This window comes from Pseudomonas sp. Hp2, assembly GCF_006386585.1.
GTDB classification, from domain to species: Bacteria; Pseudomonadota; Gammaproteobacteria; order Xanthomonadales; family Xanthomonadaceae; genus Pseudomonas_S; species Pseudomonas_S boreopolis.
Map to the genome: position 1 here is coordinate 345566 of NZ_VAHJ01000004.1, position 84040 is coordinate 429605.

Consider the following 84040-nt stretch of genomic DNA (forward strand, 5'->3'; position numbering starts at 1 on the left):
GTTTCGGCGTGACCCAGCTGTTCGGCTCGCCGGCCTTGATGCGCGTGCTGGCCGACTACGGCCGGCCGCTGCCGACGGTGAAGCGGGTGACCTCGGCCGGCGCGCCGGTGCCGCCGGACGTGGTCGCGAAGATGCGCCGGCTGCTACCGGACGATGCGCAGCTGTGGACCCCCTACGGCGCCACCGAATGCCTGCCGGTGGCGGTGATCGAGGGGCGCGAGCTGGAAGCCACGCGCGCGGCCACCGAGGCCGGCGCCGGTACCTGCGTGGGCCGCGTGGTCGCGCCGAACGTGGTGCGGATCATCGCCATCGACGATGCCGCCATCGCCGACTGGTCCGGCGCGCGCGAGCTGGGCGCGGGCGAGATCGGCGAGATCACGGTGGCCGGGCCGACCGCCACCGACGCCTACTTCAACCGCGAACAGGCCACCGCCATCGCCAAGATCCGCGAGCGGCTGGCCGGCGGCGGCGAGCGCGTCGTGCACCGCATGGGCGACGTGGGCTACTTCGATGCGGAAGGTCGCCTGTGGTTCTGCGGCCGCAAGACCCAGCGCGTGGAGACCGCAGGCGGACCGATGTACACCGAGCAGGTCGAACCGGTGTTCAACGCGCTGGCCGGCATCGCCCGCACCGCGCTGGTCGGCATCGGCGCGCCGGGCCGCCAGGAGCCGGTGCTGTGCTACGAGCCCGCGCCCGGCGCGGCCGGCCGCGCCGCGCTGGAACGCGCGCTGCGCGCGGCCGCCGATGCGCACCCGCACACGGCGGCGATCGCGCGGTTCCTGCCGCACCCGGGCTTCCCGGTCGACATCCGCCACAACGCCAAGATCGGCCGCGAGAAACTGGCGGCGTGGGCCGCCGCGCAACCGCGCTGAGGAACGGACGATGGGCGAACGCTACCGGCTGGACGATGTGATCATCGACGCGGACCGGCAGCGGGTCGAACGCGACGGCGTGGCGCTGGACGTGGGCGGGCTGAGCTTCCGCCTGCTGCATTACCTGCTGCGCCAGGGCCAGCGCGTGGTGGGATTCGACGAGTTGATCGAGCAGGTATGGGCGCCTGCGGTGGTCAACGAGGAGACCGTCACCCAGCGCGTGCGCCTGCTGCGGCAGGCGCTCGGCGACACCTCGCAGCGTCCGCGCTACCTGCGCTCGGTGCGCGGGCAGGGCTACCAGCTGTGCGCGCCGGTGCAGGCGCTCGCCACCGCCCCGGTGGCACCTGCGCATCGTCATCGTCGCGGGTGGATCGCGGGCATCGCGGCGGTGGGCATGCTGGCGGCGGCGTTGGCGATCTGGCAGGGCCGGGCGCGGCAAGAGGCCACGGCTTCGCCGTTGCTGCAGCGGGCCGACTACTACGCCGGCATCGGCCAGCGCGAGAACAACGAGCGGGCGATCGCGCTGTACCGGCAACGCCTCCAGGAAGCGCCGGACGACGTGCGCGCGCAACTGGGGTTGAGCCGCGCCTATGGCGCCCGCGCCTGCCAGTACGGAGGCAATGCCGACGATGCGGCGCAAGCGCGGCGCCTGGCCCTGCAGGCCGTCGCGACCAATGCCCGGATGGCGGCCGCGCATGCCGCGCTCGGCTACGCGCACGATTGCCGCGGCGAGGTCGCGCAGGCGCTGGCGTCCTACGAGCAGGCGCTGCGGCTGGACCCGACGGCCGATGCGGTGCGTGGCTCGGCCGCCTACCTGTACGAACGCCAGGGGCGGCTGGCGCAGGCGCTGGCGGCCAACCTGCAGGTGCGCGAGCCGGCGAAGGTGCGCTTCCTGCCGATCCAGGTCGCCAGCAACCTCGACCTGCTCGGCTATGCCGATGCCGCCGAGGCGCGCTACCGGCAGAGTTTCCGCCTGTATCCGGACAGCGTGTTCTCCAACCTGGCCTGGCCGCGCTTCCTGTTCGTGCATGGCCGCCACGGCGAGGCGCAGGTGGCGCTGGACGAAGCGCTGCGCCGGGGCACCGAGCATGCGGGCCTGTACCTGTTGCAGGCCGAACTGGCGCTGGCGCGGGGCGATGCGGATGCCGCGCGCGCAGCCAGCCTGCAGGCCTTGCGGCTGCGCCCGCAGGGCAGCCTGCCGCAGACGGTGGCCTGGGCGATCGGCGCGCAGCCGCCACCGCCGGCCGCGGTGCTGCGCGAGCGGGCGCAGACGCTGCTGGAGGGACTCGCGCGCGGCGCCGATCCGCTGGACGGCCTCGATGCCGCGGTGTCGCTGTCGGCCGCCGGCGATCCCGGTGCGGCGGTGGCGGCGCTCGATCGCGCGCGGGCGGCGGGCTATCGCGATGCCGGTTACCTGCGCGCCTCGCCGTTGCTGGCGCCGTTGCGCGGGCGTGCGGACTTCGCGCAGGTGCTGGCACGCATCGAGGCAGACGTTGCCGCCCAGCGCGAACAGGTGCGCCGCGCCGGCTTGTTGCCGGGGGATACCCAGTAAGGCGTATCGATGTCCGCGCCTGCGCTGGGTCCGGCGCGAACGGGTGATTTTTACAGAGGGACTCCGGTCCCGGCGCGCTTTCCCGATGCCGTTCGAGTCTCCTCCTCCCGCAAGCGGGGTGCGACCCGTGCCCTGACCGATCGCTTCGCATCTTCGCGCGGGCGGCGTTCGACAGGCAGAGGGGGCAACCTGCACCTGCCGTTCGCCGCTTGGCATTCACGCCGGGCTACGTGACTGCAAGGACCTGTTCGCGATCTCCGCGAGAGCAACCTCGAGAAGAGCGGTTTTTGCCTGCCTGGAGATCGTGAACGAACCCTAGGGCATCGCCTGGAGCACGTAGTCCGCGAACAGCTTCTGCGACTGCTGGTGCATTTGCCGCTGGTTGTAGGCGCGGCGGGTGATGACGGCCACCAGGCGTTCCTCCGGCAGCACGAACACGTAGTTGCCGCCGTTGCCGGACATCGCCCATACCCCGCGCTCCACGCCGCGCACGGGGAAGCGGAAGCGCCACAGCAGGTAGCCGTAGTCGGCGTCGTCGCGAGCCTGGGCGCGCACCGTCATCATCGCGTCCGTCCAGGAGGCCGGCAGCACCTGCCGGCCGTGCCAGCGGCCATGGTCGAGCAGCAACTGGCCGAACTTGGCCAGGTCGCGGCTGCGATAGCGGGTGCCGCCCCCGCCCATGCCGGTGCCTTCCGAAGCGTGCACCCATTGCGAGCGCACGATGCCGAGCGGTCGCTCCAGCGCCTGCGCGGCGAAATCCTCCAGGCGTTGGCCGGTCGCCTTCTCCACCAGCGCGCCGAGCAGGAAGCTGCCGGCGGTGCAGTAGGCGAAGGCGCGGCCGTAGGGACTCTGCTGCGGCCGCTTCATCCACGGGGCATAGCCCTTGACGGGCAGGTCCAGCGCGAACTGCACCCAGTCCGCGCTCAGGTACATGCGTTCCTCGTTGCCGGCGGAGAAGCCGTTGTCGTCGTCGCACTCCCATTGCGAGCTCATCGTCAGCAGGTCCTCCACCGTGATCGCGTCCTTGCGCGGGTCGGGGTTCTGCCAATGGCGATCGCGGAAGCCGTCGTAGACCCTGGCCTGCACGCCGGGAATCGCGCCCTGCGCGATCGCCGCGCCGACCAGCAGCGCGGTCACGCTCTTGGTGGCCGAGCGGGTGTCCTGCAGGGCCTGTCGGTCGCTGTCGCCGAAGTAGCGTTCGTAGACCAGGGCCCCGTCGTGCGCGATCAGCACGCTGGTGGTCTCCGGCGCCTGGCCGTCGGCGATGGCGCGTTCCATGGCGGCGAGGACGTCGGTGTTCCAGCCGGCGGCGGCCGGGGCGGCGGTCTTCCAGCCGTCGTCCAGCGCCGGCGGGGCAGGCAAGGGAACGGCCGCCGAGGCCACGCGGGCGCAGGGCAGGAGCGCGAGCATCAGGACGGTCGGGAGAAGCGGGCGGCGCATGGCGGGTCCGTTGCGATGGAGGGACCGCGACTACGCCTGCAACGCGCATGAAGTGCCTGATGCGCGGATGAAGAATCCTGAAGTCCCGCAGGATCAATGGCTTGGGCGGGGAAAGATCGCCAGCGGGGCCGGCGGCGGCTATCGTGTGCGCCTTTCCCGGAATGCGGATGCGATAGCGCGATGAAGATCCTGGTCACCGGCGGCGGCGGTTTCCTCGGCCAGGCGCTGTGCCGCGGCCTGGTCGAACGCGGCCACGAGGTGCTGAGCTTCAACCGCGGGCACTACCCGGCGCTGCAGCGGCTCGGCGTCGGCCAGATCCGTGGCGACCTCGCCGACCCGGAGGCGGTGCGGCATGCCGCGGCCGGGGTGGACGCGGTGTTCCACAATGCCGCCAAGGCCGGCGCCTGGGGCAGCTACGAGAGCTACCACCTGGCCAACGTGGTCGGCACCGAGAACGTGCTGGCGGCTTGCCGCGAGCACGGCATCGGCCGGCTGGTCTACACCTCCACGCCCAGCGTGACCCATCGCGCCACCCATCCGGTGGAGGGATTGGGGGCAGACGAGGTGCCCTACGGCGAGGATTTCCAGGCGCCGTACGCGGCGACCAAGGCGATCGCCGAGCGCGCAGTGCTGGCGGCCAACTCGCCGCGCCTGGCGACGGTGGCGCTGCGCCCGCGGCTGATCTGGGGCCCGGGCGACAACCAGCTGGTGCCGCGCCTGGCCGAGCGCGCGCGGCAGGGCCGGCTGCGCCTGGTCGGCGACGGCAGCAACCGGGTCGATACGACCTACATCGACAATGCCGCGCAGGCGCACTTCGACGCGTTCGCGCACCTGGCGCCGGGCGCGGCCTGCGCCGGCAAGGCCTACTTCATCTCCAACGGCGAGCCGCTGCCGATGCGCGAGCTGCTCAACCGGCTGCTCGCCGCGGTGGGCGCCCCGCCGGTGACCAGGACGATCTCCTTCAAGACCGCGTATCGCATCGGCAGCGCGTGCGAGAAGCTGTGGCCGCTGCTGCGTCTGCGCGGCGAGCCGCCGATGACGCGGTTCCTGGCCGAGCAGCTGTGCACGCCGCACTGGTATTCGATGGAACCGGCGCGGCGCGATTTCGGCTACGTGCCGAGGGTGAGCATCGCCGAAGGGCTGGAGCGGCTGGCCGCGGCCTCCTGAGCCGGGGCCGCCGCGTCCAGCCGGTTGAGCGCGGCCAGCAGCGCCAGCAGCGAGGCGGTGGCGGCATCGTGGTGGCGGCCGGCGCCGAAGCGGGTCCCGGGCACGCCCGGCCACGCCGCTTCGACGATGGCCAGCACCTCCGAACCGTCCCGGCCGAACCGCTCCTGCTGGTGATGGTCGATGCGCAGCGGCAGCCCGAGCGCGTCGAGCGCGGCCGCGAGCGCATCGTCTCCGGCGCCGTGCAGGCGCTGCCCGGCGCCGGCCGCGCCGGAGAGTTCCAGTGCCAGGCACATGCCGCCGTCGCGCGACTCCCATCGATGGCCGCGATGGCGCCAGCGGCCCGCGGGCGCGAGATAACTCGCCTCGAACAATCGCCACAGCGTCGCGCTGTCCAGTTCGGCCTCGCTGGCGTCGGCCTGCTTCTGCACGATCGCGCTGAACTCGACCTGCATCCGCCGCGGCATCCGCACGCCATGGTCGCGCTGCAGCAGGAACGCGATGCCGCCCTTGCCGGACTGGCTGTTGACGCGGATCAGGCCCTCGTAGGTACGGCCGAGGTCGGCGGGGTCGATCGGCAGGTAGGGCACCTGCCAGTAGCCTTCCTCGCCCTGGACCGCCAGGCCCTTGGCGATGGCGTCCTGGTGCGAGCCGGAGAAGGCGGTGAACACCAGGTCGCCGACGTAGGGATGGCGCGGATGGATCGGCAGGGCGGTGCAGTCCTCCACCACGCGCGCGACCGCGGCGATGTCGGAGAAATCCAGCCCGGGCGCCACGCCCTGCGTGTACAGGTTGAGCGCCAGCGTCACCAGGTCGAGGTTGCCGCTGCGCTCGCCATTGCCGAACAGGCAGCCTTCCACGCGCTGCGCGCCGGCCAGCAGCGCCAGCTCGGCGCACGCCACGCCGGTGCCGCGGTCGTTGTGCGGATGCACCGACAGCACCACGTGCTCGCGCCGCTCCAGGCGCCGGTGCATCCACTCGACCTGGTCGGCGAACACGTTCGGCGTGGCGACCTCGACCGTGGTGGGCAGGTTGACGATCATCGGCCGCGCGGGCCCGGCGTCCCAGGCGCGGATCGCCGCGTCGCACATGCGCAGCGATACTTCCGGCTCGGCCATGCAGAAGGTCTCCGGCGAGTACTGCAGCACCCACTGCGTCTCCGGATGGCGGTCGGCGAGCCGCCGCAGCAGGCCGACGTGCCGCACGACCAGGCGTTCGATCTCGTCCACGGTCATGCCGAACACCACCTCGCGCCAGACCGGCGCGATCGCGTTGTACAGGTGGACGATGGCGCGGCGCGCGCCGGCAAGGCTGGCGACGGTGCGCTCGATCAGGTCCTCGCGCAGCTGCGTCATCACCATCGGGGTGACGTCGGCGGGAATGCGGTCCTGTTCGATCAGCCGCCGCACGATCCCGAAGTCGGTGGCCGAGGCGGCCGGGAAGCCGACTTCGATCTCCTTGAAGCCGATCCGCACCAGCTCGTCGAACAGGCGCAGCTTGCGCTCGCCGTTCATGGGCTCGAACAGCGCCTGGTTGCCGTCGCGCAGGTCGGTGGAAAGCCAGGCCGGCGCCTGCCGGAGGGTTTGCGAGGGCCAGCGGCGGTCCGGCAAGGCCATGGGCGCCAAAGGCCGGTACTTGGAGGCAGGATCGGTGAGCATCGTGGGAGCGGGGCGACGGATGGAACGGCACGACCGGCGGGCCGTGGCCCACGGTAGCCCCGCGCCCGGATGGTCGGCGCGCGCGAAACCGTCTACTTTTGTCGCAGGAAGGACAAGCCCGCCCTGCCATGCCCCACGCGTCGCTGCCCCGCGCCCTCTACGAATCCCGCGTCCGCCCGCTGAACGGCGTGGCGGTCGACTACCCCGACGGCCACCAGGTCCCTGCGCACGTGCACCCGCGGGCCCAGCTGGTCTACGCGGTGAAGGGCCTGATGGTGGTCTCCACGCCGCGCGAGCGCTGGCTGGTGCCGTCCAACCGCGCGGTCTGGCTGCCGCCCGGTACCGAACATGCGATCCGCATGCGCGGCGCGGTGCACATGCGCAGCCTGTTCGTGAACGCCGACGCCGCGCCAGGCCTGCCGCAGCACGCCTGCGTGATCGCCGTGGCGCCCCTGCTGCGCGAGCTGATCCAGGCGGCGACGCTGCTGCCGCCGATGTACGACGTATCCGGGCGCGACGGCCGGCTGGCCGCGCTGCTGCTCGACGAACTGGGCAAGGGCCCGAGCCTGCCGCTGCGCTTGCCGTGGCCGGAGGATCCGCGCATCGCGCGGGTCTGCGAGCGATTGCAGGCCGAGCCGGACGACGCTCGCGGCACTGCGGAATGGGCGCATGCGTTGTCGATGAGCGAGAAGACCTTCCAGCGGCATTTCCGGCGCCATACCGGCCTGAGCTTCGCGCGCTGGCGCCAGCAGGCGCGGCTGCTCGGCGCGCTGGAGCGGCTCGCCGCCGGCGATCCGGTGGGAACGGTGGCGATGCGCCAGGGCTACGAAAGCCAGAGCGCGTTCGCCGCGGCGTTCCGGCGCCAGTTCGGCGCGTCGCCTTCACGCTTCTTCGACTGAGCCGCGCGCGCTGCTATCGGATCGTTTCATGCACCGGCCGGGCACGTGCGTCGCGGATCATGCCGATGGCGTCGGATCGTGCCGTTGCGGCGGCGCTCCTCATCCGGCGGCGACGCGGCCCTCACCCCGCGACCACCGCGCGATCCCGATCATGCGCGTGCGCCGATCCGGCACGACGACCATGGGACCCGCCATGCTGCATTACGCCATCATCTTCTTCGTGATCGCCATCATCGCCGCGGTGCTCGGCTTCAGCGGCATCGCCGGTGCGGCATCCAACATCGCCTGGATCCTGTTCGTCATCTTCCTGGTCCTGGCGGTGATCTCGCTGTTCCGCCGCGGCAAGGTCTGACGTCCTTGCCTGGCCGGCCCGCGCCGGGCGCGGGCCGGCCACGGGGCTCAGGGAAGGACGGTGCCGCGCTGGGCATCGATGAGATAGCTTCCCTCCGCGCAGCGGACCGCGAGCCTGTTGCCCGAGTCGTCCGCATAGTCGGCATCGACGACGGCCGAACACGCCTGGTGCTGCAGCCTCAGGGCGGCGGCGGCGCCCGCGAGTATCTCGGCCTGCGTGGCCGCCCGGTCCTTCGGGAACCTCGGCATGTCGCCGATGCGGTTCGCGTTGAAATAGGCGTTCTGCACGAAACCCATCAGTTGCCCCAGCACGGTCGGCGAAATCTCGCCGGGCGCCTGCGCCCGCGCCGGGCTCGGCAGCGCCGCCATCCACGCCATCCCGGCCACGGCCAGGCGCATCGCGCTCATCTTCATGCTCCCGTCGCCTCGCCTTTCAGCGGCAGCAGGCGGTAGCGACCGCCATCGGTGCACTTCACGTCGATCTTCTCGCCCATCTCGTCCACGGCACGGGCCTCGGCGACGCCGGCGCAGGCCTTGCCGCGCACGCGGATCCCGGCAGCCACGCCGCTGTAGAGCTCGGCCTTGCTCAACGTGCCCTTGGGGTACTTCGGCATCTCGCTCGCCTTCTGTACGCCGGTGAACGCGTTGTAGACGAATGCGCGCAGGCCGAGGTGGGTGGCATCCATCGGGGCTTCCTGCGCACTGGCGGGCGATCCGATTCCGAGGCAGGCGAGCAGGACAAGCGGCGACCATCTCATGCAAAGACTCCGTTTTGGCAAAGAGGGGGTGAAGGGATATATGTGTTCGGCCGGGCGCTTACGCCAGTGTCGCCACGCGCTTCAGCGCGCGGTCGGCGGCATGGCGCTCCAGCGCCAGCTCGATCAACCGCGTGACCAGTTCGCGATAGCCGAGCCCGCTGGCCTGCCATAGCTTGGGATACATGCTGATGCGGGTGAAGCCGGGCAGGGTGTTGACCTCGTTGACCACGATGCGGCCCTGCGGGGTCAGGAACACGTCCACCCGCGCCATGCCGGCGCAGTCGAGCGCGCGATACGCGCGCAAGGCCACGTCCTGGATGCGCGCCTGCGTGTCCGCGTCGATCGCCGCGGGCACCACCACGTCCGCGCCGGACTCGCTGATGTACTTGGTGGCGTAGGAATAGAACTCGTCGTGCACCACCACTTCGCCGCAGACGCTGGCCTGCGGCCGGTCGTTGCCGAGCACCGCGCATTCGATCTCGCGCCCGTCGATCGCCGCTTCCACCAGGACCTTGTGGTCGAACTCGAGCGCCTGCGCCATGGCCGCCTCGAACTGCGCGCGGTCGCGCACCTTGCTCACGCCGACCGACGAGCCCTGGTTGGCCGGCTTGACGAACAGCGGCAGGCCGAGTTGCGCCGCCAGCGCGTCGAAGTCGGCGGTGCGTGCGCGGTGGCGGTCGAAGCAGGCGAACGGCGCCACCTCCAGGCCGGCGTCGCGCAGCAGCCGCTTGGCGACGTCCTTGTCCATCGCCACCGCCGAGCCGAGCACGCCGGACCCGACGAACGGCAGGTTCGCCATCCGCAACAGGCCCTGCAGCGAACCGTCCTCGCCGAGCGTGCCGTGCACGATCGGGAACACTACGTCGATCTGTTCCGGCATCTGCGCCTGCTGCAGCGGCCGCAGCGGCTGGGTTTCCGCGCCCGGCACCAGCGCCAGCGAGCGGCCGGTGCGGTTGAACGCGATCCGCGCCGGATCGTCGGCATCGAGCAGGAAACCGTCGAGCTCGGCCAGGTGCCACTGGCCCTGCTTGTCGATGCCGATCAGGCTGACGTCGAAGCGGTCCTTGTCCAGCGCATCGACGATGTTCTTCGCCGATTGCAGCGACACCTCGTGCTCGGTCGACTGGCCGCCGAAGACGAGGCCCACCCGGATCTTGCGCATCTGCGGATCGCTGTCGAGGAAAAAGGGGGCGATAGCATGCGCCGATACGGATCGAAAGACGAGGGCGCGGGCGAAGCCTCGCGGCGCCGGGCCGCGCGAGGCTCGCCCGCACCCCAGCCTCCTCTTCCGGTGGGGGAGGGGAGAGGTCCGCTAGAATGCGCGCATGCCAGGTTCCCCCCTCGATTCCCTCAAGCCGCTGGCCGGCCGCGCGCTGGAAGCCGCCCTCAACCGTGCCGTGGCATTGGACCCGGACACCCGCGACGCGCTGCAATCGCTGGATGGCCAGCGCATCGCGCTGACCCTGGAGGCGCCCGCGCTCGCCCTGCAGATCCGCGTCGCCGAGCGGCGCCTGGAGGTCGGCCCGGTCGACCGGGACGGCGAGCCCGACCTGGCCGTGCGCGGCACGCTGGCCGGCCTGCTCGGGCAGCTGCCGTTCCTGGCCCAGGCGCGTCGCAACGGGCCGCCGGCCGGGCGCGTGCGCGTCTCCGGCGATGCGGAACTGGCGCGGCGCTTGCAGCAGCTGGCCTCGCGCTTCGACCCGGACTGGCAACTGCCGTTCGTGGCGGCGTTCGGCGAGATCGTCGGCGTGCAGGTCGCCAACGGCGTGCGCGATGCGCTGCGCAGGTTCAGGCGCGGCGCTTCCGACCTGGCGCAGAGTGCGGCCGAGTTCGTCACCGAGGAGTCGCGCGACGTGGTGCCGCGCGCCGAGCAGGAAGCCTTCCACGACGACGTGGACGTACTGCGCGACGACGTGGAGCGGCTTGCCGCGCGCATCGCCCGCCTGGGCGGAGGGCGGGCATGAAGGCGTTCTTCCGGGCCGGGCGCATCGGCCGGGTGATCCTGCGCTATCGCCTGGACGATCTGCTCGACGGCACGCCGGTCGAGCGCTGGCTGCGCCTGGCCAAGCCGTTCGTGCCGCGCGCCTCCGCCGAGATCGCCGCGCTGCCGCGCGGCGCCCGGTTGCGCCTGGCGCTGCAGGAGCTCGGGCCGATCTTCGTGAAGTTCGGCCAGATCCTCTCGACCCGCCGCGACCTGATGCCGCCGGACGTGGCCGAGGAGCTGACCCTGCTGCAGGACCGCGTGCAGCCGTTCGACGGCGAGGCCGCGCGCCGCATCGTCGAGCAGGCGCTGGGCCGGCCGGTCGCCGAGGCGTTCGCCGCGTTCGACACCGAGCCGCTGGCCTCGGCCTCGATCGCGCAGGTGCACGCGGCGACGCTGCCGGGCGGGCGCGAGGTGGTGGTCAAGGTGCTGCGCCCGGGCATCGAGAAGCAGATCGATGCCGATATCGCCCTGCTGACCTCGCTGGCCGCGCTGGTCGAGCGCACCCACCCGCGCGCCGACAAGATCCGCCCGCGCGAGGTGGTCGCCGAGATCGAGACCACGCTCGCCGCCGAGCTGGACCTGCAGCGCGAGGGCGCCAACGCCAGCGTGCTGCGGCGGTTCTGGGAGCACTCCGACGACCTGTACGTGCCGGAGGTGATCTGGTCGCACACCGCCGAGCGCGCGCTGACGCTGGAACGCGTGCACGGCATCCCGTCCGACGACATCGCGCGCCTGGACCAGGCCGGCATCGACCGCAAGGTGCTCGCGGCCAAGGGCGTGCGCGTGTTCTACACGCAGGTGTTCCGCGACAACTTCTTCCACGCCGACGCGCACGCCGGCAACATCTGGGTGGACAGCGACCCGGCGCGGCGCTCCAACCCGCGCTTCATCGCGCTGGACTTCGGCATCATGGGCCAGCTCTCGCAGGAGGACCAGTACTTCCTCGCCGAGAACTTCATGGCGATCTTCAACAAGGACTACCGCCGCATCGCCGAGCTGCACGTCCAGGCCGGCTGGATGCCGGCGCACGTCCGCATCGACGAGCTGGAGGCCGCGGCGCGCTCGGTGTGCGAGCCGTACTTCACCCGCCCGCTGTCGCAGATCTCGCTGGCCGAGGTGCTGATCAAGCTGTTCCGGGTCGCGCAGCAGCACCAGCTGATCCTGCAGCCGCAGCTGATCCTGCTGCAGAAGACCCTGCTCAACATCGAGGGCGTCGGCCGCCAGCTCGATCCGCAACTGGACATCTGGGCGGTGGCGCGCCCGGTGCTCGAGCGCATCCTGCGCGAGCGCTACAGCCCGCGCAGGGTGCTGAAGGAACTCGGCAAGCGCCTGCCGGAAATCATGACCCACGCGCCGGACATGCCGCGCCTGGTGCACGCCTGGCTCAGCCAGCAGGTCGAAGGGCGCCACCAGGTGGACGTGCGCTCGCCCGACCTGAAGGCGCTGGACGCCAGCCTGCGCCGGCTGCAGTGGCGCGCGGTCGGCGCGATCGCCGGCAGCGGCCTGCTGGTCGTCGCCGCGGTGCTGTACGGCCTGCATCCGCCGCACGGCTGGTACCTGGGTTCGGTGCCGGTATGGAGCTGGGCGAGCGGCATCGCGGGCGGCATCGCGTTGTTGTCGGCGTGGCTGCGGCGCTAGCGGGGAAGTGACATGGCGGGCGGACTGCAGGCCCTGAAGGACGAACTGGCCCGCTTCGGCGAGGCCAACGACGCGGCGGCCGCGGCCACGGGCGGCCCGCGCATGCTCAACATCACCCCGGACACCGGCGAACTGCTCGCGGTGCTGGTACGTTCGACGCGCGCGCGCCGCGTGCTGGAGATCGGGACCTCAAACGGCTATTCCACGCTGTGGCTGGCCGAGGCCGTCGCGGCGACCGGCGGCCACGTCACCACGCTGGAATCGTCCGGGGCCAAGATCGCGATGGCGCAGCGGACCTTCGCGCGCAGCGGGCTGGACCGGCACATCGCGCTGGTCCATGCCGACGCCGGCGCGTGGCTGGCCCAGGCGCCGGAGTCCGGCTTCGACCTGGTGTTCCTGGACTCGGACCGCAGCCGCTACCTCGACTGGTGGCCGGCATTGCGGCGCGCGCTGCGCCCGGGCGGGCTGCTGGTGGTCGATAACGCGGTTTCGCACGCCGGGGAGATGGCCGGTTTCGAACGTGCGTTGCGCGGCGACGGCGAATTCGCCTGCGCGCTGGTGCCGGTCGGCAAGGGCGAACTGCTGGCGGTGCGCGCGGGCTGAATCGCGCCGACTTAAAGAGTTCTTAAAAGCGCTCGAGCAAGCTGGCATGCACAGGGCGGAGACCGCCCGCCGCGGAGCATGCCGATGATCCTGCACGTCCTTCTCCTTCCATTGTGCGCCGTGCCGGCGGCACGGCATCCCACGGAGCGCGCGGCATGATCGCGCTGGCTTCCCCGACGATGCGTGCGCGGCCCGCGCCGCTGCCGGTGGCGCCGACGTTGCGCCGGGCCTTCGGCGGCGACACGCGCACGCTGTGGGCGCTGTGCCGCGAGGCCGCCGCCCCGGACCCCGCGCAGGCGCTGGCGGCGGACATGCCGCTGCCGTTGCGCGAGGCGCTGTTCGACACGCCGTGCCGGAGCTGGGCCTGGCTGGCCGAAGTGGGCGGCGACGCGATCGGCATGATCGTTGCCAGCGCCGGCCTGGTCCTGCCGCAGGGCGGCTATTGCCTCAGCGTCGATGCGATCTACGTGCGCCCGGCCTGGCGCGGGCGCGGCGTCGGCACGCGCCTGCAGGCGCACGCGTTGGCGATGGCGGCGGAAATGGGCTGCCTGCAACTGCGCCTGGGCGATGGCCGCGTGCTGGAAGCGGTCGCGCCGGCACGGCCGCGCGAGGCCGTCCCATGAAGCGTCGCCGCCGCTACGTCGTTTTCCTCTCCCTTTGCAGCCTCGTCGGAATCTCCATGTTCCTCGTTCCCGGCCGTACCGCCGAATATCCCGATTCGCCGCAGTTCCACGATGGCGCCTTCCGCAACCCGGTCACGCCCAAGGCCCCGAAGGGCTGGGAGTCGCTCGCGCTGTTCTGGAAGTTCATGACCGGCAAGCGCCCGACCACCCGCCCGGCCATGCCGCCGCCGGTGCAGCCGCTGGCGGCGCGGATGCTGGCCGACGCGCCCGACAACCGCCTGTACCGGCTCGGCCATTCCACGGTGCTGGTCAAGCTCGACGGCGGCTGGTGGCTGACCGACCCGGTGTTCTCCGAACGCGCCTCGCCGTTCTCCTGGGCCGGGCCGCGCCGCTTCCAGTCGCCGCCGATCGCGCTCGACCAGTTGCCGCCGTTGCGCGGCGTGATCCTGTCGCACGACCACTACGACCATCTCGACAAGGCCACGATCCGCGCGCTCGCCGACCGCACCGAGCTGTTCCTGGCGCCGCTCGGCGTGGGCGAACTGCTGGTGCGCTGGGGCGTGGACCCGGGCAAGGTCGAGCAACTGGACTGGTGGCAGTCGCTGCGGGTCGGCGCGGTCGAGCTGACCGCGACGCCGGCGCAGCACTTCTCCGGCCGCGGCCTGTTCGGGCGCGACCGCACGCTGTGGGCGTCGTGGGCGATCCGCGCGCCGGGCATGAACCTGTTCTTCAGCGGCGATACCGGCTACTTCCCGGGTTTCGCCGAGATCGGCGAGCGGCTCGGGCCGTTCGACCTGACCCTGGTCGAATGCGGCGCCTACGACCCGCTCTGGGAGGGCGTGCACATGCTGCCCGAGCAGACGGTGCAGGCGCACCTGGACCTGCGCGGGCGCTGGCTGCTGCCGATCCACAACGGCACCTTCGACCTGGCCTTCCACGATTGGGACGAACCGCTGGAGCGGGTGCTGGCCACGGCGCAGGCCCGCGGCGTGGCCATCGCCATGCCGATGCTCGGGCAGGCGGTCGACGCCGCCTCGCCGCCACCGCCGCAACGCTGGTGGCGCATGCCCGGCCACGCCGACGAGCCGGCGCCGCGTTCGGTGGTCAGCGCGGGCGAGGCAGGGGGAATGCCACGCTGATGCCGAGGCCGCGGCCGCCGACGCCCTCGGCGACCGCCAGCGTCGCGCCATGCCGGCGCGCGATGCGGGTCACCAGCGACAGGCCGATGCCGCTGCCGCGCTCGCCGTTGCCGTTGCTGCCGCGGAAGAAGCGCTCGAAGATGCGCTCGCGTTCCTTGGCCGGCACGCCCGGCCCGTTGTCGCGCACGTCCAGGCGCGCGCGGCCCTCGGCGATGCGGCAGTCGATCTCGATGCGCGCGCCCTCGCCGGCGTAGCGCACGGCGTTGTCGATCAGGTTGCGCACCAGGATGCCGAGGTCGTCGAGGTTGCCGTGCACCGGCGTCTCGCTGGCGGTCACGGCCAGCACCTGGCGCCGGCGCGCGGCCATGCCCTCGAACTCGCGCGCGACCATCGTGGCGACTTCCGCCAGCTCCACGGTGGTTTCGTCGCGGCTGCGCTGCGAAGCCTCCAGCCGCGCCGAATCGAGCAGCTGCTGCGCCAGCCGCGAGGTGCGTTCGATGCCGCCGGCGAGCCGTTGCAGCGCGAGCTGCGCTTCTTCGCGGGTATCGGCCTGCATCGCCAGCTCCGCCTGGGTCAGCAGCGCCGCGAGCGGGGTGCGGATCTCGTGGGCGGCGTCGGCCAGGAACTGCCGTTCGGCCTGCATTGCATCGCCCAGGCGGGCGAGCAGGGCGTTGAAGGATTCGACCAGCGGCAGGATCTCGCGGGTCATTCCGTCGGTGGGCAACGGGGTCAGGTCGAGCGGTTCGCGCCGCGCCATGTCGCCGCGCAGGCGGGCGATCGGGCGCAGCCCCCAGTGCACCGCCCACCAGCACGCGCCGACCAGGGTCAGCAGCGCCAGCAGCGCGTAGAGCGCCCCGGCCCCCGCCCAATGGCGCAGCTCCGCCTGCACCTGCGACAACGCCAGCCCGGTCTGGACCTGCACCCGGCCCTCGGCGTCGCTGACCGCGTAGACCCGCCACTGCTCGCCGGCGGTGCGGCCGTGGCCGAAACCGGGCTGGAAGTCCGCCTTCAACGGCGCGCGCGGCGCGCGGCGCGACGCGACCACGCGCTCGTGCCCGGCCAGGCTCCAGACCTGGAACTGGAGCTTGTCGAACTTCTGCACCGCTGCGGCCGGCTGGTGCGGCGGCAGCTCCAGCTGCCCGGAGCCGTTGATGCTCGCGATGTCGCGCGGCATCGACAGCAGGATCTGCTCGGCCACCTCGCGCAGCATCATGTCGCCCTGGTGGCTCTGCTGGCGCGAGAGCTGCAGGTACTCGCAGCCCAGCCAGGCCAGCCAGCCGAACATCAGGATGCCGGTGAGGGCCTTGAGCAGCTTGAGCTTGAGCGAGCGATGGCGCATGTCAGCCGATGCGGTAGCCGATGCCGTGCACGGTGGCGATGAACTCCTCGCCGAGCTTGCGGCGCAGCTGGTGCACGTACACCGCGATGGTGTTGCTCTCGAGGGTGCCGTCGCCGCCATAGACCAGCGTTTCCAGGGTTTCGCGCGGGACCACGCGGCCGCGCCGTTCCATCAGCGCCAGCAGGGTACGGTACTCGTTGGTGCCGAGCCGGATCGGCTCGCCGCCGCGGCTCACCGTGCGCGAGGCCGGGTCCACGCTGACGTCGCGCCAGGACAGCTGCGGCGTCACCCGGCCCTGCGCGCGCCGCACCAGGGCGCGCAGCCGCGCCAGCAGCTCGTCGCTCTGGAACGGCTTGACCAGGTAGTCGTCGGCGCCGGCGTCCAGGCCGCTGACGCGGTCGCTGAGGCGGTCGCGCGCGGTGACGATCAGCACCGGGGTGGTGTCGTAGCGCTGGCGCAGCGCGCGCAGCACGTCCAGCCCGGAGCCGCGCGGCAGGCCCAGGTCCAGCAGCACGGCATCGTAGGCATGGTCGACCAGCGCCAGCTGCGCGGCGGCGGCATCGCCGGCGCGGTCCACCTGCCAGCCGTCGCGGGCCAGCGCGGCGGCCACGGCATCGCCGAGCATGCGGTCGTCTTCGACGAGCAGGACCTGGGACAAGGGCGGGTTTCCGGGAGGTTGGCCGGCGATGGTAGGCCGGAGGGTTTAAAGAGTTCTTAAAAGGTCCTGTTCGTACTGGCGGGTGGTCCCTCGTGGGCGATCGCCGTCGGGGATAGCCCCGTGGGAGGGACGTCCGTCCCGACGGAGCCCTGCCGGGAAAGCGTCGGGACCGAAGTCCCTCCCACGGGGGCGGAGCCTCCCGGCGCCTTCGTAAATCGCGCCGCGCCCGCCGATAATGCACGGGTGAACGAAATCCCCGAAACCGTGCAGGTCCTGCACCTCGACGATGTCCTGGCGGTGGTCGACAAACCGGCCGGGCTGATGGTCCACGACAGCAAGCTGGCGCGCGGGGAGGACGATTTCCTGGCCGACCGCCTGCGCGAGCAGCTGGGCCGGCCGATCTTCCTGGTGCACCGGCTCGACCGCGCCACCAGCGGCTGCCTGCTGCTGGCGTTCGAGCGCGAGGCGGCGGGCGCGCTCGGCAAGGCGTTGATGGGCGGCGAGGTCGAGAAGGACTACCTGGCGGTATGCCGTGGCTGGCCGGCGGAGGCCGCGTTCACCGTGGACCACGACCTGGACGGCGGGCCGGGCAAGCCGCAGAAGAAGCCGGCGGTCACCCGTTTCCAGCGCCTGGCGACCGGCGAGCTGCCGGTGCCGTCGGCCGGTTTCGAGACCTCGCGCTATGCGCTGCTGCGCTGCCAGCCGCAGACCGGGCGCTTCCGGCAGATCCGGCGCCATCTCAAGCACCTTTCGCACCATCTGATCGGCGACACCAGCCATGGCGATGGCCGCCACAACCGCACGTTCCGGATGCTGGGCGTGCATCGCATGCTGCTGCATGCGGAGCGGCTGGCGTTTCCGCATCCGGATGGCGGGCGGGTCGAGGTGAGGGCGCCGCTGGATGCGCAGTTCCGCAAGGCGTGCGATCTGTTCGGCTGGTCGCCGTAGGGTTGGCTACCGGCAGGGTGGGACGGCTGTTCGGCCGGATGGCTCCGCACGGACCGATGGGGCTTCGCTGGTGTTGGTCGTGGGCGATGGGAGGCGGTGATGTCTCCTCGTCATGCCAAACCGAGGGTTGTACCCGCATGTGTTGGTGCCAGCGACTTGTTCCCTTCCCGGGGCGAAGCCATGTGGTTCGCGCGGCACTGGGCGCCACCGGGCAGGCCCGATGGCCGGGGATCGAAGATCCAGGAACGTTGCTTCTGGCCCTGGGGGCCTTGGGCAATGAAGGCAAAGCTTTCGCCTTGCGAGCCACTTTTCTTTGCTTGTGCACGCGCGCTGCAGGAGCGGCGCCGCACGGCGAATCCGCCCGAAGGGCGCGGCACAGGGATGTGCCGCGTAAAGAAAAGTAACCCAAAGAAGCGCTTCACAGCAGCCGAACGGCTGATCAAGCACCCCCCGCCTGCGCGCCCGCGGCTGTGCTGCGGGTCCGCGGAGCCAGCGGGATTTTTCGACGCGACCCGCCCGCCATGCAGCCGAGCCTTGGGTATTCGCCGCGCGGCGAATGCCCCGGGGCGAAGCGGTGCTTCGCCTTTTTCCGGCGAGCCCATGTGCGTCGCCCCTGCGGGGTTTTTCCCGCCAGCTCCGCCGCTGCAGAGGGGCCACGTCGCAGTGACATTCGTGGGCCGTGGCGGTTGGCGCGCCGTCGCGCGAGGAGGCGTTGCCCGATCCAGAACGAAATCACGAGCAACAGCAACAGCAACAGCCTAGATCCCTGCCGTCCTCACTGCTTTGCTGCCGCCGGTTCGTTGGCGATCGCTTCCAGGTCCCGCTGCAGATCGGCGAACAGCGGCATCATCTTCTGCTGGATCGCCACCATCAGGTTCTGCATCAGCGCCGGGGTCTTGTCGAGCAGGCTCTGGCCGGCCGGGCTCTCGTAGAACTCGGCCATCGCCAGGACGTCCTCGCGCGAGAACGATTTCTTGTACAGGTCCACGTACATCGGCCGCATCTGCGACCAGGACAGCGCCTGGCGCAGCGTCTCGCGGGTACGGGCCTGGATGCGCGCCAGCTTGTCCTTCTGCTCGGCGGTCAACGGGTGCTGCGCCGCGAGCTGGTCGAACTGCTGCTGCTGCATCGCCTCGATCTGCGGCAGCATCGTGTCGAGCATGTTCTGCGCGCGGGAGGCGGAGAGCAGGCGGTTCACGTCGGCGTCGCTGGGCGCGGCGGCCAGGGCCAGCGGGGCGGCGGCGGCCAGCGCGACGGCCAGGCACAGGCGGGTGCAGAGGGTGCGCAGCGGGCGGGAGCGTTGGTTCATGGGAGCGTCCTGCGGAATGAGCGAAGCGGCAGGATAGCGCTCCGCGCCGGCACCGGGACGTGCCGGCCGCGGCCGGCGGGCCCGGCAGGGCGCCCCCGGATACCTTCCGGTAACCGGCGGCCCGATACAATCGGCGCATGGGGAACGAACCGATCCATGTCGATGCCGTGCTGGCGATCCCGGAAACGGAGATCGTCGAGCGCTTCGTGCGCGCTTCCGGCGCCGGCGGCCAGAACGTCAACAAGGTCGCCACGGCGGTGGAGCTGCGCTTCGACGTGGCGCGTTCGCCGTCGCTGCCCGAACCGTTGCGCGCGCGCCTGCTGGCCCGGCGCGACCGCCGGCTCACCGACGAGGGCGTGCTGGTGATCGAGGCGCAGCGCTTCCGTACCCAGGAGCGCAACCGCGAGGACGCGCGCGCACGGCTGGCCGAGTTCATCGCCGGCAGCCTGTCGGTCCCCAAGCGAAGGATCGCCACCAAGCCCACCCGCGCATCGCAGCTGCGCCGCCTGGAAGCCAAGCGCGGGCGCAGCGACGTCAAGCGTGGCCGTTCTTCGTCCCATTGGGAGTGAAAGTGAGTCAAACCGTCCCGCCGCTGCCGCCCCCGGCACCGCTCGACCCCCTGCGCCAGCCGTCCCCGCCGAACATGCCGCCCGCGCATGGCCCGTTCGTGCGCTGGCTGGGGCGTACCGCGCTGCGCCTGAGCGGCTGGAAGATCGTCGGCCGGCTGCCGGACCTGTCCAAGCTGGTGATGATCGTGGCGCCGCATTCGTCCAACTGGGACGGGTTCGTCGGCTTCGCCGCCAAGTTCGCGCTCGGCTTCGGGGTCAAGGTGCTGGGCAAGGCCAGCCTGTTCTGGTGGCCGCTGGGCCCGTTGCTCAAGCGCCTGGGCGCGATCCCGCTCGACCGCAGCTCGCCGCAGGGCACGATCGGCCAGGCGATCCGCCTGATCCGCGAGTCCGACCGGCTCTGGTACGTGCTGACCCCGGAGGGCACGCGCAAGCGCGTGGAGCAGTGGAAGGCCGGGTTCTGGAAGATCGCCGAGGGCGCCGGGGTGCCGATCCTGCCGGTGTACTTCGACTATCCGAGCAAGACCATCGGCGTGGGCGAGCCGTTCTGGCCGGGCCAGGACATGGAGGCCGACATCGCCGCGATCCGCACCTGGTACCGGCCCTGGATGGGCAAGAACCGCGGCACGGTCTGATCCGCTCCACTCGACGAGGCATCGCATGAAGAAACTGTTCCGACATTCGCTGTTGCTCGCCCTGTCGCTGGCCGGCGCGAGCGCCACGGCGGCCGAGCCCATGCTGGTGATCCACGGCGGCGCCGGGGTGGTCAGGAGCGGGCTCGACGCGCAGGACGAGGCCGAGGCGCGCGCGGGGCTGGAGCGCGCGCTGCGCGCCGGCCACGCGGTACTGGCGAAGGGAGGCAGCGCGGTCGACGCGGTGGCCGCCACGATCGTCGTGCTGGAGGACGCCCCCCAGTTCAACGCCGGCCGCGGCGCGGTGTTCACCCACGACGGCCGCAACGAACTGGATGCGGCGATCATGGACGGCAGTACCGGCCAGGCCGGCGCGGTGGCCGGCGTGCACCGGGTCAAGAACCCGATCCGGCTGGCGCGCGCGGTGATGGACAAGTCGCCGCACGTGATGCTGGTCGGCGACGGCGCCGAGGCCTTTGCCGAGGAGCAGGGCGTCGCCCTGGTCGATCCGGCCTACTTCCGCACCGAAAAGCGCTGGCAGCAATTGCAGAAGGCGTTGAAGGAGGAGGCCTCCGGCCAGGCGCATGCCGACCTGGAGACCGCCAAGCACTTCGGCACGGTCGGCGCGCTGGCGCTCGATGCGCAGGGCCGGCTCGCGGCCGGCACCTCCACCGGCGGCATGACCAACAAGCGCTACGGCCGGGTCGGCGACTCGCCGATCATCGGCGCCGGCACCTATGCCAACGCCCAGTGCGCGGTGTCCGGCACCGGCTGGGGCGAGTTCTACATCCGCGCGGTGGCGGCCTACGACATCTGCGCACGGATGAAGTACGCCGGCCAGGGCCTGGCCCAGGCCGCCGAAGCGGTGATCGACCGGCAGATTCCCCAGGCCGGCGGCGACGGCGGGGCGATCGCGCTGGATGCCAACGGCAATTTCGCCTTCCCGTTCAATACCGACGGCATGTACCGCGGCTGGATCGGCGCCGACGGCGTGCCGCATGTGGCGATCTTCAAGGACGAGAAGCTCTGAAGGACCGGGCTTCGGGCCCCGGGGCCGGGAAGCCGGAGGCCGCGAAAGCGGCAAGCCTGCTTCGGACCGCATGCCGTTGTGGGAGGGACTTCAGTCCCGACGAGGCTTTGCCGGCCCTCTGTCGGGACTGAAGTCCCTCCCACAAATCCCGAATCCCGATCCAATGGCACATGCCGCCGCGCCGGAAACCGGGTAGGTTGCGCGGCTGTCGCTGTCCCCAGTCCCCAGGAGTTTCATCCCATGTCGCGTACCGTCGTACTGGCCGCCGCCATCAGCCTGGCGCTGGCCGCCTGTTCCGGAAAAGAGTCCCCCGCCGTGCCCGAGAAGACCGCCACCGCCCAGACCCCGGATGCCGCGCCGAACCCGCTGCTGGCCGCCAGCACGCTGCCGTTCCAGGCGCCGCCGTTCGACAAGATCCAGGACAGCGATTACCTGCCCGCCTTCGAGGAAGGCATGCGCCAGCACCTGGCCGAGGTCCGCAAGATCGCCGACAACCCCGAGCCGGCCACCTTCGCCAACACGATCGAGGCGCTGGAGCGCTCCGGCGAGACCCTGACCCGCGTTTCGCGCATCTTCTTCGGCCTGGTGCAGGCCGACACCAACGACGCGCGCCAGAAGATCCAGGAAGAGATCGCGCCCAAGCTGGCCGCGCACCAGGACGAGATCAACCTCGATCCGAAGCTGTTCGCGCGCATCAAGTCGATCTACGACCAGCGCGACGCCTTGAACCTCGATCCGGAACAGAAGCGCCTGGTCGAGCGCGACTACCAGGAGTTCGTCCGCGCCGGCGCGCAGCTGTCCGACGCCGACAAGGCCACGCTGCGCAAGCTCAACGTCGAGGAAACCACGCTCTCCACCCAGTTCCACACCAAGCTGGTCGCCGCGACCGCCGCCGGCGCGGTGGTGGTGGACGACAAGGCCAGGCTGGACGGCCTGAGCGAAGGCGACGTCGCCGCGGCGGCCGAGGCGGCCAAGGCGCGCAAGCTCGACGGCAAGTACGTGCTGGCCCTGCAGAACACCACCCAGCAGCCGGTGCTGGCCTCGCTGAAGGACCGCGACCTGCGCGCGCAGGTGCTGCAGGCCTCCGAGACGCGCACCGAGAAGGGCGACGGCAACGATACCCGCCAGATCATCCAGCGCCTGGCGCAGCTGCGCGCGCAGAAGGCCAAGCTGCTCGGCTTCGACAGCTACGCCGCCTACAGCCTGGGCGACCAGATGGCCAAGACCCCGGACGCGGCCTTCAAGCTGCTCAGCGATACCGTGCCGGCCGCCACCGCCAAGGCGCGCAGCGAGATCGCCGAGATGCAGAAGGTGATCGACGCGCAGAAGGGCGGCTTCAAGCTCGCCGCCTCTGACTGGGACTTCTACGCCGAGCAGGTGCGCAAGGCCAAGTACGACCTGGACGAGTCGCAGATCAAGCCGTACTTCGAGCTCGACAACGTGCTGCAGAACGGCGTCTTCTACGCCGCCAACCAGCTCTACGGCCTCACCTTCAAGCAGCGCACCGACATCCCGACCTACCACCCGGACATGAAGGTGTACGAGGTGTTCGACAAGGACGGCAGCTCGCTGGCGCTGTTCTACACCGACTACTTCAAGCGCGACAGCAAGTCCGGCGGCGCCTGGATGGACGTGTTCGTCGAGCAGGACGGCCTGACCGGCGCCAAGCCGGTGGTCTACAACGTCTGCAACTTCACCAAGCCCGCGCCGGGCCAGCCGGCGCTGCTCAGCTTCGACGACGTCACCACGATGTTCCACGAGTTCGGCCATGCGCTGCACGGCATGTTCTCGAAGGTGAAGTATCCGTCGCTGGCCGGCACCAGCACCTCGCGCGACTTCGTCGAATTCCCGTCGCAGTTCAACGAGCACTGGGCGACCGATCCGAAGGTGTTTGAGCACTACGCCAAGCACTACCAGACCGGCGAGCCGATGCCCAAGGAGCTGGTGGAGAAGATCCAGAAGGCCAAGACCTTCAACCAGGGCTATGCCACCACCGAGTACCTGTCGGCGGCGCTGCTCGACCTGGCCTGGCACACCCTGCCGGCGGATGCGCCGTTGCAGGACGTGGACAAGTTCGAGGCCGACGCGCTGAAGAAGTTCAAGGTCGACCTGGCGGAAGTGCCGCCGCGCTACCGCACCAGCTACTTCGACCACATCTGGGGCGGCGGCTATTCGGCCGGCTACTACGCCTACTTCTGGTCGGAAGTGCTCGACCACGACGCGTTCGAGTGGTTCAAGGAAAACGGCGGCCTGACCCGCGCCAACGGCGACACCTTCCGCGACAAGATCCTCTCGCGCGGCAACACCGTCGAACTGGCCGACCTGTACCGCCAGTTCCGCGGCAAGGACCCGAGCGTGGAACCGCTGCTGGAGAACCGCGGCCTGAAGTAAGTCGGCCGGACCTGCATGCGGATGGCCGTCGTCCCCGCCCAGGCGGGGGTGAAGCGTCGCTGCTTGCGGGCCACTGGCTCGCGTGGCGCCGAACGCCGTCGGGCTAGGCCCGATGGCCGGAGGCGAAGACCCAGCGGCCCCGCATCGCGCGTTCAGCCCCGCAAGCGGGGATGGCGCCCCTGCCGCGCAACGAAACAGACGGGATGGCGTCCAGCGCCATCCCGTTTCTGTCTGCGCGGGTCATGACGATCGTCACTGGTCCCCGCTCCGAGCGTGGCCGATGCTGCGACGAACACGCGATCGGAGCAGGCCATGCACGCATCCGAAGAACCCAGTCGCTGGCACAAGACCCGCCACTGGCTGCGACGCGAGGCCCTGCCGTTGGCGGCGATGATCCTGCTGATGACCGCCGCGCGGTCCTCCTTCGCCAACCATTACCACGTGCCCAGCGGCTCGATGCAGCCGACCTTGCAGCCCGGCGATCGCGTGGTGGTGGACATGAGCGCGTACGGCCTGCGTGTACCGTTCACCGAACGCATCGTGGTGGCGCGTGGCCAGCCGCAGCGCGGTGAAGTGGCGGTGTTCGACTCTCCCCATGACGGCACCCGTCTGATCAAGCGGGTGGTGGCCGTGGCCGGCGATCACGTCGATCTGCGTGGCGGGCACCTGTACATCAATGGGCAACCGCTGGCGGCCGACCAGGCCGGCCTGATCGAACGTTTTGACGGGCGCTCCGCGCGGCTCGATCTGGACGACGGCGGTGGCCCCGATCTGACGGATGTGGTGGTACCGTCAGGCAAGGTGCTGGTGCTGGGCGATCATCGCGGCGCCAGCTTCGATGGCCGCTTCTTCGGCTTTGTCGAGGCCGATCGCATCTACGGCAAGGCGCTGGCGATCTACTACCGTCGCGGCGAAGGATTGGAGTGGCGGCGGCTGTAGTCGCGTATCTCACGCGAACGACCTGTTTGCCCGGACACCCGGGCAAATGGGGTCCCAGTATTCTTCTGGCCGTCGTCCCCGCGCAGGCGGGGACCCAGCGGCTTTCGAGCAGACTCCGGGATGTGGCTGGAGCGTCGGGATCGGGGCATCGTCAGTGTGATCGATCGGTTCCGTCGATCTCTAATCCATCGCGGTAGATCAGGATGGCGGTACACGCGTTCTCTCTGAACCAGGCTCTGACATGAACATCGCCGGCACGCCAATCCCAGGCCTCGACGCCGAAGTCGAAACTGCCGCCATCGTGGCAGGTACCTGCGATCCGTTCGATATCCTCTAGGGACCTGCCGAGGAACTGCGCGGGCGGCTGGAAGCGCGCGATCAGCGCATCCGCGTTTGTCGGCCGGCGGTGCCAGTTGGGATCGATTTGCGCCTCGATGCATATGCCGTCGCGGAAATAGCCGCCCAGTCGTGGGTCCACGAAATCCCAGGTAGCGGCCACGATGCCGTTGTAGCGTCCTCCTTCCTGCAACCGCAGGGTGTGGTTGGGGCGCCCCAATGTTTTCTCGATCTCACGCCGTCGCTGGCCTATCAGCATTTCGGGATGCAACTGCGGTGGCAACGGAACCGGAGGCCTGGCGGCCGTCGTCGTCGGGTCCGCACGGTGTCGGTTGTATGCCTTCAACAGGATCAGGCGCAACGATGCCCGCGTTATCCGCAGCAGCACCGGTGCGAACACCACGAGCAGCACCGCGGCGATTGCGATGGACAACAACATGAATGCAGTAGACACGTAGATCCTCACCGCTCCGAAGGCCCGCTCTCGTCGTAGCTGCGCGGCGCGAACAGGTCCGGCTGGATCAGCTCGATGAAGGCGCGCGCCTGCGACGAGAGGTACTTGCCCTTGCGCACCACCACGCCGTAGCTGCGGGTCGGGAACCAGTCCTTCAGCGAGCGCATCGCCAGCTTGTCGCGGTCGGCTTCGGTCAGGCAGATCGCGGTGACGATCGAGATGCCCATGCCCATCGCCACGTATTGCTTGATCACCTCCCAGCCGCCCACTTCCAGCGCCACCGTGTAGGGCACGCGGTTCTGCTGGAACACCAGGTCGACCAGCCGGTAGGTGACCTGGCGCTTGGGCGGCAGGATCAGCGGATAGGGCGACAGGTCCTCCAGCGCGATCCTCGGCTTGCCGGCCAGCGGATGATCGGGCGGCGTGATCAGCACCTGCTCGAAGCGGTAGACCGGCGCGTAGTTCAGGTCGGCCGGCACGTCGAGCATCGAGCCGACCGCCAGGTCGACCGCGTCCTCGCGCAGCAGGTCGGTGCCGTCGGCGCTGATCGCGTTGTGCAGGGTCAGGCGCACGTCCGGATGGCGGGCGCGGAAGTTCTCCACGATCTTCGGCAGCAGGTACAGGATCGTCGAGCTGTTGGCGGCGATGTTCAGCTCGCCGGCGTCCAGGCCCTTCACCTTGTCGCGGAAGCTCGCCTCCAGGCCGTCCAGGCTCTCCACCAGCGGCTGCGCCATCTCGTACAGCAGCTGGCCCTCGCGGGTGGGCGTCAGGCGCCGGCCGACCCGCTCGAACAGCACCGCCCCCAATTCCCGCTCCAGCGCCTGCAACTGCAGCGTCACCGCCGGCTGGCTGACGAAAAGCGCCTCGGCCGCGCGCGAGACCGAGCCCAGCCGGACCGTCTGGCAGAACGCCCGCAGCGGTTTGAGCCGGTCGGATTTGTAGGAAAAACGCGGACTTGCAGGGGGCTTCGTGGCCATGGCGTGACGACTATAAGCCAGACTTATGTAGAGCATTGACAAAACTATTTTGTCAAATACTTCCGGCTGGAGGGATGGTGGTGGCCCCCGGCAAGCGCAGGAATCCACCATGTCGATGTACGCGAATCCCTCGCAAGAGCACCGCACGTCCATGTGCGGGGAGGCGAAGGAAACGAATCCCTCGCAGGAACCCCGCACCTCCGCCCTCCGTCCCGAACCCGTCGAGCGGCCGACCCCCGGCCTGACCCTGACCACCCAGGTCGCCGGCCAGTCCGAGCTGCTCCCGCCTGCCGCGCTCGGGTTGCTGGTCTCGCTGCACCGGGCGATCGAGCCGGAGCGGCAGGCCCGGCTGGCCGCGCGTCGCGAGCGCCAGGCGTTCTTCGACCGGGGCGGGCTTCCGGACTTCCGAGCCGACACCGCCGCGATCCGTGCCGGCGACTGGACCGTCGCGCCGCTGCCGGCGGCGCTGCAGGACCGCCGGGTCGAGATCACCGGCCCGACCGACCCGAAGATGGTGATCAACGCGCTGAACTCCGGCGCCAAGGTGTTCATGGCCGACTTCGAGGACTCGACCTCGCCGACCTGGAAGAACCTGCTGGCCGGCCAGCGCGCGCTGATCGGCGCGGTGCGCGGCGATCTCGCCTTCGACACGCCGGCCAAGCACTACGCGCTGCGCCCGTACGAGGAGCAGGCGGTGCTGATCGTGCGCCCGCGCGGCTGGCACCTGGACGAGAAGCACGTGCTGATCGACGGCCAGCCGATCGGCGGCGGCCTGTTCGACGCGGCGCTGTTCGCCTTCCACAACGCGCGCGCGCTGATGGCCAAGGACCGCGGCCCGTACTTCTACCTGCCCAAGTTGCAGTCGATGGAGGAGGCGGCGCTTTGGGAGAGCGCGCTGTCGCACATCGAGGCGATGCTGGGGCTGCCGCACGCGCAGATGAAGGTCACCGTGCTGATCGAGACGCTGCCGGCGGTGTTCGAGATGGACGAGATCCTGTACGTGCTGCGCGATCGCATCGCCGGCCTGAACTGCGGCCGCTGGGACTACATCTTCTCCTACCTCAAGACCTTCCGCCGCCATGCCGACCGCGTGCTGCCCGAGCGCGGCCAGGTGACGATGACCCAGCCGTTCCTGAAGGCGTACTCGGAGCTGCTGATCAAGACCTGCCACCGCCGCGGCGCGCACGCGATGGGCGGCATGGCGGCGCAGATCCCGATCAACCACGACGAGGCCGCCAACGAGCAGGCGATGGCGCGGGTGCGCGCCGACAAGCTGCGCGAGGTCACCGCCGGCCACGACGGCACCTGGGTGGCGCATCCGGCGCTGATCCCGGTGGCGAAGGCGATCTTCGACGAGCACATGCCCACCCCGAACCAGCACCACGTGCTGCGCAACGACGTGCAGGCCGAGCGCGACGCGCTGATCGCGCCGAGCCCGGGCACGATCACCCGCGCCGGCTTCGAGGGCAACGTCGAGGTGTGCGTGCGCTACCTCGCGGCATGGCTGGACGGCAACGGCTGCGTGCCGATCCACAACCTGATGGAGGACGCCGCTACCGCCGAGATCAGCCGCGCGCAGATCTGGCAGTGGCTGCACACCCCGGGCCGGCACCTGGACGACGGCACCGCGATCGACTTCGCCCTGCTGGAGACCACGCTGCGCAACCTGCCGGCGCGGCTCGGCAACCAGGCCGGCCTGCCGGGCGCGGCGCGCATCGGCGAGGCGATCGCCCTGCTCGACGGGCTCAGCCGCGCCGACGAGCTGGCCGAGTTCCTGACCCTGCCGGCCTACACGCTGATCGATTGACGCCAATTCCGTCATTCCCGCTTCCGCGGGAATGACGAACACAGGCGCAGCACCCCCATCCAACGGAGAACGCACGATGACCACCAAGCTGCCGACCGCCGCCGACATCCAGCGCGAATGGGACACCCATCCCCGCTGGAAGGGCATCACCCGCAACTACAGCGCCGAGGACGTGGTGCGCCTGCGCGGTACCGTCCACGTCGAGCACTCGCTCGCCCGCCTGGGCGCGGAGAAGCTGTGGCGCTACCTGCACGAGAAGGATTTCGTCAACGCATTGGGCGCGCTGACCGGCAACCAGGCGATGCAGCAGGTCAAGGCCGGCCTCAACGCGATCTACCTGTCGGGCTGGCAGGTCGCCGCCGATGCCAACCTGGCCGGGCAGATGTACCCGGACCAGTCGCTGTACCCGGCCGATTCGGTGCCGGCAGTGGTCAGGCGCATCAACAACACGCTGCTGCGCGCCGACCAGCTGCACCATGCCGAGGGCAAGGACGAGGTCGACTTCCTGCAGCCGATCGTCGCCGACGCCGAGGCCGGCTTTGGCGGCGTGCTCAACGCCTTCGAGCTGATGAAGGCGATGATCGAGGCCGGCGCGGCCGGCGTGCATTTCGAGGACCAGCTGGCCTCGGTCAAGAAGTGCGGCCACATGGGCGGCAAGGTGCTGGTGCCCACGCGCGAGGCGATCGAGAAGCTCAACGCCGCGCGCCTGGCCGCCGACGTGATGGGCGTGCCGACGCTGCTGGTCGCGCGCACCGATGCCGAGGCCGCCGACCTGCTGACCAGCGACATCGACGAGAACGACCGGCCCTTCACCACCGGCGAGCGCACCGTCGAGGGCTTCTACCGCACCCGCAACGGCCTGGACCAGGCGATCAGCCGCGGCCTGGCCTACGCGCCCTACGCCGACCTGGTGTGGTGCGAGACCGGCAAGCCCGACCTGGAGTTCGCGCGCCGGTTCGCCGAGGCGATCCATGCCAGGTTCCCGGGCAAGCTGCTGGCCTACAACTGCTCGCCGAGCTTCAACTGGAAGAAGAACCTGGACGACGCCACGATCGCGCGCTTCCAGAAGGAGATCGCCAGCTACGGCTACAAGTTCCAGTTCATCACCCTGGCCGGCTTCCACAGCCTGAACTACTCCATGTTCAACCTGGCGCATGGCTACGCGCGCCGCCAGATGAGCGCCTTCGTGGAGCTGCAGGAAGCCGAGTTCGCCGCGGCCGAGAAGGGATTCACCGCGGTCAAGCACCAGCGCGAGGTCGGCACCGGCTACTTCGACGCGGTCACCCAGGCCATCCAGCAGGGCCAATCCTCGACCACCGCCCTCAAGGGTTCGACCGAGGAAGCCCAATTCCATGGTGAGAAGGCTGCCTGAGCCCGGCTCCGGCAGTGCTACTGGCCCTCGGGAGGGCCCGGCCCGGTTCGCCGGGCCTTTTTTTGCGAGTCCCAAACCGGGACGTCCCCACCGTCGCCATGCCGGTATTTTTTTGCCTGCATGCCGCGAATGCATACTCCAGGCGTGCGCCACGGCGCTAGGATCGGCCTTGGATCGGTCCGCTCCGTCCTGTCTCAAAATTTTGTGAGATTTACTGTGATGGCAAACAAGACCGGGAAGCGGGCTGGTAAGATCGAGGGCTGACTGGCAGCCCTCGCCAGGCGTAGGACCAAGGGGATGACCTGCGAAAGCGCGGTGCCGGGGTCGGTCGACCTGACCGGCCATATTGTCGATAAGCTGCCCAACGCATTGAATGCGGTGCTGGGGGCCGACGAGCTGGCGTTGTTCGCCAGGTTCGGGCGCGAGCGCGCCTTCCGTGCCGGCGAGGTCATCTTCCGCCGCGGCGAGATCCAGACGCAGATGTACGTCTGCCTGGAGGGCGAGGTCGATCTCGATTTCGGCGAGGACCTGATCGTCAAGCACCTGACGACCGGCGAGTTCTTCGGCGAACTCGGCCTGCTGATCGGCAACCACGCCCGCAGCGCCGACGCCGTGGCGGCGACCGCGTGCCGCCTGATCGAGCTCGACCACAACGATTTCCAGCAGCTGGTCGACTTCGATCCCGGCCTGATCGCGCACTTCCTGCGCCGCACCATCCTGCGCGTGGTCAACAACGAGCAACTGCTGATCCGCCAGCTGCGCCGCCGCAACCACGATCTCGAGCAGGCGCTCGACAACCTCCATGCCACCTCGCACCAGCTCAACCAGACCGAAGAGCTGGTGCGCACCGACGAGCTGACCGGCCTGTACAACCGCCGCGGCCTGGCCCTGCACCTGCAGGACTGCCGCCGCAGCGGCCGCTCGCCGGGCTTCGGCCTGCTGCTGGTCGATTGCGACCGCTTCAAGCACGTCAACGACGAGTACGGGCACATCGTCGGCGACCGCGTGCTGCAGAACGTGGCGCAGGTGCTGCGCTCGGTGATGCGCGAGGGCGACCTGGCCTGCCGGCTGGGCGGCGACGAGTTCTGCATGTTCGTCGGCGTCGAGGACGAGCGGGAGCTGTACCGCATCGGCGAGCGCGTGATCGCGCGCGTGCAGGGCGAGCTGGAGCGCGCCGGCGACATCCCGCACATCTGCTCGGTCAGCATCGGCATCAGCGTGGTCGACGGCGCCGGCGGCTGGAACGAGTGGTACGCGCGCGCCGACAACGCGCTCTACGAAGCCAAGCGCCTGGGCGGAAACCGCCTGCATGGCATGGACGACGCGCCGACCGCGGCGGGTTGACGGCAGGGCCCGGGAGCTCCGTCGATGAACGATGCCCACCAGCCCCGCCTCGACGCGCCCAAGCTGCGCACCCTGCTGCTGACCGACCTGTGCGGCTCCACCGAGCTGGTGGAGAAGCTCGGCGACAGCGCCGCCGCCGAGCTATTCCGCGAGCACGACCACCTGGTGCTGAAGCTGCAGCGGCAATGGCGCGGCCGCCTGATCGACCGCTCGGACGGCATGCTGCTGCTGTTCGAGCGCCCGCTCGAAGGCCTGGGCTTCGCCCTCGACTACGCGCGCGGCCTGCGCGAACTGGGCAAGGCGCACGGCATCCGGCTGCAGGCGCGTGCCGGCCTGCACGTCGGCGAAGTGCTCACCTGGCGCAACAGCGAGGAGGCGGTGAGCATCGGCGCCAAGCCGGTGGAAGTGGAGGGCCTGGCCAAGCCGATGGCGGCGCGGCTGATGATGCTCGCGCGGCCAGACCAGATACTGCTTTCCGCCGTCGCCGAATCCCTGACCCGCCGCGCCGCGCGCGAACTGGGCGAGCGCGGCGAGCGCCTGCTGTGGAAGTCGCACGGCCGCTGGCGCTTCAAGGGCGTGCCGATGGCCCAGGAGGTCCACGAGGTCGGCGAGATCGGCATCGCGCCGCTGCGTTCGCCGAGGAATTCGCCCAAGGCGTGGCGCGACGTGCCGCTGTGGCGGCGGCCGATGGCGCTGGCCGCCGAGGTCGCGGCGGTCGCGGCGATCTGCGTCGTCGCCTGGTTCGCGACCCAGCCGGAGCCGGCGATCGCCTTCGCCGAGCGCGATTGGGTCGTCGTCGCGGACATGCGCAACCTGACCGGCGAATCCGTGCTCGACGATTCACTGGAGCAGGCGTTCCGCATCAGCCTCGAGCAATCGCGGTACGTGAACGTCCTCAGCGACCTGAAGATACGCCAGACGCTCGCGCTGATGCGGCGCGATCCCAACGCGTCGGTCCTGGACCGGCAGCTGGCTTCCGAAGTCGCTCTGCGCGACGGCGCCAGGGCGGTCATCCTGCCCACGGTGGCCAGCGTTGCCGGGCAGACGCACTTCAGCATCGAGGTGGTGGACCCGCATAGCCAGGCCACCGTCTATGTGGTGAACGAGAGGAACGACGGAAGCGACATGCTCGCGTCGCTGGACCGGCTCAGCCACGGATTGCGGGAAAAGCTGGGCGAGGCGATGCGGGACATCGACCGTTCGGCCCCGCTGCCCAAGGTCGCCACCTCGAACTTCGATGCGTTGCGCGCCTATGCGTTGGCGAGCAAGCACTACGCCCGGCGCCAGTTCGCCGAGGCCAGGCAGTACTTCCAGCAATCGATAAACCTGGATCCCGGCTTCGCGTTGGCTTACCTGGGCGTGATGCGGACCTACCTCTCGACGGCCGACAACCAGGCCGCGCTGCCGTACCTGGAAAAGGCGAAGGAGCTCAGGGCGTCGTTGCCCCCGCGCGATGCCCTGTACCTGGATGCCTGGACGGCCGAGCTGGAAGGACAACCCTGGAAGGAGGCGCGCGCGAAGTGGGACATGCTGGCGCAGATGTATCCGGACTATTTCGCCGGCCCGGCCCAGTCCGCCTGGCTGGACTTCGGCAACGGCTACTTCGCCTCCGCCAGGCGCAAGACCCGGCAATTCGATGCCAGCCAGAATCCTCTGCGCGACATCGCCTTCGAACTGCGCGGACGCGCCTTGCTGGCCGAGGAGAAGTACGGGGAGGCCCGGCAGGCATTCCTGCAGGCGGAGCAGCTGGGGGGATACGGCCCGAACCGCCGCCATGCGGCGGCGCTGGCGGCCGCGGGCGATTACCCGGCGGCGCTGGCGATGCTCGACGGCTTGAAGCTGGACGAGTCGCTGACGAACGGATTCGAAATGATGGCCATACCGTTCGATGCCGGCCGGCTCGATCGAGCCAGGGACGCCGCGCGGAAAATATACGCAGCGACGGACGATGCACCGCCCATCCTGCGCTACGGCCTGAGGGTCTCCGCATTGAGCATCCTCCAGGCCAGCGGCAGCAAGGAGGAAGTGCGCCCCAGGCTCCTGCCCCTGGTCGAGGAAATCCTGCAGGCGGCCGGCACGGATCGCGACGGCAGCCGCGACGACCTGGCCATGATGGCGATGGCTGCGATCCGCCTTGCCCAGCGCGATGGACAGCGGATCCCGAGCAGGGAATTCGCGCTCGTGGAACGGCTCGCCGACGAGTCGGCGAGCCCGCCATTGTCGAACATGCTGGCGGTCCTGCAGGCGGAACAGCTCCGGCTGCAGGGCAAGCCCGGGGAAGCGGTCGAGCTCCTCGAAGAGGCGGGATCGAAAGGGAATCCGGACTTCCTGCAGAGGCACGTCGCCATGCGCGATGCCTTGCGGGACCAGGGTCGCATGGAAGAAGCCGCGAAAGAGAACCGGTGGCTGGGCGGCCGCCGCGGCCTGGCCTACATGGAGCCTTATGGCGCGCTGGTGCTCCAGGGCATGAACGTTTCCGACGTCGCCCTGGCGCGATCGCAGGGCATGGGCTTGGCCGGCAGCCCGGAGCCGCCGCCGGGCCGGGCCGTGGCGGCGGCGCGATGAAGCCCGCGGGCTAGGCCAGGCGCAAGGCCGTGGCGATCTGGCCGGCCTCGAACGCGTGCACGACGGTATGGGAGCCCTGGGCCGTGAGATAGCCCAGCAGCGCTTCGCGCGTTCCGGCGATCTCTTCCTTGCTGGCCAATTGCTTCGCGTGCAGGCAGCTCTCGCCCGATACCGCGGCCTTGGCATCGCTTTCGGACACGCCGAGCTCGCGCAACGCGGCGGCGGGATCCGTCCCGAACAGCGTGCGGAACGCGTCATCGCCGCTCAGGCGGGCCAGCAGTTGGTCGGCGACGGCGGGATCGAGCGGCGGATGGCCGGCTTCGTTCTTTTCCATGGTTTGCCCCAGTGTGGATGGATGAAAGGCGGACATCGCTTCGCGATGCGTCTCGTGCGACGAGAACATCTTTCGATGGATAATCCCCGCGCCCAATGTAACCGAGTCCGGTGAAAGAATGCTCGTCCGCCGTTGCGCCATCGTCATGGTCGAGCCGCGCGAGGAGGCGTCGTTCGATCTCGGCTCGTTGCTGGCGGGCGGCGCCGGACTGGCGCGGCGGATGCGATGGATGGCCTACGCGGCGCATCTGGACGAAGCCGTCGAGATCGATGGAGAACAACGCGAAGCGCTGGGGTCGATCTCGAGCCAGGAATGGATCGAGGCCGGCGCGCTGCCGAGCGAACTGGCCGGGCGGATGCTTGACCTGGGACTGCTCATAAGCGACTGCCTCGATGATCGCTTCCGCTCCCGGGACGAAGCGGTAAGGACCGCGCACTGGTGGCCGTTGGCCGCATTGGCGCATCGGCATGGCCGTTGGCGGGGCCTGGACAGCGTGGCCTCCATGGAAGCCGCCGGCATGACCGACATCGCCGGCCTGCGCCGCAGGCTGGGCACGCCGCCGCCAGCCGTGGCCGAGCGCGTGCCCAGCGAGAGGCGCCTCCGCCTGCCGCATGCGGCGCACGACGCGCTGGACCGGCATTGGGCCGCCCGCAGTACCTGCCGCAACTTCGACGGCGCGCGCGCGCTTTCGCGGGAGACGTTCGCGTTGATGCTGCAACGGGTGGTGATGGCGCAAGCCTCGCTCGAGCGCGAGGACATCACCTTCCTGAAGAAGAACGTCGCTTCGGGAGGCGGGCTGCATCCCATCGGCACGTACCTGCTGGTACAGCGCGTGGACGGCGTTTCGCCCGGGCTGTACCACTATCACCCCGTCGACCATGCGCTGGAGCCCTTGCAGGCGCCGCCCGGCTCGCTGGAGTCGCTCGCGCGCCGCTGGCTTTCCGGCCAGCATTGGTTCGCGGACGCGCCGGTGCTGGTCATCCTCGCGGCGCGCTTCGCCAGGAGCTTCTGGAAGTACCGGCAGCACGCCAAGGCTTACCGCGCCTTGGTGCTGGAAACGGGCCACATTTCGCAGGCGCTCTACCTCAGCGCCCACGACCTCGGGTTGGGGGCCTTCGTGACGGCGGCCATCAACGAAATGGACGTCGAAGCGGACCTGGGCATGGACCCCGCGCAGGAAAGTCCCATCGCCGCCTGCGGGTTCGGCTGGCGGAGCCAGCGGATGCAGGTGCCGGAATTCGATCCCGCGGGCAAGGTCTGGATGCAGGCGGCGACCTGAGCGCGGCCGTCAAGACGACGCTTCGAGCTCCGCCAACGCATCGCCTTCGGCCACCAACTCGCCCTGCGCCACGCGATAGGCCTTGAGCCGTCCGTCGGCCGGCGCGACGAGGCTGTGCTCCATCTTCATCGCTTCCATCACCAGCAGCGGTTGGCCGCGGCGGACCTGCGTGCCCGGCTCGACCAGCAGCGCGACTATGCGGCCGGGCATCGGGGCGGACAGGGAGCCCGCCGCGGCATGATGCCCGCTGTCTTCATGGGCGAGGTCCTGGAGTTCGAAGCGTACCGGCCGCGCGGGGTCCAGCAACACCAAGGCCCGGTCGTCCCACAGGCTGCGGATCCGGACGCGGCGGCCGTCGACGATCGCCGCCAGGGTGCCGGCATGCTCCTGCAGCTCGACCTGGTGAACGGCAGCGCCGGTCGTCACCTGCCACGCGTGCCCCGCCCCCCGTACCGAGCAGGCCATCCGTTCGCCATTGCACAGGATGTCCAGCTTGCGGGTCGCCGGTTCCCCGATGCGCCAGCCGTCGGCGGATGCCCAGGGCGTCCACGGGTCCGCGGGATCGCGCCGGGCGGACTCCGCCTGGCGGGCGGCGATCATGGCCGCAGCGATGGAACGGAGCGGTTCCGCGATGTCTTCGGGCGGCGCCAAGGCCTCCTTCTCCCGCTCGATCAGTCCGGTGTCCAGCCTCGGTTCGGAAAACGACCTGGTGCCCGCCAGCCGCCAAAGGAACGACGCGTTGGTGACGACGCCGACGGCCTCCACGTCCGCCAGCGCCGCCCGCATCCGCCGCAGCGCGGCCGGGCGGTCCACGTCCCACACGATCAGCTTGGCGATCATCGGGTCGTAGTACGGGGTGATGGCGTCGCCCTGCTCGACGCCGGCGTCCACGCGCACGTGCGCGCTCGCCGCGGGCAGGCGCAGGTGGCGCAGGGTGCCGGTCGAGGGCAGGAAGCCGCGGTCGGCATCCTCGGCGTACAGGCGCGCCTCGATCGCATGGCCGCGGATGGCGAGCCGGTCCTGCGTGGCCGGCAGCGCTTCGCCGGCGGCGACGCGCAGCTGCCATTCGACCAGGTCGGTGCCGGTGACCAGTTCGGTCACCGGATGCTCGACCTGCAGCCGGGTGTTCATTTCCATGAAGTAGAACGTGCCGTCCGGCGCGGCGATGAACTCCACGGTGCCGGCGCCGACATAGCCGACCGCGCGCGCGGCTTCCACCGCGGCGGCGCCCATCGCGGCGCGCCGTTCGGGCGTCATGCCGGGGGCGGGCGCTTCCTCGAGTACCTTCTGGTGGCGGCGCTGCACCGAGCAATCGCGTTCGAACAGGTGGACCACGTTGCCGTGGGCATCGCCGAACACCTGCACCTCGATGTGGCGCGGGCGCTCGACGTACTTCTCCACCAGCACGTGCGCGTTGCCGAACGCGCCCTGCGCCTCGCGCTGGCAGCTCGCCAGGGCCGCGGCGAAGTCCTCGCCGGCCTCGACCTTGCGCATGCCCTTGCCGCCGCCGCCGGCGCTGGCCTTGATCAGCACCGGGTAGCCGATCGCGTCGGCCTGCGCGCGCAGCAAGCCGGCGTCCTGGTCCTCGCCGTGGTAGCCCGGCGTCAACGGCACGCCGGCGCGCTGCATCAGCGCCTTGGCGGCGCTCTTGTCGCCCATCGCGCGGATCGCCCGTGGCGGAGGGCCGATGAAGATCACGCCCGCGCCGGCGCAGGCCTCGGCGAAATCGGCGTTCTCGGACAGGAAGCCGTAGCCGGGATGGATCGCCTGCGCGCCGGTGGCGCGCGCGGCGGCGAGGATCGCGTCGCCGCGCAGGTAGCTCTCGGCGGCGGGCGCGGGGCCGATGCGGACCGCCTCGTCGGCCAGCCTCACGTGGCGGGCGTCGCGGTCGGCATCGGAATACACCGCGACGGTGGCGATGCCGAGGCGCCGGCAGGTGGCGATCACGCGGCAGGCGATCTCGCCGCGGTTGGCGATCAGGATCTTGTCGAACAGCGCGATGGTCATGGTCGCTCCGATGCGTTACATGCGGAACACGCCGAAGCGCGTGTCCTGCGGAGGGGCGTTGAGCGCCGCCGACAGGCCGAGCGCCAGCACGCGCCGGGTGTCGGCCGGGTCGATCACGCCGTCGTCCCACAGCCGGGCGCTGGCGTAGTAGGGATGGCCCTGGTGCTCGAACTGCGCGCGGATCGGCGCCTTGAACGCCTCTTCTTCCTCGGCCGGCCATGCCTTGCCCGCGGCCTCGATGCCGTCGCGGCGCACGGTGGCGAGCACGCTGGCGGCCTGTTCGCCGCCCATCACGCCGATGCGCGCGTTCGGCCACATCCACAGGAAGTTGGGCGAGTACGCGCGGCCGCACATGCCGTAGTTGCCCGCGCCGAAACTGCCGCCGATCACCACGGTGAACTTGGGCACGCGCGCGCACGCCACCGCCATCACCAGCTTGGCGCCGTCCTTGGCGATGCCGCCCTGCTCGTACTTGCGGCCGACCATGAAGCCGGTGATGTTCTGCAGGAACACCAGCGGGATGCCGCGCTGGCAGCACAGTTCGATGAAGTGCGCGCCCTTCAGCGCCGACTCGGAGAACAGGATGCCGTTGTTGGCGACGATGCCGACCGGATAGCCGTGCAGGTGCGCGAAGCCAGTGACCAGCGTGGCGCCGTAGCGCGGCTTGAACTCGTCCAGGCGCGAGCCGTCGACCAGCCGCATGATGACCTCGCGCACGTCGTAGGGCTTGCGCGTGTCGGAGGGGATCACGCCGTACAGCTCCTGCGCCGGATAGCGCGGCTCCTCCGGCGCCTGCAACGCCTGCGCGTGCGACGGCTTGCGCCAGTTCAGCTGCGCGACGATCGCGCGCACCCGCGCCAGCGCCTGCAGGTCGTTGTCGGCGTAGTGGTCGGCCACGCCGGAGACGCGCGTATGCACGTCGGCGCCGCCGAGCTCCTCGGCGCTGACCACCTCGCCGGTCGCGGCCTTCACCAGCGGCGGGCCGCCGAGGAAGATCGTGCCCTGCTCGCGCACGATCACGGTCTCGTCGCTCATCGCCGGGACGTAGGCGCCGCCGGCGGTGCACGAGCCCATCACGCAGGCGATCTGCGGGATGCCCTGCGCCGACAGGTTGGCCTGGTTGTAGAAGATGCGGCCGAAATGGTCGCGGTCCGGGAAGACCTCGTCCTGCATCGGCAGGAACGCGCCGCCGGAATCGACCAGGTAGATGCACGGCAGCCGGTTCTGCTGCGCGATCTCCTGCGCGCGCAGGTGCTTCTTCACCGTGACCGGGTAGTAGGTGCCGCCCTTGACCGTTGCGTCGTTGGCGACGATCACGCATTCCACGCCGGAGACGCGGCCGATGCCGGCCACCACCCCGGCGCAGGGCACCGCGTCGTCGTACATGCCGTGCGCGGCGAGCGGCGCGATCTCCAGGAACGGGCTGCCCGGATCGAGCAGCGCATCGATGCGCTCGCGCACCAGCAGCTTGCCGCGCGCGGTGTGCTTGGCGCGCGCGGCTTCGCTGCCGCCCAGCGCGGTGCGGGCGAGGGTCGCGCGCAGATCATCGACCTGCGCCTTCAATGCGGCCGCGTTGTTCTGGAAGCTCTCGCTGCTGGTCTGTAGTTGCGTGGTCAGGAGGGTCACGACGGGAATCCTTGGAGATGAGAGCTTTTCGCTTTCCCTTCCCCTTATGGGAGAAGGTGCCCCGGAGGGGCGGATGGGTACGGGCGAAGCCTCTTGCTGTTCGAGGGGTTTCGCCCTCGTATCCTCACCCCGACCCGCGCCAGCGGCGTGGGCGCCCAGGGGCACGCGCGCCGGCCGTGCCCCTCGCCCCGGTGGGAGGGGGCTTCAACCTGTTCGTTCGAACAGCTCGCGGCCGATCAGCATGCGACGGATCTCCGAGGTGCCGGCGCCGATCTCGTAGAGCTTGGCGTCGCGCCACAGCCGGCCGGTGGGGTATTCGTTGATGTAGCCGTTGCCGCCGAGGATCTGGATCGCCTGGCCGGTGGCCCAGGTCGCCTTCTCGGCGGCGTAGAGGATCGCGCCGGCGGCGTCGCGGCGGGTGGTGTGGCCGGCGTCGCAGGCGCGCGCCACCGCATAGACGTAGGCGCGGCAGGCGTTGAGGCCGACGTACAGGTCGGCGAGCTTGGCCTGGATCAGCTGGAAGCTGCCGATCGGCGCGTCGAACTGGCGGCGCTCGTGCACGTAGGGCAGCACCACGTCGAGCGCGGCCGCCATCAGCCCGAGCGGGCCGCCGGCCAGCACCACGCGCTCGTAGTCCAGCCCCGACATCAGCACGCGCACGCCGCCGCCGACCTCGCCGAGCACATTCCCGGCCGGCACCTCGCAGTCCTCGAACACCAGCTCGCAGGTGTTGGACCCGCGCATGCCGAGCTTGTCGAGCTTCTGCGCGGTCGAGAAGCCCTTGAATCCCTTCTCGACGACGAAGGCGGTGATGCCGCGCGCGCCGCCGTGCGGATCGGTCTTGGCGTAGACCACCAGCACGTCGGCATCGGGGCCGTTGGTGATCCACATCTTGTTGCCGTTGAGCACGAAGCGGTCGCCATGGCGGTCGGCGCGCAGCTTCATCGACACCACGTCCGAGCCGGCGCCGGGTTCGCTCATCGCCAGTGCGCCGACATGCTCGCCGCTGCACAGGCGCGGCAGGTAGCGGCGCTTCTGCTCGGCGGTGCCGTTCTTGCGCAGCTGGTTCACGCACAGGTTCGAATGCGCGCCGTAGGAGAGCCCGATCGCGCCGCTGGCGCGCGAGATTTCCTCCATCGCCACCACGTGCGCCAGGTAGCCCATGCCGCTGCCGCCGTACTCCTCCTCGACGGTCATCCCGAGCAGGCCCTGTTCGCCGAGCAGGCGCCAGAGCTCGGAAGGGAACACGTTGTCGTGGTCGGCTTTCGCCGCGCGCGGCGCGATCTCGCGCGCGGCGAAGGTGGCCACGCTCTCGCGCAGCAGGTCGATCTCTTCGCCCAGGTCGAAGTTCAGGGCTGGCACATGCATGGGGCGGCTCCGCGAGGGACGGGACGCTCCGGGTGGGGGTGGCGGTACGGACCGCCGGCACGGGCGTTTCGGCGCAGCCTACCCGGATCCGGCAAAAAAGTGAACACGAATTCAAAAAATGAATGTAGAATCATTCAATGGCCTACAAACGCTCCCCCTTGATGGAAGAGCGCCTGGCCGGCAACCGCGAGCGCATCCTGCTGGCGGCGCGCCGGCTGGTCGCCGGCGGCGGCTATCGCAATGCGCCGGTGACCGCGGTCGCGGCCGCGGCCGGGGTCTCCACCGGGCAGATCTACCGCTACTTCCCGTCCAAGGCCGAACTGTTCGTCGAGGTGCTCAACGAGGCGGTGGCGCACGAGGTGGCGCTGCTGCGCGCGATCGCCGAAGGCGAGGGCACCGCGGCCTCGCGGCTGCGCCAGGCGATCGAGTCGTTCGTGCGGCGCGCGCTGGCCGGGCCGGGCCTGGCCTACGCGTTCATCGCCGAACCGACCGAGCCGGAGGTCGAGGCCGAGCGCATCCGTGGCCGCAAGCTGTTCGGCGACGTGTTCCGCGACCTGCTGGCGGCCGGCGTCGCCTCGGGCGAGTTCCCCGAGCAGGACCTGGATGCCGGCGCCGCCTGCATCGTCGGCGCGTTCACCGAGGCGCTGGTCGGGCCGACCGCGCCCACGCGCACGCCGCGCGACGGCGAGCAGTTGGTGGAAGCGATCTGCGGGTTCTGCCTGCGCGCGGTCGGCGCCAGGGAAGGACGGAAGAAGCCGGCCAGGCCCAAGGCCTAGCGCCGGCGAGCCGCGTTCTACGCCAGCAGCGCCAGCAGCATGCCCACGGCCGGCGCGGCGAGGGCGGCGGGAACGATCGCGCGCGGCCGGTACGGCAGCAGCCACAGCGCCAGCACCGCGGCACCGGCGGTGAGCGCGCCGAGCCATTGCACCGTGCCGACCGCCCAGCCGCGCGCGACCACGCACAGCGCGAACGCCACCGACAGCAGCAGCCAGCCCGCCGCCCGCAGCGCGCGCATCCGGCGCGGGCCGGCGCGGTCCTTGCCGTACAGCTCGAGCTGGTGCTTCTCCATCGCCAGGCACAGCGCGGCGAAGCCGGAATAGCTGAGCGCGAGCGCCAGCCAGATCACGAGGCACCCTCCTGCACGGGCGGAAGCGCGGCTCCGGCCGGGCGGGCGGCGCCGTTGCCGGCCTTGGCGCGCCGTTCCGCCGCCGACAGCGGCGGCCGCCAACGCTGCATGCGCCAGCCGGCCACGCCCAGGCAGATGCCGAGGAACAGGGTGGCCAGGTCCACGCCGGCCAGCGCCCAGTCGCCGGCCGGCAGGGTGGCGCCGAGATGGACATGGGTGGTCAGCGCATTGACCACCGGCACGCCTGCGAACAGGGCGCCGCCCAGGTACAGCTGCCACGACCACATCGGGCGCCTGGGCCATGCGAACGCGGCCACCAACGCAGCCGCCCACGCCCAGAAGAACATCGCCACCTCGACCTCGGCGCGGCCGGCGATGCCGACCGGCACCAGCCGGTTGGCCCAGAAATAGCTGGCGAACGCGATCGGCAGGCCGGCCACCGCGCCGATGTTGAGCGAATCCACCAGCCGCAGCCCGAAGCCGATGCGCCCGGCCTTCTGGTGCTTGGGGCGTTCCTTCACCGCCCACAGCACCACGCCGCTGGCGACCATCAGGCAGCCGAGCAGGCCCGAGCCGAAGAACAGCAGGCGCAGCAGCGGTTGCGCGAACTCGGCCATGTGCAGGCCGTACATCACCCCGCGCGTCCGGGTGGCGCCGCCCGGGTCGCCGCTGCGGCGGAGCAATTGCCCGGTGGTGCCGTCTACCAGCAGCGACGGCGCGTCGATCGAGATCGAGCGCGTGCGCTGGACCAGCGCCACGCTCGCGTGCGCATCGCCGGGATGGCTGACGAACACGCTGGCGACCTCGCTGCCGGCAGGCCATTGCTGGCGCGCGGTCTGCAGGAAGCGTTCCAGCGGCAGCATCGCCGCCGGCACGCCGGCCGCCTCGCGGGTGTCGGCCAGGCGGTTGAGCGCTTCGTCGTAGAAGCGCGCCTCGCCTTCCGGGTAGGTCGCGGTGGCGCCCCACGGCAGGTACATGAAGATCAGGGTGACGATGCCGGTGTAGGTGACCATCGCGTGGTACGGCAGCGCCAGCACCGCGCTGACGTTGTGGAAGTCCAGCCACGAGCGCTGGCCCTTGCCGGGGCGGAAGGTGAAGAAGTCCTTGAAGATCTTCTTGTGCGTGATCACGCCGCTGACGATCGCCACCAGCATGAACATCGCGCAGAACCCGACGATGTAGCGCGCCCAGGTGTACGGGATGTAGTGCAGGTCGAAATGCAGGCGGTAGAAGAAATCGCCGCCCATGGTCTCGCGCGCCCGGATCGCCTCGCCGGTGGACGGATCGACCGTGGCGCTGCCGAACCCGGGGCGCGCCGGCGCATCGGCGTCCGGCGGCGGATTGATCCAGTACATCGCGAGCACCGGGTCGCGCGGCGTCGGCAGCGTGATGTTCCAGCCTTGCGCGTCGGCCGCATGCGTGCGCAGGTAGCGCTCGGCGCTGCGCAGCGCGGTGGCGGCGTCGACCTGCGTGGCCGGCAGTTCCGGCCGCATCCAGCGGCTGATCTCCTGCCGGTAGTAGCTGGCGGTGCCGCCCATGAAGATCAGCAGCAGCACCCAGCCGACCAGCAGGCCGGTCCAGGTGTGCAGCCAGGCCATCGATTGGCGGAAGCTTTGTTTCATGGCGCACATCCCTGTGCGCCACCCTGCGGGCGGCTCCGCCGTGCAAAACGGCCGTCCTGCCGTTTTGTCATGGCGCATCGCTGTGCGCCACCCTGCGGGTGGCTTCGCCGTGCGGAACGGCCGTCCTGCCGTGCTTTCATGCCGCACCGTGCCGCAGCAGCGCGGCGATGCCGAACATCAGCGCCGCCGGCCCTGCGATGCCGAGCCAGGCCCGCCAGGCGCTGCGTACCGCGAACGCCCACAGCGCGGCGCAGGCGCACACCACGATGCCGGTCATCATCCCGGTCAGCACGGCCTGGCTGCGCGGCATCGGCAGGGCCAGCGCCATCAGCAGCGCGGTCGCGCTGGCCAGCGCATAGCCGCCGCCGATCGCCGCGATGCTGCGCGAGAGCACGCCCAGCCACGGCCGTCGCAACCATGGCAGGCGGTGCCGTGCCGGCGAGGCGGCGTGCGCATCGGGCGCGATCCCGGTCATCGGCGGGTAGATGCAGCGATCATGGGGGCGGGTGCCGCGGCGGGGATCATTCGGCCAGGAACGTCAGCGTGCTGATGTGGTGGATGGTTTCCACCTGCTTGCCGGCGATCTGGCGCTGCACCGGTTCCTTGTGCGCCACGACCGCGATGTGGCGTCCTTCCGCCAGCGCAGGCAGCGCGACCCGGCCCTGCGGGTCGGACTTGAGCTGCTTGGTCCACTTGCGCGGATCGATCAACGTCACTTCGGCATCCGGCAGCGGCTTGCCGCGGTAGAGCACGGTCAGCACGTCGCTGCCGGCGGAGGCGGGCACCAGCTCGAAGTCCAGCTTCGACGCGGTGCTCTGGCGGCCGGCGCGCGCGTAGTAGCTGACCGACTCGTACTTGCCGCCTTCGCCCTGCCACGGTTCGAACACCTTGTCGTCGAACAGCCAGGCATCGCCGTCGCCCTGCAGCGGCGCGACCAGGTGGTCGTCCTTGCGCACGACCGCCGCCGCCTTGCCGTGCGCGCCGAAGATCTCCGGCGCGACCACGCGCTTCAGTTCGTCCTGGCCGTGGTCGAGCACTTCCTGCGCCGGTTCGCCGAAGTAGACCCGCACCGGGCCGGCGCCGTCGCGTTCGATCCAGATTTCGTGCGCCTGGGCGGACAGCGCCAGCGAGGCGAGGAGCAGGGCGGACAACAGTGATCGCTTCATGGAGACGACTCCTGCGGAAACGGGGAAGGGAAAGACGGGTGATTGTTGGGAATGATACTCATTTGTGACCAGACCGCAAAACGGCGAATCCATGCGGCAGTGCCGCAAAGCGCCGCAAGGCCCCCGCGCGCCGGCGGCGGGATTTCCCGTGGAAAACGCGCGGCGCGCACGCGCGGCGCGGTTTCCGTGCGATCGCTTCGGCAGATGAATCGGGGGCTGCTCTATACTCCGGCGGCGTAGCGAAGGTCCCAGACCCACAGCCAGGAGGGAGCGCGTGCGGAATTACGATCTCGAGTTCCTGAAGAAGTTCTCGATGGTGATCGGCTTGCTGGTCGTCATCACGCTCGGCCTGATCGGCCTGGCGGCTTACTTGCAACGAGCCATTCCCGACGAGGTGTCGCCGACCGCGGCCAAGCGCCTCGAGCAACGCATCGCGCCCTCCGGCGCGGTGTATGCCGGCGCCACCGGCGCGGCGGCCCAGGCCGCGGCCCAGGCGGCCGCGCAGGCCAAGGCCGCTTCGCAGGTCGCCTACGGCGGCACCACCGACGGCAAGACGATCTTCGACAACCTCTGCACCGCCTGCCATACCAATGGCGTGGGCAAGGCCCCGACGCTGGACCATTCGCACTGGGACGCGCGCCTCGCGCAGGGCAAGGAGACGCTGTACAAGCACGCCATCGAGGGCTACACCGGGCCCGATGGCGGCATCATGCCGCCCAAGGGCGGCAATCCGGCGCTGACCGAGGAACAGGTCAAGGCGACCGTCGATTGGATGATCGGCAACCTGAAATAGTCCGGCACTATGCTGGAGCCCTGCGCGCCGCCCCGAGGGCGGCGCGTCCGTTTCCGTCCCTGGGAGTCCGTTCCGGATGCCGTTCCGCCCGCTCGTCGCCGGCCTGGCCGGCTTGTCGTACGCCGCCGTCTTCGCCTGCGCCGCCGCCGATGGCGCGATCCCGATCGGGCAGGTCCAGGGCCGCGGCGCGACCAGCCCGCTCGATGGCCGCGAGGTCACGATCGAGGGCGTGGTGACCGCCGACACCCGCCAGGGCCTGGCCGGGCTGTTCGTGCAGGACGCGGGCGATGGCGACGACGCCACTTCCGACGGCTTGTTCGTCACCGGCGTGACCGATCGCAGCGTCGCGGCCGGGACGCGCCTGCGCATCGCCGGCCGGGTCGCCGAGGTCGGCGCCGGCGGCGATCGCACCTTGACCACGTTGCAGGCCGAGCAGGTGACGGTGCTGGCGCGCGACCAGCCGCTGCCGCTGCGCGTCCTGCGCGCGCCGCCGCAGGACTGGGAAGCGCTGGAAGGCGAGCGGGTGCGCATCGAGGCGCCGCTGGCCGTGGCGGGTACGGACCGGCTGGACCGCCATGGCGAGCTGGCCCTCGCCTTCGGGGGGAGGCTGTGGCAGCCCACCGAGCGGGCCGTCTCCGGCACGCCCGAATACGCGCGGATGCTGGCCGACAACGCGCGCAGGCAGCTGTTGCTGGACGATGCGAGCGGCGTGCGCGACCCGGCCTCGGTGCCCTACCTGCCGGAGGGCGCGGTTCTGCGGGGCGGCACCGAGGTGACCGGCGCGGAAGGCCTGGTCGACCAGCGTTACGACGGACGCTACCGGTTGCAGGCGACCGCGCGCTTGAACGTGCCCGAGCCCCGGCGTCCGGCGCCGCCGGCCGTGGCGGGCGAACTGCGCATCGCCTCGTTCAATCTCGAGAATCTCTTCAACGGCGACGGCCGCGGCGGCGCCTTCCCGACGCCCCGCGGCGCGCGCACGCAGGCGCAGTACCGCGCGCAGTTGGACAAGCTGGTGGCGACGATCCGGCCGATGCAGGCCGACGTGGCCGCGCTGATGGAACTGGAGAACGACGGCTATGGGCCCGATTCGGCCATCGCCGCCCTGGTGGACGCGCTCAACCGGGGGCAGGGCGAGGCCGGCGACTGGCGCTTCGTCGACGCCGGCAGCGGCCCCGGCGGCGACGCGATCCGGGTCGGGCTGATCTACCGCGGCTCGAAGCTCACGCCGGTCGGCAAGCCGGTCACGCTCACCGGCACGCTGTTCGACAACTACAACCGGGTGCCGCTGGCGCAGGCGTTCAAGCCCCGGCGCGGCCCGGCCTTCGTGGTCGTCGCCAACCATCTCAAGTCCAAGGGCTGCAACGGCGCGAGCGGGCGCGATGCCGACCAGGGCGACGGCCAGGGATGCTGGAACGCTACGCGTACGGCCGCGGTGCAGCGCCTGCAGCAATGGCTGCAGTCCGACCCTACCGGCGCGGGCACCCCGCACACGGTCCTGCTCGGCGATTTCAACGCGTATGCGATGGAAGCGCCGATCCGGGCGCTGCAGGCGCAAGGCTGGCGGGATGCTTTCGCGGTGGCGGGCGTCGACCGGCCCTACAGCTACGTCTACAACGGCTTGAGCGGGCGGCTGGACCACGCACTGGTGAGCCCGGCGCTGGCGCGGCAGGTGCGCGGCGCGGCCGAGTGGCACGTCAACGCCGACGAAGCCGACGACCAGGGCTACGCCGCGCGCAACGTGCCGGGACCCTGGCGCAGTTCGGACCACGATCCCCTGGTGATCGGAGTGTCGTTCTAGGGCGTTCGCATCCCGCGCGCCGCGCCCGCGCTCACCCGGCGTGCCGGCGCCAGTTCCAGAAATGCGCGCCGGCGACCAGCGTGCTTCCCGCCACCGTGAGCGGGGTTTCCAGCGCGTGCGCCGGCCAGCCGAGCGCGCCCAGCAGCAGGCCCGCGAGCCCCGCCGTGGCCATCGCCCACAGCCCGGGCGGCAACGCACGACGCCGGTGCGCGCGCCATAGCGCATAGCCCGAGATCGGCAACGCCACGCCGGCGAACGCCATGTGCACCCACTCCGCTTCGCTCCAGGCGCCGAACAGCGGCAACAGCGATGCCAGCAGCGGCAGTGCCAGGCAGTGCAGCAGGCACAGGCCCGACAAGGTCATCGCGGAAGCGTCGAATACGTTGGGATGGCTCTTCTTCATCGGCTTGCCTCTGGTCCAAATTGTTATAAAATAACATTTCAGTCAAGCCCTCATCCCCCCAATGTCCCTGTCCGCATCCCGCCCCGATCCGCGCCTGCCCGTCACCGTCCTGTCCGGCTTCCTCGGCGCCGGCAAGACCACGTTGCTCAACCGCCTGCTGCAGAACCGCCAGGGCCTGCGCGTGGCGGTGATCGTCAACGACATGAGCGAGGTCAACATCGACGCGCAGCTGGTGCGCGACGGCGGCGCGCTCAGCCGCACCGAGGAGACCCTGGTCGAGTTCAGCAACGGCTGCATCTGCTGCACGCTGCGCGATGACCTGTTGCGGGAGGTGAAGCGGCTGGCGCTGGAGCGCCGCTACGACTACCTGCTGATCGAGTCGACCGGCATCGCCGAGCCGATGCCGGTGGCGGCCACCTTCGCCGTGCGCGATGCCGACGGTTTCAGCCTGTCCGACGTGGCGCGCCTGGACACGATGGCGACCGTGGTCGACGGCAGCCGGTTCCTCGAACTGTTCGGCTCGCCGGCATCGCTGGCGTCGCTGGGGCAGCAAGCCGGTGCGGACGACGATCGCCGCCTGGTGGACCTGCTGGGCGAGCAGGTCGAGTTCGCCGACGTGATCGTGGTCGGCAAGTGCGACCTGGTCGATGCCGGGCACCTGCAGCGGGTACGCGCGGTGCTGCGCGCGCTCAATCGCGACGCGCGGATCGTCGAGTCGCGCCACGGCGACGTGCCGTTGCAAGCGTTGCTCGGCACCGGCCTGTTCGATTTCGCGCGCGCGCAGCAGGCGCCCGGCTGGCTCAAGGAGCTGCGGGGCGAGCATGTGCCGGAAACCGAGGAGTACGGCATCACCAGCTTCGTCTACCGGGCGCGCCGGCCGTTCCACCCGCAGCGCTTCGGCCGGCTGCTCGAGCGCGGCCTGCCGCAGGTGATCCGCAGCAAGGGCTTCTTCTGGCTGGCGAGCCGGATGGACTGGGTGGGCGAGCTGTCCAGCGTGGGCGGCGCCACGCGCACCCAGGCGGCCGGCTTCTGGTACGCGGCGCGGCACCGGGTGGAGGCGCGCACGGAAGGCACGCTGCCGCACATCGGGCCTGCGCCGCTGCCGTACACGCAAGCCGGTTGGCAGCGCCAGCAGGTCGAGTGCTGGAGCGCGCCGCCGCCGGCGCCGCAGGACGTGGGCGATGCCCGCGAGTACGCGGCGATGCAGCGGTTGTGGCATCCGCTATGGGGCGATCGGCGCCAGGAGCTGGCGGTGATCGGGGTGGGGATGGACGAGCGCGCGGCGCGCGCCGAGCTGGACGGGTGCTTGCTTGACGATCGCGAGTTCCGGGAGGGTCCGATGGCGTGGTACGGGTTGGATGATCCGTTTCCGCGTTGGCAGCGGTGAGGTCGTGGTGATGTCGGGTGTCGCTGAATGTTGTTGGGTCACCGGGGCTTCCCTGCCCACCGCCGTCCCAGCGAAGGTGGAACCGACGACCTCCGTCATCTGTCAGTTAAAGTGATTCATCTATCGTCATCCCCGCGAAGGCGGGGGCGATGGGCCGCTGCATGCGAGCCACCGGCTCGCGCGGCACAGAGCGCCATCGGGCTATGCCCGATGGCCGGGGATCGAAGATCCATGGACGTTGCTTTTGCTTTTTCTGTCTGGCAGCAGCAAAAGCTTTCGCCTTGCGGCGAGTTACCTTGTCTTTGCTTGTGCACGCGCGCCGCAGGAGCGGCGCCGCACGGCGAAGCCGGCCCGAAGGGCGCGGCACAAGGATGTGCCGCGTAAAGAAAAGTAACCCAAAGAAGCGCTTCACAGCAGCCGAATGGCTGGTCAGGGCTGATCAAGCACACCCCGCCTTCGCGCCCGCAGCCGCGCTGCGGGTCCGCGGAGCCAATGGGATTTTCGGACGCGACTCGCCCGCTACGCAGTCGAGCCCGGGGCATTCGCCGTGCGGCGAATGCCCGCCCGCCGGGGCGAAGTGGTGCTTCGCCTTTTCCGGCGAGCCCATGTGCGCCGCCCTTCGGGTGTTTCCCATTGGCTCCGCCGCTTCGGAGGGGCCGCGCCGCAGTGATATTCGTAGGCCATGGAGGTTGGCGCGCCGCCGCGCGAGGAGATGTTATCCATCTCGTGCGACACACGAGCAACAGCAACAGCAGTCACTGCACGCTCAAGCATCCCGGCACTTACGCCGCAAACGTGCCCTTTGCAATCAATCCGATCGCGACGACCGCCAGCATCAATGCGATCCGGTTGAGCGCGCTGGTGCGTTCGCCGAATGCGAACACGCCGACCGCGGCGCCCAGTACCACGACGCCGATGTTCATGGTGGCGAAGACCACGGCAGGGCTGTCGGGCAGGGCCTGGTGGGCGCGTACGTAGCACAGGATGTTGCCGAAGTTGAGCGCGCCCAGCAGCACGCCGGCGCCGAGGTTGCGCCATGCCAGCCGGGCATGGCCGCGCAGGTGCCGCCATGCCAGCCAGAGCGCCATCAGCACGCCGGCGATGGCGAAGCAGGCGGTGAGGGCCGAGAGCGACGGCGCGCCGGACTGCGCGATGTGCTTGAGCAGTACGTCGATCAGCGCGAAGCCGGCCCAGACGCCCAGCAGCCACGGCCAGCCCTTGCCGCCCGCCCGGCCGGTTTCCGGTCCGCGCGGGCGATTGGCGATGCCGGCCACCGCCAGCACGCCCAGCGCCAGTCCGGCCAGTTTCCAGCCGTTGGCGCGCTCGCCGAACAGCGCGAACGCGGCGGCGAGCGACAGCAGCAGGGACAGCCGCTGCGCCACGTCGCTGCGCACGATGCCTGCCAGGGCCACCGAGCGGCCCAGCACCAGGAAGATCGAAGGCAGCGCCACCGCCAGCGCCAACAGCGCGAACCAGGGCGTCTGCGGCGCACGCAGCGCGTCCAATGACGGATGCAACACCAGCAGCGACAGCGCGGTGGCGACGACGTAGTTGACCGCCACCATCTGGGCGACATCCAGGCGGCGGCGTGCGGCGAGTTTGAGCAGCACCGAAACCAGGACACTGCAGGCGACGGCGAGAAGCAGGAACGACATTGGCGTGGGGACTCGGCGGGCCGCGGCGACGAAGCCGCGCGGCAGGGCGGCCATTATCGCCAGTCCCCGGCGAAAGCGCCGCACATCCTGGTGCGGGGGTCTTATCATGGCGGCATGTCCATGCCTTCATTCCCCCTCGAATCCACCACGCTGGCGCTGGACGGGCCGGTCGGTCCGCTCGAGGTCGCGGTCGACCTGCCCGAGGCCGACGTCCCGCGCCGGCCGATCACCGCCATCGTCTGCCATCCGCTGTCCACCGAGGGCGGCACGATGCACAACAAGGTGGTGACCATGGTCGCGCGCGCGCTGCGCGAACTCGGCATCGCGGTGGTGCGCTTCAACTTCCGCAGCGTCGGCGCCTCCGCGGGCAACTTCGACCATGGCAACGGCGAGCAGGACGACCTGCGAGCCGTCGCCGCCTGGGTGCGCGCGCAACGTCCCGGCGACGTGCTGTGGCTGGCGGGTTTCAGCTTCGGCGCCTACGTCTCGCTGCGCATGGCGGGCGAACTGCAGCCGCAGGTGCTGATCTCGATCGCGCCGCCGGCGGGCCGCTGGGACTTCGACGGCGTGCAGCCGCCGCCGCAGTGGCTGGTGGTGCAGGGCGAGGCCGACGAGATCGTCGATCCGCAGGCGGTCTACGACTGGCTGGATACGCTCGATGCGCCTCCGGAACTGGTGCGCATGCCCGACACCAGCCATTTCTTCCACCGCAAGCTGATCGACCTGCGCGGCGCGATCCAGCACGGCGTGCGCCGCTGGCTGCCCGAGATCGGCTAGCGCGATGGAGCCCGTTCCCGGCGGCGCCCGGCGCGCCGCGTCCCCCGAAGATCCCCGATGCAAGAGCTGACCCCCTCGCAACGCTACGCGGCCGGCGTGGCACGCGGCGACTGGCGCGACGATCCCGCGCAGCATGCCGCCCTGGCCGAACTGGACCGCATCCACCTGGCGATCGCCGACAGCGCGCAGGAAGGCTGGCTGGACCGCCTGTCGGCGTTCTGGAAGAAGCCCGAGCCGGTGCGCGGGCTGTACTTCTGGGGCGGGGTCGGCCGCGGCAAGACCTTCCTCGTCGACCTGTTCTACGAAGGGCTGCCGATCCGGCAGAAGTACCGCACCCACTTCCACCGCTTCATGCGCGGCATCCACGAGCGGCTGCGCGAGCACCAGGGCCAGAGCGACCCGCTGGCGAAGATCGCGCAGGAATGGCGCGACAACCTGCGCGTGCTGGTGCTGGACGAGTTCTTCGTCACCGACATCGGCGACGCGATGCTGCTCGGGCGGCTGCTGGAGCGGCTGTTCGCCGAAGGCGTGACGCTGGTGACCACCTCCAACACCGCGCCGCAGAACCTGTACCTCAACGGCCTGCAGCGCGACAGCTTCCTGCCCGCGATCGCGCTGCTGCAGAAGTACTGCGTGGAACTGTACGCCGAGGGCACCGAGGACTACCGCATGCGCGCGCTGACCCGCTCGCCGGTGTACCGCGCGCCGCTGGCGGCCGATTCCGACGCGTGGCTGGCGGGGCGCTGGGGCGAGCTTTCCGGCAATGCCGAGGCGCGCGCGGGCAACATCGAGATCGAGGGTCGCAAGATCCCGGTGCGCGGGCGCGGCAAGAGCATCGTCTGGTTCGATTTCCCCGCGCTGTGCGAAGGCCCGCGCGGGCCGAGCGACTACATCGAGATCGCGCGCGAGTTCACCACCGTGCTGCTCGGCGGCATCCCGCACTTCGACCGCATGAACGAGGACGCGGCGCGGCGCTTCGTCAACCTGATCGACGAGCTGTACGACCGCCAGGTCAACCTGGTGTGCACCGCGCAGGACCCGCCGCCGCAGCTGTACACCGGCGACCGCCTGGCCGGTGCGTTCGAGCGCACCGCCTCGCGCCTGATCGAGATGCAGAGCGCCGAGTACCTGTCCACGCCGCACCGGGCGTGAGGGCCTGCCGCGAACATGAACGTCGGCTGTATATGGCGTAATTGTTGTTTGCTATTCGATAGCGCGCTATGTAAAGTGCACGCCATGAACTCCGGGCACTCCAACGACACGAACGCAGGCGCGCTGCTGAAGCTGGACAACCAGCTCTGCTTCGCCCTGTACTCGGCCAACCTGGCGATGCACAAGCTGTACCGCGGGCTGCTCAAGGACCTGGACCTGACCTACCCGCAGTACCTGGTGATGCTGGTGCTGTGGGAACAGGACCAGCGCACCGTCTCGGAGATCGGCGAGAAGCTCTACCTGGACTCGGCCACGCTGACTCCGCTGCTGAAGCGGCTCGAATCGGGCGGCCTGCTGACCCGCACGCGTGCGGCCAGCGACGAGCGCCAGGTGATCATCGCCTTGACCGAGCACGGTCGCCGCCTGCGCGAGAAGGCGCATGCGGTTCCCGAGCAGGTGTTGTGCGCCACCGCCTGCGACCTGGAACACCTGGGCCGGCTCAAGCATGAACTCGAAGAACTGCGCGGGAACCTCGCCCGCGCCTGATGCAAGCAAGCGGCACCTCGTTACGCCAAATAAGTAGTGCACGATCAAATCGTTTGTTAGTCAACCCGCGCATCCGCGCCCTTCAATCCAATCAGGAGCAACGACCATGGCTTCACCCACCACCATCCTCTACACCGCCCATGCCACCGCCACCGGCGGCCGCGACGGCCGTGCCGTGTCCTCGGACAAGGTCCTGGACGTCCGCCTGGCGACCCCGCGCGAACTCGGCGGCGCCGGCGGCGAAGGCACCAACCCCGAACAGCTGTTCGCCGCGGGCTACTCGGCCTGCTTCATCGGCGCGATGAAGTTCGTTGCCGGCCAGGAAAAGATCCGGCTGCCGGCCGAACCGACCATCGAGGGCAACGTCGGCATCGGCCAGATCCCCGGCGGCTTCGGCATCTCGGTGGAGCTGCGCATCTCCGTGCCGGGCATGGAGCGCGAAGCGCTGCAGGCCTTGGTCGAGAAGGCCCACCAGGTCTGCCCGTATTCCAACGCCACCCGCGGCAACATCGACGTCGTGCTGACGGTCGTCGCCTGATCCCCATCGCCCAAGGAGCACCCACATGAACACCCTCAGCAAGATCCTGGCCGCCGGCGCGATCGCCGCGGCCGCCGGCAACGCGGTCGCGGCCCAGCCGGCCCCGGCGCCCCATGCCTTGGCTAAGGTCCAGTCGTTCCTCGATGCCTTGAACGCCAGCGGCGGTACCCCGATCGAGCAACTGAGCCCGCAGCAGGCGCGCCAGGTGCTGACCGATGCCCAGGCCGGCGCCAAGCTGCCGCCGGCCGAGGTCTCGCGCAAGACCATCGAGGCCGACGGCCAGCGCATCGGCCTGGTCGTGGTCAAGCCGCAAGGCAGCGCGGGCAAGACCCTGCCAGTGTTCATGTTCTTCCATGGCGGCGGCTGGGTGCTGGGCGACTACCCGACCCATGAGCGCTTCATCCGCGACCTGGTGAACGAGTCCGGCGCAGCGGCGGTGTACGTGGACTACACGCCGTCGCCGGAAGCGCACTATCCGGTGGCGATCCACCAGGCCTACGCCGCCACCAAGTGGGTGGCCGAGCACGGCGCGGAAATCGGCGTGGACGGCTCCCGCCTGGCCCTGGCCGGCAACAGCGTCGGCGGCAACATGGTGGCCTCGGTGGCGCTGCAGGCCAAGGCGGCCGGCACGCCCAGGATCCGCTACCAGGTGCTGTTCTGGCCGGTCACCGACGCCGCTTTCGATACCGCGTCCTACGACCAGTTCGAGAACGGCCATTTCCTGACGCGCAACATGATGAAGTGGTTCTGGGATGCCTACACCACCGACCCGAAGCAGCGCGCGGAGATCTACGCCTCGCCGCTGCGGGCCAGCAAGGAGCAGCTCGCGGGCCTGCCGCCGGCGCTGATCCAGACCGCCGAGCTGGACGTGCTGCGCGACGAGGGCGAGGCCTACGGCCGCAAGCTGGACGAGGCCGGCGTGGAGGTGACCGTGACGCGCTACAACGGCCTGATCCACGACTACGGCCTGCTCAACGCGCTCAGCGACGTGCCCAGCGTGCGCACCGCGCTGCGCCAGGCCGGCAACGAACTGAAGCAGCACCTGGCCCAGCCGTGACCGCCGGTCCGCACCGCCCTTGCGGTGCCGGACGCGACGAAGCCGCCCGGGAAGCCCGCGGTGGCTTCGTCGCGTCCGCGGCCATGCAGGATGCCGCGGGGCCGCAAGCGCGCGGGTCCGCCTGCACAGTTCCATCGACGGGCGTGACCGCGCGACGCGCCCGCCGGCACAATGCCGCCATGACCACGCTTCCCTCGACGGCCGGGGCCGCCCCCGCTCCGTGACCCGCCCGCGTTCGCCGCTGCTGCTGCTGCCCGGCCTGCTCAACGATGCCGATCTCTGGCAGGAGCAGGTCGAGGCCCTGTCCGACATCGCCGACTGCGTGGTCGGCGACCTCACCCGCGGCGATTCGATGCGCGTGCTGGCCGAACAGGTGCTCGCGCAGATGCCGCAAACCGGGTCGTTCGCATTGGCCGGCTTCTCGCTGGGCGGCTACGTCGCCCAGGAAGTGCTGCGGCTGGCGCCGGAACGCGTCGACCGGCTCGCCTTGCTCGACACTTCCGCGCGCCCGGACTCGCCGCAGCGCGCGGCCCAGCGGCGCGAGCAGGAACGCGGCCTTTCCGCGCCCGGCACCTTCGTCGGTTTCGGCGAGCGGCTGATGCGCAGCTACGTCGATCCCTCGCGCCACGGCGACGGCGCGCTGCTGCAGCGCGTGCAGGCGATGACCCGCCGCCTGGGCGCGGACGTGTTCCTGCGCCAGAGCCGCCTGCGGCGCGACGATGGCCGCGACCTGCTCGCCGCGTTCGCGCGGCCGGCGCTGGTGCTGTGCGGCCAGAACGACGCGATCACGCCGCCGCCGCTGTCGCGCGAGATGGCGGCCCTGATGCCGGAGGCGCAACTGGTCGAACTGCCCGCCTGCGGCCACCTGTCCCCGCTGGAACAACCGCAGGCGGTGGCGGCGGCGATGCGGGCCTGGCTGCTGCGCTGAGTGGGCCGGGCGGGACTGCGCTCACCTCGCAGCGCGCAACGCGCTCCCGGCGGCGCCGCCGAGCGCCGCGCTGTAGCTGCCGGCTTCATGCCCGGCTTCCAGGTCGAGCAGGTGCAGCGGTTGCCCGTCGAGGCGGAATTCCAGCGACTGTTGCAGCGCATGCAGCGCCTCGACCTGCCCGCACAGTGTCCGCGCCCTGGCTTCGAGCGAGCGGCTGCGGGCTTCCATGCGCTGGTCCAGCGCTTTTTCCATGGCTTCGCTGCGTCGCTCCAGCCGGTCGGCACCGCCGGTGAACACCGCGAACAGCGCGCTGCGGACGACGCTGCCGGCCATCGCATCGGCGGCCTGCTCGATGTTGGCCTCGAAGCGTTCGTCGAACACCTCCTGGTCCCAGCGTCCCTTGCCGAGCGAGCCGTCGATCTGCGCCAGCGCACGTTCGCGATAGTCGTCCAGCGCGCGCGCCTTGCGCTTGCTGCCGGTCATGGCCTCGACCACGCCCGCGAACGCATCGAACACGATGTCCACCGTCTCGCGCGCGATGTCGGCGACGGCCGGCATCAGCGCCCGGGCGCCGGCTTCCAGCTGCCGCAGGCGCTGCGCATCGGCCTCGCTGACCTGCCGGACCTGCTGGTCCACGCTCAGGCGGCCGTCGTGGAAGAAGATCTCCTGCGGCTCGCCCTGCTTGCGATGCAGCCAGATGCCGCCGGTATCGGCCAGCACGTCGTAGGAGGTGCTGAAGCCGCATTGCCGGGACGACAGCTGCGGGCGGCTCTCGCCCGCCTGGACGGACAGCGGCACGGCCAGCAGCAGCGGCAGCAGCGAACGAAGGACGGGGGACATGGCGGAGACCTCCTTGTGGCGTGGCGCCAGCATGGAGGGTCGCCACGGACGCGGCATGTGAGGGAAGTCAGGATGACGCCGGTCGCGGACGGGCCGCCCGGACGCGGCCGCCTAGACCCCGCCGCGACGCGGGATCACGCCCGCCTAACGGCGCGCGCGGGATTCTTGCTGCATAGCAGCATCGGAGTCCGGTCATGCTCGACCCCCGCATCGAAAAGGTGGATCTCGCATTGAACGAGATCGATCCAGGCGAACTGGCCCGCAAGGTGGCGCTATGGCAGTGGGCCTGCCGCGAGATGCTGCACGAGACCTTGATCGGCATGCACCAGCTGTCCCACCTGGCGGGCATCGCCGAGCGCGTGGCCGATACCTGGCACGCGCCGGTGGACGTGTTCGAGCCCGAGCAACCCTTCATGGCGCGCGGCGCGCTGGCGGACCGGCGCCTGCCGCAGGTGCTGGATGGCCTCGGCCAGGCTGGCGATGCCGACGATCGCGCCCGGCTGTGGCGGCTGCGCTATGCCAGCCTGGTCGCCGCGACCTTGCAGGGCATGCGTGCGCTGGCCGGCAAGCACCGCATCGAACGCCAGGCCGTGCTCGACGGCTGGCATTGAGCCGCCTGCCCGTTCCCCCGCGTTTCCCCTCCGTCGTTCAACGCTCACGCGCCGACTGCTCCATGTGGCGCCAGGCATGCCGCACCAGCCCGCGGGCCTGCTCCCAGGGCACCGGCGACATGGGGTGCCGGCTCCGGTAGGTCTTGCGCAGTATCCGGTACAGCTGCAGTTCGCTCGCGTGCGGGTGCGCCAGGTAGACGTCGTAGCCCAGCTTGAGCAGCGTCGCGTAGTCGGAGAAGTCGTAGCGGCCCAGATGCCCGCCGGCATGCACGGCCTGCCAATAACTCAGCTCGGCCTGGACATCGATGATGGGACACGAGAAAGCGGAAACGGTCTGCATGGCGGAACTCCCGCAGTAGCGCCACGCCCCTGTTCCGACAACGTAGCATCCCGGCGACGGAAGCGCCAAGAGGGCGCGCGGCGCCGGCGCCGGATCGCCGCTTGGCGGCCACCTCCCGGGCGCGGGCGGCGCCTCGGTCGCTCAATCGTCCAGGCGTACCAGCCGCTTGCCGAAGTTGTCGCCGCGCAACAGGCCGATCAGGCCTTGCGGCGCGTTCTCCAGCCCTTCGACCACGTCCTCGCGATAGCGGATCCTGCCTTCGCGCAGCCATTGGCCCATCTCGCGCAGGAATTCCGGATACAGGCGGACGAAGTCGCGCTGAATGAAGCCGCGCACGGTCAGGCGCTGGCGGAGTATCTGGCTGAGGAAGTCGGGCAGCCGGTCCGGCCCGGGGCGGACCTCGCCGCGCGCGTTGTTGTAGGTGGCGATGGTGCCGCATACCGGAATGCGCGCGAAATCGTTGAGCAGGGGCAGCACGGCATCGAACACCTTGCCGCCGACGTTCTCGAAGTACACGTCGATGCCGTCGGGCACGGCCGCGCGCAACCGCTCGGCGAAATCGCCGGAGCGATGGTCCAGCGCTGCGTCCACCTGCAGTTCCTCGCGCAGGTAGCGCACCTTTTCCGGGCCGCCGGCGATGGCGACCACGCGCAGCCCCTGCAGCTTCGCCAGTTGCGCCACGGTGGCGCCGACCGGACCGCTGGCGGCGGCGACCACCAGCGTCTCGCCGGCTTGCGGCCGGCCGATCTCGCGCAGGCCGGCATAGGCGGTGAAGCCGGGCATGCCATGCACGCCGAGCGCCGTGCTCGGCGGCGGCTGGCCGTTTGGATCGAGCTTGCGGTTGAGTGTGCCGCCATCGACGATCGCGTGGGTCTGCCACCCGCCGGCCGGCGCGAACACCCAGTCGCCGCGCGCAAAGCCCGGATGGTGCGATTCGAGCACTTCGGCCACGGTGCGGCCTTCCATCACCTCGCCCAACGCGACCGGCGGCGCGTAGGAGCGGCCTTCGTCCATGCGTCCGCGCATGTACGGGTCCAGGGAGAGAATGCGGTTGCGCAGCAGCACCTGGCCGGGACCAGGCAGCGGCAAGGGAACTTCTTCCAGGCGGAAGTTCGCGGCGGTCGGCTCGCCCTGCGGGCGCGCGGCGAGCACGATGCGGCGGTTGACGATCGGGGAGGCGGGCATGGGGGCGTTCTTGCGTGCGGAGGGGAACGAGGGGCGATGGCCGGCGGCATCGGCGAAGCCGCATGCGCGCTCGCGCTACGGCCCTTGCGCCCGGCGGCCGCGCCAAGGCGAGGAATCGCCGCGCGGCGCCGCGGATGTCACGCCACGTCCTCGGCGCTGGCCGCGTCCAGTTGCGCGACGTCGTCGGCGGACAGCTCCAGCGATGCCGCCTTGAGGATGTCGCGCAATTGCTCCACCGAGGTGGCGCTGGCGATGGGCGCGGTGACCGACGGGCGCGCGATCAGCCATGCGAGGGCGGCCTGCGCGGGCGTGGCAGAGTGCTTGGCGGCGATGTCGTCGAGCGCGGCCAGGATGCGGATGCCGCGCGGATTGAGGTACTGCTTCACCACCGAGGCGCCGCGCGCGCTGCTCTTGGCCGCGTCCGCGGCGCTGCGGTACTTGCCGGTGAGGAACCCGCTGGCCAGCGAGTAGTAGCCGATCACGCCGAGGCCCTGCTCGCGCACCAGCGGTTCCAGCGCGGCCTCGTAGCCGGCGCGGTCGTAGAGGTTGTATTCCGGCTGCAGCGTCTCGTAGCGGGGCAACTTGAACTGGCGCGAGACCTCCAGCGCGTCGCGCAGGCGCCGGGCATCGTAGTTGGAGGCGCCGATCGCGCGCACCTTGCCCGCCTCGACCAGGCGGCCGAACGCGGCCAGCGTGGCTTCCAGCGGCGTGGACTCGTCGTCCTCGTGCGCCTGGTAGAGGTCGATCACGTCGGTCTGCAGGCGCCTGAGCGAATCGTCCACCGCCGCGGCGATGTTCTCGGCGGACAGGCCCGGATGCTCGCTCCACTTGGCGACCTTGGTCGCGATCACGATCCTGTCGCGCTTGCCGCTGCGCTTGAGCCACTTGCCGATGATCGTTTCCGACTCGCCGCCATGGTTGCCGGGCACCCAGGCCGAATAGACGTCGGCGGTGTCGACGAGGTTGAAGCCGGCGTCGACGAAGGCATCGAGCAGTTCGAACGATGTCTTCTCGTCGGCGCTCCAGCCGAACACGTTGCCGCCGAATGCGATCGGTGCAACCTTCAGGCCGGAACGGCCGAGTTCGCGCAGCTGGGTCATGGGGGCGCTCCTGTTGAACAGAACGCCAAGCATAGTCACGCATGCCGCCGCCGCGTGTGACACCGGCACGGATTCAGTGTTTCGCATGCGGCGTCGCGCTAACGGTTTTTGAACGCATCGGCACGCGCGGCACGGCGTGCTAGGCTCGCCGCACTCGAATTCGCGGAGGGAGAGCGTCATGAGACAACATCATTTCGCGGGCGCTTGCCTGCTCGCGCTGGGCATGCTTGCGGCGGTGCCGGTCGCTTCTGCGATCAAGCCCGCCGACACGGCGACGTTGCCGGCGCCGGATGCGGGACTGCAGGCGGCGATCGACGGCGCATGGCGCGATCCGGCCAACGTCCGGCGCGACGCATACCGCCATCCCGGGCAGACGCTGGCCTTCTTCGGCCTGGAGCCGGACCAGACCGTCATCGAGATCACGCCAGGCGCCGGTTGGTATTCGGAGATCCTCGCGCCCTACCTGCGCGAGCGCGGCCGCTACGTCGCCGCGGTGGTCGACCCGCAGGCGGTGCCGGAAGGCAGGGGCCGCGACTACCAGCAGCGCGGGCGCGACCAGTTGGAGAAGAAGTTCGCCGCGCAGCCCGAGCTGTACGGCAAGGCCACCGTGGTCGCCTACGCGCCGGATGCGCCGGTGTTCGGCCCGGACGGCTCCGCCGACGTGGTGCTGACGTTCCGCAACGTGCACAACTGGCGCATGGCCGGGCAAGCCGAGGGCATGTTCAAGGGCTTCTACAAGGTGCTCAAGCCGGGCGGCGTGCTCGGCGTGGTGGAACATCGCGCCAAGGGCGACGTGCCGGCCGACGACAAGAGCGGCTACGTCGGCCAGGCCCAGGTGATCGCGATGGCCGAGGCGGCCGGCTTCGAGCTGGCCGGCAAGAGCGAGGTCAACGCCAATCCGCGCGACACCAAGGACCATCCCAACGGCGTGTGGACGCTGCCGCCGAGCAACAACCACGAACCCGCCGACGATGCCAAGTACAAGGCCATCGGCGAAAGCGACCGGATGACGCTGAAGTTCGTCAAGCGCTGACGAATCGCGGAAACCTCGTCGTCCCGCGGAAGCGGAAGCACCCGATCGCCGGAACGCGCTTTTCGCTTCCGCGGGACGACGCGCGGCAAGCCCCGCCCTCCCACGGCCAGCGGACCGCGAACGGGCTGCTGGTCGTTGCGAGTCCCGAGTCCGACACCATGCTCATCGCCCTCAACAAGCCCTTCAACGTGCTCTGCCAGTTCACCGACCGCAGCGATCCGCCGCGACGCACGCTGGCCGAGTTCGGCCTGCCGCCGGACGTGTACGCGGCAGGCCGCCTGGACTACGACAGCGAAGGGCTGCTGTTGCTCACCGACGACGGCCGGCTGGCGTCGCGGCTGACCGACCCGCGCCACAAGGAGCGCAAGACGTACTGGGTGCAGGTGGAAGGCGCGCCGCGCGAGGAGCAGTTGGCGCAGTTGCGGCGCGGCGTGCGGCTCAACGACGGGCCGACGCTGCCGGCCGGCGCGGAACTGCTGGAGACGGCCCCGGCGCTGTGGCCGCGGGATCCGCCGGTGCGCTACCGCAAGTCGGTGCCGGATGCATGGCTGCAGATCACCTTGCGCGAGGGCCGCAACCGGCAGGTGCGGCGAATGACCGCGGCGGTGGGGCTGCCGACGTTGCGGCTGGTACGCGTGGCGATCGGCGGCCACCGGCTGGATGGACTGGCACCCGGGGAGTGGCGGCGGATCGGTTGATCGCGGAAGCAGGAATGGCGCCGGCAGAGGCGAACCGTCGCCGGCGGGAATCGCCGCGAATTCTCGGTCGCATCCCCGCGATCCCGCTACGCGCCGATGGCGAGCAAACGGCGCTTTCCCGCCCTCGGGAGAGGGATGGCTCCACCAAGGGATACGAGAAGGCGGACGGGCGGGATCACTCGGCGCCGTCGGTCGGGGTGGTGGCGAAGCGGCGGTTGGCGCGCGCGGCGCGCCGTGCGGAGGTGTTGCCGGCATTGCCGTTGAGGCGTTCGGCGCTGCCTTCGATCACGCCTTGCTCCTGCTCGCGTTGCTTGCGCTTGCGGTACAGCGCATAGCCGATCAAGCCGACGCCGGCGACCGCCGCAGCCACGGCGATGGCGGGATTGCGCCGCACGAACTTGCCGGCGACGCGGCCGCCGGTCTTGACCGCGCCGATCGCCGCGCCGGTCTTCAGCCATTCGCTGGCATGCGGGGCGGCATGGCGCAGGCTGCTGCCGGCATGCTTGAGGCCGTCGCCGGCGCTGCTGGCCAGTTCCAGCGCCCGCTCCAGGGCACGGTCGGTGATCACGGTCAACTTGCTCATGGGGAGTCATCCTTTTCGTGGGCTGGACGAACAGTGTCCGACGGGATGCGTGTACGGGACGTTAGGCGGCGCTGGGCGTATCGGGCGCACAGAAGAAGCCCGCTGAGTTCGCCGTGCCACGGGCGGGACAGGATCACGTCCCGCGGGGCTTCGCGCGATGGGTGGCAGTGGCGGTCCAGGGGTCGTCGGGCCAAGGATGCTTCGGATACCTCCCCTTCATCTCCTTCTTCACCTCCGCATAGGTGGTATCCCAGAAATTGCGCAGGTCGCGGGTGACCTGCAACGGCTTGCCGCCCGGCGAGAGCAGGTGCAGCAGCAGCGGCACGCGGCCATCGGCGATGCGCGGGGTGTCGGCCAGGCCGAACAGCTCCTGCAGCTTGACCGCCAGCACCGGCGGCTGCGGTTCGCCGGCATGGTCGAGGGCATAGACGATGGGGCGCTCCATGCCGGACGGCACTTCGATGCGGGCCGGCGCATGGCGCTCGACCCACTGGCGGCGGTCCCACGGCAGCGGCGTCTTCAGCGCTTCGCCGAGCTCGGCTTCGTCGAGCGCGTCCAGCCGCGTCTTGCCGGCGAAGGCGGGCGCCAGCCAGTCCTCCAGCGTGGCGAGCAGGGCTTCGTCGCCGTAATCGGGCAGGCCCAGTTCCGGCATCCAGGCGCGCAGCGACTGCACGCGCGCGCGCCACTGCCGCAGCGATTCGGTCCACGGCAGCGCATCCAGGCCGAGCTCGCGCACCGCTCCGGCCAGCGCTTGCGCGGCATGCCGGGGATCGACCTTCCCGGCCGGGCGGCTGTCGAGCACGATGCGGTCGAAGCTCGATTCTCGCCGCGCCACGAGCGCGCGCTTGTCCGCGTCCCAGCGCACCACGTCCTGCTGCACGAAGCGCTCGGCGAAGTCGCGGCGCAGGCGCGCTTCGTCGACCGGGGCGGCGCGCAGCAGCAGGGCATCGCGCGCCTCGTAGCGCAGTTCGCTGGCGACCAGCCAGGGTTCGCCGCGCAGGTCGCTGGTATCGAACAGGCGTGCGCTGCGGCCGTTGGCGAGCAGATAGCGCAGCGGATCGGCGGGATGGCGCGCGGCGATGCGGTCGGGAAAGGCGTGGGCGAGCAGGTCGCCGAGTTCATGGGCGTCGATCTCGCCGGGCGGCGTCGCCTCGCAGCGCAGCCGCCGGCGCCATTGCCGGGCCGCCGCGTCGATCGCGGCCAGGGCGCTGCGGCTGGCATCGTGCGGGGCACGGCCGGCGCGGAACGCGGCCAGTGCGCGCCAGCGGGCCGCCAGCGCATCGCCGCCCTGGCGCAGCGGATCGCGCGCTTCCAGCAGCGCCGCCAGGTCGCACGCCAGCGCCTGTTCGCGCGCTCCCTGCGCGGCGAGCAGCATCGCGGCCAGGCGTGGATGGGTACCCAGCGCGAGCATGCGCCGGCCCGGCGTGGTGATCGCGTTGCCGCCGGACAGCGCACCCAGGCGTTGCAGCAACTCGCGCGCGGCGGCCAGCGCGCCGGCCGGTGGCGGGTCGGCGAAACGCAGCGCGTCGCTGCCCCAGGCGGCCAGCTCCAGCGCCAGCCCGGCCAGCTCGACCTGCGCGATCTCGGGCCGGCGCTGGGCTTCCAGGCGCTGCGACTGCGGCCACAACCGGTAGGCCCAGCCTTCGGCGACGCGCCCGGCGCGCCCCGCGCGCTGGTCGGCGGAAGCCTGCGCGATCGTCGTCACGTCCAGGCGCGAGAAGCCGCTGTTGGGATCGTAGTGCGGCTCGCGCGCCAGGCCGCTGTCGATCACCACGCGCACGCCGGGCAAGGTGACCGAGGATTCGGCGACGTTGGTGGCGAGCACCACGCGGCGGCGGCCGCCGGGATCGGGCTGCAGCACGCGCGCCTGCTGTTCGACGGGGAGTTCGCCGTGCAGCGGCAGCACCTCGATGCCTGCGCCCGCCTGCGACAGGGACGCGGCATCCAGGGCCGCCTGGAGCCGGGCGATCTCGCGCTGGCCAGGCAGGAACACCAGGAGGTCGCCCGGATGCGCCGCCAGCGCATGCTCGATCGCGCGGCGCGCCTGCGCTTCCATCGACTCGTCGCGGCGTGCGGGGAAATGCGCGATCTCGACCGGGAAGCCGCGGCCTTCGCTGGTGAGCCGCGGCGCGTCGAGGAACTGCGCCAGCCGCTCGCCGTCGAGCGTGGCCGACATCGCCACGATGCGTAGGTCGTCGCGCAGTTGCGCCTGTACGTCCAGCGCCAGCGCCAAACCGAGGTCGCCGGCCAGGTGGCGTTCGTGGAACTCGTCGAACAGCAGTGCGCCGACGCCTTCCAGCAGGGGATCGTCCTGGATCATCCGGGTCAGGATGCCTTCGGTGACGACCTCGATGCGGGTCTGCGCGGACACCTTGTTCTCGAAGCGGATGCGATAGCCCACGGTCTGGCCGGGCTGCTCCCCGAGCTGGCGCGCCATGAAGCCGGCGGCGCTGCGGGCGGCCACGCGGCGCGGTTCCAGCATCACGATCCTGCGGCCGGCGAGCCACGGCGCGTCGAGCAGCGCCAGCGGCACCTGCGTGGTCTTGCCGGCGCCAGGCGGTGCTTCCAGCACCAGGCGCGGATGCTCGGACAGGCTGGCGGCGATGGCCGGCAGCAACGGGGAAATCGGGAACGTGGGGCTGCTCATGCGCGGGGAAGGATACGGGCTGCGCGCTTCCGGCGCCCATCTCCCGCCGCGCCGGGATCGGGTGCGGGCCGGCAGGCGACGTCCGCTCAGAACAGCTCGTCGAGTTGCTCGAAGAAGCGCCGCCTGTCCGGCCGATCCGGAACGCCGATCGTGGCCAGCAACGCCCGTGCCGCCTCGTCGCCGACGTCCTCGCGCAGGTTGCGATGGGCGAAGGCGACGTCCAGCCAGCGATCGGCGACGCCACCGCGGCCGAGGTCGATGAAGTGCAGCCTGTCGTGCGCATCCACGAACACGTTGCTGTCGCACAGGTCGCCGTGCGAGAACACCGGATCCTCGTCGGGCAGGTGCGCCTGCAGGTGCGCGAGCAGGGCCTGCGGCGTGTCCAGGCCTGGCCATTGCGAGAGGTCGTGGTCGGGGTCGATCAGGTCGCGGGCCAGCAGGTAGTCCAGCTCGCGCAGCCGCATCGCGGCGCCCGAGTCGAACGGGCAGTCCGAGACCGGCACGGCTTGCAGCTGTCGCAGCGCTTCGCGGAACAGGCCGGTGACCGGCAGGCCCGCGCGGAGGCGGGCGGACAAGGGCACGCCGGGCACCGCGCGCGTGACCATGAATTCCTCGCCCTCGCCCTCGCCCTCGTGCTCGGCCACCGCCACGACCTCGGCAACGGACAGCTTGCCCGCGAGCCAGTCCAGCACGCGCGCCTCGCGCCGCACGCTGTACGTGGTCGCCGCATGGACGGCGGGGCAGATCTTCAGGAAGAAGCGTTCGCGGCCGCGCCGGAACGCATGCACGCGACAGGGCGATTCGCCGATCGTATCCGGCAGCAGCGGCGCGCCGGCGACGACCTGCCGGATCGCGGCAGGCAAGGAGTCGTGCATGGACTTCGGGCGTGGTGGTGCGGGCGGAGTATGCGTTCCGCAGGTCGCGTCCCGCCCGGCTCGGCCGGCGGAACGCGATGGCGTGCGCGCAAGGGCGCCATCGGGACCACGCCGGTTCGTCGTGGCGTCCGGATGCGCCGGGCGCGTCAGTCCTTCGGCGGCGTGGGCGTGGGCGTGGAGAAGGCGATGGCGCTGGCGCCCGTGATCGGGCCGGTCTTCGCGCTGCCGTGCACGTAGAGCTTGACCGGCATTTCGAACTCGAGCGGGCCGTCCACCACGGCATTGGGGCCGATCACCACGCGGGGCGGGCGCCGGACATTGCTGTGGAACGGCTTCTTGAGGTGGATGCGGCCCTTGACGTGCGAGCCGATGCCGACGGTGATGTCGCTGCTGACGAAGGTGATGTCGCCCGCGACCTCGGCCTGCACCAGTCCGACGGCGCCGCTGATCGTGGTGATATCGCCTTCGATCCTGCTGCCGCGGTCGGCGAAGATGCTGCCGCTGACCGTGTCCACGCCGCCGTCGACCACCGCGCCGCGCCCCAGGGTGATGCGGCCGCTCACGTTCTTCAGTTCCCCGGTCTCGACGTCGTCGGCCAACTTCAGGTCGCCGCTGGTCGTGGCGATGTCGCCGACCTTGGCGCCGCGGTCGACGGTGACGTCGCCGCTGACGGACTGCACACTCCTGGCTCCGGCGTTGCTGCCCACGTGGATGTCGCCGCTCACCGTGCTCAGCCCGCCGTACTTCTGCCCGGGGGCTACCTGCACGTCATCGGAGATCTTGCTCAGGTCCTGCTGGGCCAACGCGGGAGCGGCGGCCAGCAAGGCCAGCCACAGAATCGATCTTGAAGCACGCATGGGGATCTCCTTGCTGCGATGGACGATGGCGGGGTTGCTTGAAGGCGGGCCGGGACAGGATGGGACCATGCCGGGGCGGCAGGGGGCACCTGCCTGAAGTCACTGGGCCGATCGGTTGCTGTTCGCGGGAACGGTTCCAGTCCCGACGGAGCCGCACCCGGCTCGTGGTGGATGGAGTCCCGGGAATGCACCGCTCACTGCAACGCATGCCGCAGCACGAACAGCGCGGTGATCACCCAACTGGCCGGATGCACCTCGCGCCAGCGCCCGGCCCCCAGCTTGAGCGCGACGTAGGCGAGGAAGCCCAGCGCCAGGCCATCGGCGATCGAATAGGTCAGCGGCATCGCCAGCGCGCACAAGGCGGCCGGCAGCGATTCGCCCAGGTCGTCCCATCGCACGTCGACCAGTTCGCGCAGCATCGAGGCGGCCACGTAGACCAGCGCCGGCGCGGTGGCGTAGGCAGGCACCATCGCCGCCAGCGGCGAGAACAGCAGCGCAAGCAGGAACAGCGCGGCCACGGTCAGCGCGGTCAGGCCGGTGCGCCCGCCGGCCTGCACGCCCGAGGCGCTCTCGATGTAGGCGGTGGTGCTGGACGTGCCCAGCAGCGAGCCGGCGAGGATCGCGCCGCTGTCGGCGAACAGCGCCCGGTTGAAGCGGCGCTGCAGCGCCGGCGTGCCGAGCAGGCCGGCGCGCTTGGCCACGCCCATCAGCGTGCCGGTGGCGTCGAACACCTCCACCAGCACGAACACCAGCACCACGTGCATGACCGCCGCGATGGCCGAGCCGCTGCCGTGGCCGCCCAGCGCGCCGGCCAGGTCGAGTTCGAGGAAGGTCGGCGCCAGGCTCGGCGGCCATGCGAGCAGGCCCTGCCAGTGCACCAGCCCGAGCATGCCGGCGGCCACGGTGACGGCGATGATGCCGAGCAGGATCGCACCGCGGATGCGGTGCAGGTCGAGGATCGCGATCAGGCCCAATCCCGCCAGCGCCAGCAACGGCTCGGGCCTGTGCAGGTCGCCCAGCGCCACCAGCGTGGCCGGCTGCGCGACCACCAGCCCCGCCTTCTGCAGGCCGATGAAGGCCAGGAACAACCCGATGCCGGCCGCGATACCGCTGCGCAGGGCGGGCGGGATGCCATCCACCAGCCAGCGCCGCGCGCCGGTCAGCGTCAGCAGCACGAACAGGCAGCCGGACACGAACACCAATCCCAGCGCCTGCTGCCAGCTGTAGCCGAGCGTGCCGACCACGGTGAACGCGAAGAACGCGTTGAGGCCCATGCCGGGCGCGGCGCCGACCGGATAGTTGGCGAGCAGGCCCATCAGCGCCGAGCCCAGCGCGGCCGCCAGGCAGGTGGCGACGAAGACCGCGCCGCGGTCCATGCCGGTCGAGGCCAGGATGTCCGGGTTGACGAAGACGATGTAGGACATCGTCAGGAAGGTGGTCGTGCCGGCCAGCAATTCGGTGCGCACCGTGGTGCGCGCGCCGGCGAGGTCGAAGCGGCCGATCATCGGGTCGTTCCGCGGGGGTTCGGCGCGATCGGGGCGCTTGGGCGGAAATACGGAGAACGGCTCGGTTTCATGCTTGGGCTCGCAGGGGAGGGGGCTACCCGCTTCCTGCGGGACGACGCGTGCCTATTCTGCCGGCTGCGACGGACCGGCGCGCACGCGGGAGATCGTGCCTACGGACGGGCGGGCCTCCATTGTCCCCGATGCAGTCCGGACATCCGGGTGAAGCGCCTCGTGGGAGGGACTTCAGTCCCGGCGTGCCTTGCCGGCGCCGTTGGACGATCGCGATTCCTGCTCCGTCCGGCGGCCGAACCACGTCGCCCGGAGAGCGGGGCGACGACGAACCGCTACAATCCGCGATCCCCACGCAATCGCCTTCCGCCGCATGCAGCTGATCGATATCGGCGCCAACCTCACCCACGACTCCTTCGACCGCGACCGCGAGGCGGTGCTGCAGCGCGCGCGCGACGCCGGCGTGGTCCAGATGGTCGTCACCGGCGCCAGCCGCGAGCATTCGCCGCTGGCCCTGCAACTGGCGCAACGCCATCCCGGGTTCCTGTTCGCCACCGCCGGCGTGCATCCGCACCACGCGGTGGAGTACACCGACGAGTGCGACGCCGAGATGCGCGCGCTGCACGCGCATCCGGAGGTGGTCGCGGTCGGCGAGTGCGGGCTGGACTACTTCCGCGACTTCGCGCCGCGCCCGGCGCAGCGCAAGGCGTTCGAGCGGCAGCTGCAGCTGGCCAGCGAGAACGGAAAGCCTCTGTTCCTGCACCAGCGCGACGCGCACGACGATTTCATCGCGATGATGCGTGGCTTCGATGGCCGCCTCGGCCCGGCGGTGGTGCATTGCTTCACCGGCGAGCGCCGCGAGCTGTTCGACTACCTCGACCGCGACTGGTACATCGGCATCACCGGCTGGCTGTGCGACGAGCGCCGCGGCGCGCACCTGCGCGAGCTGGTGAAGCACGTCCCGGCCGAGCGGCTGATGATCGAGACCGACGCGCCCTACCTGTTGCCGCGCACGCTCAAGCCGATGCCCAAGGACCGCCGCAACGAGCCGATGTTCCTGGCGCACATCGTCGAGGAACTGGCGCGCGACCGCGGCGAGGACGTGGCCCAGGTGGCCGCGGCGACCACGGCCACCGCGCGTGGATTCTTCCGGCTACCGCAAGCGCCTGCCGCCTAGGCGAAGACCTTGCGGGAGCCGCTTTCGTGGGAGCGGCTTCAGCCGCGATGAGGCTTTACCGCGTGCAGATCCCTCTGCAACAGCCTGCGCATCCCTGTGCAGGGGTTCAATGGGAAAGCCCCGTCGCGGCTGAAGCCGCTCCCGCAAAAAGGCTGCTCCCGCAGGATTCCATTGCCCGTCTAGGCCACCGAGCACAGCTCCCAGCCCTGCGCGTCGTACAGGCACAGCCCGGGCGGCGGGCCCTGCACGCGCACCCGTACGCCCTGCGCCCACGGCAGCCGCTTCTGTTCCGGGAACCAGCGGCGTTCGTGGTCGACCACGATCAGCAAGCCTTCGTGATCGCCGAGCGGCGCGAACACCGGCGTCGGTTCCTCCAGCGGCTGCATCCGGAAATGGTTGCCGACGCTGCGGGTCACCCCGGTGACGTTGGCGCTCGGCAGGCCGACCTCGCTGACGCACAGCAACTCGCTGCCGTGGAAGGGCCCATGCACCGGTGCCGGGGCCGGCAGGCGCTTGCGCGCGATCAGTTCCAGCACCGCGCAATCCGGGCCGGCGAAGTACACCGATTCCGAGTCCCAACCGCGCGCGAGCGGGAAACGCGAGGTGCCGCGCATGTCCTGCAGGATCGGCGCGCGCTCGCCGATCCAGCGGACGGCTTCCTCGAACCGGTCCGGCGCGACGTTGAACGCCAGGTGCGTGCAACCGACCACGCCCTGGGCGGGGACCAGTTCGATCTCGCTCCAGCCGATGCGCACGCGCGTGCCTTCCACCGGCAGCTGCAGCACGTCGCGATAGAACGCCGCGCTGGCGGCGGGGTCGTGGGTGGGCTGCTGCAGATAGACGATGCGCATCGGGCCAGTCCGGAGGAGAGGAGGGCCCTATTGCACGACCTCAACCTTGGTTGAGGTCAAGAGGCTTCCCGCGTCATCGACCGGGCGAGCCGGGTCAGGTGCTGCACCACCACGGTCTCGCGGCCGGGCAGCGAGGCCAGCGCCAGCCGCGCCAGCGGCACGTGGCCCTGGATGTCGATGTAGCGCACGCCCGGCAACTGCACGTGGGTCATCGCCTGCGGGACCACCGACACGCCCAGCTCGGCGGCGACCAGGTTGCAGATCGAGGCCATCTGCGGGGCCTCCTGGCTGACCTGGAGGGTGAAGCCGGCGAGCCGGCAGGCCTGCGCGATCTCGTCGTACAGGCTGGGGCCGAAGCTGCGCGGGAACAGGATGAACGGCTCGCCCGCCAGCGCCGACAGCGGCAGGCGCGCGCGCCCGGCCAGGCGGTGCGCCGCCGGCAGCGCGATCTTCATCGGCTCGTCGGGAAAGTGCAGCAAATTCAGGCCGACCGGGGTCAGGCTGCTGGGGCGGATGAAGGCGGCATCGAGCTGGCCGCTCTCCATCGCCTTGAGCAAGCCGACGGTGTTGGTTTCCAGCAGCACGATGGTCACCTGCGGCCAGGCGCGCTGGAAATGCCGGATCAGCTTGGGCACCACCGGGTTGAACGCCGCCGAGGCGGTGAAACCCAGGCGCAGTCGCCCGCGCTCGCCGCGCGCGGCGCGCTGCACCGATTCGACCGCGGCATCGACGTCGGCCAGCACCCGGCGCACGTCCAGCAGGAACGCCTCGCCGGCCTCGTTCAGCTCCGCGCCCTGGTGGGTACGGCGGAACAGCGGCGTGCCCAGTTCCTTCTCGAGCGCCTGGATCTGCTGGCTCAGCGGCGGCTGGGCGATCCCGACGCGGGCGGCGGCGCGGGTGAAATTGCCTTCCTCGGCGACGGCCAGGAAGTACCGGAGGTGGCGCAGTTCCATCCCAAGATGCCCGGGGTATGAGGACTGCGTGGATCATATATTGGACAGATTGTTTCAGGAGGAAAATAATTTCGCCGGCTGTTCCTTGTCCCCAGGGAGAAGGGCTCCTCATCCCAACTCCTCTCCCGGAGGGAGAGGGGCTTTGCCACCCCCTTCGATGCAGGCAGCACCCGCCACTCCTCCACGATCCGTCGCCCGTGAACACTTCCACCGCCCGTCCCGTGGACGCGGCCGCTCCCGCCCTGGCACGCATCCGCATCGCACTGTTCCTGGCCGGTTTCGCCACGTTCTCCCTGCTCTACAGCGTTCAGCCGCTGCTGCCCGAGTTCGCCCGCGAGTTCGGCGTGGATGCCGCCACCAGCTCGCTACCGCTGTCGCTGGCCACCGGTGCGCTGGCGCTGGCGATCTTCTGCGCCGGCGCAGTCTCGGAGAACCTGGGGCGGCGCGGGCTGATGTTCGTCTCGATCGCGTTGGCGGCATTGCTCAACCTGGCCGCGGCGCTGCTGCCGCATTGGGGCATGCTGGTGGCGGCGCGCACGCTCTCCGGCATCGCCCTCGGCGGCGTGCCGGCGGTGGCGATGGTGTACCTGGCCGAGGAGCTGCCGGCCGAGCGCCTGGGCGCGGCGACCGGCCTGTACGTGGCCGGCAACGCGTTCGGCGGCATGAGCGGGCGCATCGTGATGAGCGTGCTCACCGACCACCTGGGCTGGCGCGGCGCGCTGGCGGCGCTGAGCGTGCTCGACCTGCTGTGCGCGGTGGCGTTCGTGCTGCTGCTGCCGGCCTCGCGTCATTTCGTGCGCCGCCATGGCATCAATCTGCGCTACCACCTGCGCGCCTGGCATGGCCACCTGCGCGATCGCCACCTGCCGTGGCTGTTCTCGATCCCGTTCCTGCTGATGGGCGCTTTCGTCAGCGTCTACAACTATGCCGGGTTCCGGCTCGGCGGGCCGGAGTTCGGCCTCAGCCAGAGTCAGATCGGCCTGATCTTCAGCGCCTACGTGTTCGGCATCGTCAGCTCGTCGGTGGCGGGCTTCGCCTCGGACCGGTTCGGCCGCGGCCCGGTGGTCCTGTACGGCGTGCTCGCGTGCATCGCCGGCGTGCTGGCGACCCTGCTGCACTCGCTGGCGGGGGTGATCGGCGGCATCGTGCTGCTGACGATCGGCTTCTTCATCGCGCACTCGGCGGCGAGCGCGTGGGTGGGCCGCCTCGGCGGTGCGAACCGCAGCCACGCCGCTTCGCTCTACCTGCTGGCGTACTACATCGGGTCCAGCCTGATCGGCTCGGTCAGCGGCTGGTTCTGGCAGCATGGCGGCTGGGGCGCGCTGGTGGCGTTCCTGTCGCTGCTGCTCGCCCTCGCGCTGCTGGCCGCGCAGGTCCTGCGCCGCGGCGCCGACGACTCGCGGCCCTATGGCCGGTTCGGGCCGCACCCGCCGCGCGGGGAGTGAAGCGGCGACGCGCGGCGCTTGCATGGCGGGCGCGGCGCCGCCATGTTGGAAAACCATGAGCGCCTCGCCCGCCGACCTGCAGGATTTCATCGAACGCCACCGGCGCCTGTTCGTGCTGACCGGCGCCGGTTGCAGCACCGGCTCGGGCATTCCCGACTACCGCGACCGTCAGGGCGGCTGGAAGCGCCCGCAGCCGGTGACGTTCCAGGCCTTCATGGGCGAGGCGGCCACGCGCCGGCGCTACTGGGCGCGCAGCCTGCTGGGCTGGCCGCGCTTCGGGCTGGCACGGCCGAACGGCACGCACCACGCCCTGGCGGCGCTGGAGGCGCGCGGCCAGTTGGAAGTGCTGCTAACCCAGAACGTCGACGGCTTGCACCAGGCGGCCGGCAGCAGCGAGGTGATCGACCTGCACGGCCGCCTCGACACGGTGCGCTGCATGGATTGCGAGCAGCGCAGCCCGCGCGAAGCGCTGCAGGCGCGGTTGGCGGCCGCCAATCCCGGGTGGGAACAGTTGCAGGCGGGCATCGCGCCGGATGGCGACGCGGACCTGGACGGGGTGGATTTCGATGCGTTCGTGGTGCCGGCCTGCGAGCGCTGCGGCGGCCTGCTGAAGCCGGACGTCGTGTACTTCGGCGAGAACGTGCCGCGCGAGCGCGTGGCACGCGCCAACGAACACCTGGCGCGGACGGATGCGGTGCTCGTGGTCGGTTCCTCGCTGATGGTCTATTCCGGGTTCCGCTTCGTGCAGGCGGCGGCGCGCGCGGGATTGCCGGTCGCTGCGCTGAACCATGGGCGGACCCGCGCCGACGAACTGCTGGCGCTGAAGGTGGAGCACGATTGCGCGGGGGCGTTGGCGTTCTTGCTGGAGGGCGCGGCGGCGGCGTAGGGCGGCGGTGGGTGGTTTTCGTCGTGCCCGCCGTGGTCGTTCTCCGCGAGGCGCCGGCGACTTTGTCATCTCTTCGCTCTCGGCCACCCTCTGTCGTCGTCCCCGCGAAGGCGGGGACCCAGCGACTTCGACGTCATCTGTCCGGCCCGATCTGTCCGGCCCCTGCCATCCCATCGTCCTGCGTAATCCTCCACCCTCATTCCCGTGAGGGAAGCGCTTTCCAGCAGCCGAACGGCCGATCGTCCATGGACGTGCCTTGGGCCATCGGCAATAGCAACAAGGGCAACGGTCCGGGGCCTGGTCGTCCGGCACCGGAGGCGGAAGGTCGCGCGAGCGGCGTTCTACGCATGCCTCCCGTATGACGCAGTGATCCATCGCGGGCGGTTGTAAGCGGCATCTCCCCGGGGTGGAATGGCGGTTTCCCGGTCATCCGCAAGGTCGTCTCTTGAGCCAGTTGTTCTCGCCGCTATCGCTCGGTCCGCTCGAACTCGCCAATCGCATCGTGATCGCGCCGATGTGCCAGTACTCGGCCGAGGAGGGGCGGGCGAACGACTGGCACGCCCAGCATCTGGGTAACCTGTCGCAGTCCGGCGCGGGCTTGCTGATCCTGGAAGCCACCGCGGTGGAAGCGCGCGGGCGCATCAGCTGGGCCGACCTGGGCTTGTACGACGACGCCACCGAGGCGGCGCTGCAGCGGGTGCTTGAGAGCGTGCGGCGCTGGTCGCCGATGCCGATCGGCGTGCAGCTCGCGCACGCCGGGCGCAAGGCATCCACCGAGCGCCCGTGGGACGGCGGCGGGCCGATCGCGCCCGGCCACCCGCATGGCTGGCAGACCGTCGCGCCGTCCGCGCTCCCGTTCCATCCGGGCGCGCCGTCGCCGCACGAGCTGGACGCGGCCGGCATCGATGGCATCGTGCAGGCCTTCGTCGACGCCGCCCGCCGCGCCGAGCGCCTGGGCCTGGACCTGATCGAGCTGCATGCCGCGCACGGCTACCTGCTGCACCAGTTCCTGTCGCCGCTGAGCAACCGGCGCGACGACGAGTACGGCGGCTCGCTGGACAACCGCATGCGGCTGGCGCTGCGCGTGTTCGACGCGGTGCGCGCGGCGGTGCCGGACAGGATCGCGGTCGGCGTGCGCATCTCCGCGACCGACTGGGTGGACGGCGGCTGGGACCTGGCGCAGAGCATCGCGTTGGCCAAGGCGCTGGATGCGCACGGCGCGCACTTCATCCATGTGTCCAGCGGCGGCCTGGATCCGCGCCAGCAGATCGCGCTGGGCGCCGGCTACCAGGTGCCGTTCGCCGAAGCGATCAAGGCGCAGGTGCGCATGCCGGTGATCGCGGTCGGCTTGATCACCGACCCCATGCACGCCGAGGCGCTGCTGGCCGAAGGTCGCGCCGATGCGGTGGCGTTGGCGCGCGCCATCCTCTACGACCCGCGCTGGCCGTGGCATGCCGCCGCGACGCTCGGCGCGAAGGTACGCGCCCCGTCGCAGTACCTGCGGTGCGAGCCGCGCGAGGCGCGCGGCCTTTTCGACATGTGAGCGGCGGCGGGATCACGCGATGACATTGGGTTTTCTCGGTCTCGGCACGATGGGCCGGCCGATGGCGAGCAACCTGCTGCGCGCCGGTTTCGCGACGACGGTATGGAACCGCGGCCCGGCGCCCGCGCAGGCACTGGCCCGGGAGGGCGCGATCGCGGTGGACGCGCCGGCGCAGGCGGCGACCGGGCCGCTGCTGTTCTCGATGCTCGCCGACGACGCGGCCGTGCGCGAGACGCTGTTCGGGCGCGGCGTGCTCGACGCGCTGCCGGCCGGCAGCGTGCACGTGAACATGGCGACGATCTCGGTGGCGCTTGCGCGCGAGCTGCACGCGCTGCATGCCGAGCGCGGCGTCGCCTACGTGGCCGCACCGGTGCTGGGCCGCCCGGACGTGGCCGCCGCCGGCCGGCTCAACATCCTCGCCGCCGGCGACGAGCGGGCCATCGCGCGCGTGCAGCCGATGTTCGACGCGATGGGCCAGAAGACCTGGCGTTTCGGCGAGGCGCCCGAGCGCGCCAACGCGGTCAAGCTCGCCGCCAACTTCTGCCTGGCCAGCGCGATCGGCACAATGGCCGAAGCTTCCGCGCTGGTGCAGGGCCATGGAGTGGCGCGTGCCGATTTCCTGGAGATGCTGACCGGCACGCTGTTCTCGGCGCCTGCCTACCAGGGCTACGGGAAGCTGATCGCCGAGCGGCGCTACCGGCCGGCCGGTTTCAAGGCCACGCTCGGACGCAAGGACGTGGACCTAGCGCTGGCCGCCGCGCAGGCGCGCACGGTGCCGATGCCGCTGGCGGAGCTGCTGCGCGCCGCCTTGGACGACGCGATCGCGCACGGCGAGGGCGATGCCGACTGGGCGGTGCTGGCCGAGGTCGCCGCACGCCGCGCCGGGCAGGCCTGAGCGCAGCCGCGACGGTTTCGTCGGAAAGCGTCGACCGGCCGCGCCCGCGCCTTCGCTATCATTGGCCGGATGCGACCCGACTACATCCTCACCCTGTCCTGCCCCGACCGCACCGGCATCGTCTACCGCGTCAGCGGGCTGCTGTTCGAACTGGACTGCAACATCCTCGACGCGCAGCAGTTCGGCGACGAGGAAAGCGGGCGCTTCTTCCTGCGGGTGCATTTCGACATGGCCGACGGCGTGTCGGTGGCGCGGCTGCGCGAGCGCTTCGCCGCGCTCGCGGCCGATTACGCGATGGACTGGCAGGTGCACGACGCGCGCCGGCGCGCACGCCTGCTGGTACTGGTCAGCAAGCAGGGCCATTGCCTCAACGATCTGCTGTTCCGCGCGCACAGCCGGCAGCTGAAGGTGGACATCGCCGCGGTCGCATCCAACCATGCCGACTTCGCGGGGTTGAGCGCGTCCTACGGCGTGCCGTTCCACCACCTGCCGGTCAGCGCCGAGAACCGCGCGCAGCAGGAGCAGCAGATCATCGACCTGGTCGAGCGCGAAAGGATCGACCTGGTGGTGCTGGCCCGCTACATGCAGATCCTCTCGCCGCGGCTGTGCGAGGCGCTGGCCGGGCGCGCGATCAACATCCACCACAGCTTCCTGCCCAGCTTCAAGGGCGCGCAGCCGTACCACCAGGCGCACGCGCGCGGGGTCAAGATCATCGGCGCCACCGCGCACTACGTGACGCCGGACCTGGACGAAGGCCCGATCATCGAGCAGGACGTGGCGCACGTGAACCATGCGATGACGCCGCGCGACCTGGTGCGGGTGGGCAGCGACACCGAGTCGCTGGTGCTGGCGCGCGCGGTGCGCCGCCACGTCGAGCACCGCATCCTGCTCAACGGGCACCGCACGGTGGTGTTCCGCTGAAACCGGCGACCCTTGGCGCTCGACAGGGCACCGCTGCGCGACCATGCCGGCCATCGCACCAGGCTAGGGAATGGACATGGGCGCCTTCAGCATCATTCACTGGACCATCCTGCTTGGGATCGGGTTGCTGGCGGCGGCCGGGACCGGCCTGCTGGTCTGGATGATCCCGAGAATGATTAATCGCCCCGGCGCAAGCGGATCGGCGCCTCCCAGCGATTGACAGCCGCTGGGCGGGCGGTGCGCTCCACGCACGGGCTGGCCCGCGCCGCGACGTCCTTATGCGATGGCGACGCCGGCGCTCTGCAACGCCGCGCGCGTCGGTGCGTCGCCGGCCGGGGTGACCGGTCGGGTCAGCTCCCACAGGAAGCGCACGCGGAAACCGGCGGCGACCGCGTCCTGCGCGGTCCACAGCACGCAGTAGTCGCGGGCCAATCCGCACACGTGCACCTCGGCGATGCCGCGTTCGCGCAGCCAGCCGGCCAGCCCGGTGGCCGGGCGCGTCCCGTCCGGACCGTGGTTCTCGCGGAACGCGCTGTAGGAATCGACCTGCTCGCGCGTGCCCTTGCGCAGGATCAGGTCGGCGACGGTCCAGTCCACGCGCCGGTCCAGCGCGGCGCCCTGCGTGCCCTGCACGCAGTGGTCCGGCCACAGCGTCTGCGGATGGCCATGCAGTTCGACGACCTCGAACGGCTCGGCACCCGGATACTGGCTGGCGAAGGAGGCGTGCGTGGGCGGGTGCCAGTCTTGGGTCGCGACCACGGTGGCATAGCGGCGCGCCGACAGCAGGCGGGCGATGCCGGGCACGATCGCGTCGCCCTCGTGGCAGGGCAGCGCGCCGCCGGGCATGAAGTCCGGCTGCAGGTCGACCACGACCAGCGCGGTATCGGCGGGGTAGGCGGACATGGGGCGGCATCCACGGGGAGCGGGACGCCAGTCTAGTGCGTGCCGCACCGGGAGATGGGCTTTCCATCGGCAGCCGGCCCGCGGCCTCCGCCGGCGTCAGGAGGGGCGCCGCCGGCCTTCACCGCGCATGTCCGCCCCGGCGCGGATCATCCGGGCAGTGCCGGGAGAGGAGGAGCGGACCATGATCGCTGTTTCCGACGTCGCGATACGGCTGCTGCTGGCAGCGTTGCTGGGTGCGGTGATCGGCATCGACCGCGGGCGCCTGGAATGGGCGGCGGGCCTGCGCACGCACATGCTGGTCTGCGTGGGCGCCGCGCTGGCGATGATCGTCTCGGCCTACGGCTTTTCCGACATCCTGCGCCATCCGCAGGTGATCCTGGATCCTTCCCGCATCGCCGCGCAGGTGATCTCCGGGGTGAGCTTCATCGGCGCGGGCACCATCCTGTTCCTGCAGCGCGAGCGCGTGGTGCGCGGCCTGACCACCGCGGCCGGGCTGTGGGCCGTGGCTGCGATCGGGTTGGCCGCGGGCAGCGGATTGTATGCGGCGGCGATCATGGCGACGGCGTTGATGTGGACGATCCTCGCGCTGCTCAAGCCGCTGGAGCGGCGGTATCTCAACCGGCATGGCCGCATGAACCTGCAGGTGACGCTGCGGCACGGGACGCCGCTGGCCGGCGTGGAGGACGCGATGGCGCAACTAGAGCTGCCGCTCCGGCGCATCGTGCTGCGGCGCCATGCCGACGGCGAGGACACCCTCGAGATCCGCTGCGCGCCGGACATCGGCCAGGCGCGGTTGCTGGAAGCGGCCGGCCGGCTCGCCGGCCTCGAGGGCGTGGTCGCCGTGGCGACCCCCGATTCCATGCACGAGGCCAAGGAGGACCGCCGGCCGGAGTGAAGCCGCCCCTCCGCGGAGGGGCGGGTCCTTCAGGCTGCCTGCGCGAGGTCCTCGCGCAGCCGGTGGGCGGCCGCGACCATCGCCCGCAACGCCGCCTCGGTCTCGGCCCAGCCACGGGTCTTCAGCCCGCAGTCCGGATTGACCCACAGCTGCTCCGGCGCGAGCACCGCGCGCGCCTTGCGCAGCAGCTCCACCATCTCCCCGGTCGAGGGGATGCGCGGGCTGTGGATGTCGTACACGCCCGGCCCGATCGCGTTGGGATAGCGGAACCTCACGAAGGCGTCGAGCAGTTCCATGCGCGAGCGCGAGGTCTCGATCGAGATCACGTCGGCATCCATCGCCGCCACCGCCTCGATGATGTCGTTGAATTCCGAATAGCACATGTGGGTGTGGATCTGGGTGGCGTCGCGCACGCCCGAGGCCGCGATGCGGAAGGCTTCCACCGCCCACCCGAGATAGGCGTCCCGGTCGGCGCGGCGCAGCGGCAGGCCTTCGCGGATCGCCGGCTCGTCGATCTGGATGAGCCCGATTCCGGCCGCTTCCAGATCGCGCACTTCGTCGCGCAACGCCAGCGCGATCTGCCGGCAGGTCCTGGCGCGTTCCTGGTCGTCGCGCACGAACGACCATTGCAGCATCGTGACCGGTCCGGTCAGCATGCCTTTCATCGGCCGGTCGGTCAGCGACTGCGCGTATGCCGACCAATGCACCGTCATCGGGGCCGGCCGCGCCACGTCGCCGTAGATGATGGGCGGCTTGACGCAGCGCGAGCCGTAGCTCTGCACCCAGCCGAGCTTGGTGAAGGCGAAGCCGTCGAGCTGCTCGCCGAAGTACTCGACCATGTCGTTGCGCTCGAATTCCCCGTGCACCAGCACGTCCAGCCCGATCCGTTCCTGCACGCGCACGCAGCGCTCGGTGTGCTCGCGCAGGAAGGCCTCGTATTCCGCGGCGCCGAGCCGCCCGGACTTGAAGCGCGCCCGCGCCTCGCGCACTTCCCGGGTCTGCGGGAACGAGCCGATCGTGGTGGTCGGATAGTCGGGCAGCCGCAAGGCCTGCTGCTGGGCGAGCATGCGTTGCGGATAAGGGCTGGCGCGCCGTGCCGCCTCCGGGCCCAGCGCCGCCAGCCGGCGTTCCACCTCGGGCCGGTGCACGCGCGGCGAACGGCGGCGCGATTCCAGCGCCTGGCGCGCCTGCGCCAGCCTGGCCTCCGCCGACGGACGGCCATCGAGCGCGTCGGCCAACGTGCGCAGTTCGCCGAGCTTCTGCCTGGCGAACGCGAGCCAGCTGCGCAGTTCGGCATCCAGCGCCTTTTCCTGGTCGAGGTCCACCGGCACGTGCAACAGCGAGCACGATGGCGCCAGCCACAGCTTGTCCGCAGCGACATGGCCCCGTGCATAGCGCGCCAGGGTGAGCGCGTTGTCCAACGCCGCGCGCCATACGTTGCGCCCGTCGACCAGCCCGGCCGAGAGCGTGCGTCCGGCCGGCAGGAGCCTGAGGACGGCATCGAGCTGTTCAGTGCCGCGCACCAGGTCCAGGTGCAGGCCGTCGACCGGCAGGGCGGCGGCCACTTCGAGGTTGCCGCCGAGCGGGCCGAAGTAGCTCGCCAGCAGCAGCTGCGGACGCGGCCCCGACGCGAGCGCGGCATAGGCGTCGCGCAACGCCTGCTGCCAGCGGGCGTCGAGATCGAGCGCCAGCACCGGCTCGTCCAGCTGCACCCAGTCGGCGCCGGCGGCCTGCAGGCGCGCGAGCAATTCGGCGTAGGCCGGCAGCAGGCGCGGCAGCAACGCAAGCCGGTCGCTGCCGTCCACGGTCTTGGACAGCCAGAGGAACGTCACCGGTCCCGGCAGCACCGGGCGGGTGCGGATACCCAGCGCCAGCGCTTCCCGGAACTCGGCGACGGGCTTGTCGCCGCGCAGCCGGAACGCCTGGCCGGCGTGCAGTTCCGGCACCAGGTAGTGGTAGTTGGTGTCGAACCACTTGGTCATTTCCAGCGCGTGCAGGTCGATGCCGTCGCGCTGCACGCCGCGCGCCATCGCGAAGTAGCCGGCCAGCGGATCGGCGTCGGCCAGGGCGCGGTAGCGCTCGGGGATGGCGTCGAACAGCACCGCGGTGTCGAGCACGTGGTCGTACAGGCTGAAGTCGTTGCTCGGCGGCACGTCGACGCCGGCCTCGACCTGCAGCCGCCAGTGCCGCGCGCGCAACTCGCGCGCGCTGTCCTGCAATTGCGCGGCGCTGGCTTGGCCTTGCCAGTGGCTTTCCAGCGCGCGCTTGAGCTCGCGCCGCGCGCCGATGCGCGGGAAGCCCAGGTTGGTGACGATCGTCATGGTGTTTTCCTCATTGCGGTCTTGGGCATTGAGGAACGAAGGAACCGCGCACCGTGCTTCCCTGCACGCCGCGCCAGCGACCTCCGCCCCCGCGGGCGAACCGACGCCTGCGGGCACGACGGACGACGTCCGCCACGGGGCGCACGCACGTCCGGCCGCTCCCCGCGGAGCGCCAGGTCGAAACGGAGGACGCTCGTGTCCCCCGGCCCAGGCCGGTATTCGGGCTGATGGACGGGCCGTGCATGGCACGGGGGCCTACTGTCCGCCGCTTCCCAGGCCCATGCAGGCGCCCAGTGCTGTTGGCGGGGGTCGTTTCCATTCACCGCTGCGGGGCAGCTCCGGAATGGCGGCAAGGCCGCTTCACCGGATTCCCGTTTAAATGCATCGCTTCATCCGAATGAAGCGATGCATACCTCGGCGGCGCACATGGTGGCGGCAGGACGACGGCGCGTCAAGCGCGCCCGCTTGGGCAGGTTATGGGAGGAAACGGACGAAAGCGGGCGTGCGGGATATCCGGTCCGAGGGGCCGCTTCGCATCGGGCAGGGGTTCTCGGAAACAGTGAACGAACCACGCCGGTGGTCGTCGATGCCCGCACCAGCGACCTGGATGGCGCTACGTGGCGCCGGGCCTCGGCCTCAGCGTCGCGAGGATCGAATCCCAGATCTCCAGCATCTCCTCGTCGGAAGCCGGGGAGGCCGCGGTTTCGCCCGACGTGCTCAGTTCGAGCGACATGAAAGGAAACGCGAGCGAGTTCGCTCGTCCCTGGGTCTCCCACAGGAAGTGGTAGCTGCGCCGTCCGCCGTCATCGCCGCGCACCAGCAGTTCCTGTCCCTTCAGCGGCCCGATGTTCCGCTCGCCGCGACGCAACGTCTTCATCCGCGCCACGGCGCCCTCGAACCCGGGCGGGACGTTCGATGCGCGCTTCAGCAGGTCCATGTCCGGCTTGCCGGTGACGTAGGACATCAGCTTGATCGAAACGCCGGGGTATCGTTTCAGCCCGATGCCGGCGGTGAACTCCTCCTGGTTGAGTTCACGGTCCGCGATGAACCCGCGGTCGAAGCAGAACCCCGCCTCGTCCGGGATCTCCTCGTTCGCGCGATAGCGCAGCGTCCGCGTCAGGAGCTCCTGGCCGAACGCCTGCGCATCCGCGCGCGCCTGCGGCGTGGCATCGCCATCGCCTTCGAAAACGTAGAGCACCTGCTCGCCGCGGAAGTAGGCGACGTCCTGGTACCGGTACAGCCCGCGGCTGTTCGGGCTCGCCCAGGACACGTACATCCGCCGCCCGGGCGCGAACTCCACCCGGTCGACCAGCATCCCGCCGCCATGCCCGTGGCGGCTGCCCTCCAGCTCCGCTTCTCGGGCAGCCATCCTCCGGTCGAACTCTTGCTGGGTGACGCCGGGAAACGACGCGATCGTGCCGTCCGCGAACTTGTAGCGGGAGCGCAGGCTCGCGTCTGCCGGCAGGTCGACGAGGTAGCGGCCAAGGCAGTGCGTCTTCTTCCCCTGTTCACTCTGCTTCATGCGATCTCCTCCGCCATAGTCCGTTGCGATCACGCAGCCGCTCAACACCAAGGCCAGGAGGGCGAACACGTTGGCTCGCTTCGATTGGGTTCTCATGCCCAGTCGGCCTCCTTGGCAATCCTGACGATCCCATACAGGGTCGCCCACTGTGCCCGCACGTCGTTGTAGGCGGACTGGTGCTCATATCCCTTGTCCTTTCCATTGCCGTTCTTCCTGACGTATGCACCTATGCCTTGGTCGCCTTGCCTGAAGATCGCCTCCACCCCCGCGTCTCCGGGAGCGCCGCCGGACTCGCTCGGCACCGTGCCGTCCCCGGCCCCGATGGGATCGGCGAATTCCAGCCTTATGCTTCCTGCGCCGCCCGTGACCGTAAGACGCCCGTTTCCGTCGTCGTTCTCCACTTGAAGTTCGTCGGGCAGCCCGGACAAGCGGCCTTGCCATCGCGTTTCCGACCAGGTCTTGCTTCGCGTATCCGCGCCGTAGTGGCAGAAGGCGGGTTTGGCATACTTCATCGAGAATTGCCTGTGAAACGCCTGGACATCATCGATCTTGGCATCGAATGCAGTAAAGCTGCTCCTGCTCCCGCCGATGGACTTGATCTTCTGCGTGTTCGAAACCAGCTTCCCTGGCTCGATGAGGTCCTCGTTGTGCTTCGGGATGAGGCCATACCAGGCCCTGTTCTTGTAGATCTCTTGATAAGGATCCCCCGATGCCGGCAATGCGCATCCCGGCATCGATTCGGCGTCGTCGCCGAGCTTCAACCATGCACGCCCGCCTGCATAGTCGAACGTGGGGGTCAACTCCAGTGCGCCGGGGGCATTGGCGGCGACAGCCACGACTTCGGCCGCGTCCCGCCCGAGGATCACGCTCTCGATACCTTCGTACCCGCAACGGACGTGGTGATAGAAGGCCGGTGCGCCCGTGGCGGGCATGGCGCCGTGCACGACACCGAGAACCTTGTCGAAGCCATGGATCTCGGTCAGGGCGCGCGCCACGAATCCCCCCATGGAGTGGGTAACGAGGATGACCTTCATCTTTGCGCGCTGGTCTTCGGGATAGCTCGCGAGGATCTTGTCTTCGATATAGGCCTTGATGTCAGCTGCCGACTGTATGTTCGACTGCAACCAGTTGTAGCCCCCGGCCCACACTTCGTAACGATACCGGGCCGCTTGCTTCAACTCGTCTTCGGAGAGCTTCGGGTTGCCGTGTTGCTCCCCATAGTCGGAGGGTTCGCGCTGTCCTTCGGCATCCCACCATTCCATGGCTTCGCAGGCTTTCAGAATGTTATTAAGACGAAGCTCCATCTGGGCCATGATCGGGTTGTAGGCCGACCTCATGACGCTTCCCCAGCCGCGCTGGCGGGCAAGTTCCTCGTTGATCGTATCCTCGGCGTCGATCGAGCCACTTGGGTCGACCTCGACGTTCGTCGGGTCCAACTGTCGCTTGCGGGTGGCAGGCCCTTTGAACCAGAAGGCGAAGAGCTGGGCCAACGCGTCCAGAATGGATCCGACGCCGTCCATGTTCGGCGGGCGCCACACGGAGTTTCCGCTGTCCAGCGCCTTGAGATTGGTACCCATGATGCCGGGCAGGAACACGATCGGGATGACCGCGGCGGGTGGCATCAAGCACACCTTGTCGCGCGTGTCCTGGCTCGGGGTCAAGCGAGGCCTCGCGATCGGCCGGCCTTGTTCGTCCCTGTCCGATGCGTCGATGATGTGGTCGTTGCCGTTCTGGGTCATCGGATATCCGTTCATGCCTTGCCGATGATCTTGATCGCGATGTCTTCCGGACCCAGGCCTTTCTGTACCGGAAGTCGCCCTTCGCCATCCGTCACCAACTGCAGTCGCGCGCCATCCGCGCGCGTCAGTTCGACGCGCATGTTCCGCAGAGGTTCGTTGGTTGCGCGATGTCGCAGGATGTAAGGATCGTCGAATTTTGCCTGGGGCCACTCGTTCATTTCGCGGCTCAAGTGCGTAGCGCCCAGGAACGACTTCTTGGCGGCATGCACGGTGATCTTGCCCGGGCAGGCGATGCTGATGTTGCCGCCCTCGATCGTCACGCTCGCCCCGCCCGCCGTCGCCAACCGCACCCGCTTGCCCGCCGCCAGTTCCACCGCCGCGTTCGCGCTGACGACCTTCAGCCCCTGCCGCGCCTGCAGCCGCACCTCGTCGTTCTGCGCCTGCAACTCCAGCTCGCCCTCGCCGCTGACCACGCTCAGGGTGTGGCCCTGCGTGTTGCCGCCTTCCACCGCCGCCGCCAGCACCCCGATCGCCTGGCCCGCGTGCAGCCGCGCATCGCCGGCCACCGCCACCTCGCTGCCTCGCCCGCTCGCCAGCGTCAGCGTCTCCCCCGCGCTCCAGTGCAGCGCCTGGCCCGCCACCAGCCCGATCCCGGCCGGGGCCGCCAAGCCCAGCAGCGGATCGCCCGTGTGCGGCACCCGGTCCGCCCCGGGGCTGGCGCTGCGCTCGTGCGCCGCCCCTTCGGCCTCGCCGTAGGCCGTGCCCGGCACCGTCGTCGACACGCTCGTCAGCGTCG

78 protein-coding genes and 1 riboswitch (1 of these 79 only partly in view) are annotated in these 84040 nt (G+C 70.4%); of the genes, 42 read left to right on the plus strand and 36 right to left on the minus strand.

The genetic code is table 11. From position 1 onward, the window contains the following. Together oleC and FD678_RS14495 are read left to right on the plus strand one after the other, a co-directional pair. Window positions 1-872: the 3' portion of an olefin beta-lactone synthetase gene (gene oleC / locus FD678_RS14490; RefSeq protein ID WP_140725033.1), read on the plus strand. 775 nt of this gene lie to the left of the window's left edge; only the last 872 of its 1647 coding nucleotides appear in the window; its start codon lies off the left edge, out of view; its stop codon occupies window positions 870-872. A gap of 10 nt (window positions 873-882) precedes the next feature. Further along, the gene (locus tag FD678_RS14495; protein ID WP_140725036.1) at window positions 883-2424 is read left to right on the plus strand and encodes a winged helix-turn-helix domain-containing protein; all 1542 of its coding nucleotides are present in this window, start codon (window positions 883-885) and stop codon (window positions 2422-2424) included. A 315-nt stretch (window positions 2425-2739) separates the two neighbouring features. On the opposite strand, the gene FD678_RS14500 is transcribed toward FD678_RS14495, so the two are convergent. After that, window positions 2740-3834, minus strand: coding sequence for a serine hydrolase domain-containing protein (locus FD678_RS14500; protein WP_177497813.1), 1095 nt, complete (start codon window positions 3832-3834; stop codon window positions 2740-2742). 210 nt (window positions 3835-4044) lie between these two features. Between FD678_RS14500 and oleD the strand changes: the two genes are divergently transcribed. Then, a complete protein-coding gene (oleD, locus tag FD678_RS14505; protein WP_140725042.1) occupies window positions 4045-5031 on the plus strand; it encodes a 2-alkyl-3-oxoalkanoate reductase in 987 nt (328 codons plus the stop codon). On the opposite strand, the gene FD678_RS14510 is transcribed toward oleD, so the two are convergent. Further along, window positions 4974-6686 carry a 2-isopropylmalate synthase gene (locus tag FD678_RS14510; RefSeq protein ID WP_140725045.1) on the minus strand — a complete coding sequence of 571 codons (1713 nt, stop codon included), beginning with the start codon at window positions 6684-6686 and terminating at the stop codon, window positions 4974-4976. The two genes, oleD and FD678_RS14510, sit on opposite strands and share 58 nt — an antisense overlap. A 128-nt stretch (window positions 6687-6814) precedes the next feature. Here FD678_RS14510 and FD678_RS14515 point away from each other — a divergent pair, with 128 nt between their 5' ends. Then, window positions 6815-7585, plus strand: a complete 771-nt coding sequence (locus tag FD678_RS14515; RefSeq protein WP_140725048.1) for an AraC family transcriptional regulator — start codon at window positions 6815-6817, stop codon at window positions 7583-7585. A gap of 193 nt (window positions 7586-7778) precedes the next feature. Continuing rightward, on the plus strand, window positions 7779-7937 hold the full coding sequence (locus FD678_RS14520) for a DUF1328 domain-containing protein (RefSeq protein ID WP_140725339.1): 159 nt from the start codon (window positions 7779-7781) through the stop codon (window positions 7935-7937). 47 nt (window positions 7938-7984) lie between these two features. On the opposite strand, the gene FD678_RS14525 is transcribed toward FD678_RS14520, so the two are convergent. The 3 genes from FD678_RS14525 to ddlA form a co-directional block, all read right to left on the minus strand. Beyond that, window positions 7985-8344, minus strand: coding sequence for a hypothetical protein (locus FD678_RS14525; protein ID WP_140725051.1), 360 nt, complete (start codon window positions 8342-8344; stop codon window positions 7985-7987). Window positions 8345-8346: 2 nt separating this feature from the next. Then, the gene (locus FD678_RS14530; RefSeq protein WP_256661939.1) at window positions 8347-8622 is read right to left on the minus strand and encodes a hypothetical protein; all 276 of its coding nucleotides are present in this window, start codon (window positions 8620-8622) and stop codon (window positions 8347-8349) included. Window positions 8623-8752: 130 nt separating this feature from the next. Further along, entirely contained in the window at window positions 8753-9856 is a 1104-nt protein-coding gene (gene ddlA, locus FD678_RS14535) for a D-alanine--D-alanine ligase (protein ID WP_140725058.1), read from the minus strand. Window positions 9857-10019: 163 nt separating this feature from the next. On the opposite strand from ddlA, the gene FD678_RS14540 reads away from it, so the two are divergent. The 5 genes from FD678_RS14540 (at window position 10020) to FD678_RS14560 (ending at window position 14681) form a co-directional block, all read left to right on the plus strand. Next, on the plus strand, window positions 10020-10658 hold the full coding sequence (locus tag FD678_RS14540; RefSeq protein WP_140725061.1) for a ubiquinone biosynthesis accessory factor UbiJ: 639 nt from the start codon (window positions 10020-10022) through the stop codon (window positions 10656-10658). Continuing rightward, complete coding sequence (ubiB, locus tag FD678_RS14545; RefSeq protein ID WP_140725064.1) at window positions 10655-12316, plus strand: ubiquinone biosynthesis regulatory protein kinase UbiB; 1662 nt, start codon at window positions 10655-10657, stop codon at window positions 12314-12316. Before FD678_RS14540 ends, ubiB begins: the two co-directional genes overlap by 4 nt. A gap of 12 nt (window positions 12317-12328) precedes the next feature. Continuing rightward, window positions 12329-12919, plus strand: coding sequence for an O-methyltransferase (locus FD678_RS14550; protein ID WP_140725067.1), 591 nt, complete (start codon window positions 12329-12331; stop codon window positions 12917-12919). Between the two features lie 155 nt (window positions 12920-13074). Next, window positions 13075-13542: a GNAT family N-acetyltransferase gene (locus tag FD678_RS14555; protein WP_140725071.1), complete on the plus strand. Its 468-nt coding sequence runs from the start codon at window positions 13075-13077 to the stop codon at window positions 13540-13542. A gap of 56 nt (window positions 13543-13598) precedes the next feature. Beyond that, window positions 13599-14681: an MBL fold metallo-hydrolase gene (locus FD678_RS14560; RefSeq protein WP_140725074.1), complete on the plus strand. Its 1083-nt coding sequence runs from the start codon at window positions 13599-13601 to the stop codon at window positions 14679-14681. Here FD678_RS14560 and FD678_RS14565 read toward each other — a convergent pair. Continuing rightward, complete coding sequence (locus tag FD678_RS14565; protein ID WP_177497815.1) at window positions 14647-16020, minus strand: sensor histidine kinase; 1374 nt, start codon at window positions 16018-16020, stop codon at window positions 14647-14649. The two genes, FD678_RS14560 and FD678_RS14565, sit on opposite strands and share 35 nt — an antisense overlap. 1 nt (window position 16021) lies before the next feature. After that, entirely contained in the window at window positions 16022-16678 is a 657-nt protein-coding gene (locus FD678_RS14570; RefSeq protein ID WP_140725080.1) for a response regulator transcription factor, read from the minus strand. 243 nt (window positions 16679-16921) lie between these two features. Here FD678_RS14570 and FD678_RS14575 point away from each other — a divergent pair, with 243 nt between their 5' ends. Continuing rightward, window positions 16922-17626, plus strand: coding sequence for a pseudouridine synthase (locus FD678_RS14575; RefSeq protein ID WP_140725083.1), 705 nt, complete (start codon window positions 16922-16924; stop codon window positions 17624-17626). Between the two features lie 775 nt (window positions 17627-18401). Here FD678_RS14575 and FD678_RS14580 read toward each other — a convergent pair. Beyond that, complete coding sequence (locus tag FD678_RS14580; RefSeq protein WP_140725087.1) at window positions 18402-18935, minus strand: DUF2059 domain-containing protein; 534 nt, start codon at window positions 18933-18935, stop codon at window positions 18402-18404. Window positions 18936-19072: 137 nt separating this feature from the next. On the opposite strand from FD678_RS14580, the gene arfB reads away from it, so the two are divergent. From arfB to lepB, 5 genes are all read left to right on the plus strand, one after another. Beyond that, window positions 19073-19504 carry an alternative ribosome rescue aminoacyl-tRNA hydrolase ArfB gene (gene arfB / locus FD678_RS14585; protein WP_140725091.1) on the plus strand — a complete coding sequence of 144 codons (432 nt, stop codon included), beginning with the start codon at window positions 19073-19075 and terminating at the stop codon, window positions 19502-19504. 2 nt (window positions 19505-19506) lie between these two features. Continuing rightward, a complete protein-coding gene (locus FD678_RS14590) occupies window positions 19507-20136 on the plus strand; it encodes a lysophospholipid acyltransferase family protein (RefSeq protein ID WP_140725094.1) in 630 nt (209 codons plus the stop codon). Between the two features lie 25 nt (window positions 20137-20161). Then, window positions 20162-21163 (plus strand): isoaspartyl peptidase/L-asparaginase family protein, encoded by a 1002-nt coding sequence (locus tag FD678_RS14595; RefSeq protein ID WP_256661940.1) that lies wholly within the window; start codon window positions 20162-20164, stop codon window positions 21161-21163. A 240-nt stretch (window positions 21164-21403) separates the two neighbouring features. Continuing rightward, a complete protein-coding gene (gene dcp / locus FD678_RS14600) occupies window positions 21404-23554 on the plus strand; it encodes a peptidyl-dipeptidase Dcp (protein ID WP_140725097.1) in 2151 nt (716 codons plus the stop codon). A 312-nt stretch (window positions 23555-23866) separates the two neighbouring features. Further along, entirely contained in the window at window positions 23867-24493 is a 627-nt protein-coding gene (lepB, locus tag FD678_RS14605) for a signal peptidase I (protein WP_140725100.1), read from the plus strand. A 151-nt stretch (window positions 24494-24644) separates the two neighbouring features. On the opposite strand, the gene FD678_RS14610 is transcribed toward lepB, so the two are convergent. Together FD678_RS14610 and FD678_RS14615 are read right to left on the minus strand one after the other, a co-directional pair. Beyond that, complete coding sequence (locus tag FD678_RS14610) at window positions 24645-25268, minus strand: hypothetical protein (protein WP_177497817.1); 624 nt, start codon at window positions 25266-25268, stop codon at window positions 24645-24647. Between the two features lie 23 nt (window positions 25269-25291). Continuing rightward, window positions 25292-26260: a LysR family transcriptional regulator gene (locus FD678_RS14615; protein ID WP_140725107.1), complete on the minus strand. Its 969-nt coding sequence runs from the start codon at window positions 26258-26260 to the stop codon at window positions 25292-25294. A gap of 109 nt (window positions 26261-26369) precedes the next feature. Between FD678_RS14615 and aceB the strand changes: the two genes are divergently transcribed. The 4 genes from aceB (at window position 26370) to FD678_RS14635 (ending at window position 33348) form a co-directional block, all read left to right on the plus strand. Then, the gene (gene aceB, locus FD678_RS14620; protein WP_218569743.1) at window positions 26370-28067 is read left to right on the plus strand and encodes a malate synthase A; all 1698 of its coding nucleotides are present in this window, start codon (window positions 26370-26372) and stop codon (window positions 28065-28067) included. Window positions 28068-28143: 76 nt separating this feature from the next. After that, a complete protein-coding gene (gene aceA / locus FD678_RS14625; protein WP_140725110.1) occupies window positions 28144-29439 on the plus strand; it encodes an isocitrate lyase in 1296 nt (431 codons plus the stop codon). 297 nt (window positions 29440-29736) lie between these two features. Next, complete coding sequence (locus tag FD678_RS14630; RefSeq protein ID WP_140725113.1) at window positions 29737-30783, plus strand: GGDEF domain-containing protein; 1047 nt, start codon at window positions 29737-29739, stop codon at window positions 30781-30783. A 24-nt stretch (window positions 30784-30807) separates the two neighbouring features. Continuing rightward, on the plus strand, window positions 30808-33348 hold the full coding sequence (locus tag FD678_RS14635; RefSeq protein ID WP_140725116.1) for a putative peptide modification system cyclase: 2541 nt from the start codon (window positions 30808-30810) through the stop codon (window positions 33346-33348). Between the two features lie 10 nt (window positions 33349-33358). Here FD678_RS14635 and FD678_RS14640 read toward each other — a convergent pair whose 3' ends face one another. After that, window positions 33359-33751 (minus strand): NHLP-related RiPP peptide, encoded by a 393-nt coding sequence (locus tag FD678_RS14640; RefSeq protein ID WP_218569744.1) that lies wholly within the window; start codon window positions 33749-33751, stop codon window positions 33359-33361. Between the two features lie 49 nt (window positions 33752-33800). Here FD678_RS14640 and FD678_RS14645 point away from each other — a divergent pair, with 49 nt between their 5' ends. Beyond that, window positions 33801-34961: a putative peptide maturation dehydrogenase gene (locus tag FD678_RS14645; protein ID WP_140725120.1), complete on the plus strand. Its 1161-nt coding sequence runs from the start codon at window positions 33801-33803 to the stop codon at window positions 34959-34961. 9 nt (window positions 34962-34970) lie between these two features. Here FD678_RS14645 and FD678_RS14650 read toward each other — a convergent pair whose 3' ends face one another. The 3 genes from FD678_RS14650 to FD678_RS14660 all read right to left on the minus strand — a co-directional run bounded on the left by FD678_RS14650 (window position 34971) and on the right by FD678_RS14660 (window position 39962). After that, entirely contained in the window at window positions 34971-36968 is a 1998-nt protein-coding gene (locus FD678_RS14650; RefSeq protein ID WP_140725123.1) for an acetyl/propionyl/methylcrotonyl-CoA carboxylase subunit alpha, read from the minus strand. Window positions 36969-36983: 15 nt separating this feature from the next. Continuing rightward, window positions 36984-38594 carry a carboxyl transferase domain-containing protein gene (locus FD678_RS14655; RefSeq protein ID WP_140725126.1) on the minus strand — a complete coding sequence of 537 codons (1611 nt, stop codon included), beginning with the start codon at window positions 38592-38594 and terminating at the stop codon, window positions 36984-36986. A gap of 204 nt (window positions 38595-38798) precedes the next feature. Beyond that, window positions 38799-39962, minus strand: coding sequence for an isovaleryl-CoA dehydrogenase (locus tag FD678_RS14660; RefSeq protein WP_140725129.1), 1164 nt, complete (start codon window positions 39960-39962; stop codon window positions 38799-38801). 137 nt (window positions 39963-40099) lie between these two features. On the opposite strand from FD678_RS14660, the gene FD678_RS14665 reads away from it, so the two are divergent. Beyond that, on the plus strand, window positions 40100-40738 hold the full coding sequence (locus FD678_RS14665; protein WP_140725132.1) for a TetR/AcrR family transcriptional regulator: 639 nt from the start codon (window positions 40100-40102) through the stop codon (window positions 40736-40738). Between the two features lie 17 nt (window positions 40739-40755). Here FD678_RS14665 and FD678_RS14670 read toward each other — a convergent pair whose 3' ends face one another. The 4 genes from FD678_RS14670 to FD678_RS14685 form a co-directional block, all read right to left on the minus strand. After that, the gene (locus FD678_RS14670; protein WP_140725135.1) at window positions 40756-41088 is read right to left on the minus strand and encodes a DUF3325 domain-containing protein; all 333 of its coding nucleotides are present in this window, start codon (window positions 41086-41088) and stop codon (window positions 40756-40758) included. After that, window positions 41085-42710, minus strand: a complete 1626-nt coding sequence (locus FD678_RS14675) for a PepSY-associated TM helix domain-containing protein (protein WP_140725138.1) — start codon at window positions 42708-42710, stop codon at window positions 41085-41087. Before FD678_RS14675 ends, FD678_RS14670 begins: the two co-directional genes overlap by 4 nt. Before the next feature lie 136 nt (window positions 42711-42846). Next, complete coding sequence (locus FD678_RS14680; protein WP_140725141.1) at window positions 42847-43185, minus strand: DUF3649 domain-containing protein; 339 nt, start codon at window positions 43183-43185, stop codon at window positions 42847-42849. A gap of 46 nt (window positions 43186-43231) precedes the next feature. Further along, window positions 43232-43876: a DUF4198 domain-containing protein gene (locus tag FD678_RS14685; protein WP_140725144.1), complete on the minus strand. Its 645-nt coding sequence runs from the start codon at window positions 43874-43876 to the stop codon at window positions 43232-43234. A 274-nt stretch (window positions 43877-44150) separates the two neighbouring features. On the opposite strand from FD678_RS14685, the gene FD678_RS14690 reads away from it, so the two are divergent. Further along, window positions 44151-44669 (plus strand): c-type cytochrome, encoded by a 519-nt coding sequence (locus FD678_RS14690; protein WP_140725148.1) that lies wholly within the window; start codon window positions 44151-44153, stop codon window positions 44667-44669. A gap of 76 nt (window positions 44670-44745) precedes the next feature. Further along, window positions 44746-46467 (plus strand): ExeM/NucH family extracellular endonuclease, encoded by a 1722-nt coding sequence (locus FD678_RS14695; RefSeq protein ID WP_140725151.1) that lies wholly within the window; start codon window positions 44746-44748, stop codon window positions 46465-46467. Window positions 46468-46498: 31 nt separating this feature from the next. Here the strand turns inward: FD678_RS14695 and FD678_RS14700 are convergent, their stop codons facing one another. Then, entirely contained in the window at window positions 46499-46870 is a 372-nt protein-coding gene (locus FD678_RS14700; RefSeq protein WP_140725154.1) for a MerC domain-containing protein, read from the minus strand. Window positions 46871-46931: 61 nt separating this feature from the next. Here FD678_RS14700 and FD678_RS14705 point away from each other — a divergent pair, with 61 nt between their 5' ends. Beyond that, window positions 46932-48257, plus strand: a complete 1326-nt coding sequence (locus tag FD678_RS14705; protein WP_140725157.1) for a GTP-binding protein — start codon at window positions 46932-46934, stop codon at window positions 48255-48257. 782 nt (window positions 48258-49039) lie between these two features. Here the strand turns inward: FD678_RS14705 and FD678_RS14710 are convergent. Further along, window positions 49040-49912: an EamA family transporter gene (locus FD678_RS14710; protein WP_140725160.1), complete on the minus strand. Its 873-nt coding sequence runs from the start codon at window positions 49910-49912 to the stop codon at window positions 49040-49042. Here FD678_RS14710 and FD678_RS14715 point away from each other — a divergent pair. From FD678_RS14715 to FD678_RS14740, 6 genes are all read left to right on the plus strand, one after another. Then, on the plus strand, window positions 49832-50689 hold the full coding sequence (locus tag FD678_RS14715; RefSeq protein ID WP_140725355.1) for an alpha/beta hydrolase: 858 nt from the start codon (window positions 49832-49834) through the stop codon (window positions 50687-50689). The two genes, FD678_RS14710 and FD678_RS14715, sit on opposite strands and share 81 nt — an antisense overlap. 57 nt (window positions 50690-50746) lie before the next feature. Continuing rightward, the gene (gene zapE, locus FD678_RS14720) at window positions 50747-51841 is read left to right on the plus strand and encodes a cell division protein ZapE (RefSeq protein ID WP_140725163.1); all 1095 of its coding nucleotides are present in this window, start codon (window positions 50747-50749) and stop codon (window positions 51839-51841) included. An 84-nt stretch (window positions 51842-51925) separates the two neighbouring features. After that, window positions 51926-52387, plus strand: coding sequence for a MarR family winged helix-turn-helix transcriptional regulator (locus FD678_RS14725; RefSeq protein WP_140725166.1), 462 nt, complete (start codon window positions 51926-51928; stop codon window positions 52385-52387). Between the two features lie 106 nt (window positions 52388-52493). Next, window positions 52494-52925, plus strand: coding sequence for an organic hydroperoxide resistance protein (locus FD678_RS14730; RefSeq protein WP_140725169.1), 432 nt, complete (start codon window positions 52494-52496; stop codon window positions 52923-52925). A 25-nt stretch (window positions 52926-52950) separates the two neighbouring features. Then, window positions 52951-53982 (plus strand): alpha/beta hydrolase, encoded by a 1032-nt coding sequence (locus tag FD678_RS14735; protein ID WP_140725172.1) that lies wholly within the window; start codon window positions 52951-52953, stop codon window positions 53980-53982. Between the two features lie 220 nt (window positions 53983-54202). Continuing rightward, a complete protein-coding gene (locus tag FD678_RS14740) occupies window positions 54203-54910 on the plus strand; it encodes an alpha/beta fold hydrolase (RefSeq protein WP_140725176.1) in 708 nt (235 codons plus the stop codon). A 21-nt stretch (window positions 54911-54931) separates the two neighbouring features. Here FD678_RS14740 and FD678_RS14745 read toward each other — a convergent pair whose 3' ends face one another. Beyond that, window positions 54932-55750 (minus strand): DUF2884 family protein, encoded by an 819-nt coding sequence (locus FD678_RS14745; RefSeq protein WP_140725179.1) that lies wholly within the window; start codon window positions 55748-55750, stop codon window positions 54932-54934. 194 nt (window positions 55751-55944) lie between these two features. Here FD678_RS14745 and FD678_RS14750 point away from each other — a divergent pair, with 194 nt between their 5' ends. Next, entirely contained in the window at window positions 55945-56361 is a 417-nt protein-coding gene (locus tag FD678_RS14750; protein WP_140725182.1) for a hypothetical protein, read from the plus strand. Window positions 56362-56398: 37 nt separating this feature from the next. On the opposite strand, the gene FD678_RS14755 is transcribed toward FD678_RS14750, so the two are convergent. From FD678_RS14755 to FD678_RS14765, 3 genes are all read right to left on the minus strand, one after another. Next, window positions 56399-56701: a hypothetical protein gene (locus FD678_RS14755; protein WP_140725185.1), complete on the minus strand. Its 303-nt coding sequence runs from the start codon at window positions 56699-56701 to the stop codon at window positions 56399-56401. A gap of 141 nt (window positions 56702-56842) precedes the next feature. Further along, a complete protein-coding gene (locus tag FD678_RS14760) occupies window positions 56843-57886 on the minus strand; it encodes an NADP-dependent oxidoreductase (protein ID WP_140725188.1) in 1044 nt (347 codons plus the stop codon). Window positions 57887-58023: 137 nt separating this feature from the next. Beyond that, complete coding sequence (locus FD678_RS14765; RefSeq protein WP_140725193.1) at window positions 58024-58986, minus strand: aldo/keto reductase; 963 nt, start codon at window positions 58984-58986, stop codon at window positions 58024-58026. A gap of 178 nt (window positions 58987-59164) precedes the next feature. Here FD678_RS14765 and FD678_RS14770 point away from each other — a divergent pair, with 178 nt between their 5' ends. Both FD678_RS14770 and FD678_RS14775 read left to right on the plus strand, forming a co-directional pair. Next, window positions 59165-60019, plus strand: coding sequence for a class I SAM-dependent methyltransferase (locus FD678_RS14770; protein ID WP_140725196.1), 855 nt, complete (start codon window positions 59165-59167; stop codon window positions 60017-60019). Window positions 60020-60177: 158 nt separating this feature from the next. Beyond that, window positions 60178-60717: a pseudouridine synthase gene (locus tag FD678_RS14775; RefSeq protein ID WP_140725200.1), complete on the plus strand. Its 540-nt coding sequence runs from the start codon at window positions 60178-60180 to the stop codon at window positions 60715-60717. A gap of 175 nt (window positions 60718-60892) precedes the next feature. Here FD678_RS14775 and FD678_RS14780 read toward each other — a convergent pair whose 3' ends face one another. From FD678_RS14780 to FD678_RS14800, 5 genes are all read right to left on the minus strand, one after another. Continuing rightward, a complete protein-coding gene (locus tag FD678_RS14780; RefSeq protein ID WP_140725203.1) occupies window positions 60893-61300 on the minus strand; it encodes a hypothetical protein in 408 nt (135 codons plus the stop codon). 133 nt (window positions 61301-61433) lie between these two features. Further along, on the minus strand, window positions 61434-63947 hold the full coding sequence (gene hrpB, locus FD678_RS14785) for an ATP-dependent helicase HrpB (protein WP_140725206.1): 2514 nt from the start codon (window positions 63945-63947) through the stop codon (window positions 61434-61436). A gap of 86 nt (window positions 63948-64033) precedes the next feature. Then, on the minus strand, window positions 64034-64822 hold the full coding sequence (locus FD678_RS14790; protein ID WP_140725209.1) for an APH(3') family aminoglycoside O-phosphotransferase: 789 nt from the start codon (window positions 64820-64822) through the stop codon (window positions 64034-64036). 146 nt (window positions 64823-64968) lie between these two features. Then, window positions 64969-65679 carry a DUF4097 domain-containing protein gene (locus FD678_RS14795; RefSeq protein ID WP_140725212.1) on the minus strand — a complete coding sequence of 237 codons (711 nt, stop codon included), beginning with the start codon at window positions 65677-65679 and terminating at the stop codon, window positions 64969-64971. Window positions 65680-65873: 194 nt separating this feature from the next. Beyond that, entirely contained in the window at window positions 65874-67184 is a 1311-nt protein-coding gene (locus tag FD678_RS14800) for an NCS2 family permease (RefSeq protein WP_140725216.1), read from the minus strand. Window positions 67185-67566: 382 nt separating this feature from the next. Here FD678_RS14800 and FD678_RS14805 point away from each other — a divergent pair, with 382 nt between their 5' ends. Further along, the gene (locus FD678_RS14805) at window positions 67567-68370 is read left to right on the plus strand and encodes a TatD family hydrolase (RefSeq protein WP_140725219.1); all 804 of its coding nucleotides are present in this window, start codon (window positions 67567-67569) and stop codon (window positions 68368-68370) included. Window positions 68371-68549: 179 nt separating this feature from the next. On the opposite strand, the gene FD678_RS14810 is transcribed toward FD678_RS14805, so the two are convergent. Further along, window positions 68550-69221: a VOC family protein gene (locus tag FD678_RS14810; RefSeq protein ID WP_140725222.1), complete on the minus strand. Its 672-nt coding sequence runs from the start codon at window positions 69219-69221 to the stop codon at window positions 68550-68552. 56 nt (window positions 69222-69277) lie between these two features. Beyond that, on the minus strand, window positions 69278-70174 hold the full coding sequence (locus tag FD678_RS14815) for a LysR family transcriptional regulator (protein ID WP_140725225.1): 897 nt from the start codon (window positions 70172-70174) through the stop codon (window positions 69278-69280). Window positions 70175-70371: 197 nt separating this feature from the next. Here FD678_RS14815 and FD678_RS14820 point away from each other — a divergent pair, with 197 nt between their 5' ends. The 6 genes from FD678_RS14820 to FD678_RS20260 all read left to right on the plus strand — a co-directional run bounded on the left by FD678_RS14820 (window position 70372) and on the right by FD678_RS20260 (window position 76084). Next, on the plus strand, window positions 70372-71619 hold the full coding sequence (locus tag FD678_RS14820; RefSeq protein WP_177497819.1) for an MFS transporter: 1248 nt from the start codon (window positions 70372-70374) through the stop codon (window positions 71617-71619). Between the two features lie 55 nt (window positions 71620-71674). After that, window positions 71675-72505: an NAD-dependent protein deacetylase gene (locus FD678_RS14825; protein WP_140725236.1), complete on the plus strand. Its 831-nt coding sequence runs from the start codon at window positions 71675-71677 to the stop codon at window positions 72503-72505. Window positions 72506-72950: 445 nt separating this feature from the next. Continuing rightward, window positions 72951-74048, plus strand: coding sequence for an NADH:flavin oxidoreductase/NADH oxidase (locus tag FD678_RS14830; RefSeq protein WP_140725238.1), 1098 nt, complete (start codon window positions 72951-72953; stop codon window positions 74046-74048). Window positions 74049-74067: 19 nt separating this feature from the next. Beyond that, window positions 74068-74943 carry an NAD(P)-dependent oxidoreductase gene (locus FD678_RS14835; protein ID WP_140725240.1) on the plus strand — a complete coding sequence of 292 codons (876 nt, stop codon included), beginning with the start codon at window positions 74068-74070 and terminating at the stop codon, window positions 74941-74943. A 69-nt stretch (window positions 74944-75012) separates the two neighbouring features. Beyond that, window positions 75013-75864, plus strand: coding sequence for a formyltetrahydrofolate deformylase (purU, locus tag FD678_RS14840; protein ID WP_140725242.1), 852 nt, complete (start codon window positions 75013-75015; stop codon window positions 75862-75864). A 76-nt stretch (window positions 75865-75940) separates the two neighbouring features. Then, a complete protein-coding gene (locus FD678_RS20260; RefSeq protein ID WP_177497821.1) occupies window positions 75941-76084 on the plus strand; it encodes a hypothetical protein in 144 nt (47 codons plus the stop codon). A gap of 56 nt (window positions 76085-76140) precedes the next feature. On the opposite strand, the gene pncA is transcribed toward FD678_RS20260, so the two are convergent. After that, window positions 76141-76767, minus strand: coding sequence for a bifunctional nicotinamidase/pyrazinamidase (gene pncA, locus FD678_RS14845; RefSeq protein WP_140725244.1), 627 nt, complete (start codon window positions 76765-76767; stop codon window positions 76141-76143). Between the two features lie 181 nt (window positions 76768-76948). Here pncA and FD678_RS14850 point away from each other — a divergent pair, with 181 nt between their 5' ends. Continuing rightward, a complete protein-coding gene (locus FD678_RS14850; protein ID WP_140725246.1) occupies window positions 76949-77662 on the plus strand; it encodes an MgtC/SapB family protein in 714 nt (237 codons plus the stop codon). A 29-nt stretch (window positions 77663-77691) separates the two neighbouring features. Here FD678_RS14850 and metE read toward each other — a convergent pair whose 3' ends face one another. The 4 genes from metE to FD678_RS14870 all read right to left on the minus strand — a co-directional run. Next, window positions 77692-79983: a 5-methyltetrahydropteroyltriglutamate--homocysteine S-methyltransferase gene (gene metE, locus FD678_RS14855; protein WP_140725248.1), complete on the minus strand. Its 2292-nt coding sequence runs from the start codon at window positions 79981-79983 to the stop codon at window positions 77692-77694. A gap of 193 nt (window positions 79984-80176) precedes the next feature. Further along, window positions 80177-80415, minus strand: a riboswitch (cobalamin riboswitch). Window positions 80416-80596: 181 nt separating this feature from the next. Further along, complete coding sequence (locus FD678_RS14860; protein ID WP_140725252.1) at window positions 80597-81601, minus strand: T6SS immunity protein Tli4 family protein; 1005 nt, start codon at window positions 81599-81601, stop codon at window positions 80597-80599. Next, a complete protein-coding gene (locus FD678_RS14865) occupies window positions 81598-83244 on the minus strand; it encodes an esterase/lipase family protein (protein ID WP_140725255.1) in 1647 nt (548 codons plus the stop codon). Before FD678_RS14865 ends, FD678_RS14860 begins: the two co-directional genes overlap by 4 nt. Before the next feature lie 11 nt (window positions 83245-83255). Then, window positions 83256-84040: DUF2345 domain-containing protein (locus FD678_RS14870; protein ID WP_140725258.1), on the minus strand; the 785-nt coding region annotated here is incomplete at its 5' end.

What these genes read in the sequence shown, in the direction of transcription:
- metE (WP_140725248.1), bottom strand. Translation starts at nt 79,983, where the DNA reads ATGACGATCGTCACCAACCTGGGCTTCCCGCGCATCGGCGCGCGGCGC.
- zapE (WP_140725163.1), top strand. Translation starts at nt 50,747, where the DNA reads ATGCAAGAGCTGACCCCCTCGCAACGCTACGCGGCCGGCGTGGCACGC.
- FD678_RS14565 (WP_177497815.1), bottom strand. Translation starts at nt 16,020, where the DNA reads ATGCGCCATCGCTCGCTCAAGCTCAAGCTGCTCAAGGCCCTCACCGGC.
- arfB (WP_140725091.1), top strand. Translation starts at nt 19,073, where the DNA reads ATGGGGAACGAACCGATCCATGTCGATGCCGTGCTGGCGATCCCGGAA.
- dcp (WP_140725097.1), top strand. Translation starts at nt 21,404, where the DNA reads ATGTCGCGTACCGTCGTACTGGCCGCCGCCATCAGCCTGGCGCTGGCC.
- FD678_RS14710 (WP_140725160.1), bottom strand. Translation starts at nt 49,912, where the DNA reads ATGTCGTTCCTGCTTCTCGCCGTCGCCTGCAGTGTCCTGGTTTCGGTG.
- FD678_RS14765 (WP_140725193.1), bottom strand. Translation starts at nt 58,986, where the DNA reads ATGACCCAGCTGCGCGAACTCGGCCGTTCCGGCCTGAAGGTTGCACCG.
- FD678_RS14760 (WP_140725188.1), bottom strand. Translation starts at nt 57,886, where the DNA reads ATGCCCGCCTCCCCGATCGTCAACCGCCGCATCGTGCTCGCCGCGCGC.
- FD678_RS20260 (WP_177497821.1), top strand. Translation starts at nt 75,941, where the DNA reads ATGGGCGCCTTCAGCATCATTCACTGGACCATCCTGCTTGGGATCGGG.
- FD678_RS14510 (WP_140725045.1), bottom strand. Translation starts at nt 6,686, where the DNA reads ATGCTCACCGATCCTGCCTCCAAGTACCGGCCTTTGGCGCCCATGGCC.
- FD678_RS14795 (WP_140725212.1), bottom strand. Translation starts at nt 65,679, where the DNA reads ATGCGTGCTTCAAGATCGATTCTGTGGCTGGCCTTGCTGGCCGCCGCT.
- FD678_RS14550 (WP_140725067.1), top strand. Translation starts at nt 12,329, where the DNA reads ATGGCGGGCGGACTGCAGGCCCTGAAGGACGAACTGGCCCGCTTCGGC.
- hrpB (WP_140725206.1), bottom strand. Translation starts at nt 63,947, where the DNA reads ATGAGCAGCCCCACGTTCCCGATTTCCCCGTTGCTGCCGGCCATCGCC.
- FD678_RS14730 (WP_140725169.1), top strand. Translation starts at nt 52,494, where the DNA reads ATGGCTTCACCCACCACCATCCTCTACACCGCCCATGCCACCGCCACC.
- FD678_RS14650 (WP_140725123.1), bottom strand. Translation starts at nt 36,968, where the DNA reads ATGACCATCGCGCTGTTCGACAAGATCCTGATCGCCAACCGCGGCGAG.
- FD678_RS14700 (WP_140725154.1), bottom strand. Translation starts at nt 46,870, where the DNA reads ATGAAGAAGAGCCATCCCAACGTATTCGACGCTTCCGCGATGACCTTG.
- FD678_RS14640 (WP_218569744.1), bottom strand. Translation starts at nt 33,751, where the DNA reads ATGTTCTCGTCGCACGAGACGCATCGCGAAGCGATGTCCGCCTTTCAT.
- FD678_RS14770 (WP_140725196.1), top strand. Translation starts at nt 59,165, where the DNA reads ATGAGACAACATCATTTCGCGGGCGCTTGCCTGCTCGCGCTGGGCATG.
- FD678_RS14610 (WP_177497817.1), bottom strand. Translation starts at nt 25,268, where the DNA reads ATGTTGTTGTCCATCGCAATCGCCGCGGTGCTGCTCGTGGTGTTCGCA.
- FD678_RS14555 (WP_140725071.1), top strand. Translation starts at nt 13,075, where the DNA reads ATGATCGCGCTGGCTTCCCCGACGATGCGTGCGCGGCCCGCGCCGCTG.
- FD678_RS14865 (WP_140725255.1), bottom strand. Translation starts at nt 83,244, where the DNA reads ATGACCCAGAACGGCAACGACCACATCATCGACGCATCGGACAGGGAC.
- FD678_RS14635 (WP_140725116.1), top strand. Translation starts at nt 30,808, where the DNA reads ATGAACGATGCCCACCAGCCCCGCCTCGACGCGCCCAAGCTGCGCACC.
- FD678_RS14825 (WP_140725236.1), top strand. Translation starts at nt 71,675, where the DNA reads ATGAGCGCCTCGCCCGCCGACCTGCAGGATTTCATCGAACGCCACCGG.
- FD678_RS14835 (WP_140725240.1), top strand. Translation starts at nt 74,068, where the DNA reads ATGACATTGGGTTTTCTCGGTCTCGGCACGATGGGCCGGCCGATGGCG.
- pncA (WP_140725244.1), bottom strand. Translation starts at nt 76,767, where the DNA reads ATGTCCGCCTACCCCGCCGATACCGCGCTGGTCGTGGTCGACCTGCAG.
- FD678_RS14530 (WP_256661939.1), bottom strand. Translation starts at nt 8,622, where the DNA reads ATGGATGCCACCCACCTCGGCCTGCGCGCATTCGTCTACAACGCGTTC.
- oleD (WP_140725042.1), top strand. Translation starts at nt 4,045, where the DNA reads ATGAAGATCCTGGTCACCGGCGGCGGCGGTTTCCTCGGCCAGGCGCTG.
- FD678_RS14705 (WP_140725157.1), top strand. Translation starts at nt 46,932, where the DNA reads ATGTCCCTGTCCGCATCCCGCCCCGATCCGCGCCTGCCCGTCACCGTC.
- FD678_RS14660 (WP_140725129.1), bottom strand. Translation starts at nt 39,962, where the DNA reads ATGCATGTGCCAGCCCTGAACTTCGACCTGGGCGAAGAGATCGACCTG.
- FD678_RS14755 (WP_140725185.1), bottom strand. Translation starts at nt 56,701, where the DNA reads ATGCAGACCGTTTCCGCTTTCTCGTGTCCCATCATCGATGTCCAGGCC.
- FD678_RS14495 (WP_140725036.1), top strand. Translation starts at nt 883, where the DNA reads ATGGGCGAACGCTACCGGCTGGACGATGTGATCATCGACGCGGACCGG.
- FD678_RS14695 (WP_140725151.1), top strand. Translation starts at nt 44,746, where the DNA reads ATGCCGTTCCGCCCGCTCGTCGCCGGCCTGGCCGGCTTGTCGTACGCC.
- FD678_RS14595 (WP_256661940.1), top strand. Translation starts at nt 20,162, where the DNA reads ATGAAGAAACTGTTCCGACATTCGCTGTTGCTCGCCCTGTCGCTGGCC.
- FD678_RS14665 (WP_140725132.1), top strand. Translation starts at nt 40,100, where the DNA reads ATGGCCTACAAACGCTCCCCCTTGATGGAAGAGCGCCTGGCCGGCAAC.
- FD678_RS14525 (WP_140725051.1), bottom strand. Translation starts at nt 8,344, where the DNA reads ATGAGCGCGATGCGCCTGGCCGTGGCCGGGATGGCGTGGATGGCGGCG.
- lepB (WP_140725100.1), top strand. Translation starts at nt 23,867, where the DNA reads ATGCACGCATCCGAAGAACCCAGTCGCTGGCACAAGACCCGCCACTGG.
- aceB (WP_218569743.1), top strand. Translation starts at nt 26,370, where the DNA reads ATGTCGATGTACGCGAATCCCTCGCAAGAGCACCGCACGTCCATGTGC.
- FD678_RS14675 (WP_140725138.1), bottom strand. Translation starts at nt 42,710, where the DNA reads ATGAAACAAAGCTTCCGCCAATCGATGGCCTGGCTGCACACCTGGACC.
- FD678_RS14800 (WP_140725216.1), bottom strand. Translation starts at nt 67,184, where the DNA reads ATGATCGGCCGCTTCGACCTCGCCGGCGCGCGCACCACGGTGCGCACC.
- ddlA (WP_140725058.1), bottom strand. Translation starts at nt 9,856, where the DNA reads ATGCGCAAGATCCGGGTGGGCCTCGTCTTCGGCGGCCAGTCGACCGAG.
- FD678_RS14580 (WP_140725087.1), bottom strand. Translation starts at nt 18,935, where the DNA reads ATGAACCAACGCTCCCGCCCGCTGCGCACCCTCTGCACCCGCCTGTGC.
- FD678_RS14810 (WP_140725222.1), bottom strand. Translation starts at nt 69,221, where the DNA reads ATGCGCATCGTCTATCTGCAGCAGCCCACCCACGACCCCGCCGCCAGC.
- FD678_RS14735 (WP_140725172.1), top strand. Translation starts at nt 52,951, where the DNA reads ATGAACACCCTCAGCAAGATCCTGGCCGCCGGCGCGATCGCCGCGGCC.
- FD678_RS14790 (WP_140725209.1), bottom strand. Translation starts at nt 64,822, where the DNA reads ATGCACGACTCCTTGCCTGCCGCGATCCGGCAGGTCGTCGCCGGCGCG.
- FD678_RS14520 (WP_140725339.1), top strand. Translation starts at nt 7,779, where the DNA reads ATGCTGCATTACGCCATCATCTTCTTCGTGATCGCCATCATCGCCGCG.
- FD678_RS14815 (WP_140725225.1), bottom strand. Translation starts at nt 70,174, where the DNA reads ATGGAACTGCGCCACCTCCGGTACTTCCTGGCCGTCGCCGAGGAAGGC.
- FD678_RS14850 (WP_140725246.1), top strand. Translation starts at nt 76,949, where the DNA reads ATGATCGCTGTTTCCGACGTCGCGATACGGCTGCTGCTGGCAGCGTTG.
- FD678_RS14515 (WP_140725048.1), top strand. Translation starts at nt 6,815, where the DNA reads ATGCCCCACGCGTCGCTGCCCCGCGCCCTCTACGAATCCCGCGTCCGC.
- FD678_RS14680 (WP_140725141.1), bottom strand. Translation starts at nt 43,185, where the DNA reads ATGACCGGGATCGCGCCCGATGCGCACGCCGCCTCGCCGGCACGGCAC.
- FD678_RS14615 (WP_140725107.1), bottom strand. Translation starts at nt 26,260, where the DNA reads ATGGCCACGAAGCCCCCTGCAAGTCCGCGTTTTTCCTACAAATCCGAC.
- purU (WP_140725242.1), top strand. Translation starts at nt 75,013, where the DNA reads ATGCGACCCGACTACATCCTCACCCTGTCCTGCCCCGACCGCACCGGC.
- aceA (WP_140725110.1), top strand. Translation starts at nt 28,144, where the DNA reads ATGACCACCAAGCTGCCGACCGCCGCCGACATCCAGCGCGAATGGGAC.
- FD678_RS14540 (WP_140725061.1), top strand. Translation starts at nt 10,020, where the DNA reads ATGCCAGGTTCCCCCCTCGATTCCCTCAAGCCGCTGGCCGGCCGCGCG.
- FD678_RS14560 (WP_140725074.1), top strand. Translation starts at nt 13,599, where the DNA reads ATGTTCCTCGTTCCCGGCCGTACCGCCGAATATCCCGATTCGCCGCAG.
- ubiB (WP_140725064.1), top strand. Translation starts at nt 10,655, where the DNA reads ATGAAGGCGTTCTTCCGGGCCGGGCGCATCGGCCGGGTGATCCTGCGC.
- FD678_RS14725 (WP_140725166.1), top strand. Translation starts at nt 51,926, where the DNA reads ATGAACTCCGGGCACTCCAACGACACGAACGCAGGCGCGCTGCTGAAG.
- FD678_RS14780 (WP_140725203.1), bottom strand. Translation starts at nt 61,300, where the DNA reads ATGAGCAAGTTGACCGTGATCACCGACCGTGCCCTGGAGCGGGCGCTG.
- FD678_RS14775 (WP_140725200.1), top strand. Translation starts at nt 60,178, where the DNA reads ATGCTCATCGCCCTCAACAAGCCCTTCAACGTGCTCTGCCAGTTCACC.
- FD678_RS14745 (WP_140725179.1), bottom strand. Translation starts at nt 55,750, where the DNA reads ATGTCCCCCGTCCTTCGTTCGCTGCTGCCGCTGCTGCTGGCCGTGCCG.
- FD678_RS14500 (WP_177497813.1), bottom strand. Translation starts at nt 3,834, where the DNA reads ATGCTCGCGCTCCTGCCCTGCGCCCGCGTGGCCTCGGCGGCCGTTCCC.
- FD678_RS14630 (WP_140725113.1), top strand. Translation starts at nt 29,737, where the DNA reads ATGACCTGCGAAAGCGCGGTGCCGGGGTCGGTCGACCTGACCGGCCAT.
- FD678_RS14645 (WP_140725120.1), top strand. Translation starts at nt 33,801, where the DNA reads ATGCTCGTCCGCCGTTGCGCCATCGTCATGGTCGAGCCGCGCGAGGAG.
- FD678_RS14685 (WP_140725144.1), bottom strand. Translation starts at nt 43,876, where the DNA reads ATGAAGCGATCACTGTTGTCCGCCCTGCTCCTCGCCTCGCTGGCGCTG.
- FD678_RS14860 (WP_140725252.1), bottom strand. Translation starts at nt 81,601, where the DNA reads ATGAGAACCCAATCGAAGCGAGCCAACGTGTTCGCCCTCCTGGCCTTG.
- FD678_RS14750 (WP_140725182.1), top strand. Translation starts at nt 55,945, where the DNA reads ATGCTCGACCCCCGCATCGAAAAGGTGGATCTCGCATTGAACGAGATC.
- FD678_RS14805 (WP_140725219.1), top strand. Translation starts at nt 67,567, where the DNA reads ATGCAGCTGATCGATATCGGCGCCAACCTCACCCACGACTCCTTCGAC.